80 protein-coding genes and 2 pseudogenes (1 of these 82 running past the window's edge) are annotated in these 89,198 nt (G+C 65.8%); 46 read left to right on the top strand and 36 right to left on the bottom strand.

The annotated features are described in order from the left end of the window. Positions 1-189: pseudogene (locus OOZ48_RS13420) on the top strand (hypothetical protein); the annotation flags it as partial. A gap of 21 nt (positions 190-210) precedes the next feature. Here OOZ48_RS13420 and caiE read toward each other — a convergent pair. After that, complete coding sequence (gene caiE, locus OOZ48_RS13415) at positions 211-846, bottom strand: carnitine operon protein CaiE (protein ID WP_269499135.1); 636 nt, start codon at positions 844-846, stop codon at positions 211-213. Between the two features lie 150 nt (positions 847-996). Between caiE and OOZ48_RS13410 the strand changes: the two genes are divergently transcribed. Continuing rightward, complete coding sequence (locus OOZ48_RS13410; protein WP_269499133.1) at positions 997-1,545, top strand: YaeQ family protein; 549 nt, start codon at positions 997-999, stop codon at positions 1,543-1,545. Here the strand turns inward: OOZ48_RS13410 and OOZ48_RS13405 are convergent. Next, positions 1,542-2,525 carry a LysR family transcriptional regulator gene (locus OOZ48_RS13405; RefSeq protein ID WP_269499131.1) on the bottom strand — a complete coding sequence of 328 codons (984 nt, stop codon included), beginning with the start codon at positions 2,523-2,525 and terminating at the stop codon, positions 1,542-1,544. The genes OOZ48_RS13410 and OOZ48_RS13405 overlap by 4 nt on opposite strands. Positions 2,526-2,610: 85 nt before the next feature. On the opposite strand from OOZ48_RS13405, the gene OOZ48_RS13400 reads away from it, so the two are divergent. The 4 genes from OOZ48_RS13400 to OOZ48_RS13385 are packed head-to-tail and all read left to right on the top strand — an operon-like array spanning position 2,611 to position 8,579. Next, positions 2,611-3,384, top strand: coding sequence for an enoyl-CoA hydratase/isomerase family protein (locus OOZ48_RS13400; protein WP_269499129.1), 774 nt, complete (start codon positions 2,611-2,613; stop codon positions 3,382-3,384). A gap of 6 nt (positions 3,385-3,390) precedes the next feature. Further along, positions 3,391-5,556: an acetate--CoA ligase family protein gene (locus OOZ48_RS13395; RefSeq protein WP_269499127.1), complete on the top strand. Its 2,166-nt coding sequence runs from the start codon at positions 3,391-3,393 to the stop codon at positions 5,554-5,556. A gap of 40 nt (positions 5,557-5,596) precedes the next feature. Next, positions 5,597-6,601: a TAXI family TRAP transporter solute-binding subunit gene (locus OOZ48_RS13390; RefSeq protein ID WP_269499125.1), complete on the top strand. Its 1,005-nt coding sequence runs from the start codon at positions 5,597-5,599 to the stop codon at positions 6,599-6,601. A 34-nt stretch (positions 6,602-6,635) separates the two neighbouring features. Beyond that, the gene (locus OOZ48_RS13385) at positions 6,636-8,579 is read left to right on the top strand and encodes a TRAP transporter permease (RefSeq protein ID WP_269499123.1); all 1,944 of its coding nucleotides are present in this window, start codon (positions 6,636-6,638) and stop codon (positions 8,577-8,579) included. Between the two features lie 109 nt (positions 8,580-8,688). Here OOZ48_RS13385 and OOZ48_RS13380 read toward each other — a convergent pair whose 3' ends face one another. The 4 genes from OOZ48_RS13380 to OOZ48_RS13365 all read right to left on the bottom strand — a co-directional run bounded on the left by OOZ48_RS13380 (position 8,689) and on the right by OOZ48_RS13365 (position 12,220). Continuing rightward, positions 8,689-9,714, bottom strand: coding sequence for a DctP family TRAP transporter solute-binding subunit (locus tag OOZ48_RS13380; RefSeq protein ID WP_269499122.1), 1,026 nt, complete (start codon positions 9,712-9,714; stop codon positions 8,689-8,691). 50 nt (positions 9,715-9,764) lie between these two features. Continuing rightward, complete coding sequence (locus tag OOZ48_RS13375) at positions 9,765-11,063, bottom strand: TRAP transporter large permease (RefSeq protein WP_269499121.1); 1,299 nt, start codon at positions 11,061-11,063, stop codon at positions 9,765-9,767. Beyond that, a complete protein-coding gene (locus tag OOZ48_RS13370; protein WP_269499119.1) occupies positions 11,060-11,596 on the bottom strand; it encodes a TRAP transporter small permease in 537 nt (178 codons plus the stop codon). The genes OOZ48_RS13375 and OOZ48_RS13370 overlap by 4 nt, the downstream gene beginning before the upstream one ends. An 81-nt stretch (positions 11,597-11,677) precedes the next feature. Further along, entirely contained in the window at positions 11,678-12,220 is a 543-nt protein-coding gene (locus OOZ48_RS13365; RefSeq protein ID WP_269499117.1) for an SET domain-containing protein, read from the bottom strand. Between the two features lie 66 nt (positions 12,221-12,286). Here OOZ48_RS13365 and ilvB point away from each other — a divergent pair, with 66 nt between their 5' ends. The 4 genes from ilvB (at position 12,287) to OOZ48_RS13345 (ending at position 16,969) form a co-directional block, all read left to right on the top strand. Continuing rightward, complete coding sequence (gene ilvB / locus OOZ48_RS13360; protein WP_442867588.1) at positions 12,287-14,032, top strand: biosynthetic-type acetolactate synthase large subunit; 1,746 nt, start codon at positions 12,287-12,289, stop codon at positions 14,030-14,032. Between the two features lie 164 nt (positions 14,033-14,196). Then, a complete protein-coding gene (locus OOZ48_RS13355; RefSeq protein ID WP_442867587.1) occupies positions 14,197-15,180 on the top strand; it encodes a TRAP transporter substrate-binding protein in 984 nt (327 codons plus the stop codon). Between the two features lie 4 nt (positions 15,181-15,184). After that, complete coding sequence (locus OOZ48_RS13350) at positions 15,185-15,673, top strand: TRAP transporter small permease (protein ID WP_269499112.1); 489 nt, start codon at positions 15,185-15,187, stop codon at positions 15,671-15,673. A gap of 18 nt (positions 15,674-15,691) precedes the next feature. Further along, on the top strand, positions 15,692-16,969 hold the full coding sequence (locus OOZ48_RS13345; RefSeq protein WP_269499110.1) for a TRAP transporter large permease: 1,278 nt from the start codon (positions 15,692-15,694) through the stop codon (positions 16,967-16,969). Positions 16,970-17,093: 124 nt separating this feature from the next. Here OOZ48_RS13345 and OOZ48_RS13340 read toward each other — a convergent pair whose 3' ends face one another. Then, entirely contained in the window at positions 17,094-19,712 is a 2,619-nt protein-coding gene (locus OOZ48_RS13340; protein WP_269499108.1) for a DNA topoisomerase III, read from the bottom strand. Positions 19,713-20,013: 301 nt separating this feature from the next. On the opposite strand from OOZ48_RS13340, the gene OOZ48_RS13335 reads away from it, so the two are divergent. Genes OOZ48_RS13335 through OOZ48_RS13310 form a run of 6 tightly spaced genes read left to right on the top strand, consistent with a single transcriptional unit; the run spans position 20,014 to position 25,954 of the window. Next, positions 20,014-21,258 (top strand): branched-chain amino acid ABC transporter substrate-binding protein, encoded by a 1,245-nt coding sequence (locus tag OOZ48_RS13335; protein WP_269499105.1) that lies wholly within the window; start codon positions 20,014-20,016, stop codon positions 21,256-21,258. 4 nt (positions 21,259-21,262) lie between these two features. Then, the gene (locus OOZ48_RS13330) at positions 21,263-22,204 is read left to right on the top strand and encodes a branched-chain amino acid ABC transporter permease (protein ID WP_269499103.1); all 942 of its coding nucleotides are present in this window, start codon (positions 21,263-21,265) and stop codon (positions 22,202-22,204) included. 4 nt (positions 22,205-22,208) lie between these two features. Further along, the gene (locus OOZ48_RS13325; RefSeq protein ID WP_269499101.1) at positions 22,209-23,492 is read left to right on the top strand and encodes a branched-chain amino acid ABC transporter permease; all 1,284 of its coding nucleotides are present in this window, start codon (positions 22,209-22,211) and stop codon (positions 23,490-23,492) included. After that, positions 23,489-24,244, top strand: a complete 756-nt coding sequence (locus OOZ48_RS13320; protein ID WP_269499099.1) for an ABC transporter ATP-binding protein — start codon at positions 23,489-23,491, stop codon at positions 24,242-24,244. The genes OOZ48_RS13325 and OOZ48_RS13320 overlap by 4 nt, the downstream gene beginning before the upstream one ends. Further along, positions 24,241-24,960 carry an ABC transporter ATP-binding protein gene (locus OOZ48_RS13315; RefSeq protein WP_269499097.1) on the top strand — a complete coding sequence of 240 codons (720 nt, stop codon included), beginning with the start codon at positions 24,241-24,243 and terminating at the stop codon, positions 24,958-24,960. Before OOZ48_RS13320 ends, OOZ48_RS13315 begins: the two co-directional genes overlap by 4 nt. Before the next feature lie 52 nt (positions 24,961-25,012). Beyond that, positions 25,013-25,954 carry a 3-keto-5-aminohexanoate cleavage protein gene (locus tag OOZ48_RS13310; protein ID WP_269499095.1) on the top strand — a complete coding sequence of 314 codons (942 nt, stop codon included), beginning with the start codon at positions 25,013-25,015 and terminating at the stop codon, positions 25,952-25,954. Positions 25,955-26,000: 46 nt separating this feature from the next. Here OOZ48_RS13310 and OOZ48_RS13305 read toward each other — a convergent pair whose 3' ends face one another. Then, positions 26,001-26,792, bottom strand: a complete 792-nt coding sequence (locus OOZ48_RS13305; protein WP_269499094.1) for an SDR family oxidoreductase — start codon at positions 26,790-26,792, stop codon at positions 26,001-26,003. 1 nt (position 26,793) lies between these two features. After that, positions 26,794-27,534, bottom strand: a complete 741-nt coding sequence (gene fabG, locus OOZ48_RS13300; protein ID WP_269499092.1) for a 3-oxoacyl-ACP reductase FabG — start codon at positions 27,532-27,534, stop codon at positions 26,794-26,796. 128 nt (positions 27,535-27,662) lie between these two features. Here fabG and OOZ48_RS13295 point away from each other — a divergent pair, with 128 nt between their 5' ends. Then, positions 27,663-28,700, top strand: coding sequence for an AraC family transcriptional regulator (locus OOZ48_RS13295; RefSeq protein WP_269499090.1), 1,038 nt, complete (start codon positions 27,663-27,665; stop codon positions 28,698-28,700). Here the strand turns inward: OOZ48_RS13295 and OOZ48_RS13290 are convergent. The 9 genes from OOZ48_RS13290 to OOZ48_RS13250 all read right to left on the bottom strand — a co-directional run bounded on the left by OOZ48_RS13290 (position 28,697) and on the right by OOZ48_RS13250 (position 39,563). Next, positions 28,697-29,656, bottom strand: coding sequence for a 3-hydroxyacyl-CoA dehydrogenase family protein (locus tag OOZ48_RS13290; protein WP_269499088.1), 960 nt, complete (start codon positions 29,654-29,656; stop codon positions 28,697-28,699). The genes OOZ48_RS13295 and OOZ48_RS13290 overlap by 4 nt on opposite strands. Positions 29,657-29,716: 60 nt before the next feature. Next, the gene (gluQRS, locus tag OOZ48_RS13285) at positions 29,717-30,613 is read right to left on the bottom strand and encodes a tRNA glutamyl-Q(34) synthetase GluQRS (protein ID WP_269499086.1); all 897 of its coding nucleotides are present in this window, start codon (positions 30,611-30,613) and stop codon (positions 29,717-29,719) included. 15 nt (positions 30,614-30,628) lie between these two features. Further along, positions 30,629-31,096: a DUF494 family protein gene (locus tag OOZ48_RS13280; RefSeq protein ID WP_269499084.1), complete on the bottom strand. Its 468-nt coding sequence runs from the start codon at positions 31,094-31,096 to the stop codon at positions 30,629-30,631. Positions 31,097-31,195: 99 nt separating this feature from the next. Continuing rightward, positions 31,196-33,208: an acetyl/propionyl/methylcrotonyl-CoA carboxylase subunit alpha gene (locus OOZ48_RS13275; protein ID WP_269499083.1), complete on the bottom strand. Its 2,013-nt coding sequence runs from the start codon at positions 33,206-33,208 to the stop codon at positions 31,196-31,198. Positions 33,209-33,218: 10 nt separating this feature from the next. Continuing rightward, entirely contained in the window at positions 33,219-34,820 is a 1,602-nt protein-coding gene (locus OOZ48_RS13270) for a carboxyl transferase domain-containing protein (RefSeq protein ID WP_269499081.1), read from the bottom strand. Positions 34,821-34,869: 49 nt separating this feature from the next. Beyond that, positions 34,870-36,051, bottom strand: coding sequence for an acetyl-CoA C-acyltransferase (locus OOZ48_RS13265; protein ID WP_269499079.1), 1,182 nt, complete (start codon positions 36,049-36,051; stop codon positions 34,870-34,872). Positions 36,052-36,069: 18 nt separating this feature from the next. Further along, the gene (gene aceK / locus OOZ48_RS13260) at positions 36,070-37,914 is read right to left on the bottom strand and encodes a bifunctional isocitrate dehydrogenase kinase/phosphatase (RefSeq protein WP_269499078.1); all 1,845 of its coding nucleotides are present in this window, start codon (positions 37,912-37,914) and stop codon (positions 36,070-36,072) included. A gap of 8 nt (positions 37,915-37,922) precedes the next feature. After that, positions 37,923-39,101 (bottom strand): isovaleryl-CoA dehydrogenase, encoded by a 1,179-nt coding sequence (locus OOZ48_RS13255; protein ID WP_269499076.1) that lies wholly within the window; start codon positions 39,099-39,101, stop codon positions 37,923-37,925. 54 nt (positions 39,102-39,155) lie between these two features. Then, positions 39,156-39,563 (bottom strand): MerR family transcriptional regulator, encoded by a 408-nt coding sequence (locus OOZ48_RS13250; protein ID WP_269499074.1) that lies wholly within the window; start codon positions 39,561-39,563, stop codon positions 39,156-39,158. Positions 39,564-39,672: 109 nt separating this feature from the next. Between OOZ48_RS13250 and OOZ48_RS13245 the strand changes: the two genes are divergently transcribed. Further along, positions 39,673-40,743, top strand: coding sequence for an MBL fold metallo-hydrolase (locus OOZ48_RS13245; RefSeq protein ID WP_269499071.1), 1,071 nt, complete (start codon positions 39,673-39,675; stop codon positions 40,741-40,743). 22 nt (positions 40,744-40,765) lie between these two features. After that, complete coding sequence (locus OOZ48_RS13240) at positions 40,766-41,980, top strand: trans-sulfuration enzyme family protein (RefSeq protein ID WP_269499070.1); 1,215 nt, start codon at positions 40,766-40,768, stop codon at positions 41,978-41,980. A 402-nt stretch (positions 41,981-42,382) separates the two neighbouring features. Here OOZ48_RS13240 and OOZ48_RS13235 read toward each other — a convergent pair whose 3' ends face one another. The 4 genes from OOZ48_RS13235 to OOZ48_RS13220 form a co-directional block, all read right to left on the bottom strand. Further along, on the bottom strand, positions 42,383-43,009 hold the full coding sequence (locus OOZ48_RS13235) for a thiol:disulfide interchange protein DsbA/DsbL (RefSeq protein ID WP_442867591.1): 627 nt from the start codon (positions 43,007-43,009) through the stop codon (positions 42,383-42,385). A 36-nt stretch (positions 43,010-43,045) separates the two neighbouring features. Further along, positions 43,046-43,732: an SPOR domain-containing protein gene (locus OOZ48_RS13230; RefSeq protein ID WP_269499067.1), complete on the bottom strand. Its 687-nt coding sequence runs from the start codon at positions 43,730-43,732 to the stop codon at positions 43,046-43,048. Positions 43,733-43,738: 6 nt separating this feature from the next. Continuing rightward, entirely contained in the window at positions 43,739-45,424 is a 1,686-nt protein-coding gene (gene argS, locus OOZ48_RS13225) for an arginine--tRNA ligase (protein WP_269499065.1), read from the bottom strand. Between the two features lie 123 nt (positions 45,425-45,547). Continuing rightward, positions 45,548-49,240, bottom strand: coding sequence for a phospholipase effector Tle1 domain-containing protein (locus OOZ48_RS13220; protein ID WP_269499062.1), 3,693 nt, complete (start codon positions 49,238-49,240; stop codon positions 45,548-45,550). A gap of 93 nt (positions 49,241-49,333) precedes the next feature. Here OOZ48_RS13220 and OOZ48_RS13215 point away from each other — a divergent pair, with 93 nt between their 5' ends. Continuing rightward, positions 49,334-49,681 (top strand): DUF1840 domain-containing protein, encoded by a 348-nt coding sequence (locus tag OOZ48_RS13215; RefSeq protein ID WP_269499060.1) that lies wholly within the window; start codon positions 49,334-49,336, stop codon positions 49,679-49,681. 148 nt (positions 49,682-49,829) lie between these two features. Here OOZ48_RS13215 and leuA read toward each other — a convergent pair whose 3' ends face one another. Together leuA and OOZ48_RS13205 are read right to left on the bottom strand one after the other, a co-directional pair. Further along, positions 49,830-51,533 carry a 2-isopropylmalate synthase gene (gene leuA, locus OOZ48_RS13210; protein ID WP_269499059.1) on the bottom strand — a complete coding sequence of 568 codons (1,704 nt, stop codon included), beginning with the start codon at positions 51,531-51,533 and terminating at the stop codon, positions 49,830-49,832. Positions 51,534-51,844: 311 nt separating this feature from the next. Beyond that, positions 51,845-52,387 carry a hypothetical protein gene (locus OOZ48_RS13205; protein ID WP_269499058.1) on the bottom strand — a complete coding sequence of 181 codons (543 nt, stop codon included), beginning with the start codon at positions 52,385-52,387 and terminating at the stop codon, positions 51,845-51,847. 16 nt (positions 52,388-52,403) lie between these two features. Between OOZ48_RS13205 and rpoN the strand changes: the two genes are divergently transcribed. The 3 genes and pseudogenes from rpoN (at position 52,404) to OOZ48_RS13195 (ending at position 54,721) form a co-directional block, all read left to right on the top strand. Then, the gene (rpoN, locus tag OOZ48_RS13200) at positions 52,404-53,756 is read left to right on the top strand and encodes an RNA polymerase factor sigma-54 (RefSeq protein WP_269499056.1); all 1,353 of its coding nucleotides are present in this window, start codon (positions 52,404-52,406) and stop codon (positions 53,754-53,756) included. Between the two features lie 143 nt (positions 53,757-53,899). Beyond that, positions 53,900-54,241: pseudogene (locus OOZ48_RS18560) on the top strand (GntR family transcriptional regulator); the annotation flags it as partial. 33 nt (positions 54,242-54,274) lie between these two features. Then, positions 54,275-54,721, top strand: a complete 447-nt coding sequence (locus tag OOZ48_RS13195; protein WP_269499054.1) for a GntR family transcriptional regulator — start codon at positions 54,275-54,277, stop codon at positions 54,719-54,721. Between the two features lie 77 nt (positions 54,722-54,798). Here OOZ48_RS13195 and OOZ48_RS13190 read toward each other — a convergent pair whose 3' ends face one another. Then, positions 54,799-55,935, bottom strand: a complete 1,137-nt coding sequence (locus tag OOZ48_RS13190) for a pyridoxal phosphate-dependent aminotransferase (RefSeq protein WP_269499053.1) — start codon at positions 55,933-55,935, stop codon at positions 54,799-54,801. 451 nt (positions 55,936-56,386) lie between these two features. Between OOZ48_RS13190 and OOZ48_RS13185 the strand changes: the two genes are divergently transcribed. From OOZ48_RS13185 to bfr, 9 genes are all read left to right on the top strand, one after another. Next, a complete protein-coding gene (locus OOZ48_RS13185; protein ID WP_269499051.1) occupies positions 56,387-57,226 on the top strand; it encodes a transporter substrate-binding domain-containing protein in 840 nt (279 codons plus the stop codon). A gap of 211 nt (positions 57,227-57,437) precedes the next feature. Further along, complete coding sequence (locus OOZ48_RS13180) at positions 57,438-58,124, top strand: amino acid ABC transporter permease (RefSeq protein WP_269499048.1); 687 nt, start codon at positions 57,438-57,440, stop codon at positions 58,122-58,124. Between the two features lie 73 nt (positions 58,125-58,197). Then, the gene (locus OOZ48_RS13175) at positions 58,198-58,929 is read left to right on the top strand and encodes an amino acid ABC transporter ATP-binding protein (protein WP_269499046.1); all 732 of its coding nucleotides are present in this window, start codon (positions 58,198-58,200) and stop codon (positions 58,927-58,929) included. A gap of 67 nt (positions 58,930-58,996) precedes the next feature. Beyond that, entirely contained in the window at positions 58,997-59,878 is an 882-nt protein-coding gene (locus tag OOZ48_RS13170; RefSeq protein ID WP_269499151.1) for an alpha/beta fold hydrolase, read from the top strand. Continuing rightward, complete coding sequence (locus OOZ48_RS13165) at positions 59,878-61,122, top strand: M20 family metallo-hydrolase (RefSeq protein ID WP_269499045.1); 1,245 nt, start codon at positions 59,878-59,880, stop codon at positions 61,120-61,122. The genes OOZ48_RS13170 and OOZ48_RS13165 overlap by 1 nt, the downstream gene beginning before the upstream one ends. Before the next feature lie 43 nt (positions 61,123-61,165). Further along, positions 61,166-61,993: an SDR family NAD(P)-dependent oxidoreductase gene (locus tag OOZ48_RS13160; RefSeq protein ID WP_269499043.1), complete on the top strand. Its 828-nt coding sequence runs from the start codon at positions 61,166-61,168 to the stop codon at positions 61,991-61,993. A gap of 45 nt (positions 61,994-62,038) precedes the next feature. Further along, positions 62,039-63,013 (top strand): NAD-dependent epimerase/dehydratase family protein, encoded by a 975-nt coding sequence (locus OOZ48_RS13155; protein ID WP_269499041.1) that lies wholly within the window; start codon positions 62,039-62,041, stop codon positions 63,011-63,013. Positions 63,014-63,091: 78 nt separating this feature from the next. Then, positions 63,092-63,355 (top strand): (2Fe-2S)-binding protein, encoded by a 264-nt coding sequence (locus OOZ48_RS13150; RefSeq protein WP_269499039.1) that lies wholly within the window; start codon positions 63,092-63,094, stop codon positions 63,353-63,355. Positions 63,356-63,493: 138 nt separating this feature from the next. Then, positions 63,494-63,964: a bacterioferritin gene (gene bfr, locus OOZ48_RS13145; protein WP_269499037.1), complete on the top strand. Its 471-nt coding sequence runs from the start codon at positions 63,494-63,496 to the stop codon at positions 63,962-63,964. Between the two features lie 11 nt (positions 63,965-63,975). Here the strand turns inward: bfr and OOZ48_RS13140 are convergent, their stop codons facing one another. The 4 genes from OOZ48_RS13140 to OOZ48_RS13125 all read right to left on the bottom strand — a co-directional run bounded on the left by OOZ48_RS13140 (position 63,976) and on the right by OOZ48_RS13125 (position 68,371). Beyond that, complete coding sequence (locus OOZ48_RS13140) at positions 63,976-64,581, bottom strand: hypothetical protein (protein WP_269499036.1); 606 nt, start codon at positions 64,579-64,581, stop codon at positions 63,976-63,978. 83 nt (positions 64,582-64,664) lie between these two features. Next, positions 64,665-66,269, bottom strand: coding sequence for a peptide chain release factor 3 (locus OOZ48_RS13135; protein WP_269499034.1), 1,605 nt, complete (start codon positions 66,267-66,269; stop codon positions 64,665-64,667). 31 nt (positions 66,270-66,300) lie between these two features. Then, the gene (locus OOZ48_RS13130; protein ID WP_269499032.1) at positions 66,301-66,930 is read right to left on the bottom strand and encodes a LysE family transporter; all 630 of its coding nucleotides are present in this window, start codon (positions 66,928-66,930) and stop codon (positions 66,301-66,303) included. A gap of 28 nt (positions 66,931-66,958) precedes the next feature. After that, entirely contained in the window at positions 66,959-68,371 is a 1,413-nt protein-coding gene (locus tag OOZ48_RS13125; RefSeq protein WP_269499030.1) for a DEAD/DEAH box helicase, read from the bottom strand. 282 nt (positions 68,372-68,653) lie between these two features. On the opposite strand from OOZ48_RS13125, the gene OOZ48_RS13120 reads away from it, so the two are divergent. After that, a complete protein-coding gene (locus OOZ48_RS13120) occupies positions 68,654-69,265 on the top strand; it encodes a LemA family protein (RefSeq protein ID WP_269499028.1) in 612 nt (203 codons plus the stop codon). A gap of 11 nt (positions 69,266-69,276) precedes the next feature. After that, a complete protein-coding gene (locus tag OOZ48_RS13115) occupies positions 69,277-70,209 on the top strand; it encodes a TPM domain-containing protein (protein WP_269499026.1) in 933 nt (310 codons plus the stop codon). An 8-nt stretch (positions 70,210-70,217) separates the two neighbouring features. Here OOZ48_RS13115 and OOZ48_RS13110 read toward each other — a convergent pair whose 3' ends face one another. The 3 genes from OOZ48_RS13110 to OOZ48_RS13100 are packed head-to-tail and all read right to left on the bottom strand — an operon-like array spanning position 70,218 to position 73,347. Further along, on the bottom strand, positions 70,218-71,657 hold the full coding sequence (locus OOZ48_RS13110; protein WP_269499024.1) for a GTPase/DUF3482 domain-containing protein: 1,440 nt from the start codon (positions 71,655-71,657) through the stop codon (positions 70,218-70,220). After that, entirely contained in the window at positions 71,650-73,044 is a 1,395-nt protein-coding gene (locus OOZ48_RS13105; RefSeq protein ID WP_269499021.1) for a DUF2868 domain-containing protein, read from the bottom strand. The genes OOZ48_RS13110 and OOZ48_RS13105 overlap by 8 nt, the downstream gene beginning before the upstream one ends. A gap of 57 nt (positions 73,045-73,101) precedes the next feature. Further along, positions 73,102-73,347: a GlsB/YeaQ/YmgE family stress response membrane protein gene (locus tag OOZ48_RS13100; RefSeq protein WP_269499019.1), complete on the bottom strand. Its 246-nt coding sequence runs from the start codon at positions 73,345-73,347 to the stop codon at positions 73,102-73,104. Positions 73,348-73,557: 210 nt separating this feature from the next. Here OOZ48_RS13100 and OOZ48_RS13095 point away from each other — a divergent pair, with 210 nt between their 5' ends. The 9 genes from OOZ48_RS13095 to OOZ48_RS13055 all read left to right on the top strand — a co-directional run bounded on the left by OOZ48_RS13095 (position 73,558) and on the right by OOZ48_RS13055 (position 81,616). Continuing rightward, on the top strand, positions 73,558-74,253 hold the full coding sequence (locus OOZ48_RS13095; protein WP_269499017.1) for a GntR family transcriptional regulator: 696 nt from the start codon (positions 73,558-73,560) through the stop codon (positions 74,251-74,253). 196 nt (positions 74,254-74,449) lie between these two features. Then, positions 74,450-75,430, top strand: coding sequence for a TRAP transporter substrate-binding protein (locus OOZ48_RS13090; protein WP_269499015.1), 981 nt, complete (start codon positions 74,450-74,452; stop codon positions 75,428-75,430). Between the two features lie 3 nt (positions 75,431-75,433). Continuing rightward, positions 75,434-75,892: a TRAP transporter small permease gene (locus OOZ48_RS13085; RefSeq protein WP_269499013.1), complete on the top strand. Its 459-nt coding sequence runs from the start codon at positions 75,434-75,436 to the stop codon at positions 75,890-75,892. 3 nt (positions 75,893-75,895) lie between these two features. After that, positions 75,896-77,173, top strand: a complete 1,278-nt coding sequence (locus tag OOZ48_RS13080) for a TRAP transporter large permease (RefSeq protein WP_269499011.1) — start codon at positions 75,896-75,898, stop codon at positions 77,171-77,173. A 45-nt stretch (positions 77,174-77,218) separates the two neighbouring features. After that, entirely contained in the window at positions 77,219-77,929 is a 711-nt protein-coding gene (locus OOZ48_RS13075) for a DUF4286 family protein (RefSeq protein ID WP_269499009.1), read from the top strand. Continuing rightward, positions 77,926-78,831: an NAD-dependent epimerase/dehydratase family protein gene (locus OOZ48_RS13070; protein ID WP_269499007.1), complete on the top strand. Its 906-nt coding sequence runs from the start codon at positions 77,926-77,928 to the stop codon at positions 78,829-78,831. Before OOZ48_RS13075 ends, OOZ48_RS13070 begins: the two co-directional genes overlap by 4 nt. After that, positions 78,828-79,577, top strand: a complete 750-nt coding sequence (locus tag OOZ48_RS13065; protein WP_269499005.1) for an SDR family NAD(P)-dependent oxidoreductase — start codon at positions 78,828-78,830, stop codon at positions 79,575-79,577. The genes OOZ48_RS13070 and OOZ48_RS13065 overlap by 4 nt, the downstream gene beginning before the upstream one ends. Before the next feature lie 44 nt (positions 79,578-79,621). Beyond that, positions 79,622-80,200: an RNA 2',3'-cyclic phosphodiesterase gene (thpR, locus tag OOZ48_RS13060; protein WP_269499003.1), complete on the top strand. Its 579-nt coding sequence runs from the start codon at positions 79,622-79,624 to the stop codon at positions 80,198-80,200. A gap of 60 nt (positions 80,201-80,260) precedes the next feature. Continuing rightward, positions 80,261-81,616: a chloride channel protein gene (locus OOZ48_RS13055; RefSeq protein WP_269499000.1), complete on the top strand. Its 1,356-nt coding sequence runs from the start codon at positions 80,261-80,263 to the stop codon at positions 81,614-81,616. Between the two features lie 31 nt (positions 81,617-81,647). Here the strand turns inward: OOZ48_RS13055 and OOZ48_RS13050 are convergent, their stop codons facing one another. The 4 genes from OOZ48_RS13050 to OOZ48_RS13035 all read right to left on the bottom strand — a co-directional run bounded on the left by OOZ48_RS13050 (position 81,648) and on the right by OOZ48_RS13035 (position 86,781). Next, entirely contained in the window at positions 81,648-82,112 is a 465-nt protein-coding gene (locus tag OOZ48_RS13050; RefSeq protein ID WP_269498998.1) for a DUF2141 domain-containing protein, read from the bottom strand. After that, positions 82,109-83,536, bottom strand: a complete 1,428-nt coding sequence (locus tag OOZ48_RS13045; RefSeq protein WP_269498997.1) for a carotenoid oxygenase family protein — start codon at positions 83,534-83,536, stop codon at positions 82,109-82,111. The genes OOZ48_RS13050 and OOZ48_RS13045 overlap by 4 nt, the downstream gene beginning before the upstream one ends. Positions 83,537-83,630: 94 nt before the next feature. Continuing rightward, entirely contained in the window at positions 83,631-85,694 is a 2,064-nt protein-coding gene (locus tag OOZ48_RS13040) for a PhoX family protein (RefSeq protein WP_269498995.1), read from the bottom strand. Positions 85,695-85,803: 109 nt separating this feature from the next. Then, positions 85,804-86,781: a DMT family transporter gene (locus OOZ48_RS13035; protein ID WP_269498993.1), complete on the bottom strand. Its 978-nt coding sequence runs from the start codon at positions 86,779-86,781 to the stop codon at positions 85,804-85,806. 185 nt (positions 86,782-86,966) lie between these two features. On the opposite strand from OOZ48_RS13035, the gene OOZ48_RS13030 reads away from it, so the two are divergent. The 3 genes in view from OOZ48_RS13030 to OOZ48_RS13020 are tightly spaced (at most 46 nt apart) and all read left to right on the top strand, a layout consistent with a single transcriptional unit that may run on beyond the window. Then, positions 86,967-87,602: a GntR family transcriptional regulator gene (locus OOZ48_RS13030; protein WP_269498991.1), complete on the top strand. Its 636-nt coding sequence runs from the start codon at positions 86,967-86,969 to the stop codon at positions 87,600-87,602. Positions 87,603-87,648: 46 nt separating this feature from the next. Beyond that, a complete protein-coding gene (locus tag OOZ48_RS13025) occupies positions 87,649-88,665 on the top strand; it encodes a C4-dicarboxylate TRAP transporter substrate-binding protein (protein ID WP_269498989.1) in 1,017 nt (338 codons plus the stop codon). Positions 88,666-88,702: 37 nt separating this feature from the next. Further along, a protein-coding gene (locus OOZ48_RS13020) for a TRAP transporter small permease subunit (RefSeq protein ID WP_269498987.1) crosses the window boundary here: on the top strand, positions 88,703-89,198 show its 5' portion. The gene runs 14 nt beyond the window's last position; the window shows 496 of its 510 coding nt (coding positions 1-496); the start codon lies at positions 88,703-88,705; its stop codon lies off the right edge, out of view.

Genomic DNA, 89,198 nt, shown 5'->3' with positions numbered 1-89,198 from the left:
CAGACCGGCATCGAGTGGTTCCGCATCCTGGGCGAATCGGTGACCATCGTCATCGGTTTGATCTTCATCGTCTGCGTGATGGCCTTCCGCCGCGGCATCGTCGGCGAATGGCTGCACTGGCGCGCCACGCGCGCCGCCCCCGCTAGCGATCCGGCGCCCGCCGACCCAAGCCCAGATAGCTCTCGATGACCCGCGGGTGGCCGGCGCGCCTCAGGTCGGGGCGCCCACCGTCCGCGCCTTGGCGGGCAGCCGGTCCTGCCGTACGGTTCCCAAGTCGGTGACGCCTTTCAGGCGGGGCCGGCCGGCCTCGACCTCGCGCAGCGGCTCGGCCTCGCGCAGGCTGCGGGTGCAGCGCCCGACCAGGGCCTGGTATTCCTGAGTGCCCATATTTTTCCAGTCCAGGTCGGCGTCGGTGACCGCGCGGACCACCCGTGCGGGCGAACCCGCCAGCAACTGGCGGGGCTGGCCCTGAAAGCCGACCTTCACGAAGCTCATGGCGGCCACGATGCTGTCGGGGCCGATGACGGCACCGTCCATGACGACCGAGTTCATGCCCACCAGCGCGTTGCGGCCGATGGTGCAGCCATGCAGGATGGCGCCGTGGCCGATGTGGCCATGGGCCTGGACGATGGTGTCGGCATCGCTGTAGCCATGCATCATGCAGTGGTCCTGCAGGTTCGAGCCTTCCTCCAAAATGAGGCGTCCGAAATCCCCGCGCAGCGAGGCCAGCGGCGCGACGTAGACGCCGGGGCCGACGATGACGTCGCCGATCAGCACCGCCGTGGGATGGACGTAGGCAGTGGGGTGAATGACGGGGATGAGGCCTTCGAAGCTGTAGCAGGGCATGGTGGGTTCCTCGGGATGCAGTGAAATGCCGTCGGTCCATCATACGCCGCCACGCCTGACGGCGGGTCCGTGGCAGCGGCGCGCGTTAGACTAAGGACTTTTCGGCCGCCGCCCGCCCGGCGCGAAGGCCGCCTCCGGGACCGATACGCCATGGCGCTGCGCGCAACCATCTACAAAGCCGAGATCCACGTCGCCGACAATGATCGCGCCTACTATGGCAGTCACGCCGTGACGGTGGCCCGCCATCCGTCGGAAACCGACGAGCGCCTGATGGTGCGCCTGCTGGCCTACGCCCTGCTCGCCGACGGCGACGAGGGCCTGGCGTTCACCCGCGGCCTGAGCGAAACCGACGAGCCCGACCTGTGGCGCCTGGACCTGACGGGTGCGATCCGGCAGTGGATCGAGGTCGGCCTGCCGGACGAGCGCCGCATCCTGAGGGCGTGCGGGCGCGCGGAAGAGGTGATCGTATTCGCCTACGGCCGCGGGGCCGAGGTCTGGTGGGCCGGCGTGCGCGACCGGGTCGCGCGTGCCGGGAACCTGACGGTGTATGCCCTGCCGGCCGAGGCGACACGCGCGCTCGCGGAGCTCGCCGAGCGCGGCATGTCGCTGAACGTCAATGTCACGGATCGGAGTGCCTGGGTGTCCACAGACCGTGGTGAGGCCACTGTCGAATTGCGGATGCTGACAGGCGAGGTCTAAGGTGATATGGGGCGGGTATGAGAGAATGCGGGTGCCTCTGGACCGCCTGCATCGCACCAGCTCACCTGCGTGGGCAAAGTGATGTCCTGCCGCGGCGCGCTGCGCAGGGCCTGCATGAGCGCGCGCGCCGGCTGGGCGAGTGGGCGCAGCTCATCGTAGACGATGCATATCTTGCGTTCGAGCACAGGATCCTGGATGACTTGGTGCTCGAGACTGACGAACTGTACGGTGGGCAACAGTAAAGCCGGGATGATGGCGATCCCCATGCCGGCCGACACGAGCCCCGCGATCGCGTTGACCTCGCGCGCTTGCAGTACGGTCCTGGGTGCAATGCCGAGCCTGCCGAGGAGCACATCGATCTGCAGATGAATGCTGCTGCGCCTGTCGAAGGCGATGACCGGCTCATCCTGCAAGTCCGGCCATGCGATTCGCGGCATCCGCGCGAATCGATGATCGGGCCGGTAGATGCATAAAAAGCGGTCAGCGGCGATGGGCTCCATCACCAATCCGGCGATCTCGCTGTGGACGGCCGTCAGGGCGAGATCCACTGTTCCATGCAGGACCCGCTCCAGCGTCTCTTCGGAGAACCCGTCCTGGATCGAGACGCTCACGTCGGGCCGTAGCTGGCAGAAATTGGACAGGATCTCGGGCAGCAAGGTGCTGGCCACCGAGCTGACCGTGGCGAGCATGACGGTGCCCTGCTTTCCTTCGAGGTAACCGGAAAAATGATTCAGGCCCCGGTCGAACTGGGTGACGATGTTTCGCGCGATGTTCAGGAAATGCGCGCCATCCGGCGTCGGTGCGACGCTACGGGTCGTCCTTGTGAATACAGCGGTCCCCAGCGCCAGCTCCACTTCCTGCACTGTGCGGCTGATGGCGGATTGCGACACATGAAGCGCCTCCGAGGCGGCGGTATAACCGCCTCGGTCCAGCACTGCCAGCACGACGCGCATCTGCCGGATGTCGATATTAATGCTCATAGATCATTAATGTATCATGACATTATATTGGACCTGCATCAATGCAAACCCTACACTGAGTCATCCATTCATGGGGTCGCACACGATGTCAGAAGTCATTACAGAGCGGGAAGGCGGCTGCCTCCACATTATCTTTAACCGCCCCGAGCGCCTGAATGCCGTAAACGAGGCGCTGTATCAGCAAACCCTGGACGCCTTGCGGGCCGCCGAAACGGACGAAAGCCTCCGCTGCGTGGTTCTCTCGGGCCGTGGACGGGCGTTTTGCGCCGGTGCGGATCTCAAGGCGCATCGCTCGGGTGAGCGATCGGCCAAGGACCGGGTGGATTACGTGATGCTGGGCCAGGAGGTCTGCGCCCAAATCCAGCACATGAAGCTGCCCGTCATTGCGCAGGTTCATGGGTACGCCCTTGGCGGGGGCGCCGAGATCGCCACCTCGGCTGATTTCCTGGTGATGGCGCAGGATGCCCGTATCGGTTTCCCGGAAGCGGCGATTGGAACGTATGTCGGCGGCGGCGTGACGCAGCGGCTTCCCCGGCTGGTCGGCATGCGTAAGGCCTGCGAGCTGCTTTTCCTGGGGCGGCAGATGACGGGAGCCGAGGCGGCCGACTGCGGCTTGGCAAGCAGCGCGTGTCACGCCGAAGACCTGCAAGAGACTGTGCAACAACTGGCGGGCGGACTTTGCGCGAATGCCCCGCTGTCCATAGCACGCATCAAATCGGCGCTCAATCAAAGCGGTGCCCACGGCGACGTATTTCGCTCAGAGGCGCGGGATCTGCTGGCGATCATGCGCACGGCGGACTGGCAGGAAGGCGTGCGCGCCTTCGCGGAAAGGCGGCCAGCCAGGTTTGTCGGGAAGTAGTGCGGCATGGACACCCTTTGCGACAAACTGCGCGACCCGGTCAGCCGGCTCATGGAGCCCTGTTCCATCGCGGTGATCGGCGCGTCAGCGAATCCGGGCAAGCGTGGATACCAGATTGTGCAGTCCCTGCAGCGCAATGGCTATCCGCATCCCATCTTTCCGGTCAATCCGCGGGGGGGCGCCATTCTGGGCCTCGCCGTGGTCACCGATGTCCTGTCGCTGCCCGACAACGTCGATTTGGCCGTCATCGCGCGACCCGCCGCGGACGTCCTCGACGTGTTGGCGGCATGCAGGCGGAAAGGCGTTGCCGGCGCCGTAGTGCTCGCCAATGGTTTCAAAGAGTCGGGGCCCGAGGGCGCCCGACTGCAGGAAGAACTGAAGCGGTTCATCGCGCAGGGCGGGATTCGAGTCGTGGGGCCCAACACCTCGGGGATGATCAATTTTGGCTGCGGCGCCGACCTGGTGGGCCTGCGGCAGGCGACGCGGCACGGCCCTGTCGGCGCCATCACCCAAAGCGGGAACATGCTGCTGTCCCTATTGGCGGACATCGAGAAACACGCCACGCCGGGACTGGATGTCTACGTTGGCCTGGGCAACCAGATCGATGTCGGGTTCTCGGAGCTGTTGACGACCATGGCGTTGCGGCCCTCGGTCAAGGCCATCGCGCTGCATGCCGAGGGTTTCCATGATGGGCGCGCACTGCTTGCCGCGGCGGCCGAGGTGGCGCGCACTCACCCTGTCGTATTGCTGCGTGGGGGGCGTTCCGATGCGGGACGCCGGACGGCGTTGTCCCATACGGGTTCCGTGTCCGGCAGTGATCGGCCGACCGTGGGGGTCATGCGGCAGGTCGGGGTCACCCTGGTCGAGCGCTCCGACGAGTTGGCGATCGTGGCGGGTGCGCTGTCCAGCCTGCCACTGCCCAGGACGGGCGCTGGGGTCGCCGTATTGAGCGATGGCGGAGGCCATGCAACACTTGCGGTCGACCATCTCGAGGCCGCAGGCATACGCCTGGCCAGGCTGTCGGAACAAACCCGTGGCGCCTTGCGCGAGCAACTGGGCGATACCGCCGTCGTGGGCAATCCCATCGACGTCGCCAGCGCCATCGATGCGTCGCCACCACTGTTCGCGCGATGCGTGCAGATTCTGCACGATGATCCTGATGTCGGCCTTGTTCTCATCGTGGGTTTGCTGGGTGGTTATCATCTGCGCTTCGACAGTGCCGAGAAGCCGGCGGAGGACGAGGCCTGCCGGGCCATTGCGGAGTGGGCGCACGCCCGGCGATTTCCCATCGTGGTCCATAGCTGCTATGAACATCGGCGGCCCAGCCCGCATGCGCATTTGCGCGATCGCGGCATTCCGGTCACCGGCTCCATCGAGCATGCGGTCGCCTGTGTGCGGGCCGTGGTGGAGCGTGGCGCCTGGCTGGGCAGCATCGCTGAGCGGACGCGAGGCGCCGATTTCCAACGGCTCCAGGGACCTGTGCGCATGCGGATCGATGAGCGATCGGCCGATGCGCCGTCCCCCGGTTCCATGCCGGAGCCCGCTGCCCGTCGTCTGCTGGAGGCCCATGGCATGGAGACCGGTCCCTGGTCCCTGGCGCGGAGTGCCGACGAGGCGCGGGAGCGCGTCCAGGCCTTCGGTGTGGCCTGCGCATTGAAGATCGTGGCCGATGGACTCAGCCATAAGTCGGATGTCGGCGGTGTGCGGCTGAGCGTCGACGCGGACAGCGCGGCGGGCGTATACGGGGACATGACGGCGCGCATTCGCGATGCATGTCCGCAAGCACGCATCGAGGGCGTGCTGGTGGCCCCGATGATCGCCCGGGGTACCGAATTGTTCCTGGGCGTCACCCTGGACGCGGACTACGGCCCCCTGATTGCATTTGGCGCAGGCGGAATCACGGTCGAGGCGGTCAAGGACGTCGCCTTCCGTGCGCTGCCCATCACGCCGTTGGAAGCCAGGGAGATGATTCTCGAGACGCGTATCTCGAAGCTCCTGGCGGGCTATCGAGGCATGCCGTCGATCAGTGTGGAGGCGCTTGCACGTTTGATTGTCGATGTTGGATCCACCGCCCTCAGGGTGGAAAACCTGGTGGATCTGGAGTTCAACCCCATCATTCTCAATGAATCGGGTCTTCATATTGCCGATGTCCGTTTGATTTCGACAAGCTGAAGTGTCCGTATTCGGTCATACCTGTCAAAAGGAGGCATCCATGCTGCGAATCCAGTTCGAGCGCACGAAAACCACTAGAAGGCTGATCACAGCCCTGTCATCGGCGGCAATCGCCCTTACCGCGACGGGCATCGTCCAGGCGCAAGGTGAGCAATACACGAGCAATTTGCAATTGGGTACGGCCAACCCGGGCGGCGGTTATTACACCATGGGTTCGGAGTACGCGAACATTTTTGTAAAGCGTATCGATGTTCCGGACTTGAATGTGTCTGCGATCCAGACCAGCGGGTCCGTCGACAATCTTGCAAAGATCAGCCGCAACGAAATCGAGCTGGGACTGGCGCAGGCCACCACCGCCCAGCTGGTGCTGAGCGGTGAGGGCAAATACAAGAACCTGGACACCACGGCGGTCGGCTTGCTGGGTTGCCTGGAGCCCTATGCGCTGCATGTCTTCACCTTGGCTGATACGGGTATCGATTCGATCGAGGGACTGAAAGGCAAGCGCGTGGCGATCGGCGCACCGGGCTCGGCCAACCAGCTCGCCGCCCGGGCGCTGCTCTCGGCGTATGGCTTGGCGGAGGGCGATATACGCGCCTATCCCGAAGCGTCCGATGATGCGCGCCAGAAGCTCAGGGACGGCAACCTGGATGCCATCATCGAGGTGCAGCCCGTCCCGTTTCCGGGGCTGCAAGAGCTGGAGTCCGCAAAGGGTGGCGTCAAGCTATTGCCCATTGCGGGACGGCAGCTCGACGCGCTGCTGAAGAACAGCGACTTTGCTCCGTACACGATCAAGGCGGGCAGCTACGACTTCAGCCCATCGCCTGTCAGCACGGTATCGGACTGGTCATGCATGTTCGCCTCGAAGACCAAAGTCAGCCCTGACCTTGCCTACCAGATCACCCGGACCCTCTACGAGCATGCGGGTGACCTGACGTCGTCGGCAAAGAACGTCGTCAGTATCGATACGGCCATCCCCGAGGGCTCTCGCATGCCCTTGCACCCGGGGGCCGAGCGGTTCTTCAAGGAAAAGAACGTCCTGCCATGATGTGGGCGGCCAGCCCCGCGACCGAGCCACGCACATGATGGATCACTCAAAGAATCCCCAGGCGCCCGATCCGTCCTCTGTCGGATTGGGCACCGAGGGCAACGCTGAGCAAAGCGCGACACGGTGGAAAAGAACGGTATACGTGCTGGGCGCGCTGCTGAGCCTGTTCCAGCTCTATACCGCTTTCTTTGGCGCCTATGTCTCGATCATTCAGGGGGCGATCCACCTGGGGCTGGCCAGCGCCCTGATCTTTCTGGTCTATCCGATCTCGCCCGCGCATCGGGATACGACATGGCGCAGGATCGTCGACCTGGTGCTGGCCGCCGCCGCGGCCGGGGCTTGTTTCTATATCCAGTTCAACTACGACCGCCTGGTCGATGATGCGATTCTGTTCGGTTATAGCGGCATGGACGTCGTTGTCGCGTCGACCGGGATCGTGCTGGTGCTGGAAGCCACGCGTAGAAGCGTCGGTGCGCCGATCGTCATCATTGCGGTCGTGGCCCTGATGTACAGCTTGTTTGGCAACTACAGTCCAGTGTTCACCCATTCGGGCATGAGCTGGAGCCGGCTTGCCACGGAATCATTCTTCACGACCTCCTCGGTGTTTGGGACGCCGATACAGGTCTCGGCCACATTCATCTATCTGTTCCTGTTTTTCGGTGTGGTGCTCATCGAAACCAATGTGGGCAAGTTTTTTACTGACATCGCATTCCTGGCGGTGGGGCGCTTTACAGGGGGGCCCGCCAAGGCCGCGGTCATCGCCAGCGGCCTGCAAGGCATGGTGTCTGGCAGCTCAGTGTCCAATACCGTGGCGTCCGGCTCGTTCACCATCCCCATGATGAAGCAGGCCGGTTTTCGCCCGGAATTCGCCGGTGCCACCGAGGCCTCGGCATCGACCGGCGGGCAGCTCGCACCGCCGGTCATGGGGGCGGCGGCGTTCATCATGGCCGCCATGACCGGCGTTCCTTACAACGAAATCATTGTCCTGGCGGCGGGACCGGCCATCCTGTATTTTCTTGGTGTTTTCATATCGGTGCATTTCGAAGCCAAGCGGATGGGGATCACCGGTCTCCGAAAGGAAGACCTGCCCCGGCGCAGCATCATCCTGAGGAAACTGTATCTCTTCGCGCCTTTGCTCGTCATTGTTCTTGTGCTGCTGAGCGGCCGCACGCCCACGTTCGCGGCCTTGCTGGCCATCGGCGCAACGATTGGGGTCAGTTTTGTGTCAGCGGAGGACCGCCTGGACTGGCGCAGCTTGCTGGGCTTGCTGCAAGCCGGTGCGCGGGCGGCGTTGCCCGTCATCGCGGCGTGCGCAACCGCCGGCATCATTGCCGGCACAGTCACCATCACGGGGCTGGGCGGCAAGCTCGCATCGACCGTCATAGAGATCGCCGCGGGGCAATTTTCCCTGACCTTGATCATGACGATGCTGGCTTGCCTGGTCCTGGGCATGGGGCTGCCCACCACGGCGAACTACGTCGTCACGGCCACCGTGGCCGCACCCATCCTGGCGGCGCACTTTGGCACCCCCGTCATCGCCGCCCATATGTTTGTGTTTTACTTTGGCGTTCTCGCCGATATCACGCCGCCCGTATGCTTGGCCGCCTATGCCGGCGCGGGCATTGCCGGCGCCAATCCGATGCGTACCGGCGTGATCGCATTCAAGCTCGCCATCGGTGCGCTGATCGTGCCCTACGCCTTCATGCTCAATCCGGCATTGCTATTGCAGGACGCACATATTGGCTACTACCTGTTCTCGATCACGATGCTCTTGTTCTCGATCACGGCCGCGAGTAGCGCCATGGGCGGTTTCCTGCTCGTCAGAAGCACTGTGCCCGAACGCTGCGCCCTGTTCGCCGCCAGCCTCGTACTGATTTCGCCGCAACCCGCACCGATCGGCGTCGGGCTGGCAATACTTGCGTTGGTGGTCATAAAACAGGCGTATCGGCGCTTTGCCGCGGGCGGATCGCGAGGATAGGCATTGCTGCGCCCTCTCAGGCGCCTACCTTGGGCGGCAAGGACACGCCGGGCGAAACCGATCAGCATGATGGTGCGGCGTGCCGGCCCGCCGCACCATCATGCAAGGCTCAACGCTTGGCGATGTCGGCCTGAGCCTGCTTGACCAGGTCGGCGCCGATCTGCTTGGCCCACTTGTCGAACACCGGCTGGGTGACCTTGGCGAAGGCGTCGATCTGCTCGGGCGAGAGCACCGTGACGGTGACGCCGTGGCCTTCGATTTCCTTGAGCAGGGAATCGTCCGTGGCGGTCACGCCCTGGCGCGCGATGACGATTTCGCGCTTGCCGGCCTCCAGCGCCGCCTCGCGCACGATCTTCTGGTCCTCGGGCGTCCAGGAGTTCCAGACCTCTTTGTTGACCACGAAGATCAGCGGATCGGCGACGTAGTTCCAGAGGGTCAGGTATTTCTGGGCCACGTCGTAGAGCTTGGCGCCCGCATAGATGGACAGGGGGTTTTCCTGGCCGTCGACCGCGCCGCTGGCCAGGGCCGGCTGGGCGTCGGCCCAGCTCATTTGCGTGGGATTGGCGCCCAGGGCGGTGAAGGTGTCGATGTACAGGGGCGAGCCGACCACGCGCAGCTTCATGCCTTTGATGTCCTCGGGCGCCTTGACGGCGCGCTTGGAATTGCTGAGCTGGCGGTAGCCGTTTTCGCCCCAGGCCAGGGGCACCACGCCTTTCTGCGACAGGGTGTCGAAGAGCTTTTCACCGACCGGGCCCTGGGTCAGGGCGTCGATGGCCGGGTAGTCGGGCATCAGGAAGGGCAGCGAGAACAGGTTCAGTTCCTTGACCTGCGGCGACCAGTTGATGGTCGAGCCGATCGCCATGTCGATCACGCCCTGGCGGATGGCGGTGAACTCGCGGGTCTGGTCGCCTTGCACCAGGGAGGTGCCGGGATAGATCTTGATGTTGATGCGGCCGTCGGTGCGCTCGCGCACCAGATCGGACCAGATCACCGCGCCCTGTCCCCAGGGAAAGGTGGTGCCGACCACGATGGACAGCTTGTATTCGGATTTGTAGTCGGCGGCCTGGGCGACGCCCGTGGCCGACAGGGTGGCGGCGGCAAACGCGGCGGCCCCCAGCAGGTTGCGCAGTTTCATGAAGGACTCCTCCTCTGTGTGGTATCGAATGTGAGTCGTGTTAACAGGCCTTAGTATCCCAGGTAATGCGGCAGCCACAAGGCGGTCTGCGGGAACAGGATGACCAGTGCCAAGGCGCACAGCATGCCGCCCACCAGCCACAGCGCCCAGCGGATGGTGCTCTCGATGGGCACGTTGGCGATTCGGCAGGACACCATCAGGTTGACGGCGATGGGCGGGGTGAACTGGCCGACGGCCACCATCAGGGTGAGCAGCACGCCGAACCACACCACGTCCCAGTCGAATGCCTGGGCGATGGGCAGGACCAGGGGCACGAAGATCAAGAAAATCGAGATCCCGTCCAGGAACATGCCCAGGACGATCAGCAGCAGGATCAGCAGGGCCAGCACGCCATGCTCGCCCAGACCGGAATGCACGATCGCCTGGGTGATGGGATCGATGATGCTCAGGGTGGACAGCGACCAGGCGAATATTCCGGCCAGCGTGACCACCAGCAGGATCACGGCCGAGAGCTCGCCCGCCTCGCGCAGAATGGGGAACAGGTCGCGCACGGTCATGGTGCGGTGGACGACCATGCCGATGAACAGGCCGTAGAACACCGCGACCACCGCGGCCTCGGTGGGCGTGAAATAGCCCATGCGCATGCCGCCCAGGATGATGACCGGCGCCGCCAGGCCCCAGAGGGCCTCGTAGAGGCTGCGCCAGAATGGCGGCCGGGGCTCGGCGCGCGCTTGTTCGCCCATGCCGCTGCGGCGCGCGAGCCAGACGGCGGGGATGATGAGGCCGATGCCGGCGAGGATGCCCGGCACCATGCCGGCGGCAAACAGCGCGGGCACCGAAGCCTGCGGCACGAGGATGGAGTAGACGATGAAGGCGATCGAGGGCGGGATCAGGATGTCGGTGGCCGCGCCGGCGGCGACGACGCTGGCTGAATAGGCGGGCGGATAGCCGGCGCGGTTCATGGCCCCGATCATGACGGCGCCCACGGCGGCCGCGCAGGCCGGCCCCGAGCCCGAGATGCCGCCCAGGAACATCGCCACGCCGATCGCCACCACCGCCAGCATGCCCGGGCCGTGCCCGGTGATGGCGACGGCCAGACGCACCAGGCGGGCCGCGACCCCCGAGCGGTCGAAGATCGAGCCGACCAGTACGAACATCGGGATGGCCAGCAGGGGATACTTCGCCAGCCCGGCGTAGAAGCTCTGCGACACCGCCATGAGGCCGAACCAATGGGTCTCGGGGTTGGCCAGCGCGATGGCCAGCGTGCCGGCCGCGCCCAGGGCCACGCCCACCGGCACGCCGATGACCATCAGGCCGACGAACAGGATGAACAGCAGCCAGGGGATCATGCGGGCTCTCGCAGGCGCCGGCGCAATAGGCCCGCGATCCGCAGCGCGATCGCCGCGGACAGCACGGGCAGCCACATGGAATACCACCAGGTCGGCACGCCGATCGCGGGCGAGGTGTCGCCCCAGTTGTACTCGTCGAGCGCCATGCGCCCCAGCAGGATGGTCAGGATCACGAAGAACGCCAGCGTGATGCCGTGGGCGAGGATCGCCAGCCGGCGTCGGCGGATGGTCGGACCGCCGTCGGCGAACAGCTCGATGCGGATGTGCAGGTTGCGTACGAAGGCCGAGGCGCCCGCGCTCATGGTCAGCACGATGAGCAGGAAAATCGAGATTTCCTCGGTCCAGGCGAAGGACTCGTCCGTGAGGTAGCGCACGATGACGTTGGCCATGGTGATCACCGCCAGGGTGCCGATGGTGAGGACGGTGATCCAGTCCTCGAATCGCAGCGGCACGCGGACGGGCGGATCGGGCGGCGGGATGGTGGCTGCGGCGGCGTACTCGCCGGGTTCGGGGCGGTCGGGGGGTGGGGACATGGGTGTTTGGGGGTGGAAAATGCCCCTCATACTAGCGCGGTCTGGCGTTCCTGCCATTCGGGAGTATCCCAGGGGTGGGCCTCACTTCCTGGATTTTTTCTTGTCCTTTGCCTTCTTGGGCTCGGCTTTTGCTTTCTGGCGCTTGGCGGGCTTTTCCGCGGCCTTGCCAGTCACGGCGAGCATGGTGCCGCGGCAGTCGGGCGCACCGCACAGGCAGCGGTAATGGCGCTTGAGCGTGGGCGTGAGCTTTTCCTCGGTGACCAGGCCGTAGTCGTACAGCAGTTCCGTCCCGGCGGGGATGTCGCACAGGGCGTGGATGGTGACACGCGTACCCTCGTCGTTTTCGCGCGCCTCGCAGTTGGGGGCGCAGGAATGATTGACCCAGCGGGCGTCGTTGCCGCGCTGGCCGCCGTCGATCACCAGGCCGCAGCTGAGCGAGAAATAGAACGTGTGGTAAGGGTCGTCGGGATTCACGGGCCAGCGCGCGTCCGCCTGCTCGGACGTGAGGCGCCGACCGGTGTAGGCGAAGATCTGGGTGTCCGCCGGGATGTCGCGGGCGGCGAACACGCCCGTGCCGTGCAAGGGGGATGCACGGACGATGTGCCAGGGTCGACGTGTGGCCATGGGGCGTGAGCAGGATGAAAAGCGATAAACTGGGCCATTATCCCTGATTTGGCGCTCCAAGGTTTCATGAACGCGAATGTGAACGCACCCGGCCGCAATGGTGCCGAGGTCCTGCTGGACAATCTGATCGCCCTGGGGGTGGACACGGTCTTCGGCTATCCGGGCGGCGCCGTGCTGCCCTTGTACGACGCCCTGTATGCCGAAACCCGCATCCGCCACGTGCTGGTGCGCCACGAGCAGGCCGCCATGCACGCCGCCGAGGGCTATGCCCGCTCGACCGGGCGCCCGGGCGTGGTCCTGGTCACCTCGGGGCCGGGCATGTCCAACACCACCACGGGCCTGCTCGATGCCCTGTGCGATTCCATTCCGGTGCTGTGCATCAGCGGCCAGGTGGCCACCAGCGCCATCGGCACCGATGCCTTCCAGGAGTGCGATGCGGTGGGGATCTCGCGGCCGGTGACCAAATGGAACGCCCAGATTCGCCGGGTCGAGGATGTGGCCGCGCTGGCGGCCAAGGCCTTGCGCCTGACGCGCAGCGGGCGTCCCGGCCCCGTGCTGCTGGACTTTCCCAAGGATATCCAGACGGCGCTGGTCCCGCCGGACTGCCTGCGCGCCGAACCCGAGGCGCCGGCCGTGGCCGAAACCCTGCCGGCGGCGACCGAGGCGGCGCTCAAGCGCGCGGCGGCCTTGATCGCGCGCGCCCGGCGGCCGGTGTTCTACGGCGGCGGCGGGCTCATCAACTCGGGGCCGGACGCCTGCCACGCGTTCCGCAGCCTCGTCCAGGAGGTCGGCGCGCCCTGCACCCTGACCCTCATGGGCCTGGGCGCCTACCCGGCCGACGACCGGCAGTTCCTCGGCATGCTGGGCATGCACGGCACGCTGCAGGCGAACCTCGCCATGCACCACGCCGACCTCATCGTCTGCGTCGGGGCGCGCTTCGATGACCGCATCACCGGCCGGCTGTCGGACTTCTGTCCCCATGCCGACAAGATCCACCTGGACATCGACCCGGCCTCGATCAACAAGGTGGTGCGCGCCGACGTGGCCCTGGTCGGCGATTGCTACCCCTTGCTGCGCGCCCTGCACAAGGAACTGGGCGCTCAGTCTCCCGAGGCCGGCCGCCTGGACGAGTGGTGGCAGCGCATCGCCGTCTGGCAGGCGCGGGACTGCCTGGCATTCGAGCCCTCCGCCGAACACATCCTGCCCCAGGACCTGATGCGGCGCCTCGACGCCGCCCTCCAGGGGGGCGACGCCATCGTCGCCACCGACGTGGGCCAGCACCAGATGTGGGCCGCGCAGTACATCCGCATCGCGCGCCCCAACCGCTGGCTGACCTCCGGCGGCGCGGGCACGATGGGCTATGGGCTGCCGGCCGCCATCGGCGCCCAGATCGCCCATCCCGACAAGACCGTCGTCTGCGTCAGCGGCGACGCCTCGGTGCTGATGAACATCCAGGAACTGGCCACCGCGGCGCAGCATCGCGCGCCGGTCAAGCTGATCCTGTGCAACAACGGCCACATGGGGATGGTGCGCCAGTGGCAGGAACTGATACACGACGGGCGTTACAGCCATAGCTACAATGCCTCGATTCCGGATTTCGTGGCCCTGGCCGGCGCCTTCGGCTGGGGGGCGGCGCGGGTCGACCATCCGGATGACCTGGAGGCCGCGCTGGCCGCCTGCCTGGCCCATGACGGCCCGTATTTCCTGGACGTGGCGGTGGTGCCGCTGCAGAACTGCTTTCCCATGATGCCGGCGGGCTACGGCCACCAGCAGGTGATGCTGTCCGAGGATACCTGGTACGTCGAGGCCTGAGGGCGCGGCGTCCCATGACCCGGCGGCGGAAGGGGATTTGGGGGTTGATGCGGGCGATGCCGTGCTTGAATGGCGATGCGGATTCGTGCTTGAATTCGTCGTGGAACGTGCGCGTGCGGCGCTTCGGCGCACGGCACACAGAATAATCATCGGGAGAATTGCTCATGCAATACGGGAAACGAATGTTCAAATGGCTGGCCGCCGCGGCTCTGGCGGGCGCGACGGCGGCCTCGCCGGTCCTTGCGCAGACCTCGCTGAAAATGGCCTATGCCCTGTCCGAGAACTCGCACTACGGGGCGGGCGCGGCGGCCTTCGTGCAGGCCCTGCAAGGCGGCGCCGGCGATGCGTTCAAGATCGAGCAATTCCCCAACAGCGCGCTGGGCGGCGAGCGCGAGGTGATCGAGGGCCTGCAGCTGGGCACCATAGACCTGGCGATCGTGTCCACGGGCGCCACCCTGAATTTCGTGCCGCAGACCGGCGTGTTCGACATTCCCTTCCTGTTCCGCGACCTGGCCCATGCGCGCAAGGTTCTGGACGGCAAGATCGGCCAGGACATGCTGGCCGAGTTTCCGAAGCGCGGCCTGGTCGCGCTCGCCTGGGGCGAGCAGGGCTTCCGGCACCTGACCAACAACGTGCGTCCCGTCAAGGAGCCCGCCGACATCAAGGGCCTCAAGATCCGCACCACGGAAAACCCGATCCACATCGCAGCCTTCCGCGAACTCGGCGTGCTGGCCACGCCCATGGCCTGGCCGGAGGTCGCGACCGCCCTGCAGCAGGGCACCATCGACGGGCAGGAAAACCCCTTGTCGGTGATCGTGTCGGTCAAGATGTGGCAGCTGCAGAAATACCTGTCGCTGACTGCGCACGTCTATGGCCCCGCGCTGGTGCTGATGTCGCCCTCGGCCTACGGCGCGCTGTCCGATGCCGACAAGACCCACTTCAAGGAGGCCGCCGCGGCCTCGGCCCAGGCTATGCGCGATTTCGTCGACAACGTCGAGAAGGTCGGCGTCGAGGAACTCAAGTCCCATGGGATGGCGGTCAACACGGTCGACCACGCAGCCTTCGTGAAGGCGGTCGAGCCGGTCTATCCGCAATACTACAAGCAGTTCGGCCAGGAGCTGGTCGACGCCATCCGCAACACCCAGTAAGACCATGCGCCTCATCGCCCGCATCGACCGCGGCCTGTACCGCGGGGTCTCGCTGATCGCGCAGTGGCTGTTGTTCAGCGCGGTGGCGGCGGGCTTCTACCAGGTCCTGGCGCGCTTCGTGCTGGAGTCGCCCTCGGCCTGGAGCGAAGCCTGGACCCGGGCCTCGGTCATCTGGGCGGTCATGCTGGGCGTGGCCCTGGCGTTTCGCCAGGGCGCCATGCTCAGCGTCGACATGCTGCATAACCTGCTGGGAGGGACCCGGGCGCGGCGCCTCGAGCACCTGGTCCTGGTCATCGTGGTGGGCTTCCTGGGCTTCCTTGCCTGGGTGGGGGCCCAGATGACCTGGCGCGTGCGCTTCCAGACCATGCCCAGCCTGGATGCCTCGATCTCGTGGGTTTATCTTGCCATCCCCATCGGCGCCGTGCTGTCGCTGGCCGCCGTCCTCGCGTACTGGGCCGAGGGCCCCAGGCGCCAGCACATCGACAATATCTGAGTCCCGGAGGGCCGGCGCATGTCCCAGCTGATGGTCGTATCCATGCTGATGTTTTTCGTGCTGACGGTGCCGGTGGCGGTGTCCATCGGCCTGGCCAGCATGCTGGGCGTCGGCTGGGACGGCCACATGACGTGGCTGGTCATCGCCCAGCAGCTCTACGCGGCCCTGGACAAGTATCCGCTGATGGCCGTGCCGTTCTTCATCCTCGCCGGCAACCTGATGGAGGCGGGCGGAATTTCCGAGCGCATGGTCGAATTCGCCAAGAGCGTGGTGGGCGGGATGCAGGGCGGCCTGGCCTGCAGCTGTGTGCTGACTTGCATGATCTTTGCCGCGGTGGCCGGGTCCAGTGTGGCCACGACCTTCGCGGTGGGCGCCATCCTCATCCCCGCCATGGTCAAGCACGGCTATCCGGCGCCGTTCGCGGCCTCGCTGCAGGCGTCCGCGGCCGAACTGGGCGTCATCATCCCGCCCTCGATCCCCATGATTCTGTACGCGGTGTCGACCGACACTTCGGTGGGCGAGGTCTTCATCGCCGGCATCGGGCCGGGCCTGCTGATCGTCGTGGCCCTGATGGGCTATGTCTGGCTGTATGCCCGCCGCCATGGCCTGGGCAAGCGCGACGGCGAGGGGCGCCTGCCCTTGTGGACGGCGTTCAGGCGCGCCTGGTGGGCGCTGCTGATGCCCGTCATCATCCTGGGCGGGATCTACGGCGGCATCTTCACGCCCACCGAGGCATCCGCCGTGGCGGTGGCCTATGCGCTGGTCGTGGGGATCTTCGTGTATCGGCGCTTGACCCTGCCTGTGCTCTCGCAGACCTTCCATCGCTCGGTGGTGTCCACGGCCATCATCATGTTCATCATCGCCAACGCGGGGGTGTTCGGCTTCCTGCTCAATCGCGCGGGGGTGCCGATGGCGCTGGGCCATTGGCTGGCCCAGGTGTTCAGCAGCGAACTCGGCTTCCTGCTGGGGGTGAACGTCGCCCTGTTCATCATCGGCATGTTCATCGAGACCTCGGCCTCCATCGTGGTGCTGGCGCCGCTGTTGTTGCCGGTGGCGATCCAGTTCGGCGTCGATCCGGCCCATTTCGGCGTGATCATGGTGGTGAACCTGGCCCTGGGCATGGTGACGCCGCCCTTCGGCGTGAACCTGTTCGCCGCCTGCACGGTGGCCAAGGTGCCCATCGAGCGCCTGGTCCGGCCCCTGCTGCCCTTCGTCGGCGTGGTGGTGGCCTGCCTGATGGTGATCACCTATTGGGCGGAGCTGTCGCTGTACTTCCGCGACCTCGCCTACCGCTAGGATTCGGCCCCAGGGCCCGCCAGGCGGCGTTGCAAATGCTCGCAATGGCGCTGCCATTGCTGTGCTTTGCGCCTTGCCTGACAGGCCCTGGGGCCGAACCTCGGCAGATGGTGAGGGTTCGTGCCTAGCCGGCCGTCTTTGAGGCCTTTTTTGTGGCTTTCTTCGCGGCCTTCTTGGCGGGGGCCTTCTTGGCTGCCGCCTTGGTGGCGGTTTTCTTGGCCGCGGTCTTGGCGGGCGTCTTGGTGACCGCCGTTTTTGCCGCCGCGCCGGTGGCCTTGGCGCCCGCCTTGGGCGCGCGCACCTCGAATTCGAAGCCGATCTTGCCGTTGGCCTGGCGCACCAGGTAGGCCTTGAACTTGCGGTTGGTGCGGCTGGAGACGAAGCCCTCGAGCAGGTCGGTCTTGCCCTCGGTCAGCAGTTTGGTCGCCTGCGCGGCGCTGACTTCCTGCTGGAGGATGATCTTGCCGGTGCGGAAGTCGCAGGTCTTGTCCGGGCCGACCGAGTGTTCGCAAACGTAGTTCAGGCCGTGCTCGTAGACCTTGCCGCCGCACTTGGGGCAGGGGCCGACGGGCGTATGGCCGGAAAAGTCGACGGCCTCGGCGTCCTCGTCGTCCTTCTGGCCGAAATCGAACTCGAGCTTGTATTCGTCGGTGATGCGCAGCAGGGCGGCAAACGGTCGGCCCATCTTGCTGATGAAACCGGTCAGGGGGCCGAGTTCGCGGCGGGCGAGCAGCTCCTCGACCTCGGCGATCTCGAAGGTGCGCCCGCCGGGGTGCTTGCCGATCGAGAAATCGCAGGCGGTGCAGGCATAGCGGCGGTAGTTTTCCTTGACCACGCCGCCGCACTTGGGACACGGGGTTTGCAGGGTCGCGTAGTCGCCCGGCACGGTGTCGCGTTCGTATTCCTTGGCGCGCTTGACGATGACCTGGGTCATTTGCGCGATCTCGCGCATGAAGGCCGCGGGGTCGAGGTCGCGCTGCTCGATTTGTTTCAGGCGGTGTTCCCACTCGCCGGTGAGTTCGGGCGAGGTGAGTTCGTTGACGCCCAGGCCCGAGAGCAGGGTCATGAGCTGGCGCGCCTTGGCGCTGGGCACCAAGTCGCGTCCCTCGCGGCGCAAATAGCCTTCGTTCAGCAAGCCCTCGATGATGGCCGCGCGCGTCGCCGGGGTCCCCAGGCCGCGCTCGGACATGGCCTCGCGCAGGGCCTCGTCGTCGACGAGCTTGCCGGCGCCCTCCATGGCCGAGAGCAGCGTCGCCTCGTTGAAACGCGCCGGCGGCTTGGTCGCCAGGCCGCGCGCCTCGATGTCCTCGGTGCGCACGGCCTCGCCCTGCGCCACGGGCACCAGCGAGCCGTCCTCGCCCTGGGCGTCGCGGCCGTAGATGGCCAGCCAGCCCGGCGAGACCAGGACCTTGCCCTCGGTCTTGAAGCGGTGGCCCGAGACTTCGGTGATGCGGGTGGTGACGCGGAATTCCGCCGCCGGGAAAAACACGGCGAGAAAGCGGCGCGAGACCAGTTCGTAGATCTTGGCCTCGGCCTCGCTGAGCTCGCGCGGAACCTGCAGCGTGGGAATGATGGCAAAGTGATCCGAGACCTTCTTGTTGTCGAAGATCCGGCGATTGGGCTTGATCCAGCCTTGCTCGATCGCCTGATGGGCAAAGGGCCGCAGGCCCCGGGCCACGCCCGATTCGCTGCCCGAGATCGCCTGCATGGTCTGGCGCACCGTGGCCAGGTAGTCCTCGGGCAGGTAGCGCGAATCGGTCCGGGGATAGGTGAGGGCCTTGTGGCGTTCGTAGAGGGTCTGGGCCAGTGCCAGGGTGGTCTTGGCCGAGAAGCCGAAGCGCGAGTTGGCCTCGCGCTGCAGGGTGGTCAGGTCGAACAAGGCAGGCGACTGCTGGGTGCTGGGCTTGGATTCCTCGGTGACTGTGCCGGGTTGCTCGCGGCAGGCGGCGACGATGGTCTGGGCCGCCGTGGCCGACCACAGGCGGGAATCGCGGCGCTCGGGATCCTGTTCGTCCTTGGTGAATGCCGGGTCGAACCAGCGGCCCTCGTAGAGCCCGGCGGCGGCGACAAAGGTGGCGTGGACCTCCCAGTAGTCGCGCGAGACGAAACGGCGGATGCGCTCCTCGCGCTCCATCACGATCGCCAGGGTCGGGGTCTGGACACGGCCCACCGGCGTCTTGAAGAACCCGCCGTCCTTGCTGTTGAAGGCCGTCATGGCCCGGGTGCCGTTGATGCCCACCAGCCAGTCGGCCTCGGCGCGGGCGCGCGCGGCCGCCTCGAGGGGCTTCATGGTCTCGTCGCTGCGCAGATTGGCGAAGGCCTCGCGGATGGCCGCCTGCGTCATGGATCGCAGCCACAGGCGCTGGATCGGCTTGTGCACGTTGGCGTACTGGACGATATAGCGAAAGATGAGCTCGCCCTCGCGGCCCGCGTCGCAGGCGTTGATGACCGCGCCCACGTCCTTGCGCTTGAGGAGCTTGACCAGGAGCTTCAGGCGCTCGGCCGAGCGCTTGTCGGTCGGCCCCAGCTCGAATTTGGGCGGGATGACCGGCAGATGCGCGAAGCTCCACTTGCCGCGTACCGGGTCGTTGGGCGCAACGAGGCTCAACAGGTGGCCGACGCTCGACGACAGGACGTACTCGCCGCTCTCGAAGTAATCCCCCTCTCGGGTGAAGCCGCCCAGGGCACGGGAAATGTCGAGTGCAACCGATGGTTTTTCAGCAATGATCAGCGTTTTAGTCATGGGGTCCCAGTGGCTGGAATTTCAGCCGCGATAGCGCGGATCATACGAGGCTGATGTCATACCATGCAAGTCGTGTGCCCTTTGCGGCGCTCCGCTGGCGGGCTTGCCGGGCCAGGAACGGCGGGCCTGGCACCGGTCGCATCGAGCGGTGTTGCATTAGGGTAAGCCATGACGCGCCATGTCCGGTAAAGATATGGTGATGTCCGTAATCGATCTATGATGGCCCTGGGGCAGTCTCTAACATGCCTTCATCCGGTGCCCGCTGGGGCGCCGGCTGATCGTTCTCATGGAGGAGACCCTCATGAAATCCCCTGCTGTTCTGAAGATGGCGCTGCTGCCCGGGCTGATGTTCGCTTCGGCGCTGGCGACGGCGGCGCCCGTCAAGATCGCCCTCGTGGAAACCTTGTCCGGCCCCCAGGCCGCGACGGGCCTGACTTATCGGGCGGCCGTGCGCTATGCCGTCGAGCGGATCAACGCGGACGGCGGCTGGCACGGCGAGCCGCTCGAGCTGCTGGAGTATGACAACCAGGGCGGGCCGGCCGGCGCGGCCGACAAGCTGAAGGCCGCGATCTCCGACGGCGCGCAGATCGTCGTCCAGGGCGCGTCCTCCGCGATCGGCGGCCAGATCACGGAAGACGTTCGCAAATGGGACCTGCGCAATCCCGGGCGGGAGCTCATTTATCTGAACGTCGGTGCCGAGGCCCAGGCTCTCACCGGCGACAAGTGCCAGTTCTATCACTTCCGCGTCGCGGGCAATGCGCCGATGCGCGTCAACGCGCTGGTGGCCGGCATGAAGCAGGATCAGGCCCTGGGCTCCAAGGTCTATGCGATCAACCAGAATTATTCTTGGGGCCAGGACATGGAGCAGGCCATCGTGGACGGCGCGGCGGCCGGGGGCTACACCGTGGTCGAGAAAACACTGCACGATGTCGGCAAGATCCAGGATTTTTCGCCGTATGTGAACAAGATCGCCGCCTCGCACGCGGATACGGTGATGACGGGCAACTGGGGCAGCGACCTGCTGCTGCTCATGAAGGCGGCCAAGACGGCGGGCCTGAAGGCGCGCTTCGGCACGGTCTACCTGGATCAGCCTGGCAACATCGCCAACGCCGGTGATGTCGCTCTGGGCAACTACGTTGCGCAGACCTTCAACCCGGAGGCGGCCGGCGAGGCCGGTGCGGCATTCATGCAGGATTACCGGGCCAAGACGGGCCATGAGCCGACCTTCATCGAGCCCCAGACCGTCTTCGGCATGCTGCTGGTGGGCGAGGCGCTCCGGCAGGTGCCGGCCGGCGACGGCAAGCTGGACGTCCGCAAGCTCGCGCTGGCGCTGGAACAGGCCTCGATCGAGACGCCGATGGGCAAGCTCAGCATGCGCGCCCAGGATCACCAGGCCCTGCTGCCGCTGGCGGTGTCGGTCGTGTCCCGCGATGCGAAGTACAAGGCCGACGGGACGGACATGGGCTTCAAGCCGGTGAAGCGGTTCACGGCGGAAGAGGCCGCGGTGCCTGCGCAGGCCAGCTGCCGCATGCAACGCCCCGATTGACGCCATGGAACAACTTGCCACGCCTCTGCTCAATGGCGTCATCTACGGCCTGCTCCTGTTCATGGTGTCGGCCGGGCTGACGCTCATCTTCGGCATGATGGGCATCCTCAATTTCGCGCATGCATCCTTCTACATGCTGGGCGCCTATTTCGCGTATGCCCTGCAGGACGTGTTCGGCTTCTGGCCGGCGATCATCGTGTCGCCGCTGCTGGTAGGGGTCGTCGGCATCCTGGTGGAGCGCTACATCCTGCGGCGCGTGCACCGGTTCGGGCACGCCCATGAGCTGCTGATCACGTTCGGACTGTCCTTCATCATCGTGGAGCTGGTCAAGCTGTTCTTCGGCAACTACCCGGTCAACTACCGGGTGCCGGCCAGCCTGGATTTCGCCGCGTTCACGATGGGATCGCTGGACTATCCGGCCTATCGCCTGTTCATGGGGATCGTGGCCATCGGCATGTTCGTGGCGATCTACCTGCTGCTCTCGCGCACCCGGGTCGGGATCGTGGTGCGCTCGGCGATCCATCGGCCCAAGATGGCCGAGGCGCTGGGCCACAACGTGCCGCGCGTGTTCATGGGCGTCTTCGGAGTGGGCGCGGCGATGGCGGGTCTGGCCGGCGCCGTGGCGGGCGCGTTCTACACCACCAGCCCCAACATGGCGCTGGAACTGGGCGTGCTCGTGTTCGTCGTGGTCGTGATCGGCGGGCTCGGGTCCCTGGAAGGCGCCATGCTGGCCTCGCTGCTCATCGGGATCGTGACCTCGGTGGCGGTGGGGATCGACGCGTCCCTGGCGGACTTCATGGCCCTGTTCGGCGCGGGCGACCTGGCGCGCGAGATCGGCGGAATCCTGGTGCTGAAGGTCTCCAGCCTGGCGGCCAGCCTGCCCTTTGCCCTGATGCTGCTGGTGCTGCTGGTGCGCCCCAGCGGGCTCATGGGCGACAAGGAGTGAGGCCATGAAAGTTCGCATGGTCCTGTTGGCGGCCGGTGTCTGCGTGCTGGCCGCCGCGCCCCTGCTGCTGTCGGATGGCCTGGTGAACGCCGCCATCTCCATGTTGATCGCGGCCTTGTTCGCCTGCGCCTACAACCTGCTTTGCGGGCAGGCCGGCATGCTGTCCTTCGGGCATTCCGCGTATTTCGGCGTGGGGGCGTTCGCCACGATCCATGCCATGAACGCGGTGGACGGGGCCGGCCTGCTGCCCACGCCGCTGATGCCGCTCGCGGGTGCCCTGGGCGGGCTGCTGTTCGGCTTTGCGGCGGGGTGGTTCTCCACGCAGCGGACGGGTGCCTATTTCGCCATGATCACCCTGGCGATCGCCGAGCTGCTGCACGCCATCGCGCCGCAGCTCAAGGGCGTCTTCGGGGGCGAGGCGGGCATCTCGTCGATGCGCATGCCCGCCTGGGGGTGGGACTTCGGGTCCACCACCGAGGTCTACTACCTGACGCTGGCCTGGGTGCTGGCGAGCCTGGCCGGGCTGTACCTGTTGACGCGCACGCCGCTGGGCCGCCTTGCCCTGGGGATCCGGGAGAACAGCCACCGCCTGCGTTTTCTCGGTTATGAAGTGCACCGCGTGAGCGTGCTCATCTTCGCGCTGTCCGGCATGTTCTCCGGCATCGCGGGCAGCCTGCAGGTCCTCAGCAACGAATCGGCCAATTATGTGATGTTCGATACCTCGCTGTCCGCGGCGGTCGTGCTGAACACCTACATCGGCGGCGTCCACGCCTTCCTCGGTCCCGCGCTGGGCGCGGCGCTGGTGACTTTCTTTGGTTATGCCGTGTCGGACCTGACCCAGTCCTGGCTGCTGTACCAGGGCGTGCTCTTCGTGCTCGTCATCATGTTCATGCCCACCGGCCTGGCTGGGCTGCTGGACCTGGCTTGCGGATCGGCGAGGCGGTATGGCGCGCGGGCGGTGGCGCCGGCCGCCGGCCTCTACGTCCTGGCCGGGGGCGCCTATGCGGCCGCGCTCGTGTTCCTCACAGAACTGCTGCAGCGCCTGTTCTCCCAGGACTATCGCAGCCTCGCGCAGGCGGCCGGCGCGGGGCACTGGCCCCCTGTGCGCATGTTCGGCCACGACTGGACGCCTCTGGGCACATGGACGTGGGTGGCGCCCGCCGCCCTGATCGTCGCCGGCTGGCTGTGCTGGAGAGCCGCCACGGCCGTCGTCCGCCGCCTGCAGGAGGCCGCGCCCGCGGTGCCGGCCGGCGCCGCGGGCATGGCCTCCCCTGGGAGGACCGCATGAGCGCCGCCATCCTGTCCCTTGCGGACGTGCACAAATCCTTCGGCCCGGTGGAGATCATCCGGGGCGTGAGCCTGACGGTGGGCGCGAATGAGCGGCATGCCATCATCGGACCCAACGGCGCCGGGAAGTCGACGCTGTTCCATCTCATTTCAGGCCAGTTGCGTCCGAGCGCCGGCGGGATCTTCCTGGCGGACGAGCCCATCGCCGGGCACAGCCCGCAGGCCGTGAACCGGCTGGGATTGGCGCGGTCCTTCCAGATCACCAACATCTTCCCCCGGCTGAGCGTCTTCGAGAACATCCGCCTTGCGGTGATGCGGTCCCATGGCCTGCAGTATTGCTTCTGGCAGTGGGTCGACCGCAATCGCCGGGTGCGCGAGCAAAGCGAGGCCTTGCTCGAAAGCGTCCGCCTCGGGCATCGCGCGGGCGCCGTGGCGGGCGAGCTCTCGTATTCGGAACAGCGGTCCTTGGAGATCGCGATGACGCTGGCCTCCGATCCCCGGATCATCCTGCTCGACGAGCCCATGGCCGGCATGTCCCGGGAGGAGACCCAGTACACCACGGCGCTCATCCGCGAGGTCACGCAGGGGCGCGCCCTGTTGATTGTGGAGCACGATATGGAGGTGGTGTTCTCGCTGAGCGAGCGAGTCAGTGTCCTGGTGTATGGCCGCATCATCGCGAGCGGCACGCCCGGCGAGATCCGCGGCAATGCCCAGGTCCGTGAGGCCTATCTGGGCGAGGAGGCCACCGCATGATCGCCGAAACGCCGGTGCTGCAGGTGGAGGACCTGCACGCCCATTATGGCAAGAGCCATGTCCTGCACGGTGTGAGCTTCGAGGTCCGCCCCCATGAGGTGGTCGGGCTGATCGGCCGCAACGGCTCGGGTCGGTCCACGACGCTGAAGGCGATCATGGGCCTGGTGCCGCCCACCTCGGGGCGGGTGATGCTGCAGGGACGGCCTCTGGCGGGCCGCCGGCCCTACGAGATTGCGCGGGCGGGCATCGCCTACGTGCCCGAAGAGCGCGAGGTGTTCGTCAACCTGACGGTCGACGAGAACCTGCGCATGGGCGAACAGCCGGCGGCCGAGGGCGCGCCGTCCTGGACCCCGGCGCAGATGTTCGACTATTTCCCCCGCCTGAAGGAGCGGCGCAATACGCTGGCCGGCAGCCTGTCGGGCGGAGAGCAGCAGATGCTGACGATCTGCCGGTCCCTGCTGGGCAATCCCCGCGTGCTGCTGATCGACGAGCCCACCGAGGGCCTGGCGCCCCGCATCGTGGCGGCCGTCAGCGACTGTATCCAGGACATCCACCGGCGCGGCGTCTCGGTGGTGCTCGTGGAGCAGAAGCTCACGATCGCGCTGCGCGTGTCCACGCGCATGTGCGTCATGGGGCAGGGCAGGATCGTCCGCGAGGGCGCGCCCGGGGACATCGCGGGCAATGAGGCCCTGCTGGCGGAATGGCTGGCGGTCTGAGGTTTGAACGATGCGGCCGGCCCCGGCCGCGCAGCGGTCTGGAAACGGAAACATGAAACACTCGAACGACAAAGTCATCATCACCTGCGCCGTGACGGGCGGCATCCACACGCCGACGATGTCCCCGCACCTGCCCCTGACGCCGGAGCAGATCGCGGAACAGGCCATCGCGGCCGGCGCGGCGGGTGCGGCGATCCTGCACCTGCACGCCCGGGACCCCCGCGACGGCAGGCCCACGCCGGACCCGCAGGTCTTCCAGCAGTTCGTTCCCCGGATCAAGGCGGCCACCGACGCCGTCATCAACATCACGACCGGCGGCACGGCGCGGATGAGCCTGGCCGAGCGCCTGGCGTACCCGCTGGCGGCCCGCCCGGAAATGTGCTCGCTGAACATGGGCTCCATGAACTTCTCGATCCATCCGGTCGCCCGCCGCATCAGCGACTGGAAATACGACTGGGAAAAGTCCTATGTCGAGGGCATGGAGGACCAGATCTTCCGCAATTCCTTCAAGGACATCGCGCACATCCTGCGCGCGCTGGGCGAGATCCACGGCACCCGCTTCGAGTTCGAGTGCTATGACATGGGCCATCTCTACAACCTGGCCCACTTCGTCGACCAGGGCCTGGTGCGCACGCCGCTCTTCATCCAGTTCGTCCTCGGCGTCCTGGGCGGCATCGGGCCGGACCCGGCCAACCTGGTCCACATGCGCGACACCGCGGACCGCCTGTTCGGGCGGGAAAACTACCGGTTCTCCGTGCTGGGCGCCGGCCGGCACCAGATGGGGCTGACGGCCATGGCTGCTGTCATGGGAGGCAATGTCCGGGTGGGACTGGAGGACAGCCTGTTCCTGTCCCGGGGCGAGCTGGCTTCGTCGAACGCGGACCAGGTGCGCAAGATCCGCCGTATCCTGGAAGAACTGTCATTGGAGATCGCGTCGCCGCGCGAGGTCCGGCAGATGCTGGGCCTGAAGGGCGCGGACAAGGTCGGCTTCTAGTCCGCCGGGCGGCACCCCGGGCGCCGCCCGGCCCGGACGGGCCATGTCACAGGTATTCGACGTTACCGTCCACGCTGATCGCCTGGCCGGTGATGTTCGCCGCCGCCGGTGTGGACAGGAACAGCGCCATGGCCGCGATGTCCTCGGCCGAGACCATGCGGCGCAGAGAGATCTTCTGGAGATACTGCTCGCGCATCGCGGCGTCGTCCAGATCCAGGGCTTGCGCGCGCGCCGCGATGACGCGGTCCATGCGCGGACCGGACACCACGCCCGGGAGCACCGCGTTGACGCGGACGCCGTCGGGGCCGAGTTCCGCCGCAAGGGACTTCATCAGGCCGACGACCGCCCATTTGCTGGCGGCATAAGGCGTGCGGAAGGGATAGCCCAGGCGGCCCGCGACCGAGGACATGGCGACGATGTGCGGGCTGTGCGGCGATTGCTTCAGATGGGGAACGGAGTGATGCAGAAAATAGAACTGGCTGTTCAGGTTGGTGTCGATCGTGCGCTGCCAGTCGGACGCGGCCAGGCTGTGGATGCCGCCCGTCGGGCCGGCGATGCCGGCATTGTTGACCAGCACGTCCAGGCCGCCCAGGTCCTGCGCGGCCTCGTCCACGGCCCGGGCGACCGCCGCGGCCTCGCTGACGTCGATGACGGCGCCCAGGACATCCGGATGGTCCCGCCGGAAGGCGGCCAGCGCCGGGGCGTCGACGTCGCAGACATACACGCGGGCCCGGGCCTCGAGGAAGCCTTCCGCAATGGCCGCGCCGATGCCGGCGGCGCCGCCGGTGATCAGCACCCTCAGGCCCTGGGGGACGAGCAGACGTTGAATGATGGACATGTCAGATACTCAGCCCGCCGGTGACCTCGATCACGGCGCCGTTGATGTAGCTGGCCTCGTCGCTGGCCAGGAATGCATACACTTTGGCGATCTCTTCCGCAGCCCCCAGGCGCCGCAGCGGCACCTGCTCGCACATCCGCGTCAGGATTTCGTCCGGCACGCTGTCGAGCATGGGCGTCTGGATGAAGCCCGGCGCCACGGCATTGACCCGGATGCCCTTGGGGCCAAGCTCGCGGCACCAGGTCAGGGTGAAGCCGATCACGCCGGACTTGGCCGCGGCATAGTTCGTCTGGCCGAAGTTCCCGTAGAGGCCCACCACCGAGCTGGCGTTGAGGATGACGCCGCAGCCCCGCTCGATCATGCCGGGCACGACGGCCTGGGCCGCATTGAAGACCCCTTTGAGATTCACGTCGATGACCGCATCGAACTGCGCCTCGGTCATTTTTTCGAAACGGGCGTCGCGCGTGATCCCGGCGTTGTTCACCAGGATGTCGATCCGGCCGAACTCGGTCAGGGCGGTGCCGACGAGCGCGTCGATGCTTGCGCGGTCCGTGACGTCGCCCGCCAGGCCCAGCGCCGGCGCGCCGGCATCCCGGCAATCATCGACGGTCTGGCGCAGGGCGTCCTCGTGGACGTCGCAGGCGACGATGGCGGCGCCCTCTTGTGCGAAGCGCAGGGCAGTGGCCGCCCCGATGCCGCGGGCCGCGCCTGTGATCAACGCAACCTTGCCTTGTAGTTTCATGCTGATTCCTGTGTTCCGGGCGCGTGCGTGGCCCGTCCTGTGCAGTGACGCACACAGAGTAAACGACCCGCCCGCGGATGATAAGATCAAATTCGGACGCGGACATATCCTGAACGGAAGGCACCCCGATGCGACACCCTCCCACCTATAACGAGCGCATCTACGCGCCCTATAAGATCGCCGCCCTGATCGAAGTGCTGGCCGAGCAGGGCATACCCGCCTCGCAAAGCCTGCGGGGCATCGGAATCGACGAAAGCCGCATCTACGACGCCACGGCATTGACCTCGATCCGGCAGTACGTGGAACTCTGCGCCAATGCCCTGATGCTGGGCGCGAACCCGTCGACCCCGTTCCTGACCGGATCGCGCCTGCATCTGTCCGCCTATGGCATGTACGGATATGCGCTCATGTCCTGCCTGGAAATGCGCGATTATTTCCTGCTGGGCGTGAAATACCATTCGCTGGCCACGCCGATGCTGACCATCGAATGGTGCGAGCGCGACGACAAGGCGGTCTGGACCTTTCCGGACGCGATCCTGTGCGACGAGTCGCCGGACATCCGCCGTTTCCTGATCGAGCAGCAGTACATGCAGCATGTGACGCATCTCCAGGATGTGTTTGGGCGCCCGAGATTTCCCGTCAAGGCCTATTTCTCCTACGCGGCGCCGCCTGACGCCGGGATCTATGAACGCTTCCTGGGCTGCCCCTGCGTGTTCGATCATCCGCAGTGTGAACTGCATTACGATGCCGCCATCCTGGACCAGCGGCCCCTGCTCGCCCACCGGCTGACGGCCACCGTGCTGCAGCAGACCTGCGAAGGCCTGATCCGCAACGCCCGCACCCTGTCGGGCATGGCCGGCGAGGTCTATCAGCGCCTCTTGAAGCGGCCGGGGGAATTCCCCGGGATGGACGCCATCGCGGGGCAACTGGGCATGACCGCGCGCAACCTGCGGCGCCACCTGTCGGCCGAGGGCACATCCTTCTCGGCCATCCTGGACGATGTGCGAAGCTCGCTGGCGGTGGAATACGTGCGCACCACCAAGATGAACGGCGACGATATCGCGTTGCTGCTGGGATTCTCGGAGCCCACCAATTTCCGCCGGGCATTCAAGCGCTGGACCGGCAAGACGACCCGGGAATACCGGATGGAGACGGACGCCGTCTAGCCGTGCGCCGTGCCGCTGTCGTCCGTCGGCCGCCCGGGCGCGCTGGCGGCAATGAGGTGGCGGGCCAACCGCGCGCGCACGGCGTCCGCCGCCTCGGGCGTCCAGTCGCGCAGACCCTTGCCGGAGCGCATGCCCAGGTGCCCCTGTTCCAGCAGCCGGGTGAGCAGCGCGGAAGGTTCGGGGCTGGCATCCAGGTCGGGAAACAGGATCTCGTGGACGTTGCGGGTCAGCTCCAGCCCCACCAGGTCGGCGTTTTCCATGGGGCCGAGCACGGGCAGGCGCATGCCGAAACTCTGTTTGACCACCTGGTCGATGGTTTCCGCGTCGCAGACGCCGGCCTGCACGAGCGAGATGGCCTCGCGCCACAAGGCGTGCTGCAGGCGATTGCCGATGAAGCCGGGCACATCCTTCCGCACCCTCACCGGGTGCTTGCCGGCCGCCCGCAGGAGCCCGACGGTCCGTTCGAAGATCACGTCGTCCGTCATGGGGGTGCGGACGACTTCGACCAGGGGCACGAGATGCGGGGGGTTCCACCAGTGGGTGCCCACCAGCCGCGACCGCGCCTGGGGGTCGAGCCGCTCGCCGATCCGTGTGATCGGGATGACCGAGGTGTTGCTGGCCAGGATCGCGGTTCGGGGCGCCGCGTCGGCCGCGTCGGCAAAGATCCGCTGCTTGAGCGCGAGCCGCTCGGGCGCCGCCTCGATGACGATCCCGGCCTCGGCGACGGCGGCCGGCAGGGACTTGCTGAGCCGCAGGCGCTGCAGCACCGCGTCGGCTGGCACCCGCATCTGTTCCAGGTTGCGGGCCACGTGGGCCGGGGCGGCTTGCAGGACCCCGGCATCGGGATCCGTCAGGGTGGTTTCGTGGCCGGCGGCGGCAAACACCTGGGCGATGCCATGGCCCATGAGGCCGGCCCCGATGACGGCGACTTTGAGTTTCGGTTCTGCGCTGGGCATGGGATCCTCCGGTGAATGGCTGCGGGGATGCTACGCGAGCCGGCGCCGGCTGATAAGATCTCAGGCGGACATTCCTGTCCGCGCGCCGCCCGGGTAGCGCTGCGCCCAGCCTGCGGCGGCGGATGCCAGGAAGGCGTCCGGCGCATCCGCGGGCAGGTGTCCGAATCCCAGTTCTTGCCAGGCCTGCCGCAGGCAGGCCAGCGGCTGCGACAGGTCCAGCGCTGGTGCATGGTTCTGCTTGGACAGCTTGCGGCCCTGGGCGTCCAGGACCAGCGGCACGTGCAGCATGCGCGGGCAGGGCAGTGCCAGCGCGCGGGCCAGCTGGCGCTGGCGGGCGGTGGAATCCAGCAGATCGGCGCCGCGCACCACGTCGGTGACGCCCTGCTGGCCGTCGTCCACCACCACGGCCAGCTGGTAGGCCCACAGGCCGTCGGCGCGGCGAATGATGAAGTCGCCCACCTCGGCTGCCACATCCTGGCACTGCGGCCCCAGCCAGCGGTCCTGGAAGCGTTCCAGGCCGGGATCGACGCGAAAACGCCAGGCGGGCCGCCGGCCGTCTTTGGCAACGGGGATGTGTCCCGCCGGGGGATTCGGGCGGCAGGTGCCCGGATACGGGCCGGCCCGCAGCTCGCGCCGGCGGCAATGGCAGGGATAGACGCGGCCGGCCCGCCGCAGCCGCTCGAAGGCCTGGGCGTAGGCGGCATGGCGCTGCGTCTGCCAGACCGGATCGCCGTCCCAGTGCAGGCCCAGGGACTGCAGCTGATGCAGGATCAGGCGGTCGGCGCCGGGGACTGTGCGGGGTTCATCGATGTCTTCGATGCGCAGCAGCCACCGGCCGCGCTGCGCGCGGGCGTCCAGGTAGCTGGCCAGCGCGGCCACCAGCGAACCGGCGTGCAGCGGGCCGCTGGGGCTGGGGGCGAAGCGGCCGACATATGGCCGCGGGGGCGGGTGCGCCATGGCGCCGCGCGGAAATCAGTGCGAGGGGCGCTCGCTGTCGTCGGCCAGCAGTTCCTCGAAGATCAGGTGGTCGACCTCGGCTTCCTGGCTCCAGAGCACCATCAGGGCGATCACCTTGATCTCGGACAGGGTCAGGGGCGCGGCATGCGCCGCCTGGGCGCATTCGATGAGGAGCTCGCGCAGGGCCGGCGGCAGTACGCCCGAGTTTTCCAGGAAAACGATGAAGCCGATGGCTTCGGCGCCCAGGGCCTGGTATTCCTGGTCGGTGTAGATTCGCAGGGCGGTGTGCCCGGACGTCTGCGCGGGGGCGAGGACCTGGCATTGCTCCGTCGCGGCGGCCAGTTGGCGCAGCCAGGCCAGTGCGTCGTCGATGTCTTCGTGCTCGAAGCCGGCGGCGGCGAGCTTGCTGGCCAGGACCTCGGCCTTTGGGCAGGCCTGCGGGGTGTAGTAGGTTTCGAACAGATAGACGAGGATGTCGTACATGGCGGCCCGTATTGCGTGCTTCCCGTACAGTGTACTTGATTCGGAGGGGGCGCCGCGACGCCGGGCGACGTGGGGATTTCCCCGGTCGCGGCGGCGCCGTCACTCGCCCTCGGCGGAACCCAGGGCGATCAGGGCGTCGCCCTCCTGCACCTGGTCGCCCGCGGCGAAATAGACCTCGAGGACTTCGCCGTCGTGCGGGGCGTGGATGGTGTGCTCCATTTTCATGGCCTCCATCACGATCAGTGGCGCGCCGCGCTCGACGGTGTCGCCGGCCGCGACCGCCACTGACAGGACCTTGCCGGGCATCGGGGCGGACAGGCCGCCTTGCCGCTCGTCGGATTCGCCGGTGGCCAGCGCGATCGGGTCGCGCCAGTCCAGGGTGTGGCGCCGCCCCTCGACGAACAGGTCGAGACGGCGGCCTTGGAGAAACACCTCCCCTTGGGCCTCCAGCTCGCCCAGGCGGGCGCGGACGTGGGCGCCGTCCACCCGCCAGCTCAGTGCTTGCGCGGGGCCGTCGTCCACCGACAGGGTCCAGGCGTCGCCGTCCCGCTCCAGGCCGATGAGGACATCGCGCGTGCCGTCCGACAGCGGGATCCGGCGGCTGTAGAGTCCGCTGATTCGCCAGCCGTCGGCCGCCGCCCAGGGGTTCTCGGCGTGCGCCGGGTCCCCGGGCGCGCCCAGGCCGTCGGCGTGCAGCACGGCGGCCGCGGCCAGCGCCAGCACCGGCTCGGGGATCGCCTGCGCCGGCGGGAACAGACGGTCGTGCTCGCGCTCGATGAGGCCCGTGTCCAGGTCGGCGGCGGCAAAGGCCGGGTCCGCCATCAGGCGGCCCAGGAAGGCGATGTTGGTCTGCACGCCGGTGCTGCGGATCGCCGCCAGGGTGCGCAGCATGCGGCGGCGCGCCTGTTCGCGGTCTTCGCCATGGACGATCAGCTTGGCGATCATGGGGTCGTAGTAGGGGGTGATCGTGTCGCCCGCCTGGACGCCGCCGTCGACCCGCACCGGCCCCTGGCGGAAGGTCACGTGCGGCGGGAACTCGAGGACGTCCAGCCGCCCGATCGAGGGCAGAAAGCCCTTGTCGGGGTTCTCGGCGTAGATCCGCGCCTCGAGGGCGTGGCCGTGGATGGTCAACTGGTCCTGCGCGACCGGCAGCGGCTGGCCGGCGGCCACCCGCAATTGCCATTCGACCAGATCGTGGCCGGTAATGGCCTCGGTGACGGGGTGCTCGACCTGCAGCCGGGTGTTCATCTCCATGAAATAGAAGCGTCCGTCGGGCTCGGCGATGAATTCCACCGTGCCGGCGCCCACGTAGCCCACCGCGCGCGCGGCGGCTACGGCGGCATCGCCCATGGCCTGGCGACGCTCGGGCGTCATGCCGGGGGCCGGCGCCTCCTCGATCACCTTCTGGTGGCGGCGCTGCACCGAGCAGTCGCGCTCGAACAGGTGGATGCAATGCCCGTGCGTATCGGCAAAGACCTGGATCTCGATGTGGCGCGGGCGCTGCAGGTAGCGTTCGACCAGGACCTGGTCGCTGCCGAAGCTGCTGGCGGCCTCGCGACGGCACGAGGCCAGGGCCTCGGCGAAGGCCTCGCCGGATTCGACGATGCGCATTCCCTTGCCGCCGCCGCCCGCGCTGGCCTTGATCAGCACCGGATAGCCGATGGCATCGGCCTGCTGGCGCAGGAAGCCCGGATCCTGCTCGTTGCCGTGGTAGCCGGGCACCAGGGGCACGCCGGCCGATTCCATGAGGGTCTTGGCGGCGGATTTGCTGCCCATGGCGGCGATGGCGTCGGCGGGCGGGCCCACGAAGACCATGCCTGCCGCCGCGCAGGCGCGCGCGAAATCGGCGTTCTCCGACAGAAACCCATAGCCCGGATGAATGGCCTGGGCGCCCGTGCGGCGCGCCGCCTCGAGAATGGCGTCGGCGCGCAGGTAGCTGCTGGCTGGTTCGGGGCCGCCGATGCGCACGGCCGTGTCGCAGGCGGCGACGTGCCGGGCGCCGGCGTCGGCGTCGGAGTACACGGCCACTGTGCGCAGGCCCATGCGCCGCGCGGTGGCGGCGATGCGGCAGGCGATCTCGCCGCGGTTGGCGATCAGGAGCGTATCGAACACAGGGGTCTCCTTACATTCTGAACACGCCAAAGCGCGTGTCTTCGATGGGTGCGTGGCGCGCCGCGGCCAGGCCCAGCCCGAGCACGCGACGCGTGTCGGCGGGCTGGATGATGCCGTCGTCCCACAGGCGCGCGGTGGCGTAGTAGGGATGGCCCTCGTGCTCGTACTGGTCGCGGATGGGCGCCTTGAAGGCTTCCTCGTCCTCGGGGCTCCACTGGCCGCCCTTGCGCTCGATGCCCTCGCGGCGCACCGTGGCCAGCACGCTGGCGGCCTGTTCGCCGCCCATGACCGAAATCCGGGCATTGGGCCACAGGAACAGCAGCCTGGGGCCGAAGGCGCGACCGCACATGCCGTAGTTGCCGGCGCCGAACGAGCCGCCGATCAGGACGGTGAACTTGGGCACCGAGGCGGTGGACACGGCGGTGACCATCTTGGCCCCATGGCGCGCGATGCCTTCGTTTTCGTACTTGCGCCCCACCATGAAGCCGGTGATGTTCTGCAGGAACACCAGGGGAATGCGGCGCTGGCAGCACAGCTCGATGAAGTGCGCGCCCTTTTGCGCCGCCTCGGAGAACAGGATGCCGTTGTTGGCGATGATGCCCACCGGCATGCCGTAGATGCGGGCGAATCCGGTGACCAGCGTGGTGCCGAAGCGCGCTTTGAATTCCTCGAACTCGGAGCCGTCGACGATGCGGGCGATGACCTCGCGCACGTCGTAGGGCTTGCGGGTGTCGCGTGGAATGATGCCGTCGAGCTCGCGGGCGTCGTACAGGGGATCGGCCCAGGCGCCCGCCGGGGCGGGCCGGTCCAGGTTCAGGCGGGCCACGGCGTCGCGCGCCAGCCGCAGGGCGTGGGTGTCGTCCATCGCGAGGTGGTCGGCCACGCCCGAGAGCCGGGTGTGGACGTCGCCGCCGCCCAGGTCCTCGGCCGAGACCTCCTCGCCCGTGGCCGCCTTCACCAGCGGCGGCCCGCCGAGGAAGATCGTGCCCTGGTTGCGCACGATGATGGACTCGTCGCTCATGGCCGGCACGTAGGCGCCGCCGGCCGTGCACGAGCCCATGACCACCGCGAGCTGGGCGATGCCCATCGAGGACATCACCGCCTGGTTGTAGAAGATCCGGCCGAAGTGGTCCCGGTCGGGGAAGACCTCGTCCTGGTTGGGCAGGTTGGCGCCGCCCGAATCCACCAGGTAGATGCAGGGCAGGCGGTTCTGCTGCGCGATTTCCTGCGCGCGCAGGTGCTTTTTGACGGTCAGGGGGTAATACGTGCCGCCCTTGACCGTGGCGTCGTTGCAGACGACGACGCATTCGGTGCCGGCCACGCGCCCGATGCCGGTGATGATGCCGGCGCCGGGCGAGGCGTTGTCGTAGACGTCGTGCGCGGCCATCGGCGAGAGCTCCAGAAAGGGCGTGCCCGGGTCGAGCAGCCGTTCGACGCGCTCGCGCGGCAGCAGCTTGCCGCGCGCCACGTGCTTGGCGCGTGCCGATTCGCTGCCGCCTTGGGCGGTGCGCGCGAGCTGCCTGCGCAAGTCCTCGACCTGGGCGCGCATGGCCTGCGCGTTGTCCTGGAATTCCTCGGACCTGGGGTTGATTCTGGATTCGATGACCGGCATGGGGCTTCCTGGAAGTCGGGCACAGCCGCGGCCGTGCCCGGGGCTGGACTCAGATCATTTCGATGGCCAGGGCGACGGCCTCGCCGCCGCCGATGCACAGCGAGGCGATGCCGCGGCGGCCGCCGGTCTTGCGCAGGGCGCCCACCAGCGTGGTCAGCAGGCGCGCGCCCGAGGCGCCGATGGGGTGGCCCAGCGCGGTGGCGCCGCCATGGATGTTGACCTTGTCGTGCGGCAGGTTCAGGTCGGCCATGGCCGCCATGGTGACCACCGCGAAGGCTTCGTTGATCTCGTAGAGGTCCACGTCGCCGGCGCTCCAGCCGGTCCGGTCCAATAGTTTCTGGATGGCGCCCACCGGGGCCGTGGTGAACCAGTTGGGCTCCTGGGAATGCTGGGTGTGGGCGACGATGCGCGCCAGCGGCGTCGCCCCCAGCGACTGGGCCGTGGATTCGCGCATGACCACCATGGCCGAGGCGCCATCGGAAATCGAGGAGGCATTGGCGGCGGTGATGGTGCCGTCCTTCTTGAAGGCGGGCTTGAGGGTGGGGATCTTTTCCGGCATGGCCTTGAAGGGCGCCTCGTCGGTGTCGACCACGGTATCGCCCTTGCGGCCCTTGATCGTGACCGGGGCGATCTCCCATTTGAAGCTGCCGTCCTCGCTGGCCTGGCGGGCGCGGCGCAGCGATTCCAGCGAGAAGGCGTCCTGCTGTTCGCGGGTGAAGCTGTATTTGGAGGCGCAGTCCTCGGCGAACACGCCCATGGCGGTGCCACGCTGGTAGGCGTCCTCGAGGCCGTCGAGGGCCATGTGGTCGTAGACCGTGGAATGGCCGTAGCGGTAGCCCTGGCGGCCGCGCAGCAGCAGGTAGGGCGCGTTGCTCATGCTTTCCTGGCCGCCGGCCACCACCACGTCGGCCGAGCCGGCCTTGATGATGTCGTGGGCCAGCATCACGGCCTTGAGGCCCGAGCCGCAGACCTTGTGCAGCGTGCTGCAGGCCACGCCCAGGGGCAGCCCCGCGCCCAGGGCGGCCTGCCGCGCGGGCGCCTGCCCCTGGCCGGCCTGCAGGACATTGCCCATGATGACTTCGTTGACGGCGTCGCCGGCGATGCCTGCGCGCTCGACGGCGGCGCGGATCGCGACGGCGCCGAGCTCGTGTGCGGCCAGCCCGGACAGACTGCCCAGCATGCCTCCCATCGGGGTGCGCGCGACTGAAGCGAGAACGATTTGATCCGACATGATGTGCTCCATTGAATTTCAGGGGGTGCTGCGGGGATAGGGCCGCGGTGTCGATGACTGCAGCCTTCTGGCATTATCGTACGGGAAAATATCCTCGATCCTGCCCTGGGCGGCGCGCGCGCGGCAGTCCTGCCACCATTGGGCGTCGAGCAGTTCGGCATGATGCGCGAGGAAAGCCGCGCGCACGCGTGGATCGCCCAGCAGGAAATGGCGGAATTCCTCCGGGAAGACGTCGTTGGGGCCCACCGGGTACCAGGGCTCGCTGGCGAGCTCGGCCTCCTCGTTGGGGGCGGGCGGGATCCGCCGGAACTGCATCTCGGTCATGCGCTGGATCTCGTCGTAGTCGTAGAACACGATGCGGCCCAGACGCGTGACGCCGAAGTTCTTGTACAGCATGTCGCCGGGAAAGATGTTCGCCGCCGCGAGTTCCCGGATGGCCTGCCCGTACTGGCGCACGGCGGCTTCGAGGGCGGCGTCCGAGGCGTGCGTCAGGTAGAGGTTCAGCGGCGTCATGCGCCGCTCGATGTAGACGTGCTTCAGCAGGACCGTGTCCTCGGTTTCCTCGATGAGGCTGGGCACCTCGGTGCGCAGGCCCTCGAGCAGGCGCGGCGAGAAGCGGCGCTTGGGCAGGGCGACCAGGGAATATTCCCAGGTGTCGGCCATCCGCCCGACGCGGTCGTGCATCTTGACCATCTGGTACTTGCGGCGCACGGTCGCCTCGGTCATGCCGTCCTTGGCGATGCGGTCGCGGATCAGCTTGAAGACGTAGGGATAGGACGGCAGCGTGAAGACGGTCATCACCATGCCCTGGATCCCCGGCGCATAGTCGAAGGCGTCGTGCGAATGCGAGAGGTGATACAGGAAGTCGCGGTAGAACAGCGTCTTGCCCTGTTTTTGCAGGCCCAGGGTGGTATAGATCTCGGCCTTGGGCTTGCGCGGGAACAGCGAATTGAGGAATTCCACGTAGGCCGCCGGCGCCTCCATGTCCACCAGGAAATAAGCGCGCGTAAAGCTGAACAGCGTGCTCAGGTCGTCGCTGGTGTGCAGCAGCGCATCCAGCCGGACCTGGCCGCCGGGGTTGTGCAGCAGCGCGATGGCGAAGGGATGGATGGCGGTCTGGTTGATGAGGCGGCCCACGACGTAGGCGCCCTTGTTGCGGAAAAACAGGGTGTTCAGGACCTGGATCTGGCAGTCCGGCGCCAGGCGGCGGCCGATGCCGCGCGGCAGGCGCAGGCGCAGCTGGCGGATCGCCAGGCGCGCGAGCCGGCGCGCATCGGCCGGCAGGTCGGCGTAGGGCGCGGCCAGGCCGAAGTCGGCGACCATGCGGACGATGGTGTCCTGCAGGTCCGCGCCCAGCGGATAGTAGCTGCGGTACGAGGGCAGGGCGTCGTCGATGTATTCGGTCGCCACCGTGGGACGCACGAAGATGAAATCGTTGTTGAAGTAGCTGCGGTGCAGGATGCGGCAGGATACCGAGTTGAAGAACGTCTCGGCGCATTCGGGTTGCCGGTGGGTGGCCAGCAGCCCCACGTAGAGGGCCTTGGTGTCTTGCCAGAATGCGGCCTGCGCGGCCGTGAGCGCGGGGCCGGACGCCGGGGCGCTGTCGCTGCCGCGCAGCGCCTGGCCCAGGGCCGCCGCGCATTCGCGCACGCGCATGTCGTAGTATTCGATGCGTTCGCTGGACAGTCGCTGGATGCCGTGCCAGTCGCCCGATTCGAACAGGGCCTTGGCGCGTTGCGCGCCGTAGCGAAACAGCGAATAGTGGCGATCGAAGCCCGCCAGGATCATGCGCGCCACGGCGTCGGGCGACAGCCGCCGCGGAGCGACGGGCTCGATGCGCTGGTGGTCCCCCGAGTACCTCATGGACGTTGTCAGGCGGTCTCGCCGAAGAGCTCGCGGCCGATCAGCATGCGGCGGATTTCGCTGGTACCGGCGCCGATTTCATAGAGCTTGGCGTCGCGCCACAGGCGTCCGGTGGGAAACTCGTTGATGTAGCCGTTGCCGCCCAGGATCTGGATGCCCTCGCCCGCCATCCAGGTGGCTTTTTCGGCGCAATACAGGATGACGGCCGCGCAATCCTTGCGCACCTGGCGCACGTGTTCGGCGCCCAGCCGGTCGAGGTTCTTGCCCACGGTGTAGCAAAAGGCGCGGGACGCCTGCAGGGTGGTGTAGAGGTCGGCGAGCTTGCCCTGGATCAGCTGGAATTCGCCGATCGGCTGGCCGAATTGCTTGCGCTCGTGCACGTAGGGCACGACCACGTCCATGACCGCCTGCATGATCCCCAGCGGGCCGGCCGCGAGGACCGCGCGCTCGTAGTCCAGGCCGCTCATCAGCACCCGGACGCCGCCGTTGACCGTGCCCAGCACGTTGTCCTCGGGAACCTCGCAGTCCTGGAACACCAGCTCGCCGGTGTGGCTGCCGCGCATGCCGAGCTTGTCGAGCTTTTGCGCCACCGAGAATCCCGGGTATCCCTTTTCCACGATGAAGGCGGTGATGCCGCGCTGATGCGCCTGCGGGTCCGTCTTGGCGTAGACCACCAGGGTATCGGCGTCGGGGCCGTTGGTGATCCACATCTTGGTGCCGTTCAACACATAGCGGTCGCCGCGCTTTTCGGCGCGCAGGCGCATGCTGACCACGTCCGAGCCGGCACCCGGCTCGCTCATGGCCAGGGCGCCGACGTGTTCGCCCGAGACCAGGCCGGGCAGGTACTTGCGCTTTTGCGCCTCGGTGCCGTTGCGGTGGATCTGGTTGACGCACAGGTTCGAATGCGCGCCGTAGGACAGGGCGATCGACGCGCTGGCACGCGAGATTTCCTCCATGGCGATCATGTGGGCCAGATAGCCCTGCTGGGATCCGCCATACGCTTCGCCCACCGTCACCCCCAGCAGGCCCAACTGGCCGAATTTGCGCCACAGGTCCATGGGGAACTGATCGTCGCGGTCGGCGGCCGCCGCGCGCGGGGCGATTTCGGCCTGCGCGAAATCGCGGACCGCGTCGCGCAGCATGTTGATGTCTTCGCCAAGATCGAAATTGAGGCCGGGCAGGTTCATGAGCATGTCTCCAATAGCGGACGTATTGTGCTATGACGTTTACGTTAACGTCAATTAGGGTTCGGCCGGGGTGGTGGCCAGGGCGCGTTCGCGCAGCAGCGCCTGGCATTCGGCCTCCTGCTGGCGGATCTCGCGCAGGGTGACCTCCAGGTCGTGGCGTTGCTGCTCGAGCTTGTGTCTATGGGTTTCGAGGACCTGGGCGTAGTGGCGCAGCTGGGCCGTGTTGCTGGCCGGGGTCTCGTCGTACATGTTGATCAGGTCCAGGATCTCGGAGAGCTGCAGGCCCAGGCGCCGGCCGCGCAGCGCGAGCCTCAGCCGCGTGCGGTCGCGGGCGCCGTAGACCCGGTTGCGGCCCTGCCGGCCCGGACTGACGATGCCCTGGTCCTCGTAGAAACGGATGGTGCGCGGCGTCACGGAAAATTCGCGAGCCAGCTCGGAAATGGTCCAGGTGGTTTGCGTCATGGCTGGGAGGTCGTCGTACGAAGGAAGTTTACGTTAACGTCAATCTGTATGATGCCATAATACGCGCGACAGCCCATGGCGGGGTGCCGCCGCATTTGTGGAGAAACGATTGAATCCGAACGAGCAGAAACTGGTTTACCCGCTGGGCGAGGACATGCCCGAACCGGGCCGCGCCATGGGTGTCGCGGATGGGGTGTACTGGATCCGCATGCCGCTGCCCTTTGCCCTGGACCACATCAACCTGTGGCTGCTGCGCGACGAGATCGACGGCCGCCAGGGCTGGACCGTGGTCGATTGCGGGATCGACCGCGACGAGGTCCGCGCGCGCTGGGAGGGTGTGTTCGAGCATGTGCTCGACGGCCTGCCGATCCTGCGGGTGATCGTGACTCACATGCACCCCGATCATGTGGGCCTCGCGCATTGGCTGTGCGAGCGTTGGCAGGTGCCCCTCTGGATGACGATGACAGACTACGTCATCGCCCGCCTGTGGGCTGGGCAGAGGCGGGCGGACGCCGAGGGCGGTGGACCGGCAGGTGAATCTGCGGCGCGACACTTTGCCCGCCACGGACTGCTGGACCCCGAGGCACAGCGGCAGATCCGCGAGCGCCACGACTACTACGGCGACATGGTGCCCGCCATGCCGCGCAGCTTTCATCGTTTGCACCATGGCCTGGCCCTGAACATTGGCGGTCGCGAGTGGCGCGTGATCGTCGGCTATGGCCATGCGCCGGAGCACGCCTCGCTGTCGTGCCCCGCCCTGGGGGTGCTGATTTCGGGTGACATGGTGTTGCCGCGGATTTCGACCAACATCAGCGTCTTCGACCTCGAGCCCGAAGGCAATCCCCTGCCGATGTACCTGGACTCGCTCAAGGCCTATGACGGCCTGGATCTCAATACGCTGGTGCTGCCGTCGCACGGCCGGCCCTTCAGGGGCCTGCACGAACGCGTGGCCCAGCAGCATACCCACCACGCCGAGCGACTGGACGAGGTGCTGGCGGCCTGTGGCCAACCGGCCAGCGCCACCGACATCCTGCCGGTGCTGTTTCGCCGCAAGCTCGACCTGCACCAGCTGACCTTCGCCATGGGCGAGGCGATCGCCCACCTGCACGCCTTATACTTCGAAGGCAAGCTGCGCCGCAGCGTGGATGCGCAAGGGGTCTACCGCTTCCAGCGCATCTAGTCCGAACGATTCCAGGCCCGCCATGCCCGTACCGCCCGACGTCCGCATCGATACCCTGCTGCAGCATACCGGCCAGGCGCCGCTGGATCCAGCCACCGGCAGCGGCCCGGTGGCCATGCCGTCCATGCGCACCAGCACCGTGCGCTTTGCCGACATGGACGCCCTGGACCGGGCGCAGGCCGCCAAGGCGCGCGGCGAGCGCGTACCGACCTATGGGCGCGTGGGCCTGCAGACGCACGAATCGCTCGAGACCTTGCTGTGCCGGCTCGAGGGGGGCTCCAGGGCCTTCCTGGCGCCGTCCGGCATGGCGGCGATCAGCATGGCCTTGATGGCGCTGGTCGGCCAGGGCGACGATGTCCTGGCGGCCGACTGCGTCTATGGGCCGGTGCGCTTCCTGCACAAGACCGTCCTGTCGCGCATGGGCGTGGGCATGGATTTCGTGCGTCCCACGGTCGCCGCCCTGCAGGCCGCGCTGCGGCCGGAAACCCGGGTGCTGTATCTGGAGTCGCCGGGCTCGCTATTGATGGAGATGCTGGACCTGCCGGAACTCGCGCGCTGGGCTCACGACCGGGGCCTGGTGGTGGTGGCCGACAATACCTGGGGATCGGGGTATGTCTATCAACCGCTGGCACTGGGTGCGGACGTCTCGGTCGTCGCCGTCACCAAGTACGTCGGCGGCCATTCCGACCTGATGCTGGGCGCTGCCGTGGCGCGCGACGAGACGCTGAACCGCCGGCTGGGCGACACCCACTATGCCCTGGGCAGCACCGTCAGCGCGGACGACGCCTGGCTGGCCCTGCGCGGGGCGCGCACGCTGGGCCTGCGCATGCGCCAGTCGGCCGAGCACGCGCTCGAGGTCTGCCGCTGGCTGGCGGCGCGGCCCGAGGTCTCGCGCCTGTTCCATCCCGCGTGGCCCGACGACCCGGGCCACATGTTGTGGCGCCGGGATGCGCTGGGGTCGAACGGCATGCTGTCGGTGGCGGTGGACCTCGACCGGGCCGGCGCCCGGCGCCTGATCGACGCCTTGCGCCTGTTCGGCATCGGCTATTCCTGGGGCGGCTACGAAAGCCTGATCACCCAGGTCGAGTCCGGCGCCCTGGACACCCACGGCTATTGGGACGAACACGCCGATGCGCGCATGCGCGCCGGCAGCGTCCTGCGCCTGCATATCGGTCTGGAAGACCCGCGCGACCTGATCGCCGACCTGGACCAGGCTTTCGTACACGCCCTGGCCTGACGCAGCGCGGAGGCCTTCTTTTTCCGCCGGGCCGCCCCAAGGGAAAAGCGCCCCCTCGGGGGATGAGCCCGGACATGGGATGGTCCCTGCGGACCAGTCCATGCCTGGCGAATCCGAGCCGCATGCAAGCGGCGAGGTGGACAGCAAGCCGAAGGCGCAGCGTGGGGGCCTTCTTTTTCCGCCGGGCCGCCCCAAGGAAAAAGCGCCCCCTCGGGGGATGAGCCCGGACATGGGATGGTCCCTGCGGACCAGTCCATGCCTGGCGAATCCGAGCCGCATGCAAGCGGCGAGGTGGACAGCAAGCCGAAGGCGCAGCGCGGGGGCCTTCTTTTTCCGCCGGGCCGCCCCAAGGAAAAAGCGCCCCCTCGGGGGGCAGCAAGCCGAAGGCGCAGCGTGGGGGCCTTATTCCCCGTTAGCCAGGATCTGCTTGACCAGCTTGTCGGCCTCGTCGATGGCGCCCTGGTAGGTGCCCGTATGCGACGGCGAGGTCACGTAGCGGCCGCCGATCGCGAACGAGGGGGTGCCGTCGATATGGTAGGCCTTGGCCAGTTCGTCGGCGCGCATCACCCGGGTCTTGACGCCAAAGGAATTGAACGTGTCGATGAAGGCCTGGCGATCCAGGCCTTGCGCGGCCGCCCAGTCGATGATGGCGTCGGCCTTGAACAGGCGTTCGTGCTGGTCGTGGATGGCGTGGAACACGGCGGCGTGCAAGTCCAGGCGATCCAGGGCCTCGAGCGTGTAGTAGAGCTTCTGCAGGTCCTGCATGCTGGCATTGAAAGCCACGGGCACCGGCTTGAAGACGACCCCGTCCGGCAGCGTGGGCGTCCATTTTTCCACCAGCGGCTCGATCGACTTGCAGTGCGGGCAGGTATAGGCGAAGAACTCCAGGACCTCGATCTTGCCCGGGGTGTCCGAGGGCTGGACGGGGTCCACGACATCGTAGGGGGCGGCCTGCGCGATGGGCGCGGCGGCCAGGGACAGCCCCAGGGCCAGGCCCAGGGCGATGCGGGAAAAAAAGGACTTCATCAGTGGCTCCGTGGTGCGAAGGTCGGGGGTGGCGCCGGCTCAGGGCCGGACGACCGAGGATTCGATCTTTTCATTGCCCAGCCGGGTGCGCGCGCGATTCATCTCGTCGATCCCCTTGAAGGGACCCACGCGGACGCGGTTGATGGTGCTGCCGTTGGACTGCGCCTGCTCGATGCGCACCGGCAGCCCCAGCAGCAGGACGCGCGCGCGCATCGCCTCGGCATCGTCCTTGGAGCGGAACGCGCCCGTCTGCAAATAATAGATGGTTTGCGTGCCCGGGGCCGGCTGCGCGGTCGCTGCGGGCGCCGCTGCGGCGGGCGGGGCCTGCACCGGCGGCTGGGCCGGCGCCGGCGGCGCCTCCGGGGGCTTGGGCTGGGGATTGGTCAGGCCGGCGATGAGTTTGCCGATGTCGTCGGCAAGCGGGTTGCCGCCCTCGGCCGGCGCGGGCGCCGGTGGGTTGTTCGTGCCGCCGCCTTGCTCGAGGCTGCGGGTGCCCGCCGGGCCGTCTTTGCCGTACAGGCCGATATTGGGATCGGGCGCATTGGGCACATCGGGCAGCAGGGTCGAGGGCGTGCTGCGGCTGGCCTTGTCCATGAAGGGCATGGGCACCTGGGTGACGAACAGCGCCACCGCGACGGCGGCCCCGACGCCCAGCACCATGCCGATGATCAGGCCGAGCCATGCGCCGCCGGAGCGTGAGGACGTTTTGCGTTTGCGGGTCGCCATCGGGGGTCACATCCTTTCAGGAGCGGAAACGCCGAGCAGGTCGAGGCCGTTGGCGATGACCCGGGCGGTGGCCTTGGCCAGCCGCAGCCGGGCGGCGCGCAGCGGCACGTCGTCGACCAGGACGCGCTCGGCGTTGTACCAGGCGTGAAAGTCCGCCGCGCAGTCGCGCAGCCAGAATGCCAGTTGGTGCGGCGCCAGTTCCTGGGCCGCCTGCGTCAGGGTGGCGGGGTATTCGGCCAGTCGCTGCAGCAGCTTGATTTCCGTGGGCGCCGTCAATGCGGCGGGATCGGCTTCGTCGAGGCCTGCCGCGAGTTCGGCGTGCTGGCCCAGCAGCGAATGGATGCGCGCGTGGGCGTACTGGATATAGTAGACGGGGTTTTCCTCGCTGCGCGACAGCGCGAGGTCCACGTCGAACACGAACTCGGAGTCGGCGCGCCGCTGGGCCAGGAAGAAACGCACCGCGTCGCGCCCCACCCAGTCGATCAGATCGCGCAGGGTGACGTAGCTGCCGGCGCGCTTCGAGATCTTGACCTCGGCGCCCTCGCGCATGACGCGGACCATCTTGTGCAGCACATAGGCGGGGTAGTCCTTGGGGATGCCCAATCCCAGGCCTTGCAGCCCGGCCCGCACGCGCGCGATGGTGCCGTGATGGTCGGTGCCCTGGATGTTGATGGCCCGATGGAAGCCGCGCTCCCATTTGGATACGTGATAGGCCACGTCCGGCACGAAATACGTATAGCCGCCCTCGGACTTGCGCATGACGCGGTCCTTGTCGTCACCGGTGCCCAGTTCGGTGGTGCGCAGCCACAGCGCGCCGTCCTGCTCGTAGGTATGGCCGGCCTCGACCAGTGCCTGGACCGTGCGTTCGACCCGGCCGCTGGTGTAGAGGGAGCTCTCCAGATAGTAGTTGTCGAAACGCAGGTCGAAGGCCTGCAGGTCGAGGTCCTGCTCGCGGCGCAGGTAGGCCACGGCAAAGCGGCGGATGGCCTCGAGATCGTCCAGGTCGCCGGCCGCCCGGACGGGCTCGCCGTCGGCCGCCTGCAGCGTGGCGCCGGCGGCATAGTCGCGCGCGATGTCCTGGATGTAGTCGCCCTTGTAGCCGTCCGTGGGGAATCCGGGCGCATCGGGCGCGATGCCGCGTGCGCGCGCCTGGACGCTGATCGCCAGGTTGTGGATCTGGTTGCCGGCGTCGTTGTAGTAGAACTCGCGGGTGACGTCGGCCCCCTGCGTGGCGAACAGCCGGCAGATCGAATCGCCCAGTGCGGCCTGGCGCGCATGGCCGACGTGCAGCGGCCCGGTGGGATTGGCCGAGACGAACTCGACCATGATTTTCTCGCCGGTCGGCGCCCGGTGGCCATAGCGCGCACCTTGGGTGCGGATGGTCTCGAGCACGGCCTGGTGCGCGGCCGCCGCCAGACGGAAGTTGATGAAGCCCGGGCCGGCCACCTCGGCCTGGCCGATCAGGCCGGCGGCGCGTTCGTCGGCCAGGATGCGGGTCACCAGGTCCTGCGCCAGTTCGCGCGGGTTGCGCCGCGCCGCGCGGGCGGCCTGCATGGCGACGTTGCAGGCCACGTCGCCATGGGCGGCGACCTTGGGTCGTTCAAGCGTGATGTCGGGCTCGGCCCCGGGAATGATGTGGCCAAGCGCGGACTGGATGATGGCGGTGAGCCGGACGTGTTGCTCTGGTAGCATGGATTGCAGACTGGTTCCGGGATGCGGGAACCCGGGCCCGGGTGGGGCCGGTTCCGTCGGGATGGGCCCTCGGGCCATCATCAATGATAGCTTGATTTCAGCGGGGACGTGTGCGATGCGCGCCTACATCCGCAAGCCCAGCGCGGCCTCCAGCCACTGTTCGTAGCCTTGCATGTCGACCTCGCCGACGACGTTGCCGTCCGTGGTGCGCCAGCCGTCCAGCCGCCGGATGGTGGCCTCGAGCTCGCGGCGGCGGGCATCGCCCAGGTGCGCGTGGCGGCCCTGGGCCATCAGGGCCACCGTGCCGCGGCTGTCCTGGATGGCGCGGTCGCCGTCCGAGAGCGTGCGCTGCCATGCCAGGCGCTCGTCATGCAGCAGCGCCTCGGTGACCTGCCGGTCCGCGGGCGCCAGGTCGGCGAAGGGCACCAGTGCCGCGCGCGCCTGCCACAGGATCCAGTTCAGCGCCACGTCGGAGAGGTCGCCGTCGGGCACGGGATTGCCCGCATGGTCCAGGCGCATGCCGCCGCCGATGTCGGCGTGCGCCCCGATGAACGGCGCCTCGACGGTGTTGGGATGGCCGGCGCCGTCAGCCGACAGCAGGGGAAACATCATCCGGTATTCATGCAGGGCCACGGCGTGGGCCACCCATTGCCAGGCCTGGGCGATGCCCAACTCGTAGCCGGCGTTCTGCGCGCCCAGCAGGCCGAACTGGGCCACCGAGTCGAACAGGCCCATGAAGCGCAGGTCGATGCACAGGCCGATCGTGCCGCGCAGGGGGTCGTCGATCGAGAACCAGCCGTCCTGGGTGTGCGCGGCGATCCGATTGGCGAAATGCCGGGCCAGGGCGGCGCCGCGCGAGTAGCCGAGGATGTCGATGGGGACGGGTTGCCGCGTGCGCTGCGCCTGTGCCAGGGTATTGAGCAGCGACTGCCATTGGTTCCTGACGATCTGGCCGGCGCTGGCCGCCGTGACGGCGTCCCAATCGAGGTAGGCCTCGTTGCCCGGTCCGGCATGGTAATGCACCGGCCCGTCGGCGTAGCGTTGCGACAGCTTCCAGACGTTGCTGCCCGTGACGCGATCGTTGCGGGTGCCGTCGAACGCCATCAGCAACAGGCCCAGCGGATCGACGTGGCGCATGGGCTGCTGGCCGGCGTAGCCCAGCGCCTGCTGGCCCGGCACCGGGCCGAGGGGATCGGGTTCGAGGTAGTGCATGGCCTCGGGCAGGTAACTGCGAAAGATGTTGTCGTGCCAGCCGGTGGCCGGGTCATGGAACTGGCCGGGCAGGCGCAGGTCCAGGGTCAAGTCCCCCGCCAGCCGGGTGGCGCGGCCGCCGGCGTCCATATCCGCCAGCCAGCGCAGGCGGCGGTCCGCGTCGGTCACCAGGCGGGGCGCGCCCAGCAGGTCGGCATGAACCGCATACAGTCTGGGAATGCCGTCGGCGCCGGTCTGGATGAGTCCGACCGGCGCCTCATGCGCGTAAATGAACCGCTGGCTGACGCCAAAAACCGGCGGCCGGACCTTGTCCGGGGCCGTGGCGGGACGATGCCAAACGGCCGCCACGCGGTTGTCGAGGTAATAGAGCTCGGTGTCGCCCCCGGGTCCTGTGCGCCGGATCTGCTGGCCGCGGCCGTTGTGGGCGTATTCGGCCAGGATGCGGCCCGCGCGTTCGACGCGAGCGAGGCGGCGCTGGGGGCCGTAGCGCAGGTCCAATGGGCCGACGCGCGTGGGCAGGCCCGAGGCGTCGCGCTGGATCGCCTGCGTCCGCCCGGCGCCCGCGTCCGGACTGCGGCGGACATCGGCCAGGAGGGCGCCATCGCCGTGCCACGCCAGCCAGGATTCGCGCGCCTTGCCGGATTCGCCATCCAAGCGCAGGCGCTCGCGCAGACCCGTCAACCGGCCCTGTGCATCGTAGGCGTAGCGACGCGTGGCGCCATAGCCGGCCTCGGGCACGTCCTCGAGGCTGTGGCGCACCAGGCCGGATGGCGCATGCCGGCGGCGGGAAAGCCACCGGATCTCGTCGCCGTCGCGCAGCAGCAGGGTGTCGGCCCGCCCGTCCGGCCCGGCGTGGCTGACCAGGTGCAGGCCGTTGCCGTAGCGATATCCCGGCTGATCCGCCACCGTTTCGATGACGGTGCGGCGCTCTCCGCCCGGTGTTTCCCAGACGATGCCCGAGAGCCGTGCGCCGACCGCCCAGGCGTAGTGCAGGGCGCCCCCTTCGGGCAGTCCGTGACGCACGAGGCGCCCGCGCCCATCGTAGGCGAAGGATTCCGCGTAGCGCAGTTCGCCCGCGGGGTGCGTGCGGCGCACTCGACGCTCGACCACCCGGCCTCGGCCGTCATGGCGCAGGGATTCCGTTTCGGCAGGGTGGTGGATGCGGGCAGGAAACGGGCCGCGCCAGTCCAGCGTGATCCGAACGCTGTCGTTGCCGCGGCGAGCCTCCAGGGCGACGGGCCGGACCGCCCGGTCGGTGACGATGTCCAGCCGGTCGCCGTTCGCGTGCTCGATGCGCGTGGGAGGGCCGCCGGCGGCGTGGTGGATGCGGGTGGCGCCGGTGAGCGCGCTGTGCCAGGCGTAGCCGCGCCCGCCGGGGCGGTTTTCGAGGACCAGGCCGGGCCACCCCGGCGCTGCGGGAGTCATGCGGACGATCCGGCCCCCGGCGTCGCGGTCCAGGCGCAGGCCGTCCAGCGCTGCGATCCGGCCCCCAGGGTCGTACTCGGCCCGCAGGCCGGGGGGTGCGCAGCCCGGGCAACCGTCGCCGTGCACCGCCCGCAGGACGTGGCGCCCCCCCTTGATCGCATGGCGCAGGTCGGTGCGTGATCCCTGCGCGCCCAGGACCCGTGTGAGGCCGGCCTCGCCGGTCTGGTCGGGGTACAGGATGCGCAGGCGTCCGTGCGTCTGGCCGGGCGGGCCTGGGATGGCTTGTGCGACGCGCCCGGCGGCATCGTAGGCCCAGGTCCGCACACGCACGGTCCGTCCGTGGCGATCGGCCAGTTCGATGCCGGTGATGGCGTGCGCATGGCCCGATTGCCGTTCAGCCTCGTACAGGTAGCGGCGTTGCATGCCGTCCGGGCGGATGACGGCCAGCAGCCGCGCGCCGCCCTCAGGGTCTGTGCCGTACCGGTACGCCAGGCGGCCGGCGGGCGTGTCGATGTGTGTGACCCGGGGCGGTGTGGCGCTGGCGTCGTAGTGGAAGCGCAGGCTGGCGCCGCCTTGTGCGATCCGGTCGATGGCGCCGGCCAGCCGCCCGTCTGCGTGGCGGACGATGCGAATCGGCGCCCGCCCGATTGATCGCAAGACCGAGAGCCGGCCCGCGGCATCGAAGGCCAGCGTCGTGCCGTCCGGCCAGCGCCAAAGGTGTCCGGCCGCCGAGACCTCGATTCGCCCCATGGCGGGTTCGGCCGCGCGGCCGTCGGCGCCGAAGCGCAGCGGCGTGCCGTCGGCCCGGATGAGACGCCATCCCTTGCCGCGCACCGTCAGCCGCAGATCGTACTCGCTGTGCCAGCCGGCGCCCCACGGGCCGGGCGATGCGTCGCCGGGCCGATGGATGCGTGCCAGGGCGGGGTAGCGTCCATCGTGCGGGGCCGGCAGGTCGATGTCGTGCAGCGTCTTGCGGCCCGTGGCGGCATGGACCGGATTGCCGATCCCCAGGTTGAGGCCGGGCTCGAGAGGCGGCGAGGTCTGTGTCGATCCGCAGGGCAGGCCCTGCGCCGGGGCGTGGCACATGCCCTGGGCGCCGGCGGGCGTACCCCCGGCCAGGAACCAGGCGACGAGTATCAGGGACAGTGGTTGTGCGCGGCGCGCGGGCTGGACGGGCATGGCGGTTCTCCGGTGGAAGCCGGCCATTCTCCCGCTTGGCAGCATGGGGAAGTTGCGTTAGTGTATCAACGTGTCCATCGCGGGAATCCGACCATGCTCGTCCTATTCCACTCCAAGTCTGCCGCCGAGGTCCTGATGTTCGCCAAGCATGCCCGGCCGATCCTGCAGGCCGCCGGCAAGACCTTCGACGAACCCGGGTTGCCCGAGCGCGGCGTGATCACGCGGGCACAGCTCGATGCCGCGATCGCCGGCATCGAATCGGCGATTGCCGCCAACCCAGAGCCCAAGGAACACGCCGAGGGCGATCACGACGACGCGACCGAGCACCCGATCGAGCAGTTCGTCAGCCTGGGCCGACGGGCCTGGCCCCTGCTGGCCATGCTGCGCCTGGCCCGCGAAAAGGGCGAGGACGTGACCTGGGAACCCGCCCCCAAATGGTAAAGGTAAAGCCCCGCACCGCAGTCAGCGTGCCGGGGCTGGCCAGCGTCGATGAGGGCCTGTTCACACTAATTAAGGCGATCTCCCTAATTAGTGTGAACAGGCCCTAGCGTTTCATCGAGGCGCGGCGGGCGGACTGCCCGCCGCGCGCTCAGGCCGCGACGTTTTCGCGGGCGGCCGCCTGGCCCTGGATCGCCGCGTGGCGGTTGACGGCGCTGAGGATCGCCAGGAAAGAGGACGTCACGATGTCCTCGTGGATCCCCACGCCGAAGCCGGTGGGCGCATCATCGATGCGCATCTCGACGTATGAGGCGGCGCGCGTGTCGGTGCCGGTGCCGATGGCGTGCTCCTGGTAGTCCATGATGCGGGCTTCCATGCCCAGGGCATGCACGAAGGCCGAGATCGCGCCGTCGCCCTGGCCCTCGAGGTGCCGGACCTCGCCGTTCACCTGGACCTCGACCTCGATGGCGAACTGCTTCTGGCCGTCGGTCTTGGGGCTGCCGGTGATGCGGTGGCGCACCAGCTTCCAGGGGGCCTCGCGCTCCAGGTATTCGGCGGCGAACACATCGTAGACGTCCTTCGGCGTGACCTCGCGGCCGGTCTCGTCGGTGACGCGCTGGATGGCGCGGCTGAATTCGATCTGCAGGCGCCGCGGCAGCACCAGGCCGTGTTCCTGTTCGAGCAGGTACGACACGCCGCCCTTGCCGGACTGGCTGTTGACGCGGATGACGGCGTCGTAGCTGCGGCCCAGGTCCGCCGGGTCGATCGGCAGGTAGGGCACCTCCCAGACGGCGTCGGCCTGCTGGACGGCGAATCCTTTCTTGATGGCATCCTGGTGCGAGCCCGAAAAGGCCGTGAACACCAGGTCGCCTGCGTAGGGATGGCGCGGATGCACGGGCAGCTGGTTGCAGTACTCGACACAGCGGCGGATCTCGTCGATGTCCGAGAAATCCAGGCCGGGATCGACACCCTGGGTGTACAGGTTCAGGGCGAGGGTCACCAGATCCACGTTGCCGGTGCGCTCGCCGTTGCCGAACAGGCAGCCCTCGATGCGGTCGGCGCCGGCCATGACGGCGAATTCGGCGGCGGCCACGGCCGTGCCGCGGTCATTGTGCGGGTGCACGCTCAGGACGATCTTGTCGCGCTCGGCCAGGTGCGTGTGCATCCACTCGATCTGGTCGGCATAGAGGTTGGGCGTGGTCGCCTCGATGGTGGCGGGCAGGTTGAGGATGATCTTGTCCTGTACGGTGGGCTGCCAGGCCTGGACTACGGCGTTGCAGACCTCGAGGGCGAAATCGGGCTCGGTGGTGCTGAAGACCTCGGGCGAATATTCATAGCGCCAATGGGTCTCGGGGTGCTTGGCGACCGCGGCCTTGACGGTCAGGGTGCCCTGGACCGCGATCTGGCGGACCTCGTCGCGGCTCATGCGGAAGACGATCTTGCGGAAGGCCGGCGCGCAGGCGTTGTACATATGGATGATCGCGTGCCGGGCGCCGGCGGCCGCCTCGACCGTGCGGGCGATCAGGTCGTCGCGGGCCTGCGTCAGGGCGATGATCGTCACGTCGTCGGGGATGCGGTTCTCGTCGACCAGCTTGCGCACGAAATCGAAATCGGTCTGCGAGGCGGAGGGAAAGCCGACCTCGATTTCCTTGAAGCCGATCTTGATGAGCTGCTCGAAGAAACGCAGCTTGCGCTCTACGCTCATGGGTTCGATCAGTGCCTGGTTGCCGTCGCGCAGGTCGGTGCTCATCCAGATCGGCGGCTGGGCGATACGGCGGCTGGGCCACGTGCGCTCGGCGAAATCGCGGTCGAACGGACGGAACGGGACATATTTGTCGGAGGGATTCTTGATCATGGCGATACCTGGCTATGCGGAATGCATCCGGCGCGCGGATGCGAAAAGGCGGGAACTGTGGCGGATACAGGTTGCCGAACTGCCACGCGGCGCTAGGCCCGGCAACCGGTCGGTAGCAGCAGCAGTAGCGCAGGCAGGAGGGACGAGAGCAGCGCGCGAGGCGGAACCGCCAGGCGTACACGCCCTGCCGCAAGAGCTTGCGGCGGGAAGGCGAGAGGGCTGCGTGATGAATTCATAAGGTGAAAGTCAACCATATTTTGGCGCGGCTGACAAGGATGCTGTTGTTGTTTTGCACGCCGGCATGGGTCGCGTCAGTCCCTGCGCCGTGCCTGTTCCAGGGCGGCCAGTTGCCGGGCGGCGCGTTGCAGCTTGGCCGCGCGGTGGGCGCGCAGGCCCTCCAGGGCGCGCTGCAGGTCGCCGACGCGCAGGGGCTCGTCGCGCTCTTGCCAGGCCCAGAGCAGGACGTCCAGGGCCGGAGGCGACAAGCCGTCCGACAGTTGGGCGAAGGTATGCTCGTCGATCTGTCGCAGGCGGGCGGCCCGCATCGACGACCGTGCGAACAAAACCAGAAAATAGGCAATAATGATCGTGCACAATGCCACCAGCGCCCACCAGAAGAACGGGTTGTATCGCTGCAGCAGCGCGGTGGCCTCGGCGCCCATCACATGCAGGCCCGCATAGTCGATGCCGTCGCCGAAGGCCAGCAGCCGGTTCAGCAAGTCATACCAGATCAGGGCCACCACTGCGATCACGACTGCAACGATGATCTTGCGGGTCGCCGTCAGCTTGAACGAGGCGGTGCGCAATATCGCGTGATCCTGGCGGCTGGGGTGTTGTGTCTGTTCGGAGTCCATAGGTCGTATTTTAACGATGCAATCGCGCCCGTCCCTGGAATTGGGCCAGCACCAGCAACTGGCGCTGACCCCGCAGCTGCAGCAGGCCATTCGCCTGCTGAACTGCTCGTCCCAGGAACTGGAGCAGGAATTGGCGCAGGCCCTCGAGGACAATCCCATGCTCGAGCGGGTCGAGGCGGCCGACGAGGCGGCCGCGCAGGCCGAGCAGCTCGACCGCTGGTGGTCGCAGCCCGCATCCCAGTCAGGCAGCGATGATATCCCGGAAAGCGGGCGCGGGCAGAATCTCGAGGAGTTTCTTTTACAACAGTTACATGCGACGCGGGCCACGGCGCGCGATCGGGATCTGGTGTTCGCGCTGATCGCCGCGCTGGACCGGCACGGCTATCTGGATGGAACGCTTGACGAGCTGGCGGGCGCCTTGCCCGAGGAATGGGCCGTCGATCCCGATGAACTCGCCACCGCCCTGCGCTTGCTGCAGTCTTTCGATCCGCCGGGCGTGGGTGCGCGCGGGCTGGCCGAATGCCTCGCGCTGCAGATCGGCCGCCTGGCCGACGGCGCGGAGGATCCGGCGATTCTGGCTTGTGCACGCCGCCTTACGGGGCACCTGGACCTGTTGGCGGCGGGCAAATTCAGCCGCCTGTGCGACGAACTGGCCTGTGGGCGCGAGCAGCTGGACCGCGCCCATGCCCTGATCCTGCGCCTGGAGCCGCGCCCGGGCCGTGCCTGGGACGCGGCCGACATCCACTATGTGGTGCCCGATGTCCTGTTGCACCGGGTGCGGGGCCGTTGGCAGGCGAGCATCAACCCCGCCCTCGCGCCGCGGCTGCGCGTCAACCAGACCTATGTGGATTGCCTGGCGCAGGCCGCCGAGGCGGATGCGCTGCACGAGCAGGTGCGCCAGGCCAGGACGCTGATCCGCAGCCTGGGCCAGCGCCAACAGACGATCCTGCGGGTGGCGCAAGCCATCGCCGAGCGCCAGCATGCCTTTCTCGAGGACGGCCCCCGCGCGCTGCGGCCCCTGGTGCTGCGCGACATCGCCCACGAGCTCGACTTGCACGAGTCGACGATTTCCCGGGCGACGCGCCAGAAATACGCCCAGACCCCCTGGGGGATCTACGAAATGAAGCGTTTCTTCGGTACGGCGGTTCAGACCCGGGACGGCGCGGACACCTCGGCGATGGCGGTCCAGGACCTCATCAAGGACATTCTCGCCGACGAGCCGGCGGGGCGGCCGTTGTCCGACAGCCGCATCGCGGAATTGCTGGCCGAGCGGGGGGTGCCCATTGCGCGTCGCACGGTGGCCAAGTACCGGGAGGCCATGGGGGTGCCGACAGCGGGCCTGCGCAAGGCGCGCGCGGCCTCATTGTAAGAGTTCTCCTCGACTCCGAGAGTGTCAGTACGCTCGTGCCTGCTACCATGAAGAACTAATGGAATGTCGATTGTTCTCATGGCAAGAGGCGTGGTGAGCAGCCAGATTGACCGTTCTGGAAAGCGATCGTAGTCTTGCGGTCAATGGGAATTTCCATAGTCGTCCTCCGTTTTGGCGTATTCATACGCGGAAATCAAATCATAAATTCACAATCCACGGTAAGCTCGACCATGACACGCACGCCATCCAGCACACAACAGCCCCCGATTCCGCCCTTTCAGCGTGGCAAAAAAAACAAGAGTAGAACACTGGCCGACTCTGTCCGTATACGGCTTACGGAAGAAATTGTGACTGGCGCTCATCCGCCGGGCTCTCGCTTGGACGAGACTGGTATCGCAGCTCGACTCAATGTGTCTCGGACGCCGGTGCGAGAAGCGCTGAGGCAATTAGCATCCAGCGGGCTCGTAGAATGGCGGCCCCGTCAGGGAGCGACCGTTGCGAGAATCTCTCTCCAGGAGATGGTCAGTCTGTTCGAGATGATGGCTGAGTTTGAGGGGGTGGCTGGCCGCCTTGCAGCTCGCCGGATGTCAGATCAAGAACGTGAGACGCTCACTGAGAAATACAAGACATGTGAATTCTATGCGCGCCGAGGAGATCGCGAGAACTACCACCTCGCGAACAACGCCTTCCATGTGACTATCTATGAAGGATCGCACAACCATTACCTGATTGCACACGCAAGCTCTCTTTACGAGCGGCTCGCCCCCTACCGACTCTACGAATTGAATCGAGCGGGAGAGCTGATGCGCATGCATGACGAGCATGGGCGGATCACTGAGGCTATTGTGCAGCGGGACGGGGAACTGGCATACCGCTTGCTAAAGGAGCATACATCTTTAGATAGCGACCTTTTGGGCGATTTGATGGCGACTTTGGGCGATAGCCGCGCTTCATTTTCGACGTGAGTCGGTCGCGGCTGCACTTGACTTCGGCCGCGGGCTTCCGCGACCGAAGCGGTACTTCCAAAGTCGGAAGCGAACCCTTAGAACAGCGTGGCGGCGCTGTTGCCTGCCATTGCCTCGTCCATCATTTGGGGCAAGGAGTCGCAGAACTGATCCACCCACTCCTCTGGAACCGTGAGACTAACCTTGACGAACCTGTGGCCGAATTGGCGCGTATGGTATGCCCCTTGCCGAATCATGATGTTCTGTTTCCTGTACGCCGACACGAGCGCTTCAGGCGTGATCCCGGCGTCCTCCGTCTCGATAATTAAAAAATTGGCTTGAGCAGGGTATACGGGCACCACCATTTGGGACACCGCGGCCACTCTGTCAAATACGGCTTTTTGGTTTCTCGAGAGGCGCGCCTTTATGCCGGGGAACCATTCGGCTTTCGTTTCTAGGGCTGCGATTGCAGCACGTTGTGCGACGATGTTGCAACCTAGGTTGTTGGGTGGGGAGGAGGCCAGCAGTTCAATGTTTTCGGGGGAAGCGACAATGGCGCCCAGCCGCATGCCTGCAAACCCCAGCCACTTGGAGAAGCTGTATATAACGATAGTCTTCTCAGGATAAAAGTCATAAGCCGGGGTATGTTTATCAGCAAAGGCGGAGTAGGTGGAATCGTGCACCAAATATGCGCCTACGGACTTTGCAATGTCTGCGATCTCTTTGATTTCGTCTGCCGTGTGGCATGTGCCTAGCGGGTTGTTCGGGTCAACGAGATAGATCATCTGTGTGTTCTCGTTGACCGCGGCCCGAAGCTGCTCTATCGAAAGCTTGTATCCCCGCTCGCGACCATAGATCGGTAGTTGGATGACCTCGGCGCCGCTGTGCTTTGCAAAATTCATCGGCCAAGCCCAGCTTGGATCTGTCGTGATGAAGGATTTTCCCGGCTCATTGAAGCGGGTGCACACATTGTACAAAGCCTCGACTGCACCGTTAGTGATCATGATGGATGCCGATCGGATGTTCATATCCTCCAGGATGCCGTGCCGAAGGGCCTCCAGGCCAAGGGGCGGGGCATAGATGTGAAAGTCGCCGTCCTTGATCGCGCGATTCATGGCTTCCATGACTGCAGGATGTGGCTCGAAGTGGTTGGTGTTCTGGCCCATCCACATAAGTCGCTTGTCTTCGCACAACTGATCGAAGAACCGGTTCCGCATCTCGAAACTCCGCGTCATAACCCACTCCTATAGGCAAAAAATACGTGTAGTTTTTTGTTCAATAGAAATTGTATACTTTACAAGTAGAATTGTACACAAAAGATCTTGTTGGTTGAGGCTCCCATGTGCAACTCGCGCGGAGATGAGCTCCACATAGTCAACACACTGGTGCTAGGGATCACGCAACCAACGACAAGTACAGCTAGGGTGGAATGAGGAGATGTGAGGTAGGTAAAGAGCACCTACAATCCCCTGTCTTGCTGCCATTCATGTGTCACTTCCCCGTACGGCTGCGCTACCTCTTACATCTAGATTGCTATCAATGTGCACAGTAATAACTAATATATGTCATTGTTAACATAGTGGATTTTTCTGATTTCTAGTTGTTCTTGGAAAACGACTTGACATATAGGTATACATTGAATCAAAATTTGCGTACACAACCACAAACACTAACGGAGGAGTCTCTATGAAATGCCTATTTCCTGCCGCGGTTGGGATCGCATTAGCGCTTACATTTGGTTCCGCAAGTGCGGAAAATTGTGTTTCACCCATCCCTGTCGCGGATCTTGTGGCCGAGGGGCAATTTTCCTTCGCCACCAATCCCACGCTTCCACCGCTACAGTACGTTGACAAAGAGGGAAACTTGAAGGGCATGAGTGCCGAGCTGGGGTATGAGATAGGCAAGCGTCTATGCCTGGAGACTAGTTTCGTCCGGATGGATCTGCCTGCCATGTTCCCGGCATTGCAAGCGGGCAGATTTGATGGCATCAGCTCAGCAAATTTTTGGAATGAAGCTCGCTCCAAGGCGATGTACTGCGTTCCGTACGCGATAGCAGGCTTCAATATCCTCGGCCTGCCCGATTCAGAACTCAAGCTGGAGTCCATCGAAGATCTTGCAGGCCGCAGTCTGGCAGTGGAGGCGGATTCCTACCAGGATCATTGGCTGCGAAAGCGTGAGAAGGAGAGTATCGCTCAAGGCAAGGAGCCGATACGCTTCTTCTCGTTCGCCACTGCAAGTGAAGCCCTCGCCGCGCTTCGGGCGGGTCAAGTAGAGGCGATGGCGATCGCTGATTACACTGGTGCGGAATTCGTCCGGCGGGGAATCGCCAAGACGCTACTTTCCGGGCAGGGCAATACCCAAATCATGGTTTCGTTTAGGAAAAAAAGCGTTGCTGAAGCTGTCGCCAAGGTGCTTTCGGAAATGCGAGAGGATGGGACATACGCAAAAATGATGGATCAATACAGCGTAACGCAACTTCCTAGCGATCATCGTTTTGGCATCAGGGGGCCAGGCCCCGGCAACTGAAGAAGGTGGATGCGACATCTTCACAAGGCGCCCGGAATGCGCAAAGGATGCCGGGATCCGGCCAATGAGAGACCTTGGGCTTGGGCCGGACGGTCCGGCCCAGTCCCGGCCTTATCATCGTGCTGGATCGTGCTTTCCAGTCAAAATCCGATAGGGTGCCCGCATGTCTGGCAGACCCTCTTCGCAAAATAACGAACGGTAACTGTGACACATGCAATTCTTTAACTTCAGCAGCTTTGTAGAGTATCTAGGAAATAGCTTTCTGATACAGGGTGCTCTGATCACCCTCGCACTGACTGTCACATCCGCATTGGGCGGCATGGCGCTCGGTATGTGTTTGGCCGCGATGAAGATGGCAAAATCAAAGCCTCTTTCCCTGTTTGCCTCATTCTACCTTTGGATATTTCGCGGCACTCCATTACTAGTCCAGTTGGTAGTTGTTTTTACGGGTTTGCCTCAGCTTGGAATAAAGCTTGGTGTCGTAGAGTCGACCTTATTGGCGCTCATCATGAACGAGGCGGCCTATATGGCGGAGATCATACGCAGCGGATTCATGGGTGTGCCGTCCGGTCAGAGAGAGGCGGCCGAATCGTTAGGGCTGCCACTTTGGCTGGTGGTATCAAAAATCACGCTACCCCAAGCCTTCCGGTTGATGATCCCTCCTCTTGGAAATTCCGTCAATAGCCTGCTAAAGTCCACATCCCTCGCGTCTGTGATTTCCATGGAAGAGTTGATGCGCAGAAGCCAAGTTCTCATGCAGCAGGAATATCAAGTGCTTGAGGTTTTTGGCGCTGCTGCTGTGTTCTATCTGATCATGACAACCGCTTGGGGGTTTGTCCAGCGAGCGTTGGAAAAACATTTCGGAGCGTCGCATGCGTTAGAAAGGCAAGATGGCTGAAGGTCTTGGCGCGGGTTAAATTATCATCCGCACAACCGCATGTTAATGGCGCTAGAGGATTGGGCGACGCAATATGATACAAATACATCATCTACACAAATGGTATGGCCGCTTTCATGCGCTGCGGGATATAAATCTCGATATCTCCAAGGGGGAGCGCGTAGTGATTTGCGGACCCTCCGGCTCAAGCAAGTCCACATTGATTCGATGCATAAATCGACTTGAAGAACATCAGCAGGGGCAGATCATCGTCGATGGAATCGAGTTGAACGCCAAGGCAAAGAATGTGCACGCGGTGCGCCGGGAAGTGGGAATGGTTTTTCAGCAATTCAACCTCTTTCCTCACCTGACAGTTCTCGAGAATCTAATACTTGCGCCGATGAGGATAAGGAAGCTCCCCCGCGAGGAGGCTGAGGATCTTGCAACACGGCTTCTTGAGAGGGTCAGGATTCCGGAGCAGGTGAACAAGTACCCGAATCAGTTGTCTGGTGGACAACAGCAACGCGTTGCGATTGCGCGGTCATTGTGTATGCGTCCCAAAGTCATGTTGTTCGACGAGCCAACGTCGGCGCTTGATCCCGAGATGATAAATGAAGTTCTGGATGTTATCGGTGAGCTGGCGCAGGATGGCATGACGATGATATGTGTAACACATGAGATGGGTTTCGCCCGCACGGTCGCTGATCGCATTGTATTCATGGATAAAGGTGAGATAGTAGAGATCGCGGATCCGGTCGAATTTTTCGAGCAGCCGAAGAATGAGCGTACGCGTCAGTTTTTAGGCAAGATCCTGCAGAATCGCTGATTTTGTTCGTATGAGAATCGAACCCAAACGCAGGTTCAATAATGATCGTATTGGTAAAGGAGTTAATATGGGTTGGGCAATTTCGAACGATGGGACGAAGCTGTACTATGAGGAGGCGGGTAGCGGCACTCCCATAGTATTCGTACATGAGTTTGGGGGTGATTACCGCAGTTGGGAGCCGCAGATGCGGCAGTTTGCGAGGCGGCATCGCTGCATTACTTATAGTGCACGTGGTTATGCTCCCTCAGCGGTGCCAGCCGATGTCGAATCGTATTCGCAACGGCAGGCGGTGGACGATTTGCTCGCAATCATGGATGCTTGCAAAGTGGACAAAGCCCATATTGTTGGTCTTTCGATGGGAGGGTTCGCGACATTGCATGCGGGATTGGTTGCTCCGCAAAGGGCTATTTCGCTGACGGTTGCCGGGGCTGGATATGGGGCGGAGAAGAAATATGAGGATTATTTCCGAAAGGTATCCGTGGAGGTTGCCGAAGGATTTGAACGACAGGGGAGCGTAGAGTTCGCAAAGACATATTCCTTGGGTAGCTCTCGTGTTCAATATCAAAACAAGGATCCTCGGGGTTGGGAAGAGTTTGCGGCACAGCTTGCCGAGCACGACAACATCGGTAGTGCGAATACTATGCGCGGCGTACAGGCAAAGCGAGTATCGATATACGATCTTGAGAATGATCTCAAGGCAATGGCGGTTCCAACGTTGATCATCACAGGCGATGAGGATGATCATTGCCTCCAGCCCGCCTTGTTTCTCAAAAAGGTCCTTCCCGCCTCCGGCTTGTTGGTTCTGCCCAAAGCTGGCCACACCATTAATCTAGAAGAACCCGAGCGGTTCAATAGCTTTCTGGCAGAGTTCATCGCAACGGTGGAGGCTGGACGGTGGGATACAAGGGATCCGCGGGCGCTCTCCGGCGAGATTATGAAGACCTCGTGATGATGGCGGTCGACGTTTCGAAGTTTGTGAACGCCCAGCGCCTCTGGGAGCGTCACATGGAAATGGCGCAGTATGGGCGCACGCCCCAGGGTGGGGTGAATCGTCAGGCGCTTTCGACAGAAGATGCTATGGCGCGTCGTGTGTTGGTTACCTGGGCCGAGCTGCTCGGACTGACGGTGGGAACTGATGTCGTTGGCAATCTCTTCATGAGGCTCCAAGGAACGAATCCCGAAGCGGCACCGGTGGTGACTGGATCGCACATCGATAGCCAGCCTACTGGCGGGCGCTTCGATGGCGTGTATGGCGTACTGGCGGGCCTGGAGGCGATACAGGCGATACGCGAAGCAGGCATCGTGCCAAAGCGAAGTCTTGAGCTTGCTGTTTGGATGAATGAGGAGGGCTCTCGCTTTGCTCCCGGGATGATGGGTTCGAGCGTATTCAGCGGCTCACGGACGCTCGATAGTGTGCTTTCTGTTATAGACGCTCAAGGGATCAGCGTCGGCCAGGCCCTGGAAGAAATACGAAATGAATTTCCGGATATTCCGTTGTGGCCACTGGAACGGCGCCTTCACGCCTACATCGAGGCGCATATTGAGCAAGGGCCCGTGCTCGAAAGAGAGGGCATCACAATCGGGGTGGTCACGGGCATTCAGGGTAAAAGAACGTTTCGAGTATCGGTGAGTGGCGAAGAGGCACATGCGGGCACGGCGGCGCGTTCTGAGCGAAGGGACGCCCTGTTGGCGGCGGTGGAATTGATTCAGGCGATAAAGGCGCTGTGTGAGGATGATGAAGACCTCGTGAAATTTACAGTCGGACGGCTTGACGTCAAGCCGAATGCGCCTTCCGTCGTGCCTGCGGAGGCCGTCTTCTCCATTGATTTGCGGCATCCAGACTCGTCCAAGCTGCAATCGCTTGGAGACCAGCTTCTGGATTTATGCGCCTACGAATATGAACGGTGCGCCGTATCGATTCAAGAACTTAGCGCGGCGCCATCACTGGAGTTTCCCGATTCCATACGCAGCTTGATACGCCGCACGGCGGAAGATCAAAGCATCTCTTGCATGGATATCCTGTCAAAAGCAGGGCACGATGCGCGCTACTTGCATTATGTTTGTGACACAGGGATGATTTTTATCCCGTGCAAGGATGGGATAAGTCACAATGAGGCGGAATCGGCAACGGAACGAGATCTCGCTGATGGTGCCCGTGTCCTGGTAGGCGTGTTGCTTGGCCTATCCACATAATATGTCCATCCTATGTGCCCCTACTGACTATGGCGTGAGAACTATGAATCGGCTCGACGGTAAAGTAGCAGTGATAACCGGTGCGTCCACCCCGCACGGAATAGGATATGCAACAGCTGAGGCTCTAGCACGGGAGGGGGCATCACTGCTTTTAGTGGCTGATGGAACCGAGGAGCAGCTTCAAAGCGCCGCGGATGCTTGCCGAGCTCTGGGCGGCGGTGGGCGAGTCGAGGCGGCAGCCTTTGACTTGGGGCAGTCCGGATCGCCAGAGTCGATGATCGCGAAAGCGTCCGAACTTTTCGGCCGTATCGACGTGCTGGTCAATAATGCTGTCATGCGGGCCCCTGCCCAATTTGGCGAATTTTCCCGTGAGACATTCGAGCACGTGATTGGTGTCAATATCGCGGCCGCTTTTTTCGCCAGCCAGGCTGTGGTGCCTCTGATGAAGAAACAAGGCGGGGGCAGAATTATTCATGTGGCAAGTCAGCTGGGGCATGTCGCGTCACCACGGCAAACGCTGTATGGCCTCACCAAGGCTGCATTGATACACCTCACAAAGTCCATGGCTAGTGAGCTTTGTACGCATAACATCATCGTAAATTCAGTCAGTCCCGGTCCTATCGCCACACAACCCATCCTTGATCGGCTGTTACCTGTGACGGAAGCTGCTGGCGACGGTTCTATTCCCGGATTTCATGGAAATGTAGATACTTCTACGCCGTGGAATTCGGATAAAGTCGACATGCTGCCGATTGCCCGCTTGGGCGACGCTCAGGAAGTCGCAGATGTCATACGATATTTGTCGGTCGAAAGCCCTGGCTTTCTCATGGGCCAAGACATCGTGGTTGACGGCGGATACCTCCTTCGTTGAAACTTCTCAAGTCCGTTTAGCCGCGGTAATAAGGCGTATATAAGTATGAAAGTATGTGTAACGGGCGCAACCGGCTTCGTAGGTATCAATATTGTCGAGGAGCTTCTGGGGCAAGGTCATTCAGTGGCTCTGTTCGATGTGGCTCCCCTGCCGGCACCGACTCTTGCAGAGCTTGACAGACGATGCGCGGGAATGGAAATGCGGGTTGGCGATATTCGGGACATCAAAGCGGTAGAAGATGTTTTGGCAGGCGCCGATGCGGTAGTGCACTCAGCAGCTATCACTCCAGGCCCGCATCAGGAGCGGGATAATCCTCAGGATGTTGTTTCGGTGAACGTCATAGGAACTGTGAATGTCCTCGCTGCGGCGCGCGCCATGAATATCCGCCGCATGGTTCATATCTCCAGCCCCAGCGTGTATGGCATCAATAGTTTCATCGAGGGACGGCTGGACGAAGATACTCCGGTGCCGATTCCTGATTCTCTTTACGCGATTACGAAGTATGCTGCGGAGAGGCTTGTCATAAGGGAGCGCGAGAAGTACGGCTTCGACGCCGTGTGTCTTCGGCCTGGCTATGTTTTTGGGCCATGGGAGAGGGATACGGGCGTTCGCGGCACGCTATCGCCGATCTGGCAGGTTACGCGACAGGCTATGCTCGGCGAAGAGGTAGTGCTGCCGCGTGCCTGTGTCCGCGATTGGGCGTATAGCCGCGATGTCGGCTGCGCAGTTGCCGCGCTGCTGGGTGCAGAGAGGCTGCGACACGGCGCTTATAACCTCAGCGGCCCAAAAAGCTGGGATTTGCAAGACTGGTGCGAGGCCTTAAGGACACGATTCAAGGCCTTCGGGTACCGAGTTGGTTCCGATTCCACCATCGATTTATTCCAGGACAGGGATCGAAGTCCCATGGTGATGGACCGTTTGCTGGAGGACACCGGATTTAAAGCTCGCTTCGATCTTGGCCCTGCTTTTGCGGACTACATGTCCTGGCTTGATCACCATTCCGATGTGGTAGTGGCTTAGTTCGGCCGCCCTCTGGTTCGGGTGAACAACCGCACTGGGGACACATGGCATCACGGGGGCTTGCGCTGCGCAGGAAAAATGATGATAATGATTCGCATGTATATTTGTGTGTGCAATGCGATCAGCGAGCGCCAGGTCCAGGAGGCCGTCGCGCAGGGTGCCCAGGCGCTGTCCGATCTCCAGGCCAGCCTCGGGGTCGCGACCTGCTGCGGGCATTGCGCCGAGACCGCGACCGAGTACCTTCCCGGGGGCCGCTATGCCGAGCCCGCGCTGGATCTCGGCGGGCTGGCGCCCGCCGTGGTGTTCGACAGCCAGGAAATCCGCCGCCGCGTCGCGGCCTGAGCGGCGGATTCCCTCGCCGGTGATGGCGGGGGCTTCACGTGTCATCCTGCCAGGGCTTTCTGGCGGGAGGGCATCGTGTTAGGCTAGTGCTTTAGGCCCCGGCCTCTGCGGGGCGTACCCCCGACAGGAGCACTGGCCATGCAAGGCGACAAGACGGTCATTCAATACCTCAACAAACAACTCAAGAACGAGCTCTCGGCCATCAACCAGTATTTCCTGCATGCGCGCATGCTGAGGCACTGGGGCTTCGAAAAGCTCGGCAAGCACGAATACGATGAATCCATTGGCGAGATGCGCCATGCCGATCGGCTGATCGAACGCATCTTCATGCTCGATGGCCTGCCCAATCTGCAGGACTTGCACAAGCTCCTGATCGGCGAGACGGTTCCCGAAATCCTCGCCTGTGACCTGAAGCTCGAAACGGGTGCGCAGGCGACCGTCAAGGAAGCCATGGCCTATTGCGAATCGGTCCGGGACTTTACCTCGCGCGACCTGTTTCAGGACATCCTCAACGACACCGAGGAACATATCGACTGGCTGGAAACCCAGATCGAGCTTGTCGACAAGGTCGGCCTGCAGAACTATCTGCAATCCCAGATGGGCGAGTAAGCCAGGCGGCGCTAGTAGCCGGAATTGCGGGCGGGGCAGCCGTCCACCCGTCCCCAGGCGTTGTTGGGCTCGCAGTACTTGTTGCGGGCGGCCCAGGCGCAGGACGGCCTGGAAAAGAACCCTTTTTGCTCGCACAGCGCCAGTTCCTGCTGGAAGGCCGCCTGCCAGTTGCCGGCCGCCGGCTGTCCCGCCGCGGGCGGGGGCGGTGGCGCGGTAGTAATGTCCACCGGCTGGATGGTGTCGACGGTGGCGATGCCCTCGAGGCCGTTCTGCTGGTTTTGCGAGGCCAGTGCGATGGCCTCGTCCATGGTGATGGTGGTGGTCGCCAGGGCGATAGGCGGCGCCGAGTCCATCAGCGGCACGGTCTGGATTTCCCAATTGACCGGGGGCGTCTGCAGGGGGACGCCCAGGCGTCCATCGGGCAGGGGCTGCGGCGCGGTGGCGACGAAAGGTTTGCCGTCCGCGCCCAGGACGGGCACTGGCTCGAGCTCGGGATGCGCGGGCATGACGGGCTGGGCCGGACCGTGGGCGATCAGCCAGTCGCCCAAGCGTAGACCGCCCCAGGCGGATGCGCCGGCGGCGATCAGGAGAACGGCGAATATCAGGCGCCAGGACATGTAGCGGCCCTCTGGTCAGAAAATCGATCCATCCAGGGCATTGTAAATGACATGGGAATCAGCTGCGCGGGACACTAGAGACACTAAAGTCCGGCACTGAACACCTGGCCGGCATGCTCGCGCATGGCATGGAACTCGATGGCGGGATAGAGCTCCTGGGCCACGCGCAGCTGGGCGGGCGAACTGGCGAGGAAGGCCGCCGCGTCGACCACGTCGTAGGCGATATTGGCGGCGTTGGCGTCCATGAATTTCTTCAGGGCCTTGGGGTCCTCGCAGGTGATCCAGCGCGCAAGGTTGTAGCGCGAGGGCATCAGGCGCGCGTCGACGGCATATTCGGTCTTGAGGCGATGGGCGACGACCTCGAACTGCAGCTGCCCCACTGCGCCCAGCAGCAGCGCGCCGCCCGCCTGGGGGCGGAACACCTGGATCGCGCCTTCCTCGCCCAGTTGCGTCAGGCCGGTGCGCAGCTGCTTGGTGCGCAAGGGGTCCTTGACCTCGACGGCCTGGAACAGTTCGGGTGCAAAGAACGGCAGCCCCGTGAAGGCCAGGGTCTCGCCTTCGGTGAGCACGTCGCCCAGTTGCAGGATTCCGTGGTTGGGGATGCCGATGATGTCGCCCGCATAGGCCTCCTCGACGATTTCGCGCCGCTGCGACAGGAAGGACACCACGTTGTTCGGCCGGATTTCCTTGCCATTGCGACCGACCTTCAGACGCATGCCCCGCTGGAAATGTCCCGAGCTGACGCGCACGAAGGCCACGCGGTCGCGGTGCGCGGGGTCCATGTTCGCCTGCACCTTGAAGACGACGCCGGTAAAGCGTGGCTCGTCCGGCCGGACCACACGTTCGACGGCTTCGCGCGGCCCGGGCGCGGGCGCCTGCTCGACCAGCGCGTCGAGCACCTCGCGCACGCCGAAATTGTTGATCGCCGAGCCGAAGAACACGGGCGTCTGGCGCCCAGCGAGGAAGGCCTCGCGGTCGAACTCGGGCACCGCGCCCGAGATCAGCTCGATTTCTTCGCGCGCCTTGGCATAGGCCTCGCCAAAGCGCGCCGCGATGGCGGGATTGTCCAAACCGTCGATGGCCTCGTCGTCGTCCTGGTGGCGCTCGGCGCCCGCCCGGAAGACGCGCATGCGGTCGTTGCGGATGTCGAAGACCCCGCCGAATTGCCGGCCCATCCCCACGGGCCAGGAAAACGGGATGGCGTCCATGCCCAGGTGCGCCTCGATCTCGGACAGCAAGTCCAGGGGTTCGCGCACCTCGCGGTCGAGCTTGTTGACGAAGGTGATGATGGGCGTGTTGCGCGCGCGGCAGACCTGCAGCAGGCGGATGGTCTGGGGCTCGACGCCGTTGGCCGCGTCGATCACCATCAGCGCCGCGTCCACGGCGGTCAGCACGCGGTAGGTATCCTCGGAGAAATCCTGGTGGCCCGGGGTGTCGAGCAGATTGATCACGCAATCGCGGTACTCCATCTGCATCACCGACGAGGCCACGGAAATCCCGCGCTGTTTTTCGATCTCCATCCAGTCCGACGAGGCGTGCCGGCTGGCCTTACGCGCCTTGACGCTGCCGGCGATCTGGATGGCGCCGGCGAACAGCAGCAGCTTTTCGGTCAGGGTGGTCTTGCCCGCGTCGGGGTGCGAGATGATGGCGAACGTGCGTCGCCGGGCGACTTCGTCAGACAGGCTCATGGATCGATGTCGAAGGAGGACGGCTGCGGATTCATTCCTTGTGGCTCAGGGTCGCCAGGACCGTGCCGGCGAGGATGAACAGCGCGCCGAATCCGCGATTGAGCCAGCGCACGTGGCGCGGCTGGCGCAGCAGGCGCAGGATGCGCGAGGCGAGCGAAGTATAGCAAGTCATCGCCACCAGGTCGGTGAAGCACAGGGTCGCGCCGATGATCAGGTACTGGAGGGGCAGGGGCTGGCCGACGTCCAGGAATTGCGGCACCACCGCCAGCAGGAACATGGTGCCCTTGGGGTTGGTGATGTTGACCAGGTAGCCGTGTGTGAGCTGGTCGCGGATCGGGTGGCCGCCGGTCGGCCGGGCCTCGACCGCGACCGGCGCGGCATCCGTGCGGAACTGGCGCACGCCCAGGTAGACCAGGTAGGCGACGCCGACCCATTTGATGGCGGTGAACGCCAGCTCGGAGGTCGCCAGCAGCGCGCCCAGGCCCACGGCCACGACCAGCAGCTGGCAGACGATGCCCAGTTGCAGGCCGAGGATGGTCCAGCGGCCGTGGCGAAAGCCGTACTTCAGCCCCGAGGCCATGGCCGAGATTGCGCCGGGGCCGGGGGAAAACGAGATCGCCCAGGAGGCCGCGAAAAAGGCGAGCCAGGTCGAAAGTGCCATGGTGCGTACGTGTTGCGTTTGAGGACGTTCAGTCGGCCTTTTGCAGCAGGGCGCCGCCCGCGGGACGGCGATGGCCATGTTCGCGCGGCCCCTGGCCGCTGCGCGTGGAGGCAGCCGGCGCGGCCGGTCCCCGCCCACCGCGTCCGCTGCGCGGCGCGCCGCTGCGGCGGTCCTGGCCGGATGCGCCGCGGCGTTCGTCGCGCGGCCCGCGCGCCCCGCGTCCGCCGCTGTCGTGGCGCAGCTGGTCGCGGCGCTCGCGGGCGTCGGGCGCCGAGTCGGCCGTGACCATCGCGCCGGGATTCCAGCCCTCGATGGCTTGCTGTTCGATCGGTTTCTTGATCAGGCGCTCGATGGCGCGCAGCAGCTTGATCTCGGACTGGTCCACCAGCGACAGCGCCGAGCCGGCGCTGCCCGCCCGCCCCGTGCGGCCGATGCGGTGCACATAATCCTCGGGCACGTTCGGCAGTTCGAAATTCACGACCTGCGGCAACTGGTCGATGTCCAGGCCGCGGGCGGCGATGTCGGTGGCCACCAGCACGGCGACCTTGCCGTCCTTGAAGCCGGCCAGGGCCTTGGTGCGCGCCGCCTGGCTCTTGTTGCCGTGGATCGCGGCGGCCGACAGCCCGTCCTTGACGAGTTTTTCGGCAAGGCGGTTGGCGCCGTGCTTGGTGCGGGTGAAGACCAGCACCTGGTGCCAGCCGCTTTCACGGATGATGTGGCTGAGCAGGTCGCGCTTGTGGGACTGCTCGGTCATGACCATGCGCTGGGTGACCAGTTCGGATGCGGTGTTGCGGCGCGCGACCGAGACCTCGCTGGCGTTGTTCAGCACGCCCTTGGCGAGTTCGCGGATCTCGTCCGAGAACGTGGCCGAGAACAGCAGGTTTTGACGCTGGGCGGGCAGCAGCTTGAGAATGCGGCGAATGTCGCGGATGAAGCCCATGTCCAGCATGCGGTCGGCTTCGTCCAGCACCAGGATCTCGACGCCCGACAGGTCGACGGTCTTTTGCTGGCAGTGGTCCAGCAGGCGCCCGGGGGTGGCCACCAGAATGTCCACGGGCTTTTTCAGGGTGGCGATCTGCGGATTGATGTTGACGCCGCCGAACATCACCATGGACTGGATGCGGGTGTGCTTGCCGTACAGGCGCACGGACTCCTCGACCTGGGCGGTGAGTTCGCGCGTCGGCGTCAGCACCAGCACGCGCGGGCGACCCGCCTTGCGCGCGGCCAGCGGCCGGTTGATGAGGGTGTGCAGGATGGGCAGGGTGAAGCCCGCCGTCTTGCCCGTCCCGGTCTGGGCGGCGGCGAGCAGGTCGCCGCCTTCGATCACGCGCGGGATGGCCTGCGCCTGGATCGGCGTGGGTTGGGTGTAGCCCGCCTCGGTGACGGCGCGCAGCAGGGGCTCCGCCAAGCCAAGCGAGGCAAAAGTGTTCTGAGATTCCAAGAATACGACTCCAGCGACCGCCTATCGCTCGAGTCGAGGGATACCAATCGAGGCCGACGAATGAAGGGGTTGAAACAGGTGAGCGGGCGCTTGTCGGTCCGCCGCAAGGCGGCCGGTGCCCAAAAAGGCATGCGTAGCGACTGGTAGGCTGCGCAAGCCCATCATTATAGCGTCCTGGCGCCAAGAATGGAGGATTTGTCTCAGCGTCCGCACGCACGTGTCGGCTCTAAAATAATGGCTTGACGACGGCCGGATCCGCGGCTGCGCCTTTTGGGGAATCGAATGATCAAACGATGGACGGCTCTGGCCCTGGCGGCCCTGGCGACGCTCTTGCTGTCGGGCTGCGGGTACAACGAAATCCAGCGACTGGACGAGCAGGTGAAGGCCGAATGGTCCCAGGTGTTGAACCAGTACGAACGCCGTGCCGACCTGGTGCCGAAGCTCGTTTCCTCGGTCAATGCCTACATGGTCAATGAACGGACGCTGCTGAAGGAGGTGACCGAGGCGCGCGCCCGGGTCGGCGAGATCCGCGTCACGGCCGACGACCTGGACGATCCCGCGCTCATGGCGCGTTTCGAGCAGGCACAGGGCGCCTTGTCCGCGGGCCTGTCGCGCCTGCTGGCGGTCTCCGAGAACTATCCGGCCTTGAAGAGCGACGGCCTGTTCCGCGACCTGATGACGCAGCTCGAGGGCGCCGAGAATCGCATCGCAGTGGCCCGCGAGCGCTACGTCCGGTCGGTGCAGGCCTACAACCAGACGATCCGCGAGTTCCCCACCCTGTTGACCGCCAAGGTCCTGGGGTATGGGCTCAAGCCGCAGTATGGCCTGGACAAGGCCGACGAGGTCATGCGCAATCCCGATGTGACGTTCGACGTGCCGGCCACGGCCAAATGAGGCCGTCCGCCATGACCGGGACCTTGCTGCGCCTCGCCCGAGGCCTGGGCGCTGCCGCCCTCGCCTGGGCCTGCCTATGGGGCGCGGCGGCGCATGCCCAGGCGGCACCGGCCGATACGGTCCAGGCACCCCCTGCGGCCGCGGCCGAGCGCCCGGCATCTGCAGCCGAGGTGCCGGTGCCGTCCTGGACGGGGCCGGTCATGGATCAGACCTCGACGCTCGATCCCGGCCAGATCCAGGCGCTGTCCGGCAAGCTGCGCGCGCTGGAGCAGTCCACCGGCGCGCAGCTCTACGTGCTGATCCTGCCGACCACCGGGTCGGATTCGATCGAACAGTATGCGCGCCGGGTCTTCGATCAGTGGCAGATCGGCCGCAAGGGCGTGGACGACGGCATCCTGCTGCTGGTGGCCAAGGACGACCGCAATGTGCGCATCGACGTCGGCTATGGCCTGGAGGGCGCGGTGACGGATCTGCAGGCCGGGCGCATCATCCGCGAGCAGATCACGCCGCATTTCACCTTCGGCGACTTCCACGCGGGGATCGAAGCCGGCGTGGACGCGCTGATTGCCTTGATCCATGGCGAGCCGCTGCCCGCTCCGGCGACGGAGGACGATGAACCTGTCTTCATGTTGGCGCCGCTGTCCTTTCTCGCGCTCGTGGTGCCGCCCGTCATGGGCGCCTTTCTGCTGGGGGCGTTCGTTTACGTGCTGTTCGAGAGCCTGTGGCTGGCCTTGGTTGCCGCGGCGGTGGGCTTTGGGCTGTCCTTGCTGGGCCGCAGCATGGGGCTCGCGAAGCGCTTCGCCGGGCGCCGTCGCGGACGCTGGCCGGGCGATCGGGGCGGTGGCGGCGGCTTTGGCGGGGGTGGCGGCTTCGGTGGCGGTGGTGGTGGCGGCGGTGGCGGTGGCGGACGTGGCGGTGGCGGCGGCGCGTCGGGCGGTTGGTAACAGGTACGCTACAGCGCCGCATCGAGGAGGGCTGCCAGGCGGGCGACGAGGACGTCGCGGCGCGGATCGGCGACAGGCGCAACGCCGATCGAGGACCATTCGGGATGCCCGCGTGCTTCGCGCAGGATCGGCCACACCGCCTCGGGCAGCAGCGCGCCTTGCGCGGCGCGGGTTGCCCCCTCGCCCTCCGTGTCCAGCGCCTGGGCGGGCGGCGTCAGCGTGCCGCCGTCGATCGGCTGCCAGGCGGCGTGTCCGCGCCGCTCGAGGGCGCGCGCCAGCGCCAGCTGCCGCAGTCCCAGCAATTGCAGCACGGGATCGTCGACCGTGATTTCCAGGTGTCCGGCAACGCGGCCGATCAGGCGCTTGCCCCACTGGTGCGCGCCTTGCCACAGGCCGCCGACCGCCGCGCCCAGCAGCGTCGCCGTGCCCAGGCTCAGGCCGCCGGTGAACGCATCGATGGTGGCGCCCGCCATGGCGCCGGTGGCCAGGCCCTTGCCGACCTGGATGCCGAAAGCCTTGAGCGCCTGCGGATTGAACAGGTCCATGCCCCAGCGCTCGCCCTCCAGCGGCAGCGGATGGTGCGGGAAAGTCGCCCTGCTGAAACGGTAGCGCTTCAGCAGCGCCTGGACGCATTGTTGTTCGCGTTCGCGGGTGCGCTTGCGCAGGCTGACGGTGACTGTGGCCATGTCCGTGGAATCCTGCGGACAGAGCAGGCGCAGGGCGGCCGCATCCATCAGGAGTTCGGCGATCAGGCGCGCCGCGTCCACGCGCCGCCTCAGTCGCTGGGCTTCCAGGTCGGCGCGCAAGCGCGCCAGGGTGTCGGCGCGCCGGTCCAGCATCAGGGCCAGCCGATCGATCATCTGCGCCTCGCCGTCCAGGGCGGGGGCCACGGTGTCGAAATCGACGGTGGCATGCAGCCCCAGTCGGGCCAGGGCGTCGCGCCAGGCGTCGGACTGGCCGTTCACGCTGTGCGTGAAGTTGAGCACCGGCAGGATCGGCCGTCCGCAGGCGGCCAGCAGGCCGAGTTCGTCGCGGTGCTTGGCGAGGACGGGGTCCCGGACGTCCACCACATAGAGTGCCGCGTCGCATTCCAGCACCGTGGCCAGGACGCGGGCTTCCTGTTCAAAACGCTGCAGCGCCTCGGGACTTTCAAGCAGGCGGCGGATGCGCTCGGGGCCGTCCGGCCGCTCGTCCGGGCCCACCAGCCGGTCGATGGCGTCGAGCACGGCCATGCTGTCCTCGAGGCCCGGCGTATCGCGCAGGATCAGGATCGGCAGGCCATCCTCGGTCAGCAGTTGCGCGCTCTCGACGTGCCGCGTGGTGCCCGGCTGGTCAGCCACCTCGCCGAAGTCCGGATCGCGCAGCAAGGTGCGCAACAGCGAGGTTTTGCCGGTGTTGGTGTGGCCGACGACGGCCAGGTCGATGGGGACGATGGTTGGCTCAGTCATGGTCGGGTGGAGGATCGGCGTCGGCCCAGTGGGCGATCGAAGGGGTGGCGGCAATGCCCTGGGCGTCCAGGGCCGCATGCCAGATGGCCTCGCGCCCGGGACGGTGCAGCAGCAACACGTCGATGCGCGGACACAGGCCCTGCAATTCCGCCAGCCAGGCGCGGGTGCCGCGGTCCGGCGTCTGGCGCGCATCGCAGACCAGCAGGAGGCGCCGCGGCGGCTGCCGGAGCTGATCCAGGATCCGGCGCCGATCGCCGCGGCTGTCGCACAGCCCCATGTCGCGCACGCCATTGGGCAGGGTCGCCGGCGGCCACTCGGCCTGCGCGCCCAGTTCGAAACCGAGTATGGCGAGGGCGCCGGCGAAGGCGGCGGGCGCCGGCCGGGACCAGGGCGCCCCGGCGGCCGGTCCAGGCGCGGGCGCGTCGATGCCCAGGGCCTGGTGCCGCGGCATCAGGCGTTCACGCAGTTCCAGCCACCCGGGCAGCCCCGGATCGATGCGCAGGCTGCGCAACCGTCGGCGCGCGACCCAGACACTGGCGAGCCCGGCGATCAGGCGCGGCAGCAGGCCCCACACCACGACGCAGCCGATCAGCCAGGCGGACCATTGCGCCTGGGCAGCGGCCGGCAGGATGTGCAGGCCGTCGCTGCGGGCGATCACGGCGCTGTCCGGAATGGGGAAGCCCAGCTGCGCGGGGACGGCGCCCAGCGCATGGGCCATGGCGACGAAGGCGTCTGGCGACAACAGCGTGGTTTCCCACTGGAAGGCGTAGCGGCGCGTGCTGAGCAGCATCAGCAACGCGGCCAGCGCGCCTACGAAGGCGGCGATCCAGGCGCCGTGGCTGATGCCGCCCAGGATGTGGCGCCAAGCCCTGGCGCGCGTGAGGAGCGAGGCCAGCGCCTGGCCCGCCAGCGCGGCGTCTGGGCCGCGGGCGAATTTCGCGGTCAGCCACAGCCAGAACCCGGAGAGTCCCGTGGAAGGCGCGATCCCCGGCAGGAAGCTCAGCAGCCAGATCAACAGGGTTGCGGCATGCAAGCCCAGCAAGGCGAGCAAGGCCAGGGCGAGGTTCACCGGCCTGTCGCCGGCACCCAGGGCCGCGACGGCGGTGCCCATGCCGGTGAACAGCGCCATGACCCACAGCAGGATCAGCGCCAGGCGCGCACTGGCGGCCCACCGGACCAGCCGCGCCCGCAGGCCCTCGCGTTCGCCCAGCAGCGCGGCACGCTGAAGAATGCGCTCGTCCAGGCCGGCGGGGCCTTGCAGGACGGCGTCCAGTTCGGCCGTGTCATCCACCGGCTCGCGCTGTGTTTCGCGCAGGCGCAGAGCCTCGGCCAGCCAATGGCGCAGGAAGGGAGAGTCCGGTTTGGAGTGGGTGGCGTGGTGGGTCATCCGTGTCGCGGGCGGCGGCAGCCAGGGCCCCGCCCGCGGGGATGGCGCTTGGAATCCTTAGGACTTCTTGATCAGGCCGTATACCAACAGCACGATGACGGCGCCGACGACGGAGCCGATCCAGCCCGCGCCCTGGCCGGCCTGATACAGGCCGAGCGCGGTCCCGAGGTAGCCAGCAACGATGGACCCGACGATCCCGAGAATCGTAGTCAGGATAATACCCAGTTTCTGGTCGCCGGGCATGACGGCCCTGGCGATGAGGCCCACGATGAAGCCGACGATGATCATGCCGATGATGCTCATGGGTGGTTCTCCTTGAGAGTGACGGCCCGCGGGAGCGCGGCCCGGCCTGGGTCAGGATAGGCACGCCGTCGGACGCAGTCCAGGCGGCAAAGGTCAAAGAATCTTGAGGAATGTGAGAAATGTTTGCGGTTCGCCGGCGTGCCCGGGGGACAATCGGGCTCTGGATAGAATAACGGGATCGGCGCGGCTTGCGCGAAGAGGACAACGCAGATGTCAGGCAAGAAGGGAACGCGGATCGAGGCGATCAGGATTTCGAGGCCGAAGTCGCTGGCGGTGCTGGTGGCCGAGCGCCTCAGGGAGGCCATTTTTCGTGCGGAACTGGCGCTGGGCGAGGCGCTGTCCGAGGAAAAGATCGCCACGGCGATGAACGTCAGCCGCACGCCGGTGCGCGAGGCCTTGACCTTGTTGCAGTTGCAGGGCCTCATCACCATCATTCCGCAAAGCGGCAGCTTCGTGTTCAAGCCGGACGTGCAGGACATGGCCGAACTGGTCCAGTACCGCTTGATGCTCGAAACCCAGGCGGCCCCCATGGCCCTCGCGCACGACCCGGCCGGGGCGCGGGCCGCCCTGGAACGTGCGATCCGGTCGATGGTCAAGGCGCGCCAGAAAGGGGACGCCTTGCAGTACGCCGACGCCGATCGCATGTTCCACAATGTGTTCTTCGATTATTGCGGCAACCACTATGTGCGCGAAGCCTACGAAATTTGCTCGGGCCGCGTGACGGCGCTGCGTGCCCATTTGTCGGGGGCGCTGGAGATGCACCGCGACCGCACTTTTGCCGAGCACCAGCGGATCGCCGAGGCCTTTGCGGACGGCGACCGCGACGCGCTGGTCGGGGCGCTGGGCGGCCATATCGGCGCCATGACCGACAACTATACCCGCGCGCTGGGCGCCTTGAAAAAATAAGCCTTCGGGGACACTACACTGTTCGCCGCCGGACCGATGGGCCGGGTCCCGCATGTTGCGGGCCCGGCTTTCTTGATTCTGGATGGCTTGCGTACCCGAGGAACAATTAATTTATTGACATACTGTACCTCAGATCCTAAGCTGTGACGGACGCCCTTGGCGGCGATCTGAAAACGAAAACGATCCAGGAGCAGACATGACAATGCGATTTGCAAAAGTGGCCGTCGCGTGCGCCGCCTACCTGATCTCGACAGGCGCCTTGGCGGCCGATGCCATCGTCCTGCGAGTGGCGCACACCATGCCCGAGAGCCATAGCTACCAGAAATGGGTGGAGGCTTTCCGCGCCGATCTCGACAAGCGCGTACCCGGCCGCATCGAGGTCAAGGTATTTCCCAGCGCCCAGCTGGGCACCGAAACCGAATACCTCGAGGGCATGAAGCTCGGCACGCTGGACGGTGCGGTGGTGGGCCGCCACGGCCAAATCGATCCCCGGCTGGATGTGCTGAACTTGCCGATGATCTTCCGGGACGAGGCCCATAAGGATGCGGTCATGCGCTCGGGCTCGGCGCTGAACCAGCGGCTGGACCAGATCATGTACGACAAAGGCTACAAGGTACTGGGCTGGGGCGAGCTCGGTTTCCGCGACATCACGACCCGGGACAAGCCGCTGCACAAGGCGTCCGATCTGGCCGGGATCGATATCCGGGTGCCCAATGTGGAGCCCTGGCTGTACGCCTTCAAGCAATGGGGCGCCAATCCGACGCCCATGGATTTCTCCGAGGTCTATTCTGCCCTGCAGCAGGGGGTGATCAATGCCCAGGAAAACCCGCCCGAGATCATCTACACCTCCAAGTTCTATGAGGTGCAGAAATACATGAACCTCACACACCATGCCAGCATTCCGTGCGAATTCATCGTCTCGCGCCGGTTCTGGGAAAAATTGCCGGCCGACCTGCAGGAGGCCGTCATGCAGGCGGCGACGACCAGCCGCGATGCGCAGGTCCGCCTGTCGCGCGAATCCAATGCGGGGCTCATCAGCCAGCTGGGTGAAAAAGGCATGACGATCGTCCAGGACGTGGACCGCGATTCCTTCCGCGAGGGGGCCGAAAAGACCTACGCCAAATACGGCGATGTGATCGGGACGGATTTGATCCAGGCCGTGGTCGACGCGAGGTAGTCCATGACGATGCTGTGCAAGGTCCTGCGGGTGCTCGTGGGGCTGTTGATGGTATCGCTGGTCTGCGTGGTGGCTCTGGGAATCTTCTATCGCTATGCGCTGCAGGATTCCCTGTATTGGGCCACCGAGGTGCCGAATTTCCTGATGATCTGGATCGTCATGCTGGGCAGCGTGGTGGCGTTCCACGAGCGCGGGCACATCGCCTTCACTTTGCTGGGGCAGTCCCTGGGCGGCCGCCGGCAAGCCCTGCTGGAATGCGTGTGCGCCGTGGTGGTGCTGGTGCTGCTGGGGGTGCTGGTATTCAGCGGCGCCATCGTGGTCGAGGACACCATGCACAGCCTGTCCGAGGCGCTGCGCATCCCCAAGGGCTACATCTATGCCAGCCTGCCGATCTGCGCGGCCCTCATGATGGTCAGCGCGTTTGGCCAGCTGTACGCCTGCGCACGCCGCCTCTGGAGCTGAACCTTGATTCTCACCCTCGCGCTCGTTTTCCTGGTCACGCTGATCATCGGCGTGCCCATTGCCTTCGGCATGGGCTTCGCCGCGGTGGCGGCGATCTTTCTGGATGGTTCGTTTCCGCTGGAGATCGTGCCCCACAAGATGGTCAACGCCGTCAATTCTTTTCCGCTCGTGGCGGTGCCGCTGTTCATCCTGGCCGGCGCCCTGGCCGGTGAGACCAGCATCGCCGGCCGCCTGGTGCGCTTTGCGGATGCGCTGCTGGGGCACATCCGGGGCGGGCTGGGCCATGTCAATGTCGCTTCGTCGATTTTCTTCGGCGGCATTTCGGGTTCGGCCGTGGCCGATACCGCGGCGATCGGCAGCCTGATGATTCCCGCGATGGAAAAGCAGGGCTATTCCCGGCGCGACGCCGGCGCCATCACCATCTGTTCCTCGCCCATCGGCATCCTGATTCCGCCCAGCATTCCCATGGTGCTCTACGGCGTGACGGTCAGCTCCTCGATCGGCGCGCTGTTCCTGGCGGGGCTGGTACCCGGAGTCCTGACCGGCCTCATGCTGATGGGCGCGGTCTACGCCATGTCCCGGAAGAAGGGCTGGCCCCAGCGCGCCTCGCGGGCGCCCATGCCGGAGCTGTGGAAGGCATTTCGCGAGGCGATCCTGTCGCTGCTGCTGCCGGTGTTCCTGCTGGGGGCGATCATCACCGGCCTGACCACCGCGACCGAGGCCGGGGTGATCGGCGTGCTCTATGCCTTCATTCTCGGCGGCTTCGTCTACAAGGATTACCCGCTGAGGGATTTCTTCAGGATATTCGTGGACTCGGCCATCAATACGGCGATCCCGGTGTTCGTGCTGTCGGCGACGTCTGTCGCCGCCTGGATCGTCGCGGTAGAGCAATTTCCGCAGGCCCTGGTCGGTTTCTTCGAGGCGATGGATTTGGGCAAGGTCGCCGTCCTGCTGTCCATCAACGTCTTTCTGTTGTTCGTGGGCATGGTGATGGATCTGGTGCCCGCATTGATCCTGTTCGCGCCCATCCTGCTGCCGGTGGCGCAGGCGGTCGGCGTCGACCCGATCCAGTTCGGGGTGATCATGGTGATGAATCTGGGTGTCGGCCTGGTGACACCGCCCGTGGGCAACTGCCTCTACCTGGGGGCGGTGATCGCCAAGGTCGACCTGCTGGTCCTGATGCGCGCCTCGCTGCCATTCCTCGCCGTCAATCTCGTCACCTTGCTCATCGTCACCTATGTGCCGCAGATCAGTCTTTTCCTGCCGTCGCTGTTCTACTGAGTGTGCCGCTGAATCCAGCCACCTGCCATCAAAGGAGATCTATTCATGTCCGGTTTGCTGGGTCGCGGTGTGCTGGTGAATTGGGGCGGTGTGCAGGCCGCCTCCGAGGCGGACTACAACGCGTGGCACAGCCTCGAGCACATGCCCGAGCGCCTGTCCGTGCCCGGCTTCAGGCGCGGCAGGCGCTGTCAGGCGCTGGATGGAGCGCCGGAATCCCTGCGCTATTTCATGATGTACGAGGCGGACGAGCCGCAGGTTTTCGTCTCCGAGCCGTATCTGGCGCGGCTCAACGATCCGACACCCTGGACGCGGCGCATTCTGTCGGTCTACATTGCGCCTTCGCGCACGGTCTGCCGGGTGCTGGCCAGCGAGGGACGCGGCACGGGCGGGTGGCTGGCGACGCTGCAATTCGGCCAGGCGGCCCCCGCCTTGCCGGATGAATCCCGCTTGATTGCCGGGGTGCGCGAGACCATGGGCCTGCCCGGCATCCTGGGCGCCCACGTGCTGCGTGGGGATTCGTCACTGGGCCAGCAGCCCACCGCGGAAAAGACGTTTCGCGAAAGCGGCGGCGAACCGGACCGCACGGTGGCGCTCGCTTTGCTGATCGACGGCTTGGACCGTGACAGCACCCAGGCGGCCCTGGATTCCGCACTGGATGGCTTGAGCGATGCGCAGCGCCGCTGCGCGACCGCCACCTTGTACCGCACGCAGCATGTGCTCGCGGACGCCGACGTTGCGCGGGGGGCGGCCTTGTGAAGGTGCTGTTGACGGGCGGCGGTGGTTTCATAGGCGCCTGGATCGCCCGGCGGCTGGCCGCTCGCGGCATGGCCCTGCGCATCCTCGACGTGGGCATCCGCCGCGAGACCCTGGAACAAGTCTGCGGTCCGGCGCTGGTCGACAGGTTCGAATGGGTGATCGCGGACGTCGCCGATACCGGCGCGGTGCGCGCGGCCGCCCGCGGGTGTGACGCATTGATCCACTTGGCGGGCATGCTGACGCCGGGGTGTCGGGCCGATCCCGTCCTGGGCGCGAAGGTGAACGTGATCGGCCTGCTCAACGTATTCCTGGCGGCCAGGTCCGAAGGCATCGGCCGTGTCCTGTACATGAGCAGCGCCGGTGTCTTCGGACCCGACGGCGGACAGGCCCCGAGCCCCATCACGCATTACGGGGCTTTCAAGCTGGCCGGCGAACATTGCGCGGCGGCCTTCTGGGCGGATGACGGCCTGCCCAGCATCGGCTTCCGGCCCTACGTCGTTTACGGCCTGGGCCGCGAGGACGGCCTGTCGGCCGGCCCCAGCCTGGCCTGCCGGGCGGCAGCGCGTGGGCAGCCCTACACCATCCCTTTTACCGGTGAATTCGACATCATCCACGTGGATGACGTCGCCGCCGCTTTCGAATCGGCCCTGGAGGCGCCGGCGACGGGGGCGCACCGCATCGACCTGGTCGGTGCATCGGCGCGGGCCGAGGACATCATCGAGGCGATACGCAAGGTCGTGCCGGATGCGGTGATCGCGGCCGAGGGGCCGCCCATGCCGATCCGCCTGCCGGTCCACCTTCAGGGGCCGGCGGCCTTGTTGCCGGACTGGTCGGCCCGGCCATTGGCCCTTGGCATCGCGCAGACCATCGAGGCCTATCGGCCGGCGGACGGTGCGGCATGACGTCGGACGATCGCCGATTCGCGGGCCAGGTGGCGATCGTCACCGGCGGCGTGCGCGGCGTCGGCTTGGGCATTGCCCATCGATTGGCGCTGGAGGGCGCGCGGGTGGTGCTGTGGGATGTGGACTGCCGGGGTTTCAGTATCGCGGATGCCGGTTTCCGGCCGGCCTGGACGGATCAGGTGGATGTCGCCGACGAGGTCTCGGTGGCGCGAGGCATGCAGCGTGTGCTCGACGAGCTGGGCAGGGTGGACGTCCTCGTCAACAACGCCGGCGTCAATGGCCGGGTCGCCGACGTGCAGGACTATGGCCTGGACGAATGGCAGCGCGTATTGCGGGTGAATCTGGATGGCGTCTTTCTGTGCTGCCGTGCGGCGGTGCCCGCTATGCGCGTCCGGGGCTATGGGCGCATCGTGAACGTGGCCTCGATCGCCGGCAAGGAAGGCGTGCCGGGCATCGCGGCTTACGCCGCCTCCAAGGCCGGGGTGATCGGCCTGACCAAGTCCCTGGCGCGCGAGCTGATCGGTACGGGGATCCTGGTGAACTGCCTGGCGCCCGTCATGGTCGAGACGGACCTGCTCAAGCAGATGACGCCCGGGCACATCGAGCGCAGCAAGGCCAAGATTCCGATGGGCCGCCTGTTGCAGATCCCCGAGCTGGCCGCTGTGGCGGCCTTCGCGGCCAGCCCGGAATGCTCCTTTACCACCGGGTTCACGTTCGATGCCTCGGGGGGCAGGGCGACGTACTGAGTGCGGCCGGTCCGGGTAGACTGTAGCGGTATGAAGGAGCCCCCATGACTGCACCCGGCAATCACCCCGACGGCGACGCCAAGGCCCGGCGCCTGTTCGTGGCCTTGTGGCCCGGCCCCGCCACTGCGCGCGCCCTGGCGGGCCGCGTCGGACGTGCGCGCGCAGTGTGCGGCGGCAGGCCGATGCGCACGGATACCCTGCACCTGACCCTGGCTTTCCTCGGGACGGTCGCGGGCGACCGTGTCCCCGCCCTGAGCGGCATGATCCGGCAATGGGCGCCGCGCGGCGGCGAACTGGTCATTGACCGTGTCGGGCGCTTCGATGGTCCGCGCATCGTCTGGGCCGGGCCGTCGCACCCGTGGCCCGCATGGCTGGATACCCTGCACGCCGACCTCTGGGCACGCCTGGAGCGCCTGGGTTTTCCGGCAACCAGCGATCGTTTCCGGCCTCATGTGTCGCTGTTGCGCAAGGCCGGGCCGGGGGATCTGTCCGTCCTGAACGCGGAACGCCCCATCGTCTGGCGGCCGCGGCGTTGCGTTCTCGTGGCATCCGTGCCGCGCGAGACCGGCTCGTACTACGAGGCGCTGGCCGAATGCGCAATGGCGCGGGACGGCATCCTATAATTCCGGCTTGTCCGGATCGCTGCGGCGGCGCCGCCGTTCTTTGCCATGAAACCTCCCCGCATGCCGCGTCTTGCCGTCCTCGAGCCGGTGGTGATGCTGGCGACGGTGGTGCAGTGGATGGTCCTTGCCACGATCGTCGGCGGTGTGGTGGGTTCGGGTGTCAGCATCTTTCTGCACATCCTGTTTTTCTTCACCGACCGCTCGACGGGCATCCCCTTGTGGGTGCAGACGGTGCTGCTGCCCCTCGGCGGCCTGGCCAATGGCCTGCTGCTGTATTACGGCTATCGCGCCGGTGCCGGCGGACTGAAGGACTCGATCCAGGCGGCCGTCTTCGAGCAGGGCGGCCGGATGCCGCTGCGCACGATGCTGATCAAGCCCGTCGCCGCCATCATCACACTGGGTTGCGGCGGTTCCGCGGGCAAGGAAGGGCCCTGCTCGCACCTGGGCGCATCGCTGGGTTCGGCCATCGGCCGCCTGTTCCGGCTCAATGCCGAATTGCAGCAACGCATCGTCGCCTGCGGCGTCAGCGCGGGCTTTGCCAGTGTCTTCGGGACCCCGATCGCCGGCGCCCTCTATGGCATCGAGATGCTGGCCATCGGCCGGATCCGTCATGATTTCCTGTTTCCGGCGATGATTGCGGGGGTTTCCGCGTTCCAGGCCAGCAAGGCCTGGGGCATCCCTTACGAATACTACGATGTCGGGGGCTTGCCGGCGTTTTCCGAATTATTGTTCGTCAAGACCGTGCTGATCGGCATGCTCAGCGGGGTCGTGGCGCGGATATTCGTGGACATGGTGTTCGGCGTGCGGCGGCTATGCCTGCGCATCCAGACGCGCTGGGGCGTCTGGCCGCCGCTCATGCCTTTGGCCGGAGGTGTTGTGCTGGCGGCGCTGGTGCAGTTCATTCCCGTCGATTACCTGGGGCTCAGCCTGCCGCTGATGGACCGCGCGCTGGACGGCGAGGCCATGCCTTATGCGGGATTCTTCTGGAAGGTCCTCCTGGTGGCCATTACCCTCGGATCCGGGTTTTATGGGGGGATCGTGACGCCGCAATTCGTGATCGGCGCCGTGGCCGGCAATGCCTTTGCGCACCTGTTCGGCATCAGCCCGACACTGGGCGCGGCGGTGGGGCTGGTCGCGGTCGTGGCGGCGGCGTCGAACACGCCGCTGGCGGCCATCCTCATGGGCGTGGAACTGTTCGGCGGCGTGGTCGGCACCATTTACGTGGCCGGCGCGGCCATCGCCGCCTACCTGATCGTCGGCCACCGCAGTGTCTATCCCGACCAGCGGCTGGCCTATGCGAAGTCCTCCTGGATGCGGGTGCGCGCCGACGTGCCCGTCGGCCAGGAAAAGGTGCGTCTGTCGCACGGCTTGTTGCGCTGGTGGAGCGGGCGGCGCAAGAGACCGCCCCCCGGCTGACGCAGGCGCGAGCGACGTCCCCGATGCCGACTTATTGCAGTTCGATGGTGATCGTTGCGCCCTCCCTCGGCAGTTCGAAGCGCGCCTCCTCGAAGCGCGCGGCGCGCATCACGGGCTTGGGGTTGTTGGAGTACCCGTAGGGCTTTTTGGGCTTGCCCAACAGCCCGGTCTCGAGCGTGCCGCTGTCGTCGTCATCATGGTAGACGGCAACGGCGTATTGGCCTGCCGGCAGGCCCTCGATCGTGGTGGCGCACAGGCCGCTGGCCTCGTCGATGGGCACGCGGGTGCGGTGGACCGCCAGGCCGCCGTCCAGGGGAAATCCCGCGCCGGGCGCGGCGAACACGGCAATGGCCATGAGGCCGCCGGTGCTGCGTGCGCCGGTGACCTCGATATGGAGGTTCGCCGCATGGGCCCACGGCAGCCAGGCCAGGGTCGCTGCGAGCAGTGTGCGGGCGAGCTTGCGGGACGGGGATATGAAAGTAAAACGAAGGGTCATGCCGATTGCCAGTATCCATGGAAACTCAGTGGTGTGGGGTGCTCCAGCCAGATGCGCGCCACCGGCCCGTCGGCCAAGGCGTCGCTGGGAAAAACCCCCAGGAACGATGTCCCGCTGTCGCCGTCCAGGCCCAGGGACAGCAGCCATCCGCGCTCGTCGCGCGCGGCCGGATCGGGCACGAAGACCGGTTCGCCCAGGTGGGTCCGCGGTCCCAGGTCGATGACGTCGGCGCGGCCGCCGGCGGTGTCGATGCGCGCGAGGCCGCTATGGAACACCGAAGGTCCCGGCGCGGTCGTGACGTAGGCGTATCGGTGTGCGCGCGTGGCCGCGCGCGGATCGACGATGGGGAATTCGCAATTGCGCTCGGAGAGGATGTTCTCGGTGACCCGCCGGTGCGCCGGATCGATCACGTAGCGGCGCAGCAGGCCTGGATGGCGCGCCTCGCCCGTAGCGCCCAGCATGATCTGCCGGAACGCCGCGCGTTCGCCGATGAAGTGGTCGGGCGCCGCATAGCCGACGAAATCCGCCACGATCGTTCCGCCCTGCTCGTAGGCGTTCAGGCTGTGCCACATGAAGCTGGCGGGTGCCTCGAGGACGCGCACGGGCGATTGCCCCGAACGGTCGATCACCAGCAGCAGGTTGCCCCGCGCGGCATCCCAATGGAGGCTTTCCGTAAAGCTGCGCAGGCCCGCCAGGTAAGCCGGCAGGGACAGCTCGATCGGATGCAGCAGGATCAGCGCGTGATGCTCGGTCAGGAACCAGTCGTGGATATAGGAGGCGCGTGGCGAGACGATGCGCTGGTGGCGCCTCAATGTGCCATCGGCCGCATGCTCCACCAGGTGGATGTGGTTGCGCGGGCCATGCTGGAAGGCGATCAGCGCCCAGTCCCCGGTGTTCGGGTCGGTCTTGGTGTGGGCCTTGAAGTCCAGGGGCACGCCGGCCGGGCCGAGAGCCTGTTCGCCCAGGGTGTCGAGGCTGTGTGGATCGAGGCCGTAGGGCTGGCCGACCTCGTCGAAGGCATACAGGCGGTCGTTCCTGTGCACGACGGTGACGCCCGCCTGCGAGCGGATGCGGTTTCCGGCATTGCGCCAGGGGCCGCCGGGCGCGCGCGTGGTCCAGGTCGGCCGGGTATAGCGGCCCGCCTGCTGTTCCTCCAGGAATTTTGCGGTGCGCACATAGCGGTTGCGATAGCGCACCCCGTCCCCGCCGAAATCGAAGGCCTGGATCATGCCGTCGCCGTCCAGCAGGTGACGTTTGCGCAGGCCGCCCCGGTCGAAGCGTCCCGGACCGTTGCGGTAGAGCGTGCCGCGCAGAGCGGCGGGCAGCCGGCCCTCCACGCGGGGGCGGTAGTCGTGCTCGGTGTCGAGCGTGGTGGCCAGGCCCGCAAGCCATGGCTGTCCGGAAGGCGGGGCGGCGCGTGTCATCGGGGCTGCGGAAAGGGGGGAACTATTGCCGCATTGTCCTGTAGCCCCGATGGAAAGTAAACCGCGGCGGGGCGGCAGCCGCCCCCGCGGCGACTCAGCCGCCGACGATACCGCCGTCGCGCCGCCAGATGACGACGGTCGCCGGGCGCGGCCGCGTGGCCGCCGGGCCGTCGGGCCAGGTGGACACCGACAAGGGCTGCGCCTGGGCGTCGGCCAGGTCGGGCCCCTCGCCCGGATGCTGGATATTGATGAATACGAAGCGCTGGTCGGGCGTCCAGGTGATGCCGGTGACTTCACAGCCCTTGGGCCCCGTCAGGAACCGCCGCAGCTCGCCCGTCGTCGGGTCGGCGACCAGCATCTGGTTATTGCCCTGTCCGGCATACTCGCCGCCGTTCTTGTAGTTGCCGTCGGTCTGGATCCACAATCGGCCTTGTGGATCGAAACCCAGTCCATCGGGGCTGTTGAAGGTGTTCTCCCGCGTCACGTTGGCCGAACCCCGGCGGGCGTCGTCCTCGCCGTACACGGTGGGGTTGCCCGCCAGCACGAAGATGTCCCACTGGAATGTGAGGCTTGCCGCGCGATCGTCATCCTCGCGCCAGCGCACGATCTGGCCGTAGATGTTCTTGTCGCGCGGATTGGCGCCGCCGTCGGCGCCGGGGTGCGCCGGGCCGCCCGGCCAGCGCGCCTTGCCGCTGCCGCGGTCGCTGTTGTTGGTCAGGGTCACGTAGGCTGCGCGCGTATGCGGGTGGACGACCACCCATTCCGGACGGTCCATGGGGGTTGCGCCCACCGCATCGGCCGCCTGCCGGGTCTTGATCAGCAGTTCGCCCAGGTTCTCGTTGAAAAGCTCGCCCAGGCGCCGGCCGTCCGGGCCGCGCGTATCCAGCGTCAACGGGATCCAGCGGCCGGTGCCCTGGCCGTCGGCGCCCGCCTCGAAGCGCGCCACGTGCAGCGTGCCGCGCTCCAGCAATTGACGGTTGTGAGCGTCCTGGCCGGGGCGATACTCGCCGTCCGAGACGAACTTGTAGAGGTACTCGCTGCGCTGGTCGTCGCCCATGTAGACGACGACGCGGCGGTCGGCGCTGATGGCCAGGGCCGCGTTCTCGTGCTTGAACCGGCCCAGGGCGGTGAGTTTCCGAGGCGCGGCCTGCGGGTCGAAGGGATCGATCTCGACGATCCAGCCATGGCGGTTGTACTCGTTGGGTTCGTGCGTCCAGTCGAAGCGGGCGTCATGCGTGTCCCAGCGGTAATCGGCGTCGGCCGTCTTGGTGCCGCCCTTGTAGCGCAGCATGTGGCTGCGATAGTCCTCGTCCGGGTAATCGGCCGCGTCCGCGTCCCGTGCGCCGATGCCGAAGTAGTCCGTGAAGTTCTCTTCACAGGTCAGGTAGGTGTTCCAGGGCGTCCAGCCATTGCCGCAATTGCCGAAGGTGCCCAGGACCGTCTCGCCGCTCGGGTCGGTATTCGTGCGCAACAGCGCGTGTCCGGCGGCCGGGCCGGCGATGCGGATGGGGGTGTTGGCGTGGATGCTGCGATTGAACGGCGAATGGGCCACCAGCCGCCAGCCGCCGCCCGATTCCAGGCGAATGTGCGTGACCGAGACGCCTTGCGCATGCTGGGCCTTGCGGATCCAGTCCAGGTTCCATTGCGCGTTGCCGGGCGCGACGCCGCGTGGGAAAAAGTAGTGCGGCGTGACATATTCGTGGTTGGTGACCAGCAGACCCTCGGCCGAGCCGTCCGGCGCGGTGGCGGATTCGATGGGAAAGAAATGCAGGCCGTCATGGTTATAGCCGACCTGCCGGGCCTGGGCATCGCCGCCTTCCGCCGCCGCGCCCGCGAACGCCGGGGAATCCGCGAACAGGGGATCCCCCCAGCGGTTGATGACGGCGTGCGCATAGCCTTCGGGCACGGCCAGCGTGTCCGCGGTGCTCATGGGCACCGCCTTGAAGCCCAGGCCCGCGGCCTTCGGTCCGGGCGTGACGGCCGGCGCCTCCGACGCGCCCGCCGCGGCAGGCAGCAGGCCGCCCAGGAACGTGACTGCGCCCAGGCCCAGGCCGCCCTTGAGGAGGCGCCGCCGGTTGGCGAGGCGTTGCCGCAGCCGCTCTAGCGGTTCGGCGTGGGAGGGATTCGCGGGGACGTCGTCCAGATCGAACTCTTTCATCGGGTGGCCTATCGGTGGGGTGCAATCGGTATGTCCGCGCAAGCCGCGGTTCGCCGACATGATGGCCCAGTGATGTGACCCGATGATGACCGGTGCCCGCAGGGCGACCCTAGCGGGAACCCGCCGAGGCCTCCAGACGCGCCGTCTGGACCAGCAGGATGCCCAACGCAACCAGTGTCATTCCGATCACCGTCCCTGAAGTAAGCGGCTCGTCGAGCACGACCCACGCAATGGCAACGGCGAATCCTGGATTGAGGAAGTGAAAGACACTGGCGCGCGTCGGTCCGATCCACTGGATGAGCCTGAACCACACAAAAGTGGCCAGCAAGCCCGGAATCAGAACGAGGTGGGCAAATGACAAGGCAAGTTCCAGCGTGAAGTTGATGGCATCGGGGGATTCAAAAACGATTCCGAACGGCGCAATCGCCAAGCCGCCCACAAACATTTGCAGTCCGACAATCATCAGTAAATCCCGATCGAAGCGGGCTCGATTGACGATCATCGTCGCAAACGTCAAGGCGCCTAAAGAGCCCAGGCAAAGGACGATGCCCAGCATGGATACTCCGCCGACCACGCGTTCATAGAGCACCGCAACGACGCCGATGGCGCCGCACGCCAACCCCAGTGCTGCCCGTAGATTCAGTCGTTCCCGGCCTAGCGCGGCCGTCGTGGTTGCAACGGCCAGCGGCAGGGCGCTGGCGATGATGGCGGCAAACGCCGAGGGAACCTCACGGATCGCAATAAATATGAGGCCTAGATATATGGCGTTCTGGCTGATACCCAGTGTTCCTATGGCGAGCCAGGTCCTGCGATCACGCGGGATGCGCTGACCTAGCGCCCGGGCGAGTGCGACGGCGATGATCCCCGAGACCAGAAACCGAAGCGTCAGGAGCAGCAGAGACGGGGCGTCGACGACGGCAACCTTCGCCGCCGCGAATGCTGAGGCCCAGAAGAGCGAGAATGCTGCCCCCAGCACAGTGGCCCGCCAAGTGACATGCGAAACGCCCTGAGCATTCGCGGGCTTGGCATCTTGATGCGCCTTTGATTTTCTCTCGCGCGCCGCAACTTCTCTTTGTTGTTCGTGCATGCCGTCTCCGTATTTACCCGCCCCCACCCGAAACGACCGAGCTTAGGCCTTGACCGATGATAAAACCAGATCGTACACTGTGTACATTCAACAATCGACGAAAGTAGCTTGATACTTTTGCTGGAAAGCAAATCCATAGGACAGACGAAATGCCTCTCTTGAATTCCTCATTTGCGGACGGATACATGGCCAGAACCCTGGCCGAAAGCATCGCCTCGAAGATCAGAGAGCAAATCATTTGCGGGGCGCTAGAGCCCGGGCAGGCGCTTGTCCAGGAAGCCATCGCCAACGAACTCAACACCAGCCGCGTGCCGGTACGGGATGCCTTGCACATCCTGGCCGCAGAGGGCCTGGTCCAGATCAAGTCGAACAAAGGCGCGACGGTCATCGAGTTTTCTATTGATGACCTCAAACAGATTTTGAGCATCATCCGGGCCCTGGAGGCACTGGCTACCAGCGAAGGCGTCACTAAGCTTTCGTTGGCTGATCTCAACCAGATGGAGTCGCTGTTGATCAAAATGGAGAGCCAGACTGACAGCATCAGAGAGTGGAACATCTTGAATGACCGATTCCACTCTGCCGGAACCTTATCGGCTTATGGAACCAGGATCCATAGGCTCATCGATAAACATCGGCTCTTGGTGTCCAGGTATTTTCACGATCCGGTGCTGTTCCGCCAGGAGGTCGCTGTGTGGAATGTCCAGCACCGAGAGATCTATGAGGCATGTCGCGCAGGTAATGTCGAGAAGGCGAAGGCTCTCGCCGATCTTCATTGGGAGCACTCCACGGCGGCCTTATTGAAGCATTTGCAGCAGCAGTGAAGTAGCCGACGTCGTCGGCCACAAAATAATTAAACGGAGGAACACAATGTTCAAGAAGGCATTTCTGCTTGGGGCCATGGCGTTTGCGCTGAATGGCGTGGCCCATTCTGCCGAGTACCCGAAAATGACGCTGCGCCTGGCGCATGCGTTTCCCGCCACCACGATACAGTCCAAGACGGATCAGTGGTGGGCGGATGAGATCAAAAAGCGCTCGGACGGCCAAATAACGGTGCGCATATTCTGGGCGGAGTCCCTAGGCAAATCCACCGAAATTCTGGACCTGGTATCGAAGGGCGCTGTCGACCTGGGCGCCACGTTCCCATCTTATTATCCTGCGCAACTGCCGCTGTCGGGTGCGCCGAACGCCTTGCCGATGGTGTTCAGGGACGCTTCGCAAGCGCAGAAGGTCATGACCGCCCTGGCGGAGACGAAACTGCTGGTCGCGGAGCATAAGCGAAACAACGTGCGGCCACTGTTTTATCACAGCTTGAATCGCTACCACACGCTGTGTACGAAGCCTGTCACGACGGTCGACGACTATAAAAATCTGCGAATTCGCAGCTACGGTCAATTCGTCCCCCAACTTTGGGATGCGTTGGGAGCCAAGTCAGTCAATGCCACCACATCCGAGATTTATGACGGCCTGTCCCGCGGGAATCTCGACTGTGCCTATTACTCCTACGACCTGACCTATATATTCAAATTGCATGAGGCGGCCAAACATCAGGGCACGGCGAACTTCGGTGCGCTATCAACCTATCCTATTTACGTCAACGAGACGCTGTGGGAAAAATGGCCTGCCGAGGTGCGTGACCTGATCGCCCAGATCAGCAAGGAAGCCAGCGAGAGGACGGTGAAGGAAGTGCAGGCTGCCGAGGCGGACGCCATAGAAGGCATGAAGGCCGCCGGAGTGACCTTCCACGAGTTCAAGGATGATGAAAAACTGCAAGAGGTTACGCCCGATTTCATGACCTTGTGGCAGACCACAATGGACAAGCAAGGACTGGGCGCCGAGGCCAAGGAAGTTGTGGCGGATTGGCGGGAATTGCTCAAGAAATATTGAGCCGAACCACGCATTGAGCTGAAAAAGGAGAATGACCTTGGCCAAACTAGCCCCTTTTGCGGATTCGATCATCCGTCACCTCGTGAAGCTGTGCTTTTATGTTTCGGCGGCACTGATTGTTCTGCTCGTTCTCATAGGGGCTGGGGACGCGGCGGGTAGCGCCGTGTTCAACCAAGGCATTCCCGCTGCGACGGAATTGTCAGCGGCAATACTGGCCGCGACGGTGGCAACCGCGCTGCCCTATGCGCAGTCCCGCAACGAGCACATCATCGTGGATATCGTCATTGCCTTGATCAAAGGCAAGGTCAGGCGCTATGTCGACATTGTGGCGTATATCGTCAGCACCGCCGTATTCGCCTTGGTGGCGTGGGCGGGCTTCAATAGCGCTGTTGCGAGTACAGCCAACTTGGAGTTTGCCTCCGCCGTATACTCCTTTCCCATCTATCCCTTCAAGATCGCCTTTGCATTCGGTGTCCTTGTGATGCTGCTCGAGACGATTCGGCAAAGTGTTCACGCACTCTCCGGCAAGTCGT

It is taken from the genome of Castellaniella sp. S9 (assembly GCF_027257175.1).
Taxonomy (GTDB): domain Bacteria; phylum Pseudomonadota; class Gammaproteobacteria; order Burkholderiales; family Burkholderiaceae_B; genus Castellaniella.
The sequence above is the reverse complement of the archived record's forward strand: the minus strand, read 5'-3'. Positions and strand labels throughout refer to the sequence as shown.

Coding starts and splice junctions, on each gene's coding strand:
- OOZ48_RS13155 (WP_269499041.1), top strand. CDS start 62,039: ATGAAAGTATGTGTAACGGGCGCAACCGGCTTCGTAGGTATCAATATT.
- rpoN (WP_269499056.1), top strand. CDS start 52,404: ATGCAATCGCGCCCGTCCCTGGAATTGGGCCAGCACCAGCAACTGGCG.
- OOZ48_RS13330 (WP_269499103.1), top strand. CDS start 21,263: ATGGAACAACTTGCCACGCCTCTGCTCAATGGCGTCATCTACGGCCTG.
- OOZ48_RS13315 (WP_269499097.1), top strand. CDS start 24,241: ATGATCGCCGAAACGCCGGTGCTGCAGGTGGAGGACCTGCACGCCCAT.
- OOZ48_RS13085 (WP_269499013.1), top strand. CDS start 75,434: ATGACGATGCTGTGCAAGGTCCTGCGGGTGCTCGTGGGGCTGTTGATG.
- OOZ48_RS13250 (WP_269499074.1), bottom strand. CDS start 39,563: ATGACGCAAACCACCTGGACCATTTCCGAGCTGGCTCGCGAATTTTCC.
- OOZ48_RS13325 (WP_269499101.1), top strand. CDS start 22,209: ATGAAAGTTCGCATGGTCCTGTTGGCGGCCGGTGTCTGCGTGCTGGCC.
- OOZ48_RS13075 (WP_269499009.1), top strand. CDS start 77,219: ATGTCCGGTTTGCTGGGTCGCGGTGTGCTGGTGAATTGGGGCGGTGTG.
- fabG (WP_269499092.1), bottom strand. CDS start 27,534: ATGAAACTACAAGGCAAGGTTGCGTTGATCACAGGCGCGGCCCGCGGC.
- OOZ48_RS13215 (WP_269499060.1), top strand. CDS start 49,334: ATGCTCGTCCTATTCCACTCCAAGTCTGCCGCCGAGGTCCTGATGTTC.
- OOZ48_RS13185 (WP_269499051.1), top strand. CDS start 56,387: ATGAAATGCCTATTTCCTGCCGCGGTTGGGATCGCATTAGCGCTTACA.
- OOZ48_RS13310 (WP_269499095.1), top strand. CDS start 25,013: ATGAAACACTCGAACGACAAAGTCATCATCACCTGCGCCGTGACGGGC.
- OOZ48_RS13180 (WP_269499048.1), top strand. CDS start 57,438: ATGCAATTCTTTAACTTCAGCAGCTTTGTAGAGTATCTAGGAAATAGC.
- OOZ48_RS13290 (WP_269499088.1), bottom strand. CDS start 29,656: ATGCCCAGCGCAGAACCGAAACTCAAAGTCGCCGTCATCGGGGCCGGC.
- leuA (WP_269499059.1), bottom strand. CDS start 51,533: ATGATCAAGAATCCCTCCGACAAATATGTCCCGTTCCGTCCGTTCGAC.
- caiE (WP_269499135.1), bottom strand. CDS start 846: ATGCCCTGCTACAGCTTCGAAGGCCTCATCCCCGTCATTCACCCCACT.
- OOZ48_RS13385 (WP_269499123.1), top strand. CDS start 6,636: ATGATGGATCACTCAAAGAATCCCCAGGCGCCCGATCCGTCCTCTGTC.
- OOZ48_RS13265 (WP_269499079.1), bottom strand. CDS start 36,051: ATGTCGGATCAAATCGTTCTCGCTTCAGTCGCGCGCACCCCGATGGGA.
- OOZ48_RS13335 (WP_269499105.1), top strand. CDS start 20,014: ATGAAATCCCCTGCTGTTCTGAAGATGGCGCTGCTGCCCGGGCTGATG.
- OOZ48_RS13355 (WP_442867587.1), top strand. CDS start 14,197: ATGCAATACGGGAAACGAATGTTCAAATGGCTGGCCGCCGCGGCTCTG.
- OOZ48_RS13350 (WP_269499112.1), top strand. CDS start 15,185: ATGCGCCTCATCGCCCGCATCGACCGCGGCCTGTACCGCGGGGTCTCG.
- OOZ48_RS13270 (WP_269499081.1), bottom strand. CDS start 34,820: ATGCCGGTCATCGAATCCAGAATCAACCCCAGGTCCGAGGAATTCCAG.
- OOZ48_RS13365 (WP_269499117.1), bottom strand. CDS start 12,220: ATGGCCACACGTCGACCCTGGCACATCGTCCGTGCATCCCCCTTGCAC.
- aceK (WP_269499078.1), bottom strand. CDS start 37,914: ATGAGGTACTCGGGGGACCACCAGCGCATCGAGCCCGTCGCTCCGCGG.
- OOZ48_RS13255 (WP_269499076.1), bottom strand. CDS start 39,101: ATGAACCTGCCCGGCCTCAATTTCGATCTTGGCGAAGACATCAACATG.
- OOZ48_RS13280 (WP_269499084.1), bottom strand. CDS start 31,096: ATGTACGACATCCTCGTCTATCTGTTCGAAACCTACTACACCCCGCAG.
- OOZ48_RS13240 (WP_269499070.1), top strand. CDS start 40,766: ATGCCCGTACCGCCCGACGTCCGCATCGATACCCTGCTGCAGCATACC.
- ilvB (WP_442867588.1), top strand. CDS start 12,287: ATGAACGCGAATGTGAACGCACCCGGCCGCAATGGTGCCGAGGTCCTG.
- OOZ48_RS13065 (WP_269499005.1), top strand. CDS start 78,828: ATGACGTCGGACGATCGCCGATTCGCGGGCCAGGTGGCGATCGTCACC.
- OOZ48_RS13040 (WP_269498995.1), bottom strand. CDS start 85,694: ATGAAAGAGTTCGATCTGGACGACGTCCCCGCGAATCCCTCCCACGCC.
- OOZ48_RS13090 (WP_269499015.1), top strand. CDS start 74,450: ATGACAATGCGATTTGCAAAAGTGGCCGTCGCGTGCGCCGCCTACCTG.
- OOZ48_RS13165 (WP_269499045.1), top strand. CDS start 59,878: ATGATGGCGGTCGACGTTTCGAAGTTTGTGAACGCCCAGCGCCTCTGG.
- OOZ48_RS13205 (WP_269499058.1), bottom strand. CDS start 52,387: ATGGACTCCGAACAGACACAACACCCCAGCCGCCAGGATCACGCGATA.
- OOZ48_RS13130 (WP_269499032.1), bottom strand. CDS start 66,930: ATGGCACTTTCGACCTGGCTCGCCTTTTTCGCGGCCTCCTGGGCGATC.
- OOZ48_RS13050 (WP_269498998.1), bottom strand. CDS start 82,112: ATGACCCTTCGTTTTACTTTCATATCCCCGTCCCGCAAGCTCGCCCGC.
- OOZ48_RS13045 (WP_269498997.1), bottom strand. CDS start 83,536: ATGACACGCGCCGCCCCGCCTTCCGGACAGCCATGGCTTGCGGGCCTG.
- OOZ48_RS13410 (WP_269499133.1), top strand. CDS start 997: ATGGCGCTGCGCGCAACCATCTACAAAGCCGAGATCCACGTCGCCGAC.
- OOZ48_RS13105 (WP_269499021.1), bottom strand. CDS start 73,044: ATGACCCACCACGCCACCCACTCCAAACCGGACTCTCCCTTCCTGCGC.
- OOZ48_RS13390 (WP_269499125.1), top strand. CDS start 5,597: ATGCTGCGAATCCAGTTCGAGCGCACGAAAACCACTAGAAGGCTGATC.
- OOZ48_RS13190 (WP_269499053.1), bottom strand. CDS start 55,935: ATGACGCGGAGTTTCGAGATGCGGAACCGGTTCTTCGATCAGTTGTGC.
- OOZ48_RS13175 (WP_269499046.1), top strand. CDS start 58,198: ATGATACAAATACATCATCTACACAAATGGTATGGCCGCTTTCATGCG.
- gluQRS (WP_269499086.1), bottom strand. CDS start 30,613: ATGGCGCACCCGCCCCCGCGGCCATATGTCGGCCGCTTCGCCCCCAGC.
- OOZ48_RS13160 (WP_269499043.1), top strand. CDS start 61,166: ATGAATCGGCTCGACGGTAAAGTAGCAGTGATAACCGGTGCGTCCACC.
- thpR (WP_269499003.1), top strand. CDS start 79,622: ATGACTGCACCCGGCAATCACCCCGACGGCGACGCCAAGGCCCGGCGC.
- OOZ48_RS13220 (WP_269499062.1), bottom strand. CDS start 49,240: ATGCCCGTCCAGCCCGCGCGCCGCGCACAACCACTGTCCCTGATACTC.
- OOZ48_RS13230 (WP_269499067.1), bottom strand. CDS start 43,732: ATGGCGACCCGCAAACGCAAAACGTCCTCACGCTCCGGCGGCGCATGG.
- OOZ48_RS13035 (WP_269498993.1), bottom strand. CDS start 86,781: ATGCACGAACAACAAAGAGAAGTTGCGGCGCGCGAGAGAAAATCAAAG.
- OOZ48_RS13295 (WP_269499090.1), top strand. CDS start 27,663: ATGCGACACCCTCCCACCTATAACGAGCGCATCTACGCGCCCTATAAG.
- argS (WP_269499065.1), bottom strand. CDS start 45,424: ATGCTACCAGAGCAACACGTCCGGCTCACCGCCATCATCCAGTCCGCG.
- OOZ48_RS13195 (WP_269499054.1), top strand. CDS start 54,275: ATGGTCAGTCTGTTCGAGATGATGGCTGAGTTTGAGGGGGTGGCTGGC.
- OOZ48_RS13150 (WP_269499039.1), top strand. CDS start 63,092: ATGATGATAATGATTCGCATGTATATTTGTGTGTGCAATGCGATCAGC.
- OOZ48_RS13320 (WP_269499099.1), top strand. CDS start 23,489: ATGAGCGCCGCCATCCTGTCCCTTGCGGACGTGCACAAATCCTTCGGC.
- OOZ48_RS13110 (WP_269499024.1), bottom strand. CDS start 71,657: ATGACTGAGCCAACCATCGTCCCCATCGACCTGGCCGTCGTCGGCCAC.
- OOZ48_RS13395 (WP_269499127.1), top strand. CDS start 3,391: ATGGACACCCTTTGCGACAAACTGCGCGACCCGGTCAGCCGGCTCATG.
- OOZ48_RS13025 (WP_269498989.1), top strand. CDS start 87,649: ATGTTCAAGAAGGCATTTCTGCTTGGGGCCATGGCGTTTGCGCTGAAT.
- OOZ48_RS13115 (WP_269499026.1), top strand. CDS start 69,277: ATGACCGGGACCTTGCTGCGCCTCGCCCGAGGCCTGGGCGCTGCCGCC.
- OOZ48_RS13100 (WP_269499019.1), bottom strand. CDS start 73,347: ATGAGCATCATCGGCATGATCATCGTCGGCTTCATCGTGGGCCTCATC.
- OOZ48_RS13405 (WP_269499131.1), bottom strand. CDS start 2,525: ATGAGCATTAATATCGACATCCGGCAGATGCGCGTCGTGCTGGCAGTG.
- OOZ48_RS13055 (WP_269499000.1), top strand. CDS start 80,261: ATGCCGCGTCTTGCCGTCCTCGAGCCGGTGGTGATGCTGGCGACGGTG.
- OOZ48_RS13380 (WP_269499122.1), bottom strand. CDS start 9,714: ATGAAACTGCGCAACCTGCTGGGGGCCGCCGCGTTTGCCGCCGCCACC.
- OOZ48_RS13400 (WP_269499129.1), top strand. CDS start 2,611: ATGTCAGAAGTCATTACAGAGCGGGAAGGCGGCTGCCTCCACATTATC.
- OOZ48_RS13120 (WP_269499028.1), top strand. CDS start 68,654: ATGATCAAACGATGGACGGCTCTGGCCCTGGCGGCCCTGGCGACGCTC.
- OOZ48_RS13140 (WP_269499036.1), bottom strand. CDS start 64,581: ATGTCCTGGCGCCTGATATTCGCCGTTCTCCTGATCGCCGCCGGCGCA.
- OOZ48_RS13340 (WP_269499108.1), bottom strand. CDS start 19,712: ATGACTAAAACGCTGATCATTGCTGAAAAACCATCGGTTGCACTCGAC.
- OOZ48_RS13095 (WP_269499017.1), top strand. CDS start 73,558: ATGTCAGGCAAGAAGGGAACGCGGATCGAGGCGATCAGGATTTCGAGG.
- OOZ48_RS13170 (WP_269499151.1), top strand. CDS start 58,997: ATGGGTTGGGCAATTTCGAACGATGGGACGAAGCTGTACTATGAGGAG.
- OOZ48_RS13030 (WP_269498991.1), top strand. CDS start 86,967: ATGGCCAGAACCCTGGCCGAAAGCATCGCCTCGAAGATCAGAGAGCAA.
- OOZ48_RS13305 (WP_269499094.1), bottom strand. CDS start 26,792: ATGTCCATCATTCAACGTCTGCTCGTCCCCCAGGGCCTGAGGGTGCTG.
- OOZ48_RS13370 (WP_269499119.1), bottom strand. CDS start 11,596: ATGTCCCCACCCCCCGACCGCCCCGAACCCGGCGAGTACGCCGCCGCA.
- OOZ48_RS13345 (WP_269499110.1), top strand. CDS start 15,692: ATGTCCCAGCTGATGGTCGTATCCATGCTGATGTTTTTCGTGCTGACG.
- OOZ48_RS13375 (WP_269499121.1), bottom strand. CDS start 11,063: ATGATCCCCTGGCTGCTGTTCATCCTGTTCGTCGGCCTGATGGTCATC.
- bfr (WP_269499037.1), top strand. CDS start 63,494: ATGCAAGGCGACAAGACGGTCATTCAATACCTCAACAAACAACTCAAG.
- OOZ48_RS13135 (WP_269499034.1), bottom strand. CDS start 66,269: ATGAGCCTGTCTGACGAAGTCGCCCGGCGACGCACGTTCGCCATCATC.